This window comes from Micromonospora sp. NPDC048169 (assembly GCF_040652815.1).
In the GTDB taxonomy this organism is placed as follows: Bacteria; Actinomycetota; Actinomycetes; order Mycobacteriales; family Micromonosporaceae; genus Micromonospora.
This window is the reverse complement of record NZ_JBEZMS010000014.1, coordinates 1-111,325: the sequence shown is the minus strand read 5'-3', so window position 1 is coordinate 111,325 and position 111,325 is coordinate 1. Positions and strand designations below refer to the sequence as shown.

Sequence of the window (111,325 nt, the reverse complement as noted above, 5' to 3'; positions counted from 1 at the left end):
GCCCGGGCATGCGCTCCTTTGCCTGGCCGGCCTCGCTGGGCCAGCGCCAGTAATGGTTGGCGCCCTCCCCGGTGAGGTCGGCCCAGTCCTCCTTGGCGTAGATCTGCTCGTCCACCGTGCCCGTCACGTAGATGATGTGCATCTCAGCATGCTTAGGCGCGGCGGGGCTGTCGAAGCGGCGCCGCAGCACTCTGCCGAGTGCCTGGATCCGTTGGCGAACGCTGGATGTGGCCGCTACCGAGACTCCGAGGTCTGCCTCAGGTACGTCGATGCCTTCTACCAGCGACTTCACGGACACTAGAACCTGAGCACGGCCGTTCCGGAAGGCGTCGAGCGCTTCCGTCCGAGTCCGGGCGCTCAGTCGGGAATGTTCCAATGCGACCGACGAATCCGTCAGCTTTCGCTGCAGAAGCTGGTACAGATGCTTCGCCTCATCGACCCGCTCGTGAAACAGCAGCACCCGTCGGGTCGTACCCGCTGCCAGGCTGTCTTCGATGATCCGGTGCGCCACCCGGCTGCGCTCAGTGGCCCGGTACAGCAGGTCCTTTCGGCGGGATGTCACGGCTATGTACTTGCGGGCAACCGACGCCACCTCACCCCCACGTCGCTGCAACTGTTGTACCCGCCCCGCCTCGAAACCGAGCGAACGTAGTTCGTCTGCGAGTTCATCCACCTGGCGGCTGATCTTCTCGTACTCGCGTCGCTCCCCGTCTGTGAGCTGGACGCCGTGGTGATGGATTTCGTAATCCGGCAGCCAGCCGTCGACGCGTGCATTGCGCAGGGTGTAGCGGTACACCACGGGCCCGAGGCGCTGACCGACGAGTTGCTCGTCATAGCGCAACGGCTGGCCTGCCTCGTCCAGTTCCTCGCGGTCTGGGGTGGCGGAGAGCCCGAGCCGATATGCGGCCTCGGTTTGCAGGACCTGGGAGAAGGTCGGCGCTCCCGCACGATGGCATTCATCGATGACCAGCATCAGCGGTTGTGCGGCGTGCGCCGCGGCCGGTAGTTGCTTGGCGGCGGTGTTCAGCACGGCCACCAGTGCCCTGCAGCGGTGGAGCTCAGCGGAGTGCCCGGCGCCGAGCAGCCCGATGTCGGCTTGCTCCAGACTCGTGAACCGTTCGAGCATGGTCCGCCACTGCATGGCCAGTGCTTCGGTGGGAACAACCACAACCAGTCGTAGGTGGGGATCGCGTTCGGCGGCGCGCGCGGCGCAAGCAAGCGCGATCAGGGTCTTGCCGCCGCCCGTGACGATCTCAAGCGTTCCTCGATGCCTGCCGCCGACGTCACCGACCCAAGCTTCTACGGCGTCGGCCTGCCACGCCGCGAGTTCGAAGCCGCGAGTCCTGATCACCGGTTCTCCCTAAGCTGGCGGATCGATCGGGTGTCGCTGACGCTACAACGGGCGGCGGGGCTCGTTGGCGAGCCTTCCGTGACGGCTACCACTCTCGGCCCTCATGCTCGGAGTCCTACCCGGCACGTGTTAAGAAGGGGCCCCGCCTCTACCGGAGACGTTAAAAGGGGGCCCTTCCTTGCACGAAGCCGAGCAGGTGATCCAGCGTGTGCTGCGGGATCTGCGCGACGGCACGCACCGCGGCGTCGTCGTGGACTCGCCACCCGGCGCGGGGAAGTCGACCCTCGTGGTCCGCGCCGCGATCGAGACGGCCGCCACCGGCGACCCGCTGATGATCGTGGCGCAGACCAACGAGCAGGTGGACGACCTCATCGACCGGCTCGGCCGGAAGGCGCCGGAGCTGCGCGTCGGGCGGCTCTCCGCGACCGACTACCGGCCCACCGAGCGGGTCACCGCCCACCCGGCGGTCCGGGTCGCGGCGAAGGTCGCCGACCTGGGCGGTCCGGCGGTCACCATCGGTACGGCGGCGAAGTGGGCCACTGTCACCGAGGGCAGCTGGCCGTGGGCGATCGTGGACGAGGCGTACCAGATGCGCGCGGACGCGCTGCTGCGTGTGGCGGGACGGTTCGAGCGGGCGCTGTTCGTCGGTGACCCGGGGCAGCTCGATCCGTTCAGCACCGTGGAGACGTTCCGCTGGACCGGTCTGACCTGGGACCCGATGCAGTCGGCGGTGGCCACGCTGCTGCGCCACAACCCGGAGCTGCCGGTGCACCGGCTGCCGGTGTCGTGGCGGCTGCCCGACTCGGCGGCGCCTGTGGTGTCCGCCGCGTTCTACCCGTTCACCGGGTTCCGCGCCGGGACCGGGCCGGCCGACCGGGCGCTGACGTTCACCGAGCCGGGCACGGGTGACGCCTACGACGCGTCGGTCGAGGTGGCCGCCGCGACCGGCTGGGCGTTGCACGAACTGCCGGCCCGGCACACCGTGCGTACCGACGCCGAGGCCGCTGCGGCCTGCGCGGAGCTGGCGCTGCGGGTGCTGGCGCGCGGCGCGGTCGCGGTGAGCGAGGCCGCGCCGGGTGGGGCGCCGGTCACCGCGGACCGGATCGCCGTCGGGGCCGCGCACCGCGACCAGGTCGCGGCCATCCGGTCCCGGCTGGGCGCGGCCGGGGCGGGCATCACCGTGGACACCGCAAACCGGCTCCAGGGCCGGGAGTACGACGTGACGATCGTGCTGCACCCGCTCTCCGGCCGGCGTGACGCCACGGCGTTCCACCTGGAGTCGGGGCGGCTCTGCGTGCTCGCGTCGCGGCACCGGCACGCCTGTGTGGTGGTGGCGCGGGCCGGGATCGGTGAGCTGCTCGACGCGTACCCGTCGACCGAGCGGGTGCACCTGGACGTGCCGGTGAAGTTCCCGGACGGTTGGGAGGCCAACCAGACGGTGCTGACCCACCTCGATGCGCACCGGGCGTGACGAGGGGCCGTCGCGGCATCATCGGCGGACCGTTCGGGTCTTCCGGCTTTTCCGGGCGGTGGGCACGATGGCCGGATGCATCCTCACGACCCCTACCAGCAGGATCCGTACCAGCACCAGCCGTACCAGCAGCAGCCGTACTATCCGCCGGCGTACGTGGAGCAGCCGAGCGAGGGGATGAGCAGGTGGGCGGTCGTCCTCTGGGTGACGGTGCCGGCGCTGCTGGTGATCCTGTGCTGTGCGGGGTGTGTCGTCTCCGGGTTCGCGGGCGGGTTCATGGAGGGCTTCAACGAGGGCCGTTCGTCGTCGTAGGCGCCGCACCGCCGCCTCGGCGCGCGGCGCTGGCGCCGGTGCGTTAGACATGGATCATGACCGCGAGCGTGCTGCCCTGGCTGGGCGGGGGCCTGGTGGCGGTGGCCGCCGGTTTCCTCGCCGTTCTGCTGCCCCGGCGTCGCGCCCGGGCCGACGGCCGGCGGGTCGCCTGGTCGTCGGCGCGGGCGGCGATCCACGACGCCACGGTCAGCCGGGACGCCGCCCCGGTGGCCGTGCCGGAGGCCGAGCGGCTGCTGACCCGCGCCGAGCTGCTCGCCGCCGGGGGCGGCGGCGCCGACGCGGCCCGCGCGGCGGCCGAGCACGCCCGCCGCGCCGACGAGCTGTGGCGGGCCGGGCGATGACCGGGGTACGCCGGGAGCTGCTGCGCTGGTCGCTGCTGGCCGCCGCGGCGGCAGTGCTCGTGGTGTTCCTGGTGGCGCAGCGGCAGAGCGTGGAGGTCAGTTACGGGCGTTCCCCGTCGAGCGCCGCGTTGCCCGAGGGCTCGGCCGGGGAGCTGAGCGACGCGAGCGTGCCCTCGGTCGAGGAGATGACCGCGCTGGTGGCGGCCGACCCGGTGGTCCGGCTGCCGGGTGCGGTCGCGCGCTGGGACGAGCAGCGGGTCCGGGCCGCCATCGGTGACCGGGGCACCCGCATCCTGGTCGCCCCGCCCGGTCTGGACGAGGCCGAACGCCGGCGGGTGAAGGACGTGGAGAACGCCGAGATCCGGATCGTCGGCACCGAGGTCAGCGGCAGCATCTACGTGGCCTCGCCGGACGACGTGCCGGGCTGGCGGGCCCGGTTCGCCACCCGCGACGTGACCGGCCCGCTGCTCACGCTGCTGGCCACGCTGCACGAACAGCCCCTCCCGCCGGATCGCGACGACCTGCGCTGGCGCGAACCGGCCGGCCCGGAGCTGGCTCCGGTGGTCGCCGCGCTGCGGGCCACCGGCCGGTACGTGGGCCCCGGCGCCACGCTGGCCCGGCTGCCGGAGAAGGCCGCGGGCACCGCGTTCCCGGACGGGGCCTGGTTCGTGGTGCTGCCCGCCCAGCCGTACGGGGAGCCGCTGCCCGCGTACGGGCCGGCGCTGCACCGGCTCGCCCCGGACCAGCCGCTGGTGGTGATGTACGGCGACTGGATCGAGTACCACGGTCCGGGCGCGGCGGAGTTCGCCGAGGTGGCCACCGCGAGCTTCTACGCCCAGTTCGGCGCGCGGATCGGCCGGTACGCCTACCCCCAGCAGAACGTGCTCGGCACCTTCCTGGCCCAGGTCACCGACGTGCGGTACGCGGGGCTGTTCGACCGTCCGCTGCCGTACCGGCCGTTCGACCCGCTGCGGGTGGCGTTGCCGGCGCTGCCCTGGCTCTTCGCCGTTTGCGTGGCGGGTTTCGTGGTGCTGTCCATCCGTACCGTGCGGGGGTCCGGCGGCAGCCCGGCCGACGTGGGTCCCGCCGGCACGACGGCCCGGCTGGCCGGGCTCTCCGCGTTGGCGGTGGAGTTGTCGCTGCTCACCGACGCACGCAGCGATCCGGCGCTGGTCCGGGGCGTGGGCCGGTTGCGGGCGGCCCGGGCCGCGCTCGACGAGGGGCTGCCCGACCGGCACGTACGCGGACTGCTGGCCGACGCGGCGGCCGAGCTGGACGACGTGGCCCGGGACGTCCGGATGCCCGGCTACCGGCCGGACGTCTACCTGCGGGCGAGGCTGTCGTGAGCCGCGTCGCGAACCGGCCCGGGCGGGCGGTGGCCCCTCGTGGCGTGGCGGCGACCGGTCCGCGCCGGCTGCTCGGCCGCCTGATCGGCACCGCGTTCGGCCGGGCGGCGCTCGCCTGCCTGGCGCTGGCCGGCTGGGCGCTGTGGACCGGTGGCATCCTGGACGGGCCGGTCGCCCGGCAGGTGCGCGGCTCGTCTGTCTACGCGGCCCCCGGCGTGGACCTGGACCGGGCCGCCGCCGAACGGGTCATCGGCAACCGGCGGCTGGTGGTGCTCATCATGGAACCGGGCGCCGATCTGCGCGAGGCGTGCGCCGACACCGAGCGCGCCGCCCAGGGCACGCTGGTGCTGGCGATGAGCCGCGACGGCGAGGACTGGGACACCTACGGCTGTTCCCGCCTCGGCGGTGACCTCGGCCGGGCCGTGGTCACCGAGACCACCATCGGCAGGGGCGTGGACGCGTTCGTGGACCGGCCGGTCGAGGCGCTCAAGGTGATCGTGCTCAACTACGACCGGCTGGTCCGGGCCGGTCTGGTGCCGGACGGTGCTCGTACCATCAGCCCGTCGCTGCCCCGGTATCTGCTGGCCGGCGGCGCGGTGGCCGGGGTCGTCGCCGGTGCGGCGGTGCTCTGGTTCGGCGGCCGGCGGGCGGGCCGGCTGGCCGACGCGCGGCGGGCCGGGCGGGACGCGCGCGCCGACGAGCGGGCCGCGCTCGGCGCCGCCACAGCGGTCCTCGCCCAGCAGATCATCGACCTGGACGGGCGCGCGGGGCCGGTCGCCCCGGCCTACCGGCGGCTGGCCGCCGACTACGTCGGCCTGCTCGACGAGGTGTCCGGGCTGGACGGAGACGCCGGGGCGGTGCGCCGGCTCCGCGAGCGGGTCGAGGAACTGAGCGACCGCGCCGCGGCGCTCGCCGACGACGCCGCGTCCGGCCGGCGCGCGGGTGGCCGCAAGCCGGAGAAGGCGGCGGCCGGGAGGCCGGACAAGGCGGCGGGACGGCGCGGGACGCGCGGACGGGGCCGGCGGTGACCCGCCGACCCCGTCGTCACCGTGCCGTCAGCGCTGGGCGCCCACCGTCGCGGCGGCCGGCCAGCTGCCGGTGAAGACCTGGGCGGGCGTCGCGCTGCGGGCCGCGAAGCCGAACAGCGAGTCGACCCGGGAGGCCTCGGCGGAGCTGGGGTACGGGTTGGTGCAGCTCGTGCCGGCGCTGCCGCCGGACATCAGGATGGCGCAGTTGCCGTTGTAGTTGTCCGGCAGGCCGAGGATGTGGCCGATCTCGTGCGTCATGATGCGCAGTGCCGAGTACTGCTGGGCCTGGTTGTAGTCGATCACCACGCGGCCGTTGCCGAGGCTGGTGCGCTGGGCGTACGAGCCGCCGCCGTAGGTGTAGGTGATCCGCAGGTTGGACCCGCACTGCGCCATGTTGATGTTGTTGGTGTAGTTGTTCCAGATCGCCGCCGCCTGCACCGCCGTGTTGGCGAACGGGCCGGCCTGGCTGATGTTGTAGCAGACGTTGCGGACGGCGGCGGAGGCCGGAGCCGGGTTGACGGCTACCGCGCCGAGCGCTGCCAGTGTCGCGGCCGCGAGGGTGGCGAGGATCCGGGACAGCTTGGGCTGACGCATGGTTCACACTCCTTGGGATGGGGGGTGAGCGGAACGCCGCAAGCCTATAGATAGCCGTCTATCGATATCAAGGGGTGGACGCGTGCGGGTCGGCCGCGTTGATCGCGGCCACGACCTTGTCGTAGTCCCCACGCGCCTCGGCGTGACGAAGGAACTTCACCCGCTCGACCTGGATCTCCGTCGCGTCCGGCTGCGCCTCCAGCAGCGACATCACCTCGGACGCGAACTCGTCCAGCGGCATCGCCGTCTCGTTTGTGTCGTGGCCGGGCAGGAGTTCGGTGCGCACCGCGGGCGGTACCAGTTCCAGCACCCGTACGCCGGTGCCGGCCAGGTTCAGCCGGATCGACTCGCTGAGCATGTGCATCGCCGCCTTGGAGGCGTTGTAGCTCGGCGTGACCCGCAGCGGCACGAACGCCAGGCCGGAGGAGACGGTGAGGATGGTGGCGTCGTCGCGCTGCCGCAGGTGCTCGACGAACGCGGCGATCAGCCGGATCGGGCCGAGCACGTTCGTGGTCACCACCTCCTCGGCCGAGGCGAGGAAGGTGTCCGGCGAGCGCCAGTCCTCGATCCGCATCACGCCCGCCATCGTCACGAGGACGTTGAGGTCCGGGTGCCGGGCCAGCACCCGGTCGGCGGCGGCGGCGATGCTCGCCGGGTCGGCGGTGTCGATCGTGACGGTGTCCAGGCCGGGGTTCGCGGCGGCGATCTCGTCGAGCAACCCGGTACGCCGGCCTCCGACGATCACCGTGTTGCCCCGGTCCCGCAGGGCGAGCGCCAGGGCCAGGCCGATTCCGCTGGTGGCGCCGGGAATGAAGATCGTGTTTCCGGAGATGTCCATGCGCCAAGCCTGCGGTGCGCGGCGGCGCGGGTGAAGAGATCCCGGATCGGGGGATCGCGGATCCCTGGTTCCCGGCGGCGTACGGCGGATACTCGGATCATGGACCGCCAAGCCCTGGCCGAATTCCTGCGCCGCCGCCGGGAGACGCTGCGCCCCGGCGACGTCGGGCTGCCCGAGGGCGCCCGCCGCCGGGCGCCCGGCCTGCGGCGGGAGGAGGTCGCGTCGCTCGCCGCCATGTCCACCGACTACTACACCCGGCTGGAGCAGCGGCGCGGCCCGCAGCCGAGCCCGTACATGCTCGGCGAGCTGGCCCGGGCGCTGCGGCTCAGCGCGCACGAACGCGCCTACCTGTTCCGGGTCGCCGGGCACAGCCCGCCCGAGACCGTCGCCACCACCGGCCACGTCGCGCCGGCGCTGCTGCGGGTGCTGGACCGGCTGTCCGACACACCGGCGCTCATCCTGTCCGACCTCGGCGAGACGCTGGCGCAGAACCAGCTGGCGGCCGCGCTGCTCGGGGACCGCTCCGGCCACACCGGGCTCGCCCGCAGCGAGGTGTACCGCTGGTTCACCGACCTCGCCGAGCGGGAGCGCTACCCGGTGGAGGACCGCGACCGGCAGAGCCGGGCCCAGGTCGCCAACCTGCGTGCCGCGTACGGGTCGATGGGACCCCGGTCCCGCGCGGGCGAGCTGGTGCGGGCGCTCTGTGCCGCCAGCCGGGAGTTCGCCGAGCTGTGGGAGCGGCACGAGGTGGCGCAACGCTTCGCCGACCACAAGACACTGATCCACCCGGAACTCGGGCCGATCGAGCTGGACTGCCAGGTGCTGTTCACCGAGGACCAGTCGCAGGCGCTGCTGGTGCTCACCGCCGCGCCGCGCAGCGAGGACGAGGAGAAGCTGCGGCTGCTCGCCGTACTCGGACACGAACGGTTCCCCTCCACCGCCACGTGAACGCGGCACAGGAACCGTCGTTCACGCCGCCGGGAATCCGTGGGATTCCTGTCAATCTCCCGTCACGCAGGGTGTTTAACTGATCTGTTCCGGTCGATAGCGTCGGGCCACTGCCGTCGACGAAGGGCCGACGATGAACGACAACGGACACCCGCTCAACCGCCGGCGACTGCTCGCCGGCGCTGCGGCGGCCTCGGCGGTCACACTGACCGGCCTGACCGTCGCCTCCACCACCGGCGCCGCGGCCGCCCCGGGCCGCGCCGCGGCGCCGCTCGTCTCCCGGGACCGCATCGCCACCGCCGCGCTGCGCGCGCCCGACGGATCCGCGCCAGCGGTCGCCGTCCAGGACGACTTCCACGCCCGGCTCGCCGCCTGGCTCGCGTTCTGGTCGGCGAACTCACCGTCGGCGTGGAGCGTGCCGGTGCAGGTGGTAGCCCGGATCGAGGCGGCCGGCGACGCGCTGGTCCTGCACGCGATCCGGTACCGCCGCGACGACGAGCTGCGCGCCGGCTTCGCCGCCGGCCGGCGGGACACCACCCACCTGGCCACACTGGCCAGCCTGCACCACCACTTCCCGAGCGTGCGGGTCCGCCCGGACGGCACGATCCGGGTCGCCGACGGACCCGCCGGGTTCACCGGGTCGCCGGAACAGGTCGCCTTCGCTGTCGCCGCCTGCCGCGAACTGTGGGGCGACGCGGCGGCTACCGCCGACCGCTGGGCGGAGCACGCCGCCCGGGTGCTCGCCCGCACCGGGCACCGCACGCCCGCCGCCTCGCACGCCGGGTGGGCGGCCTTCACCCGCACCAGCCTGCGTCGCGGGCTGGGCACCGAATCGTACGAGTGACCGGAGGAAGCACATGGCCCGCAACGAGTTCCGCTTCGTGGTCGACGGCGTCGACCTGAGCCCCGAGCAGCACAACGTGATCGCCGCGGAGATCCAGAAGGCCGGCCTGGCCGCCCTGCGTACCGCCGATGCCAGGCTGACCAACCCGCTGACCCTCGGTCACGGCAACATCAAGCTGCGCGGCGAATGGAAGGGGCTCTGGGTGATCGACGGACCGCTCGCCGACGAGCTCGGGCAGAAGATCAACGACATCGGGTTCTGGATCCAGCGGTGACCGACACCGCCCCGCCGGCCGGCACGCCGGAGCGGATGTGCCCGAGCACCCCGGCGTCGAACGCCACGGTGTTCCTCGGCATGATCACTCCGGCGGGCCGGGTGGCCTACGTGACCCCGGCCGTACCGGCCGAGGTGGCGCTCGCCGGGCTCGGCGACTCCGAGAAGCCGATAGAGTCGCGGGCCCGGCTCGCCGGCCCGTGCGTCACCTCGTCCTGTGGCTTCTGGACCGGCTCGCACTGCGGGCTGGGCGCCCGGCTCACCGCCTCGTACGCCGAGGTCGCCCCGCCCGCCGAGGAGGCGCTCCCGAAGTGCGCGATCCGGCGTACCTGCCGCTGGTTCGCCGAACAGGGACCGGCGGCCTGCCCGGCGTGCTCGCACGTGGTGACCGACGCGCGGGTCTGAACGACAATCCTTGTCGGACCCCTCGACTAGCGTCGTGAGGTCATGGAGCCGGGGTTCGGCCGACACATCATCGGGCGGGAGCATCACGCTGGGCTGTTGCGTGCCGAGGTGGCCCGGCTGGTCGACAGCCACGGCGGCCTCGTCCTGGTCGGCGGCGAGCCGGGCATCGGCAAGACCACGCTGGTCTCGGCCGCCGCCGACGAGGCCCGCCGCGGCGGGGCGCTGGTGCTCGGCGCCGCCTGCTGGGACTCCGACACCGCCCCCGACTACTGGCCGTGGCTTCAGGTGTTGCGCCGGCTGACCCGCTCCGCCGACGACCCGGCCGTCGCCGGTGCCGCCGACGCCGGGCTGGCGGCACTGCTCGGCGAGCGCCCCGCCACCGGATCGCCGGGCCCCGGTGGCGGCGGTCCGAACGGCGACAGGGATCCCGGCGGCGACGCCGTCCGGGACGGGGGCGGCGGCGACGGTGTCCTCGCCGGTGACGAGGGCCGGGCCGAGTTCGACAGGCACGACGCGGTGACCGCAGCCCTGGTCGCCGTCGCCCAGCACCGCCCGGTCGCCGTGGTCCTCGACGACCTGCACTGGGCCGACCCGGCGTCGCTGCGGCTGCTCCGGTTCGTCACCCAGCACGCATGGTTCGAGCGGCTGCTGCTGATCGGCACCTACCGGGACGCCGAGGTCGAATCCGGCGAGCACCCGCTGCGAGGGCTGCTGCTGCCGCTGACCGCGAAGGCCACCACCGTCACGCTCACCGGGCTGCGCCGCGCCGAGGTGGCCGCGCTGATGACCCGCACCGCCGGCCGGGAGCCCGACGCGAGCCTCGTCGACGAGGTGCACCGGCGCACCGGCGGTAACCCGTTCTTCGTGGAGCAGACCGCCCGGCTCTGGCACACCCACGGCCTGACCGACACCGTCGCCCCGGGCGTCCGGGAGGTGGTGCGCCGCCGGCTCGACCAACTGCCAGCCCCGGTGGTCGAGGCGCTCACGGTGGCGGCGGTGCTCGGCCGCGAGTTCGACGGGCGGACGCTCGCGGCCTGCGTACCCGCTCCGGTAGCGCAGGTCGACCGGCTGCTCGGCCGCGCCGCCGCGGCCCGGCTGGTCCTGCCCCGCGACGGCGGCCGGTTCGTCTTCGTGCACGACCTGGTCCGCGAGACGCTCTACGACGGGCTCGCCGACGACGAACGGCGGGCCCGGCACGCGGCTGTGGTGCGCGCCGCCGGCCGGTCGGACGCGCTCGCCGGCGCGCTCAGCCCGGCCCACCTGGCCCGGCACGCCTGGCTGGCCGGCGCCGAACTGGACCCGGAACGCGCCGGTGACCTGCTGCTGGCCGCCGCCCGCGACGCCGGGGGCCGGATCGCCGTGGACGAGTCGGTACGGCACTACCGGCGCGCGCTCGAACTGACCGGCGAGCCCGGCCGGCGGGTCCGGGTGCTGCTGGAACTGGCCGGGCTGCTGCACCACGCCGGCCCGCCGGCCGAGGTGGAGCGGCTGCTGGCCGAGGCCGCCGCGCTGGCCCGGGACCTGCCGGATCCCGGCGTGCTGACCCGGGTGGCGCTCATCGCCCACCGGCAGCACTCCGCCACCCGCCGCCGGCTCGACGCCGCCGAGCTGGTCCGGGAGGCGTACCGGCGGTTGATCGCGGAGCCGGACCCGGAAAGGCCGGTACGCGCGCTGGTCACCGACCTGATCACCGCCACCGAGACGCTCGCCCGGCACGGCCGCGACGACGAGGCGCTCACCTTCAGCCTGTGGGCCCGCCACGACACGACCTGGGGTCTCGGCACCGCGCAGGAGCGAGCAGTGGTCACCGCCGAGATCCGGGAGGTGGCCCGCCGCGGCGGCGACCGGGAGACCGAGCTGTGGGCCACCGCGCTGCGCTGGGTCGCGTTGCTGGAGCTGAGCGACCCGGACTACCGGCACGAGCTGAGCGCGTTCGTGACCGGCGCGCGACGCGGCGACGTCGCCCGGCAGCGAGTGGCGGCGCTCGTGGACACCGCCATCATCGCCGCCTTCCACGGTGACCTCGCCGCCGCCGAGGCGGGCTTCGCCGAGGCGGAGAGCTACCGCGAGCCGGGGCACTCCGACCACGCCTTCATGACGCACCACGTGCGCTGGTCGATTCTGCTGCTGTACGGCCGCCTCGCCGAGGCCGAGGCGGTGCTCGACCGGGTGGGCACCGGGCACCCGCAGGTGGAGCTGCTCCGGGCGATCACCGCGGCCGAGCGCGGCGACGCGACCACGGTGCTGCGGCTCACCACCGCGATCGAGGCCGCGGGAACCGCGTACCCCCGGCCGGTGTCGCCGTTGTGGCTGCGCCTGCGGGCGCAGGCTGCGGCAGTGGACGGCGACCCGGCGCGGTGCGCGGCGGTACGCGCCGACCTGGCCCCGCACCGCGGGCAGTGGGCGGCGGCGTTGTTCGGCTGCGACATCGTCGGCCCGGTCGACCTGTGGCTGGGCGCTGTGGACGCGGCCGAGGACCGGTGGGACGACGCTGTCGACTGCTACGCGGCGGCCTGGGACGCCGCCGACCGGCTGGGCGCCCGACCCTGGTCGGTGCTGGCCCGGGCCGCTCTGGTGGGCGCGCTCGCCGGGCGCGACGGGCCGGGCGACGCCGCCGAGGCGCGGCGGCTACGTGCCGAGACGGTGGCCGAGGCGCGGGCGCTGGGCATGGTCCAGGTGGTCGACCGGCTGGGCGCGGCAGATCCCGCCCCGGCCGCGTCCGCCATGGTCGCACCCGTGGCGCTCCGGTCCGGCGCGGGCGCTCCGGCCCTGGTCGCCGCGTCGTCGCCGGCCGGCCGGCGGGCCGCGTCGGGCCTGCTCCGGGCCGGTGCCGTCCACGGGCGGTCGCCTGACCCCGGCGCGGGCGCGAGTGTGGCCGGGCCGGAGTTCCGCCCGGACGGGCCGGTGTGGCGTCTCGCGTACGACGGCGTCGTGGTGCACCTGCCCGACGCCAAAGGGCTGCACGACCTGCGGCTGCTGCTGGGCCGGCCCGGCGTCGACGTGCCCGCCGTCGAACTGCTCGACCCGGCGGCCGGTCCGGAACTCGTGGCCGCGCGTCGTCTCGGGTCCGATCCGGTGCTCGACGACGAGGCGAAGGTCCGCTACCACCGGCACCTGCGGCGGCTCGACGAGGAGATCGACCGGGCGGCGGCGCGCGACGACGGGCGGCGGCTGGCCGAGCTGGACGCCGAGCGCGCCGCGCTGCTCGACCAGTTGCGGGCCGCCGCCGGGCTGGCCGGGCGCACCCGGCGCCTCGGTGACCAGGCGGAACGGGCGCGCAAGGCGGTCACCGGGCGGATCCGGGACACCCTGCGCCGCATCGACGAGCGGCATCCGGTGCTCGCCGCCCACCTGCGCGAGTCGGTCACCACCGGGGGCGCCTGCCGGTACCGCCCGCCCGAGCCGGTGCCCTGGCGGCTCTGACCGCCGAGGTGGCGGGGCCGGCCGGGCCCCGCCACCGTTGTCGCGTCAGCGGCGGTTGTAGCGGTACATCGTCAGCGTGCCGAACACGACCAGGAAGAACGCGCTCCAGAGCAACATCCACATGGTGCTCGGGCCGTCCATCGAGCCGGCCATCGCCGCGCGGACCGAGGTGACGAGCTGGGTGATCGGGTTGATCTTGACGAACGCCTGCAGCCAACCGGGCATGGTGGACGGCTCGACGAACACGTTGCTCAGGAACGTCAGCGGGAACAGCACCATCATGCTGGTCCCCATCACCGACTTCTCGCTGCGCAGCACCAGGCCGAAGAACGTCCACACCCAGGAGAACGCGAACGAGAAGACCACCAGCAGCCCGATCCCTGCCAGCACCCCGAGCAGCCCGCCGTCGGGCCGGAAGCCGAGCACCACGCCCACGGTGAGGATGACCACGGCGGCCAGGACGTAACGCAGCACGTCGCCGAAGATCATCCCGACCAGCGCCGACGGCCGCCAGACCGGCAGCGTACGGATCCGGTCGAAGACGCCCTTCTCGATGTCGCTGTTCAGCCCGACCCCGGTGTACATGGTGATCATCACGACGCTGGTGACCATGATGCCGGGCAGGAAGAACTGGAGGTACGCACGCGGGCTGTCGGCGAGCGCGCCACCGAACAGGTACGTGAACATCAGCACCATGATGATCGGGAACGCGGTGACGTCGAACAGCTGCTCCGGCACGTGCTTGATCTTCAGCAGCGCGCGCCAGCCGAACGTCAGCGACGCCGACAGCGGGCCGGGCCGGGCCGGTCGTTCGGCCGGGGCGAGCACAGTGGCCAGCGCCTCGGCGGACGGCACGTAGACGGACGGCGCCCGCCCGGTGGTGATCGCGGTGTCGCTCATCGCGCCGCCTCCAGTTCGTCGTCCCGCTCGTCCGCCGGGACGGCCGGGTGGTCGGTCAGGGCCAGGAAGACCTCGTCCAGGCTGGGCTGGCCGAGGGAGAAGTCGTCCACCACGATGCCGGCGGCGGCCAGCTCGCCGAGCGCACGCGCCGCCTGCGCACCGGCCTCCAGGTCGGTGCCGTGCTCGCCGACGCGCGCGGTCAGCGCCACCGGATCGGCGGCGAGCTGCACCGGTACGCCGAGCGACGCCCGCAGCACCTGCTCGGCCTCGGCCCGCCGCCCCGGATCGCGCAGCCGGATGTGGACGCTGCCCGCGCCGACCGACGACTTCAGCTCGCCCGGGGTGCCCTCCGCGATCACCCGGCCGTGGTCGACCACAGCGATCCGGCCGGCGAGCTGGTCCGCCTCGTCCAGGTACTGCGTGGTCAGCAGCACCGTCGTGCCGTACGCCACCACGGCCCGTACGATCGCCCACACCTGGTTGCGGCTGCGCGGGTCCAGGCCGGTGGTCGGCTCGTCGAGGAACAGCAGGTCCGGCGTGTTCAGGATGCTCGCGGCGATGTCGATGCGCCGCCGCATCCCGCCGGAGTACTTCTTCACCTGCCGTCCCGCCGCCTCGGTCAGCCCGAACGCGGCGAGCAGCCGCTCGGCCCGGTCCCGGGCGCCCGCCCGGCCCAGCCCGAGCAGCCTGCCCAGCAGGACCAGGTTCTCCGCGCCGGTCAGGTCCTCGTCCAGCGAGGCGTACTGGCCGGTCAGGCTCACCCGGGAGCGGACCGCGTCGGCCTCACGCACCACGTCGTGCCCGAAGACCCGGGCTGTGCCGCCGTCCGGGCGCAACAGCGTCGCCAGTACCCGTACGGCGGTGGTCTTGCCGGCGCCGTTCGGGCCCAGCACGCCGTAGACGGTGCCGGCGGGGACCCGCAGGTCCAGCCCGTCGAGTGCCCGGGTCGAACCGAAGGACCGGACCAGGCCCTCGGCCTCGACGGCCAGGCCGGTGTTCCGGTTGCTCATGAATCGCTACCTCTCCTCGTCGGTGTCCGCGACAGGCGTACGGGCGTGCCGCCGGACCGATCGCCTGTTCAACGAGGCCGGGGAGCCGTGGTCGTACCGGCCTCACCCGGAAGGCGCCAGACGGTCCGCCAGATCCGATCTGGCGGTGGCGCGGCCACGCCGGGCGGGTGGCGCATCGGCCACCCGGCCCGGCGCCGGTCAGCGGGCCGAGTCCAGCCGGTTCCGCTGCTCGGCGGTCAGTTCCAGGTCGACAGCGGCAAGGCTCTCCTCCAACTGCGCCACCGAGGAGAAGCCGACGAGTGGGATGGACGGCTGGTCCCCGCCCATCAGCCAGGCCAGCACCACCTGGTTGACGGTGGCGCCGGTCTCGCCGGCCACCACCCGTAGCGCCGCCAGCCGGGCCGGGGTGGCGGGCAGCACGTACTCCTCGCCGAGCCGCTCCGGCCGCACGTACGCGCCCTTCAGCAGCGGCGAGTACGCGACCAGCGCGAGCTGCGGCTCGGTACGCAGGTAGCTGAGCAGGTCCGGGCCGACCCAGCCGACGTCGCCGTCCGGGTCCAGCTCGCTCGGCACGTCCAGGCGCCGGGGGAGGTAGCTGCGGTGGTACTGGAGCACCTCGTACCCGGGCAGGCCGGCCGCGGCGGCGAGGGCCCGGGCCCGTTCGACCCGCCAGGCGCGGTGGTTGCTGGCGCCCAGCAACCCGACGGTGCCATCGCCGACCAGCTCGGCGAAGCCCTCCACGGTCTCCCGCACCGGGATCGTCCGGTCCTCGATGTGGGCGTAGAGCAGGTCGATCCGCTCGACGCCGAGCCGCTCCCGGCTGCGCTCGGCGGACTCGCGGATCACCTTGGCCGACAGCCCTTCGGGGTTGTCCACGTAGCTGGTGCCGGGCGCGAGCGGACGGGCGCCCAGCTTCGTGGCGATGACCACCTCGCCGCCGATCCCGCGGCTGCGCCGCCAGCGGCCGAGCAGTTCCTCGCTCTCGCCACCCTGGCCCCCGTTCTGCCAGAAGGCGTAGTTGTCCGAGGTGTCGATGAAGGTGCCGCCCGCCTCGACGTACCGGTCGAGGATGGCGAACGAGGTGGCCTCGTCGGTCGCGGTGCCGAACAGCATCGCGCCGAGACTGAGCACACTGACCTCGCGGCGGGTGGCCGGGTCGGTGCCGATGGTGCGGTAGCGCATGGATGTCTTCCTCCCCGTCGGAGCGTTGCCGGTCACCCTGCCCCTTCGAGCGCGCGCGAAGTCAACAGCGCGACGACGGCAGACGGAGGGGCCCCGTCGCCCGGGGCCCCTCCGTCACGTACGGTGCTCAGCTCGGGATGTAGTCGAACTCGTCCGGGTTCGGGCCCGTCCGGCCGGCCTCGCCCCGGTCCAGCGAGGTGAGCCGCTCCATCGCGGTGTCGTCGAGGGTGAAGTCGAAGATCGCGAAGTTCTCCTCGATGCGCTTGGGCGTGGTCGACTTCGGGAAGACGATGTCGCCGCGCTGCACGTGCCAGCGCAGCACCACCTGGGCCGGGGTCCGGCCGACCTGCTCGGCCACGTCGATCACTGTCGGGTCGTCGAGCACCCGGCCCTGCGCGATCGGGGACCACGCCTCGGTGAGGATGCCGTGGGCCTTGTCGTACGCCCGCACCTCCTCGTTGCCGAGGAAGGGGTGCGCCTCGATCTGGTTGACCGCCGGCACCACGTCCGCCTCGGCGGCCAGCCGTTCCAGGTGCGCGACCTGGAAGTTGGACACGCCGATCGAGCGGACCGTGCCCGCGTCGCGCAGCTCCTCCAGCACCTTCCAGGTGGAGACGAAGTCGCCGTCGTAGCGCGTGGGCAGCGGCCAGTGGATCAGGAACAGGTCGAGGTAGTCGAACTTCAGCTCCCGCAGCGACTGCTCGAACGCCTTGCGGGCGTCGTCCGGACGGTGGAAGCCGTTGTTCAGCTTGCTGGTGACGAAGACCTCGCCCCGGTCCAGCCCGGCGGCGCGGATCGCCTGGCCCACCTCGGCCTCGTTGCCGTACATCTGGGCGGTGTCGACGTGCCGGTAGCCGACCTCCAGCGCGGTGCCGACCGCGCGGGCGGTGTCCTTCGGGTCGATCTGGAACACGCCGAAGCCGAGCTGCGGGATGGTGTTGCCATCGTTGAGCGGGATGTCCGGAATGCCGTTGGGGGCCATGAGAGCCTCATCTCCGATCGTGTGGTGCCCGGGGGCGCGTCCGTGCGACAGCCCCCGGCCGTGCCAACCGGATGTCTCTACCCGCTCGCCACGCTTCCTCACGTCGGGGACGGGCGTCAAGCCCAGATCGCCCGCGCCCACTCCGGGTGGTCGACGAACGGATTGCGGTTGCCCTGCCAGCGCTCGTAGATGCGCTGGTTGCGGCGCTGTTCGAAGGCGTCCGGCGGATCCTGGTCGTTCCAGGCCAGCAGCTTCGACAGCCGCCCGAGCCGGGGCGCGGATCCGTTCGAGACCGAGTCGTTCGGTTCCAGGTCCGGCCAGCCGTCGTCGCCCTCGTACCGGATCGCCATGTAGAGGATCATGCGGGCCACGTCGCCCTTCACCGCGTCGCGCGGCTCGAACGAGTCGGCGTCGGTGTAGCAGCCGGGCGCCTCGGCCACCGTGCCGCCGCCTGAGTCGAAGTCCTTGTTGCCGCGCAGCGAGTTGACCGACACGTCCTCCGGCCGCAGGTGGTGCACGTCGGTGCCGGGGCCGGTGGCGGTGCCGAAGTCGCCGTGCGACTTGGCCCAGACGTGTTCCCGGTTCCAGTCGTTCACACCGCCGCCGTTGCTGGTCTTGCTCTGCGAGCGTCCGCTGTAGAGCAGGACCACGTTGGCCGGGTTGGCCGGATCCTGGTCGGTGTCCTTGAGCGCGTCCCACACCTGGTCGTAGCTGAGCTTCGTCTGCACCCTGATGATGCCGTGCAGCGCGGTGCGCAGCGCCGGCCCGGTCTTGCCGGCCGCGCTCGCGTAGTACGCGTCCGGCGTGCCGGTCGGCGCCGGGGTCGCGGTGGGGGTCGGGGTCGGCGTGGCACCGCCGCCGAGGCTCATCGAGGTCGGGTTCTTCAGCCCGCCGTGGCTGAAGTACGCGGTGAGCGCGCCGGTCGCGGTCACCTGCCGCCCGCGCAGCGACGGGTTGGTGAGCAGCCCGAAGGTGCTCCGCCAGGCGGCCGTCACCTGCACGTACAGCATCCGGCCGGTGCCGGTCTCGCCGGCCTGGTCGGCGATGGCGATCGCGGTGTCCGCGGTGAAGCCGGAGGTGAGCACCGTGTTCGTGGCGGTGGGCTGGCCGATGACGTAGCCGGTGACGGTGGCCGTCCGGCCGTCCTGGGCGGCGAGCGCCTGCGCCACGGTGAGGGCCGTCGCGGCTGACGCGGAGCCGGTCACGCCGAGCGGGATCGCGACCGCGACGGCGAGCACGACCGCCGCGACCAACCGCCCGGGTCGCGAGCGGGTGACGCGCTTCATATCCATGATCAGCGATGTTAGCCGGATCGCGGTGAACTGCGGGAGGTCACCGGGCCAACTTTTCGTCCCGGCCGGCCTCGAACAGCACCGGCCACGGCCGGGCCGCCGGGGTGAGGAGCGCCGGCCCGGCCTGTTCGTCGGGCGTGGCGAGCGTCTCGGTGGCGAGGTTGCCGAACATCGGCGCGGCCGGGTGCGCGGCCCGGATGGGCCAGGCCGCGGAGATCCGCCGGACCAGCGGCGTGCCGGCGATCGGCCGCCAGGCGACACGCGGTTCCCGGCGGGCCAGCGCCGCGGGCTCGACGGCGACCGCGCCACCGGCCAGGAGCAGGCCGAACAGGAACTCCGGGTTGCGCGCGGGGCGGACCCGGGCCGGGGCGAAACCGTGCTGCCGGCACACGGTCAGCAGATGCTCGTGCCAGCCGGGCGCGGTGGCCGGTGGCGCGGTGACCAGGTCCATGCCGGCCAGATCGGCGAGCGCGATCTCCCGAGGCCGGGCCAGCGGCGAGGACCGGGGCAGCAGCACACCCACCGGTACGTCCACCGGCTCGCCGAAGCGCAGCCCGGCCCCGTCGACCGGATGGTGCAGCAGGCCGACGTCCAGCCGCCCGTCCGCGAGCATCCGGTGCTGCTCGGCGCTCGTCAGTTCGTGCAGGTCGAGGGCGAGCCCGGGCGCGCGGGCCGCGAGCGCGTCGAGCAGCGCGCGCAACGTCACGGCCGGGGTCTCCGGGGGTACGCCGGCACGCAGCACCCCGAGCGCGCCCCGGCGGACCCGCTCGGCGACGTGACGCAGCCGGCGTTCACCGGCCAGCAGTTCGTCGGCCTCGCCGAGCAGCAACTGGCCGGCGGTGGTGAGGCCGACCTGGCGCTGCGACCTGTCGAACAGGGCGACGCCCAGCTCCCGCTCCAACCGCTGGATCGACTGGCTCAGCGGCGGCTGCGCCATGCCCAGCGTCTCGGCGGCCCGGCCGAAGTGCAGTTCCCGGGCGACCACCACGAAATGCCGCAGGTGCCGCAGCAGATCCATCCGGGCACCCTAGCGCCGCCGCTGGTTACCGTGTCGGCGTGGATGTGGCGGAACGGGTCGGGGAGATCTTCGGGCGGGCCGGGTTGCGGGGTTGCCTGCATGTCGTGGACGTGGACGACCCGGCCGGCGGTGAGGTGGCGCTGCGCGCCGACGAGCAGATCGTCATCGCCTCCGTCTTCAAGGTGATGGTGGTGCTGGAGTTCGCCCGGCAGGCGGCCGCCGGCCAGCTCGACCCGACCGAACGGGTGCTCGTCGGTGCCGCCGACCGGCTCGGCGGCTGGGGTGTGGCCGGCTGCGCCGACGACGTGGAGGTCTCCCTGCGCGACCTCGCGTACCTGGCCATGTCGGTGAGTGACAACACGGCGGCCGACCTGCTCCTGCGCCGGATCGGTGCGGACGTGCTGCCGATGCTGGCCGCGGAGCTGGACCTGCCGCGCACCCGGATCGTCGGCGGCCCCCGGCAACTCGTCGAGACGATGCTCTCCGACGTGGGCGCGCGCACCGAGGCGGACTTCGCGCGGATCTTCCCCACCCTGCCGCCCGAACGGATCCGCGCGATGCGGGTCTTCGACCCCGAGCACACCAGCTCCAGCACCGCCCGGGAACTGACCCGGCTGCTCCGTCTGGTGTGGCGGGACGAGGCCGGCCCGGCCTCCGCGTGCGCCATGGTCCGGGAGCTGATGGCCCGGCAGCTCTTCTGGACCCGGCTGGCCGCCGGCTTCCCACCCGGGGTCCGGGTCGCCGGGAAGACCGGCACCCTTCCGGGGCTGCACCTCGAAGCCGGCGTCGCGGAGTACCCCGACGGCCGCAGGTACGCGATCGCGGTGGCGGTACGCACGCAACGGCTGGCCGCCCGCCGGATCGACGTGGACCTGGCGATGGGGGAGGCGGCCCGGACCGCCGTCGAAGCATTGCGATGATCCAGGTCGACCACCGGCCTGAACTGCGGTGATATCGGTCTGGATATCGGTCGTTGCGCTCGTCGATCTTGGACATCGGGGACTGCGGGGTGGTGGGCTGGGCCTACCGATCACCGATCACCGATCCCGAACGGGGAGGACGACACATGCCCGAGAACCGGCCGTCCGGCTACGCCCGCCGTCGACTGCTACGCGACACGGCGGTCGGCGCCGCCGCCGTCACCACCGCCGGACTCGTCGCCGGCACCCCGGCCCGAGCCGCCGGGCCGAGCCCCGTCACCGCGCCGAGCCGCGCCGCCGGCGGTACGCGACGCGGCGGCGCGGTGAGCTTCCGCTGGTGGGGCACCTCCGGCTGGCGGATCGACATCGGGGACCGGACGGTGCTCGTCGATCCGTACCTGAGCCGGTACGACACCGGGCTGTTCCGGAAGCCGTTCAACCCCGACACCCGGCTGACAGTGGCCGCCGACGTGGTCGACCGGCTCGCCGACCGGGCCGAGAACATCCTCGTCACCCACACCCACTGGGACCACTTCAACGACGTGCCGCACATCGCCGCCCGGACCGGTGCCCGGGTCTTCGGCACGCTCACCGCGTATCACCTCGGCCTGGCGTACGGGCTGCCGACCGGGCAGCTGGCCCCGGTCAAGGGCGGGGAGGTGCTCGACTTCGACGGGTACACGGTGGAGGTGGTCGGCTCGCTGCACAGCCGGAATCCCACCTGGTCGATGGCGTTCCCCGGGGTACGGGTCAGCCCGCCGCCCCGTCCGGAGACGATCGCCGACCTGCCCGAGGGTGACACGCTGGCGTACCAGATCCGGATCGACGGCGGCCCGTCCGTGTTCTTCATGGGCGCCAGCGACTTCGACGAGCGCAAGCTGAGCGGGCTCGCCCCGGACGTCGCGATGGTCGCCTCCGCCGCCACCACGGCGACCGCCGACTACGTGCCCCGGCTGATGACCGCGCTGGGCCGTCCGAAGGTCGTGGTGCCGGTGCACTGGGACAACTTCGAGACGCCGCTGACCAACCCGCCGACTGTCGCCGACAGCGACCGGGAACGCCTCGACGCCCTCGTCGCCGAGGTGCGCCGGGTCTCGCCGCGCAGCCGCGTGCTGGTGCCCGAGTACCACACCGCGTACCGGTTCTGACGGCGCCGCTCAGGAGGCCGCCAGCCGGGCGTAGACGTCGCCGGAGCGACCGGCCGGGCGGTACGTCTCCAGCAGGCGTACCAGCCCGGCCGCGTCCAGCCACCGGTCGCTCGCGAACCGCATGGTCTCCACCGGCGAGTAGTTGTAGCGGTAGCCGCCAGCCGTCGCGCCCAGCCGTTCCACCAGGTCCAACACGGCAAGCGCGGAGTCGTGCGCGGGCGGCAGGTACTCGAAGGACAGCCCGCGCACCGGACGACTCAGCCCGGCCAGCACGTCGACCTCGAAGCCCTCGACGTCGACCTTGCAGAACGCCGGTACGCCGTGCCGCGCGATCAGGTCGTCCAGCGTCACCACCGGCACCTCGATGGACCGGTCCCAGCGGACCCCGGCGAAGCTCGGATCGGCGGTGACCGACTCGATCCACGACGACGACATGGTGGACACCGTCGGCGTCGCGCTCGACAGCTCCAGCCGCGCGCTCCCGGACCGGGCACCGACAGCCGTCGGCTCGATGATCACGTCGGCGTCCCGGCCGAAGCCCAGGCGCAGCACCCGCAGGCAGTCCGGCTGCGGCTCGACCGCTACCACGCGTGCGCCCAGCCGGCGCCAGGTGCGTACCCGGCCGCCGACGTGGGCGCCGATGTCGAAGGCCAGGTCGCCGGGGGAGAGGAACTGCCCGTAGAGCTGCCGGGCACGCCGGTGCTTGGCCGGCTGACCGTGGTAGACGGCCAGGGAACGGGTGATCCCCCAGGCCCGCGCGAGCATCGTCACGACATCCCTAACTGTGAGTGGTGGACTTCGGTCCGAACGCGTGCAGGAACCGGTCGCGGAACGACTCCATCGGCCAGACCGGGGCCTGCGGGTCGGGGTTGAGGCCGTCCTGCCAGCCCCACCCGGCGACGCGGTCGAGCACGGCCGGGTCCTTCGCCACGATCGTGATCGGCACGTCCTTGCCGGCGCCTTCCCCGGTGACCGCCCGGGCCGGCTGGTGGTCGCCGAGGAACACCAGGACCAGGTTTTCGTCGCCGTACCGCTGCACGTAGGAGATGAGCGTGCGCAGCGTGTAGACCACCGCCTGCCGGTACGCCTCCCGGGTGCCCTCCGCCGAGCGGTCGGCGCGCGCCGTCCCCTTGTAGACCGAGCCGTCGCCGACGTCGTCCCAGTCGACAAGCGGCGGTACCGGCGTCCACGGGATGTGGCTCGACAGCAGCGGGATCTCGGCCATCACCGGGGCGTGCCCCGGTCCGCGCTCGCGGCGCTGGAACGTCGACAGCGTGTACTGGTCCGGCGGGGAGGAGAAGCTGAACAGCGGTCCCCGGTAGCCGAGTTCCTTCACGCCGTACACCTGGTCGGGGGAGAAGAACTCGGCCTCCGGCCAGGCCCGGGTGAGCGCCGGCATGACCAGCGTGGTCCGCCAGCCGGCGCGCTTGAACGCGCCGTTGAGGGTCAGGTGGTCGCTGCGGACCAGGTTGGTGTAGCGCAACTGGTTGTCCGCCCGGATGCCGCTCATCAGCGTGGCGTGCGCCAGCCAGCTCCCGCCGCCGGTGGTGGACGAGGTGAGGAACGCGCTGCGACTGCCGTAGCCGCCCGCGCGCAACTGCCGGGTCCCCTCGTCGAGGACGGCGTCCACCTCCGGCGCGAGGTCCGGGTCCTCCAGCGCGACCCGGCCGTAGCTCTCCACGAACGTGAACAGCACGTCCTTGCCGCGCAACGCGGTCAGCAACTGCTCGCCCGGCACGTTCTGGAACGGGTCACCGGCGAGCTGCGTGTTGAGCCTCTCCTGGTCGTTGAGGCCCGCCCGCACCTGCCGGGCCCGGTCGTAGAGACCGGCCGCGACCGTGTCGGCGGCGACCGGGACGCCGGGCACGATCTGCGCGCCGAGCACGGCGCAGACCACCCAGGCGGCGGCGAACGCGGTGGTCGCGCGGGCGGTCACCGTCCGGTTCGCGACCACGACCCGGGTCAGCCGCCGCACCGACAGCGTCACCAGCAGCGGTACGGCGAGCACCGCGACCACCGCCAGCGCCACCGCGCCCACCTCGGCGGCGCGACCGTACGACTCGGACAGGAACTCCGCGCCCGCGCCGAGGAACGTCCAGTCGGCGATCAGGTCGAAGCTGCGGTCCAGGACCAGGGAGAACCCGAGGTCGGTGACCTTCAGGACGAGGACCAGGCCGAGCAGCACGCCGAGCGCCGTGGCCACCACCCGGCGCGGACGTGCCGGCAGGACCAGCAGCAGGGCGACGGCGATCAGCCCTTCCACCGGGATGCGCAGGAACGCGCCGGGACTGAACTCGTTGGCGTCGCTCGGCGCGACGAGTGCCACCAGCACGAGCGCGGCGGCCAGCGCGGTGACAGTCACGGCGACCAGCCGCCGGGCACGCCGCCGGCCGGGCGTCGGAGCGTCGTCGGTCGTGGTGCCGGCCTCATTGTTGCCGGTCGCGGCGGCGTCCGGGGCGTCGTCGCCGTCCGCCGGGCGGGACAGGTCGGTCACCGGCGCCGCCCGCCGGCCTCGGCGGGCTGGCGCGCGATCCGCACGTCCGGCGTCCACTCGGAGTGGTGACCGGCGGGCGCGGGGGAGACCGGCGCGGCCGGGAGCGCCACCGGGCGCCGCCGCGACGGTACGCGGTGCCGCCACAACCAGGCGACGTCGCGGCCGAACGACTCGACGAGCATCGCGAGCGCGCCGAGGAGTACCGCCACCGCCAGCGGCCGGGGCAGTACGCCCGCCGCGACCACCGCCAGCGCGATGCCCTGCGTTGCGGCGACCACCTTGCGCCAGTAGCGCGGCGGCAGCGAGCCGCGCATCCACGGCAGCGCCCAGCCGGCGGCGACGAAGACGTACCGCATCGCGCCGATCACCAGCACCCCGGCGCCCACCTGGTCGGCGACGTACCCGCAGAGGACCAGGACGAGGAAGGAGTCGACCTCCATGTCGAACCGGGCGCCAAGCGCGCTCACCGTGCCGGTACGCCGGGCCACCTGCCCGTCGACCCAGTCCAGGGAGAGCGCCACGGCGGCCAGCGTGACCAGGAGGGGGACCGCGATCGGCCCGCGGAACGAGTCGACGGTCAGCGCCGCCACCCCGCCGGTGAGCGTCGCCCGGGTGAGCGTCACCCAGTCGGCCGGCCCGAGCCGGTCCGCGCCCGAGCGGCGCAGCCCGTGTCCGAGCGCCGCGACCATCACCACCCCGAAGAGTAGACCGGCCAGCCAGCCGTACGCGCTCAGGCCGACAGTGCCGGCCAGGGCCGCGAGTACGCCGACCTGGAGAATCGCCCCCGCGAGTGGATCAGTTCGAAGTGCGGACACCATGCCTCCGAGGTAGACGTCACGAACCACACGTGTGTACGGAGAACATGCCCGAACAGTTCGTCCTGATGCCAGAAACGCGCCAGCAGAAGTAGTGACACCGGCAGCTCGGCGCGTTTGTTCGCTTGCACGTAAGTACGTACTTCCGTATTTTGGTGGCCATGGCAAGCGTGGAGGAGCGGCTCGCGGCCCTGGAGGCACAGGTGGCCCGGCTGGCCGGCGACCGGGCCGGGGGCAGGCCGGAGACCGAGGTCACACCGGAGGACGTCTTCTGGGCGCTCGGCGGCCTGAAGCGGCGGATCCCCGCCGACGGCACCGGGGCGGTGCTCTACACCGGCACCGTCCGCACCACCGACCGGCACTACGACTGGCAGTACGGCGCCACGGTCGACGACCTGCTCGACGCCGACTGGGCGGCACTGGCCGGCACGCTCACGGCGCTGGCGCATCCGGTGCGACTGCGGCTGCTGCGGGAGATCCTCGGCGGCCGACACGGCACCGCCGCACTGGCCGAACTCGACGGGATCGGCACCACCGGCCAGCTCCACCACCACCTGCGGCAACTCGCCGCCGCGGGCTGGCTGCGCAGCGGCGCTCGCGGGCGCTACGACATACCGCCCGAGCGGGTGGTGCCGCTGCTGGCCATCCTCACCGCCGCCCGCCGCTGACCCGGCCATCCACCCCGACGGAAGGCAGCACCATGCGTACCCCGATCGTTCTCGCCGCCGCCGGACTCGTCGCGGCAGCCGCGGCGGCGGTCCTCATGCCCGGGCCCCCGCACCTCGGCCCGGAGCGGACCGGCGACGCGGAACTGGCCGCGACCGTCCGCGCCGCCGTCGACGACCCCGAGAACCTGCGCGGCCTCGCGGTGGCGGTGATCGAGGGCGACCGGGTCCGCGTCGCGGGCCTCGGCAACCGAGCTCCCGGCGGGTCGGCCGTCGAACCGGGCACCCCGTTCGAGATCGGTTCGATCGCCAAGCCGCTCACCGGCATGCTCCTGGCCCGGCAGGTCGCGTCCGGCGCGGTCGGTCCCGACGACCGGCTGGCCGACGTGCTGCCGGACGTGACCGGCCCGGCCGGTGCGGTCACCCTCGCCGAACTGGCCAGTCACCGGGCCGGGCTACCCCGGCTGGCACTCGACTCCGCGGGCGCCATGGTCCGCACGTGGTGGGCGACGTCCACCGCCGGGAACGCGTACGCCGGCTACGACGTGCAGCGGATCGTCACCGCCGCCAGGGGTACCGAGCCCGACGACCGTGGCACCGTGTCCTACTCGAACTTCGGCGCGGCGCTGCTCGGCCAGGCGCTTGCGGCCCGGGCCGCAGTCGACTATCCGGAACTGATCCGGCGCGAGGTGCTGGATCCCCTGGGCATGACCGCCACCGTCGCCGCCACCGGCGCCGACGACCTCCCGGCCGGGCGGGCCGAGGGCGCCACCGCCGCCGACCGGCCCGTCGACCCGTGGCTAGGCGCGGGGTACGCCCCGGCCGGTGTCGGGATCTGGTCCACCGCCGAGGACCTGGCCCGGCTCACCGCCGCGATGCTCGCCGGCACGGCCCCCGGCGCCGACGCCGCCACGCCCCGCTTCGACGCCGGGGACGATCGCCGGATCGGGTACGGCTGGTTCACCAGCCGTCACGGCGACCGGGAGATCGTCTGGCACAACGGAGGCACCGGCGGCTTCCGGGCCTACCTGGGCTTCGACCGGGCGGCCGACCGGGGCGTGGTGGTGCTCGGCAACACCACCCGCGACGTGGATCCGATCGGCCTGCGGCTGCTGGGCGTCCGCGGTGACGCGGCGGAGGAGTCGACGGGCCTGGACGGGTGGATCGGCGCCGCGCTCGCGCTGGCGTTCACGTTCCTCGGCGGGCTCTCCCTCTGGAGCACCGCGCGACGCGGGACGGACCGGGTGACGGTGCTCTCCGACGCTGTCTGGGCGGTGGTCTCGCTCGGCCTCGGCCACCGGCTCGGCGACTGGTCGGTGGTGCCGGGCTGGGTCTGGCCGCTCGGCGTGGCGCTCGCCGGGGCCGCCGTGGTGCCCGCCGCGCAGCGCTGGCGCGGGTTGCCGCTCGTGGCCGGGACGCCACGGTGGCGGCGCTGGACGGGCGCGGCGCTGTCCGCCGCCTTCGCCGCGCTGGCAGTGGTGGTGATCGCCGCCTGAGCCCGGGGCCGCGCGGTCAGCGGGGCGTGCCGCTGTCCCCGTCGCGCCGGGCCAGCGCCGACCGGCGGTAGCCGTACAGGGCGTAGACGACCGCGCCGAGCAGGAACCAGGCGCCGAACCGCAGCCACGTCACCGGGTCGAGGAACGTGATCAGCCAGATCGAGAAGATCACGCCGATCGCCGGCACCACGGGCATGCCGGGGAGCCGGAACGTCCGCGGCGCGTCCGGGCGGCGGTAGCGCAGCACGATCACCGCCACGCACACCACCACGAACGCGAGCAGGATGCCGATGTTGGTCAGCTCGGCGGCCTGCCGGATCGGCAGGAAACCGGCGATGAGCGCCGAGCCGACCCCGACGATCCAGGTGACCCGGGTCGGCACCCGACGTACCGGGTGGACCTTGGCGAACCAGCCGGGCAGCAGTCCGTCCCGGCTCATCGAGAACCACACCCGGGTCACGCCGAGCATGAACGTGAACTCACGGTGAGGATGCCGATGATCGCCCCGACCGCGATCACGCTGGCGAGCCCGGAGAGCCCCACCGCGGCGAACGCGGAGGAGAAGCCGCTCTCCGGGTCGATGTCCCGGTAGTTCTGCATGCCGGTGAGCACCAGCGTGGCCAGCACGTACAGCACCATCGAGATGACAAGTGACCAGATGATCGCCTTGGGCATGTGCCGGCGGGCGTCGCGCGACTCCTCGGCGGCGGTGCTCATCGCGTCGTACCCGAAGACGGCGAAGAAGACGGTGGCCGCGCCGGTGATCGCGCCGCCGACCCCGAACGGGAAGAACGGCGAGTAGTTGGCGGTCTTCACGTGGAAGAAGCCGACCACGATCACCAGCAGCACGACAGCGACCTTGAGCCCGACCACGAACGTCTCGAACCGCGCGGCGGCCTTGATGCCCCGGGTCAGCAGGAACGCGATGAGCAGGCAGAGCACCACCGCGAACAGGTCGACGCGGTGCCCGTCGCCGGTGCCGGGCGCGCCGAGCATCCAGGCCGGCAGATCCGCGCCCAGCTCGTTGACCAGGAAGCCGAAGTAGCCGGAGATGCCGATCGCCACCACCGCGACGATGGCCGTGTACTCCAGCAGCAGGTCCCAGCCGATGAACCAGCCGACCGCCTCACCGAGCACCGCGTACCCGTAGGTGTAGGCCGACCCGGCCTTCGGGATCATGCCGGCGAACTCCGCGTACGACAGCGCGGCGGCGGCGCTGGCCAGGCCGGCGATCAGGAACGACACCAGCACGGCCGGGCCGGCGGTCTCGTTCGCCACCGCCCCGGCCAGCGCGAAGATGCCCGCGCCGATGATCCCGCCGACGCCGATCGCGGTGAGCTGCCACAACCCCAGTTCGCGGGAGAGGCCCTCGTCGGTCTCGTCGGCGATCTGCTCGACCGGCTTGCGCCGGAAGATGCCCTGTGCCACGGCCATTGCCGGCCCCTCCCCGTCGCCCGCGTCGTACCGCCCGGGGCCATCGCGGCCGACGAGCCGTGACCCCGCCATGGACGAACGTAAATCCTCGGCGCGAAGATCGCAGCGCGACGGCCGCTCTCACCCCGGCGGCGGGCCGGCGACCAGCCGCCAGTACTGCCGTTTGCCCTCGTCGCGGACCACGACGCCGAGCCGGGCCAGCTCCCCGTGCAGCTCCCGGGTCTCGGCGTCGTGGCCGCCGTCGAGCGCCCGCTGCCGGGCACGCAGCAGGGCGTCCGCGCCCGGCGGCAGGTCGGGCAGCCCTTCGACCCACCGCCGGTACGCGTCCCGGTGCGGGTCCTGACCGGTCCACGGCCAGCCCTGCCGGGTGAACGCCGCGCGCAACCGCTCGGCGTCCAGGTCGGACTTCTCCCGGGCCAGCTCGCCGCCGGCGGTGTCCAGCAGCACCAGCGTGTTTCCGTCGACGAACACGCCGGCCACGTCGGTGCGGGCCACGTCCCGGTCGTGCCCGTCTCGGTGCAGCCGTACCGTCCGGTGCCCGACCGTGACGGTCAGCCGCTCGCGGACCGCCACCACCGCCAGGAACAGGCCGCCGAGCAGGCCCACCCCGGCCCCGATCGGGTACGCCCGCTCGTCCGGCCACCGGGCGAGCAGCTCGAACAGGCCCTGGAACGGGAACCAGGGCAGCCCGGCGATCCAGCCGGACAGCGCGGTCAGCCCGGCGCCCAGCCCCGCCCCGACCAGCGGGAATCCCGCCCACATCAGCACCAGCTCACCGCGTCCGCCGTCGACCACGACGTCCTCACCGAGCCCTCGGGCCGCCACCGTCACGACACCTCCCGGCGCAGCGTGCGGACCAGACCCGCGGTCAGCGGCAGGACCACCCAGACGGCCAGCGAGACGCCGAGCCGGCCCCACTGCCCGCCGGTCATCTCGGCACCGAGCAGCGGCTCCATGGTGTAGGAGGTGTCCAGCCAGCGGGCCGGCTCACGCAGCGCGGAGATCATCGCGGCGAGCAGGCTCCACACGGTCGGCAGCAGCAGGTAGGCGACGATCGCCAGCGGCGTGTTCAGCAGCAGCAGGCCGAAGGCGGCGCCCATCAGCACGCTCGCCACCTGGAAGACGGCCGCGTGCGGCAGCAGTAGCCAGTCGAACGTCCAGGCCCCCGCCCCGCCGGTGGCGCGGGCGGCGAGCGTGCCGACGGCGGCGACCGCCAGGCTGACGAGCACCGAGGCGAGCGCGGCGAGCACCACCGCGACGAGCTTGGCGACGACCACCCGCTCCCGGCGGGGCACCAGCGCGAACGTGGTGAGCGCGGTGCGCTGCGACCACTCGCCGGTGATGGACAGGATGCCGAGCACCGGCAGCAGCAGGCCGACCGGCAGCAGCGACGGGGTGAAGAAGGCGGTGAACGTCTGATCCGCCCCGTCGAGGACGAACAGTTGCACCACCACGATCGCCGCGGCGATCAGGCCGATGGTGATGAGCAGCCAGCGTCCGGCCCGGGTGTCGGCGAGCTTGCGCAGCTCCACGCCGGTCAGCCGGGCCAGCGAGGGGCCGCCGGTGGCCGGCTCGTGCCGCGCCGGTGCGGTCGGAACGGCTGTGGTGGTCATCGGACGGCCTCCTTGGTCGACGCGCCGGCGGTGAGGGTGAGGAAGAGTTGTTCCAGGCCGCCGCTGCCGGCCGGGCGCAGCTCGGTGAGGACCAGCCCGGCGTCGGCCGCTGCCTGACCGACCACGCCCGGCTCGGCCCGGACGACGAAGCCGCCGTCGGTGCCGGGGGACGCGGGCAGCGCGGCCCGGTCCAGCGTCAGGCGCAGCGCGTGCGGGTCGCGGGCGCGCACCAGCGTGCCGGCACCGGCGAGCAGCTCGTCCTTGCCGCCCTGGGCGACCACCCGGCCGCCGCCGATCACCACCAGCCGGTCGGCCACCGCCTCCACCTCGCGCAGCAGGTGCGAGGAGAGCAGCACCGTGCCGCCCCGGTCGGCGAAGTCGCGCAGCAGGCCGCGCATCCAGAAGATCCCCTCCGGGTCGAGGCCGTTTGCCGGCTCGTCCAGGATCAGGACCCGGGGGTCGCCCAGCAGCGCCAGCGCCAGGCCGAGCCGCTGCCGCATCCCCAGGGAGTACGCGCCGACGCGGCGCCGGGCGGCGGTGTCGTTCAGCCCGACCCGGTCGAGTACGTCCGCCACCCGACCCCGCTCCACGCCCATGGTGCGGGCGGCGAGCGTGAGCGTCTCCCGCCCGGTGCGCCCGGCGTGCTGCGCCGACGCGTCGAGCAGCACGCCGATCTCCCGCCCCGGGTTGGGCAGGTCGCGGTAGGCGCGGCCGGCGACGGTGGCGGCACCCGAGGTGGGCGGCGTCATCCCGCAGATCATCCGCATGGTGGTGGACTTCCCGGCGCCGTTCGGGCCCAGGAAACCGGTCACCGAGCCCGGTTCGCACCGGAACGTGACGTCCTCGACGGCGGTGTGCGGGCCGTACCGCTTGCTGAGCTGGTCGACTTCGATCATGCCGTCGAGCCTGCCGGGGCCACCCGGTCACGCGCTGCGGCCGGCGGTCGGCGCCGCCGTCGACCTCGGTTCACCGCAGACGTCGACTTTGGTAGCTGGTAGCGGGTCCGGGCGGCTTCCTAGCATGGACGGGTGACAAGCGCCGCCGTACCCGATCATCCCTGGCTCCTGCCGGGCTCCCTGGTGCCCGCCCGGGCCCGGCGGACGCCGCGGGACTGGTTCGTGGACGGCATGGTGTTCGTGGCCTCGCTGCTCTGGGTGCTGATCGCGCACGGCGACGTCACCAGCGCCACTCCGGAGTTCGGCCTCAACGCCGGTCCGGCCTGGCTGGTGGAGGTCGACCTGCTCATCGGCCTGCTCGTCAGCGGCGCGCTCTGGCTGCGCCGCCGCTGGCCGATCGGGCTGGCGCTGGCCACCGCGCCGCTCGTGTTCTTCTCGGTCACCTCCGGCCTCGCGTTGCTCGTCATCACGTTCACCGTGCTCGTGCACCGGCCGCTGCCGGTGGGCCTGGCCCTGGCGGCCTGGAACGTGCTGAGCCTGCCTGTCTACCTCGCCGTGCGGCCCGATCCGACGATGCCGTTCTGGGGTTCCGTGATCTGGACCGCGCTGTTCATCGGCGTGGTGGTGGCGTGGGCCCTGTTCGTCAGGGCCCGCCGCCAGCTGGTGCTGTCCCTGCGCGACCGCGCCGAGCGGGCCGAGGCCGAGCAGCAACTCCGGCTCGACCAGGCCCGGCGGCTCGAACGCGGCCGGATCGCCAGGGAGATGCACGACGTGCTCGCGCACCGGATCTCCCTGCTCAGCCTGCACGCGGGCGCGCTGGAGTTCCGGCCGGACGCGCCGCCGGAGGAGGTGGCGCGGGCGGCCGGTGTGATCCGGGCCAGCGCGCACGCCGCGCTCCAGGACCTGCGCGAGGTGATCGGCGTGCTCCGGGCCGAGGTGGGCTCCGAGGCCACACCGGAACGGCCGCAGCCCACGCTTGCCGACGTGCCGGCGCTGGTCGCCGAGAGCCGCGACGCCGGGGTACGGGTCGGCGTGGTCGACGAGGTGGCCGGGCCGGAGACGGTGCCGGCGGCGATCGGGCGCAGCGCGTACCGGATCGTGCAGGAGGGGCTGACAAACGCCCGCAAGCACGCACCGGGCGCGGTGGTGACGGTCCGGCTGGCCGGTGGTCCGGGGGACGGGCTGGCGGTGGAGATCGTCAACCCGTGGCCCGTCGGTGCGCCCGCCACCGCTATCCCGGGCGCCGGCACCGGGCTGGTCGGGATCGCCGAACGGGTCACGCTCGCCGGTGGCCGCCTGGAACACGGGCGCGACGCCGACGGCACGTTCCGGCTGACCGCGTGGCTGCCCTGGGCGGCGGCTCAGTGAGCGCCCCGGTCCGGGTGCTGATCGTCGACGACGACCCGCTGGTGCGTGGTGCGCTGTCGATGATCCTCGGCGGGGTGCCCGACCTGAGTGTGGTCGGCGAGGCCGCCGACGGAGCCGAGGTGCCGGCCGCCGTCGCCGCGTACGCCCCGGACGTGGTGCTGATGGACATCCGCATGCCCCGGGTCGACGGCCTGGCCGCCACCGAGGCGCTGCGTGCCACCGCCGATCCGCCCGAGGTGCTGGTGCTCACCACCTTCGACGCCGACGAGCAGGTGCTGCGGGCGCTGCGCGCCGGGGCGAGCGGCTTCCTGCTCAAGGACACCCCGCCGGCCGACATCGTGGCGGCGGTACGCCGGGTCGCGGCGGGGGAGGCGACGCTGTCCCCGGCGGTGACCCGCAAACTCATCGCGCACGTCACGGGCGCCGCGCCGGTGTCCGGCCCGGACCCGAAACGGGAGCGGGCGGTACGGCTGCTCGACGGGCTATCCGAGCGGGAGCGGGAGGTCGCGGTGCTGCTCGGCCGGGGCCGGACCAACGCGGAGATCTCCGCCGAGCTGTTCATGAGTGTGGCGACGGTGAAGGCGTACGTGTCGCGGCTGCTGACGAAGCTCGACCTGAACAACCGCGTGCAGGTGGCCCTGCTGGTCCAGGACGCCGGCCTGGTCTGACGCCAGAAGCTCTCATTAGCGATACTATCAAGAGTGAGAGTATCGGCGATGATGGCGTGAGGTGATGACGTGGCCGGTTTCGTCGGCAGGACGCGGGAGCTGGACCGGCTCGACGGCATGCTGGCGCGCGTCGAACGCGGCGGCCGGGCGGGGCGGCCGGGGCGGGCGGTGCTCATGCGAGGGCGCCGCCGGGTGGGCAAGTCCCGGCTCGTGGAGGAGTTCGTCGAGCGCGCTGACGTACCGCACCTCTTCTTCACCGCCTCGGCGCAACCCACGGTGGCCGCAGACCTGCGCCTCTTCGTCGAGGCGGCGGCCGGCTCAACGCTCCCCGGCGCGGCGCTCTTCACGGCGCAGGCGCCCGCTACCTGGGACGCGGCTCTCGCCCTCCTCGCCGCCGCGCTGCCCGCGGACCAGCCCAGCGTCGTCGTGCTCGACGAGATGCCCTACCTCATCGCCACCGACCCGGGTTTCGAGGGCACCCTCCAGAAGGTCTTCGACAGGGAGTTGTCCCGCCGGCCGGTCCTGCTGATCTGCGTCGGCTCCGACCTGGCGATGATGGAGGCGCTCAACGACTACGGCCGGCCGTTCCACCAACGCGCGACCGAGATGGTCGTGCCGCCCCTGAGCCCCGGCGACGTGGCCGAGATGCTCCAGCTGCCGCCGGCCGATGCCATCGACGCGTACCTCGTCACCGGCGGCCTACCGCTCGTCCTCGACGACTGGGCCCCCGGCGAGACCGTGCGCGACTACCTCGCCCAGGCCGTCCCGGACCCCACCTCCGCGCTGCTCGTCAGCGGGGAACGGGCCCTCGCCGCCGAGTTCCCGCCGCGGTCCCAACCGGGCGTGGTGCTGCGCGCCATCGGCTCGGGGGAGCGCACCTCCTCCTCCATCGCGCGGGCCGCCGGCGGGATCCCGCAGGCTTCGCTGCACCGCGCGCTCCGGCTGCTGACAGACAAGCGGGTCGTGGACGCCACCCTCCCGCTGTCCACCCGTCCGTCGCGCGAGACCCGCTACACGGTCGTCGACCCGTACCTCCGCTTCTGGCTCGCCTTCCTCGATCCGCACCTCGCCGAGATCGAGCGCGGCAGAGGGGATCTGACGCTCGCCCGCATCCACTCGTCCTGGACCTCCTGGCGGGGACGTGCGGTCGAGCCGGTGATCCGGGAGTCGCTGCGCCGGCTGCCGCCGGGGCACCTGCCGTCCGGGACGGGGGAGGTGGGCGGGTACTGGACGCGTACCAACGATCCCGAGATCGACCTGGTCGGCGGTGACCGGAGCCCGGTGGCCAAGCGGATCACGTTCGTGGGTTTGGTCAAATGGCTGGAGAACGGCGCGTTCGACGCCCACGACCTGGCCCGGCTGCTCCACCACCGCGCCCAGCTGCCGGGTGCCGACGACCACACGCCGCTCGTCGCGGTGGTGCGCAGTGGCCGTGCGGTAGACGGCGTCACCGCGCTCGGGCCGGCCGAACTGCTCGCCGCGTGGCGGGATTGAACTACTGCCGTTTCCGGGCCGTACCAGTGGTCGAGGATGTGGTGCGGCCGTTCCGCCGTATCGCTGCCGAGCTGCGGGAGGCCTGCCGTGCGAGTTGGTGAGCAGTCGACGGATCCCATCGACCAGATCCTGGGCGAGGTGCCGGTACCGGCGCCGTTGACCCCTGAGGACGTCCGCCTCGCGGTCCGGGCGGTGGTGGTGCACGCCGCCGAGGAGTGGCCCGCGGGGCCGAAGTGCCGCAACGACGGGTCGTCGTTCCCCTGCCGGTTGCATCGCTGGGGCCGGCGCGTGCTGGAGACTCACGGTCTCAACGACCGGCAGATCGACGCGCTGATCCGGCACGGCAACCCGTTCGTGCACGTGCCCTTCCCGTTCGTGCTGACCGGGCCGCGTCAGGCCGCCCGTACGCCCGGCCAGGCGGCCCGCGGTCCGGTCCCCCGGGTCGCCGTGCCGCCGGTGCGGCCCGGTCTGCGGCCCGTCGCCGGGCGGCCCGCACCCGCCGCCCGCCCTCGCTGGCCCCGGGCGAGCTGACCCCGAGCCCTCGCCTGGTCCCGGGCGAGCTGACGCCGGCCCCTCGCCCGGTGCCGGGCGGGCCCACCCCAGGCCCGCAGGTCCGGGTGAGCTGACGCCCGGCGTCCCGTTCCGGTCGCGTCCACGCCCCGTCGCGGAGTGGCGTCGATCGCGCCGGAGCATGCCGACGGCGGCCCGGCCGGGGAGCCCCCACCCCCGTGCCGGGCCGCCGTCACCGCGTCACTCGACCCCGCAGTCCGGGGCGGCCCAGTCCCTGGTGTTAGCCACCTTGTCCCGGTTGTTCTCCCGCCGCGAGTCCACGTGCGTGTGGTCGTCGTGGTCCGGGTAGCCGGGCCCGTAGATGCCGCTGAAGCCCTGGTCGCGGGCCGACCGGGCGATCTCGCAGAGGCTGCGGTGCTTGGCGATCAGGTCGGCCGCGTTGCCGTAGAGGTGCTGGCTGTCCGTGGCCCCGCCGACCTGCCGGTTGCAGGCGATGCTGCGGAACCCGCTGGTCACGTAGATCGGCTTGTCGCCGAGGCTGCGGCGCAGCGCCTCCAGCTTCCACATGGTGCGCAGCGCGTTCTCCTTGGTGGCCGCCGAGGAGAGCGGGCCGCCGGCCCACCCACCCTTGCCGCAGCCGTTGTCCAGCTCGGCGTAGCTGAAGTGCTTCGGCGTGCAGTCGCTGTCCTTCTGCAGGTCGTAGATCTTGGCAAACGTCTGCGGCCCGGCCACGCCGTCGGCGCGCAGCCCGTACGCGGCCTGGAAGCGCTTGACCGCGGCTGCGGTCTCCGGGCCGTAGATGCCGTCGACCCGGACGACGCCGGCGTACCCGGCCCAGCCGGCCACCCGGATCTGGAGCTGCCGCACGTCGGAGCCGGAGCGTCCCTGCGACAGGGTGCGGTTCCAGGTGTAGCAGCCGTCGGCGTGGGCCGGTGGCGCGGCCACGACGGTCGCCACGGCGGCCCCGGGCAGGGCCAGCGCGAACGCGACCGCCGCCCGCTTCAGGGTGTTGACGCGCACAGAGTCCTCCCGATGTCAGAGCGGAACTGGGGTCCGACGGGCACATCGACCGGTACGTCCCGTCTCTCTCACCGTGACAGGTGCGAGGACTCTTCGTGGTGATTAGCCGAAATTGTTCTCACATCAGGCGCTTGCTGAGTATCAGCTGTGAATAGTGCCCGTTTGCGAACGCGCTGCCGGGTGTCGCCCGTCGGAGGTGAGCGGTAACGTCTGCTCCCGGACCCGGGCGGCGACCTCGACGGGCGGGAGGTGGGCGTTGGCGCGTGGCGGCGTGTTCTGCGTCGAGGGGCAGTGGCACCGCGACCTCAACGAGCGAGGGTCCGTCCTGCCCACGCTCGACCTGCTCGAACGGCTCGGCCGGATCCGCTACATCCACAAGGACGCGGCCACCCGCGACGAGCTGTTCTACTTCGTCGACCGCTGGCTGCTCAAGCAGTACGCGGACCACCGGGTGGGCTTCTTCGCCATGCACGGCGAGCCGAGCCGGCTCTGCCTCACCGACTGGGACTCGGTCGAGCTGTCCGACGTGGCCGAGCGGATGGCCGGCCGCTGCGAGGGCCGACGCCTCTACTTCGGCAGCTGCTCGGTGCTGCGCGCCTCCGACGCCACGCTGCGCGAGTTCCTCGACATCACCGGCGCGGCGCTGATCTGCGGCTTCACCCGCGAGGTGGACTGGGTCGAGTCGGCCGCCTTCGAGACGGTGCTGCTCGACGTGCTCGCGAACGGGCAGCGGCACAACGCCGCCGAGGTGCGGATGCGCTCGGCGCACTGGGCGCCGCTCGCCGCGTACCTCGGTTTCCGGGTCATCTACGCCAACGGCCGTGCCTGGCGGCCGGCGGCCCGCCCGCGCGTGCCGGAACAGGTCACCGCACAGCGGGCCGCCGGCCGTCCGCGCTGAGGACCATCGACCGGGCTGGTAGAACCGAGGCATGGCACGCAGCATCGCGAAGAACACCCGGGTCGACCGGGACGCCCTGATCGAGTTCCTCCGCCCCCGGCACCAGGTCGTGCTCATGACCACCCGCTCCGACGGCCGCCCGCAGTCCTCCCCGGTGTCCTGCGGGGTGGACGCCGAGGGCCGGCTGGTGATCTCCACCTATCCGGAGCGGGCCAAGGTGACGAACATCCGCCGCGATCCGCGCGTGTCCGCGTGCGTGCTCTCCGACGACTGGAACGGCCCGTGGGTGCAGGTCGACGGCGTGGCCGAGGTGCTCGACCTGCCCGAGGCGCTGGAGCCGCTGGTCGAGTACTTCCGCAGCATCTCCGGTGAGCACCCGGACTGGGACGAGTACCGGTCGGCGATGGTCGCGCAGGGCAAGTCGCTGATCCGCGTCACCATCGAGTCCTGGGGTCCGATCGCCACCGGCGGCTTCCCGGCCCGGCTGGCCGGCTGACTCAGTACGCGACAGTGAACCGGGCGTTGCCGAACCGCGGATTCTCGATCTCGTCGACGATCGCCACGGCCAGGTCCTCGTAGGTGAGCACCGACCGGCCCTGCGCGTCGGTCACCGGCTGGTCGGTACCGGTCCGGTAGTGCCCGGTCCGCTCGCCCGGGTGGAACTCCAGCGGCGGCGGGGAGACGTACGTCCAGGTGACCCCGTCCGCGCTGGAGCGGTAGAACTCCAGCGCGTCGGCCTGGCCGTGCGCCGAGTCCCGGTACTCCTCCGGGAAGTCCGGCTCGTCCAGGTAGCGGGTGCCCTTCGGCGTGAGCAGCGTCGAGCCGCCGCCGACGTGGATCACCCGGGGCGGGTCCGGCAACTCACGCAGCGTGTCGACCAGCGTCCGCGCGGCGTCGCGCCACAGGTCCCGCTCACCGCCGCCGATGGCCACCACCAGCACGTCCGCGTCCTGCGCCAGTTCGCGTACGCTCCGCGCCGAGGTGGCGTCGCCGGTCACCGTGCGTACGCCGGGGGGTAGGTAGCCGACCGCCTCCGGACGCCGCACCGCCGCTGTGACCCGGTGCCCCCGCTCGACCGCCTCGGCCGCGATCCGCGATCCCGCCGTCCCACCGGCGCCGAACACGACGATGTCGCTCATGCCTCACAGGCTAGGCAGCCCACCGGCGGGCGGCGGGGCGTTCCGCCGAACCGGCTCAGTCGACGATCGCCGAGTAGACGAGCTGGCGCAACTGGCTGCGCAGCGGGTACGTGCTGGACGGCATCAGCTGGGTGAACAGCAGCGCGGTGACCTCCTCCACCGGGTCCACCCAGAACGCGGTGCTGGCCAGGCCGCCCCAGTAGAACTCGCCGACACTGCTCGGCACCCGCGACGGCACCGGGTCCAGCACCACCGCGAAGCCCAGCCCGAAGCCGATCCCGTCGAGGATCGTCTCGGCGAAGCCGTCCGGGGAGAACGAGGCCAGGTCCCGGTCGCCGGGCAGGTGGTTGCGGGTCATGAAGCGCACCGTGCGGGGACCGAGCAGGCGCACCCCGTCCAGCTCACCGCCGCGCAGCAGGAACTGGGTGAAGCGGTGGTAGTCGGCCGCCGTGGAGACCAGCCCGCCGCCGCCGGAGTGCCACGTCGGCTCCGCCAGCGCGGCCCGGCCCACCCCGTCGGCGCGTACCGCCTGGCCGGTGGCCGGGTGCGGGGCGTACAGGGCGGCCAGGCGCTTCGCGTCCGCCGCGTCCACCCACCAGCGGGTGTCGGTCATGCCCAGCGGGCCCAGGATCCGCTCGGCGAAGAACGCCTCCAGTGACTGCCCGGAGATCACCTCGACCAGGCGGCCCAGCACGTCTGTGGAGACGCCGTAGTTCCAGCTCGTGCCGGGCTGGAACAGCAGCGGCAGCCGGGCCAGCCCGGCCGAGGCGGCGGCCAGGTCCGCGCCCGGCGGCACGCCCAGGTCGAAGCCCGCCGCCCGGTAGAGGCCGTCGACCACCGAGACCTGGGCGAAGCCGTACGTCAGGCCGGCGGTGTGGGTGAGCAGGTGCCAGATCCGGATCGGCTCGACCGCCGGCACGGTGTACGGCTTGAGCACCGAACCCCGGTCGTAGACGCGGACGTCGGCGAACTCCGGCAGCCAGCGGCTGACCGGGTCGTTCAGCTCGAACCGGCCCTCCTCCCAGAGCATCATCGCGGCGACCGAGGTGATCGGTTTGGTCATCGAGTAGATGCGCCACAGCGTGTCCGCCTCGACCGGCGTACCGGCCTCCCGGTCCCGCAGCCCGTACGTCGAGGAGTGGGCGACCTCGCCCCGGCGGGTGACGACGATCTGCCAGCCGGCGAGGCGGCCGTCGTCGACGTACCGGGCGAAGTGCTCGTCGATCCGCGCCAGCCGGGCGGGATCGAAGCCGACGTGGCCGGGGTCGGTGCTCACCGTGACGCTCACGACGCGAACCTACCCGCAGGTATCGCGGCCGGGAAGTGTCACTACTGTCGGTGGCATGCCCGAGCAGGTCGAGGACGTCACCTACCGCCAGGAGGACTGGTACGCCGAGGAGCTGGCCGACCGGCACTTCGTACGGTGCGAGTTCTTCCACGTCGACCTGACCGAGGCGGTCAGCCGGGGCGCGGTCTTCACCGACTGCGTGTTCGGCAACGTGGCGTTCAACGCCTCCCGGCACACCGACTCGGCGTTCACCAGGTGCTCGTTCAGCAAGTGCAACCTGTTCGAGGCCGAGTTCACCGGCTGCAAGCTGGTCGGCAGCACGTTCGACCGCTGCGACCTGCGCCCGTTGCGGATCGACCGGGGCGACTGGTCCTTCGTCACGCTCGCCGGAGCCGACCTGCGCGGGGCGCGGGTCACCGACGTACGGATGCGGGAGGTCGACCTGACCGGCGCCGACCTGACCGGCGCGACGCTGACCGGCGTGGACCTCTCCGGCGCCCAGTTGCACGCCGCCAAGCTGATCCGCGCCGACCTGCGCGGCAGCGACCTGTCCTCGCTCGACCCGACGGCGGTGCAGCGTTCCGGTGCGCGGATCGACGTCGAGCAGGCGATGGTGCTGGCCCAGGCGCTCGGCTTCCAGGTCGGCTGAGCCCGCCACTGACCACCCACCGCCCACCCCGGCGCGCGCCCGCCCACCCGCCCGGTGCGTCGGTGGGCGCCGAGCCTGGGGAGATCTTGGAAGGAAATGGCCCCTATGGGGGCCTAATTCTTCCAAGATCTGGTTCAGGGAGGGGTGCGGCGGGGTGTGGCGCGTGGGAATCGCGCGGACTGATGCCCTTCTGCAAGATCGCGTTCTGTGTCATCCTCCCTACGGCGAGCCACGGGGCCGGGCCGCTCGCCGCCGGTGGCCGAGGGAGGGTCGGTGGCTGAGGACGACATCGCGCGGACCGGAATCCGGGTCGGGGGTTGGCTGCCCACGCCGGACGATTCGGCAGACGCGCCGGAGCGGCCCGCCGGTCCACGCCGCCTGCCCGGGGACACCGATCCCGGCGTACCCCGGCCGGTGACGCCACGGGACGCCGAGCGCTCACCGTCCGACCCGGACGATCCGGTGCCGCCGGTCGACCTGGATCCGCCCGGTACCGCCGTCTGGCCGCCTCCGCGCGCCGCCGGCCCGCCGGCTCCCGACCTTCCGCCCGCCGGCCCGCTCCCGGCCGACATGTCCGCACCCAGCCTGCCCGCTCCGGGCGCAGTCGCTCCGGGACCGCTCGTTTCCGCTGCGCCGGCCGGCCCCGAGTTGCGTCCGAACCCGCCCGGCGGCCGGGTTCCGCTGGTCGGGCCGGCGCCGATCGGACTGCACCTGTCCGCTCCGTCGCCGGTCCGGCAGGGTCCCGCTCCCGATCCGGCCGAACCCGGCCCGCCGCAGGTGACCGGCACGGAGGCGAGGCCGGGCCGGCACTCCGCCCGGGAGAGCATCCCGGCCCGCCTCGCCGACCTGGCGAGCCGAATCGGCAACCTCGCCGGCGGGAAGATCGGCAAGCTGGTCGGCGGGATCACCAACCTCGCCGGCGGGATCACCAGCCTGGCGGGCCGGATCGGCTTCCGGCTGCGCGACGCGGCCCGGACGGTGCGGGCCCGGCTGGGCCGGACGCTCGGCTCGACCCGGCCTCCGGTCGATGCCCCGGCCACCCGGGTCGCGGTGGCCCGGGGCCGGCGTCGGCGTCGGCGCGCCGTGCTGGCGGCGGTGGCCGTGACCGGGCTGGCGGCGGCGCTTGCGTTCACGGTCCGGTCACCCGCGCCACCGCCGTTGACCCGGGAGACCTCGCCCGTGGCGGCGCCGAGCGATCAGGCGTCCGATGACCAGGCGCCCGACGATCAGGCACCCGACGATCAGGCGCCGGCCGTGCCGGCCGACCCGGTGTCGCCCGGCGGTCCACTGCTCGACGTGGACCTGGTGCCGCTGCCCGGGACGGTGTCGCTCACCGCGCTCGGTACGCGGGACTGGCGGCACTGGGGCGGCTCCGGCGCGGACAGCTTCCATCGCAAGGCGGGCGGCACGGGTGAGATCCAGGATCCGGGCGGCGAGCGGCTGGAGCACAACGCGGGCGCCAGCGATCTCCAATGGACCGACGGCACGCCGACCGCCGCCCAGGAGGGCACCCGCGCGGGGGTCTTCCAGCGCGGCGCCGGCAAGAGCTTCACGCTCGGCGTGGCCGGGAGCGGGAAGCCGCGTACGGTCCGGTTGTTCGTCGGCACGTTCTCGGCCGGCGCGCGGCTGGACCTGTCGCTGTCCAGCGGCGGCGATCCCGCCGTCCGCGAGGTCGCCCTCGCCGCGGGTGACCGCTTCTACCAGTACGTCATCCGCTTCCGGGCGACGCCGGGGGAGCGGCTGCTGATCAGGTGGCAGGCCCTGACGGTGACCGGCGGGCAGAACGACGGGGTGGCGTTGCAGGCGATCACGGTAAGCTGAGCGGCCCGGTGGCCGGCCGTGAGGTAACGAACTGGAAACTCCCGTCGCTCGACATGTGGCGCGAACTCTCTTCCGGTGACACCGTGAAGCCCGTCACGCTCCGGTCGTATCGGACGGTGCGGTGACCGAAGTGGAGGGTGTGGTGGGCCAGGAGGACCGTCCGCGTACCGGCCCCGGATCGCATCGGCACGGCCTTCCGCGTACCCGGTCCGCGCTGCGCCGGCTGCGCCGTCGGCGGCGGTTGATGCTGGAAGGGTTGGCCGCGGTCCTCTGCCTGGCGGCGCTGGCGTTCTATCTCGGCGGGGAACGGCACGAGGCGCCGCGCGAGGAGCACGCCGGGTTGCCCGTCGCTCCGCCCGGCCCGGTCGGGTTGCCGAACGAGGCCGGCGAGACGGTGGTCAACCCGGGGCTGCGCCCCCGGCAGCGGCCGCCGTCGCCGAGCCCGTCGCCGTCCACGCCGTCGCCGTCGCCGCCGAGCGCGCTGCCGCCGACCGTCACGGTCACCCGCGCGGAGGTGCCCGCCACCGTCGACCTCACGGCCGCCGGCCCCACCGACTGGGTCCACTGGGGGCTCATCGGCGCCGACCGGGCGGTCCGCAAGCGGGGCGGCTCCGGTGAGATCCGCGACGAGGGCGGCCGGGGGCGGCGGGAGAGCTTCAGCAACAACCCGGAGGCGTACGCCTGGGGCGACGGCGCCCCTGTCGCCTCGGCGAGCGGCACCATGTCCGGCGTCTACACCTGCCACCGGGGCAGCGGGTTCAACCTGGCGGTGGCCGCCGACGGGAGCCCACGAACGGTGCGTCTGTACGCCGGGCTCTGGATGGCCCGTGGCCGCCTCGACGTGCGCGTCTCCACCGGCGGCCCGGTGACCACGCTGCGGATGGAGGATCCGCACACCGCGCTCACCACCGAGTTCACCGTCAGGTTCCGCGCCCCGCGCGGCGCGAAGCTGCTGCTGAACTGGACCGTGGAGGAGTCACTGGGCGACTGCGGCAACGTCAGCCTCCAGGCGGTGGCGCTGCGCTGAGCGGGGACAGTTTGTCCGTCGCCTACCCGGCCGGGCGTCGTAGGTTTCCGTTGCCACGTCCGACCATCCTCTGTGGAGGCCCGACCGATGACCGGCTCTGCCCCCGTCGTCCCCGCCCGCCCGCGTAGCGACGCCGACGTGCCGCGCGAGATCCCGATGCCGCCGTACGTGACGGTCGAGGACGTCCAGTTCGCGGTGCGGGCGGTGGTGGTGCACGCGCCCCGGACCTGGTCGGGTGGGACCGTCTGCCGCAACGACGCCAGCCCGCACCCGTGCCGCCTGCACCGGTGGGGCCGGCGGGTGCTCACCCTGCGCGGGCTGCCGCCGGCCGAGATCGACGCGCTCGTCGAGCGGGGCGATCCCGGGGCCGGCCCGCGCCCGTACCGCCCCGGCGCCTGAGCGCCGGGGCGGCCCGGCCGGTCAGCAGAGCGCGGGCTTCACCCAGGAGCACTCCCGCCCCTCCGGCACGCGCGGCGAGTCCGGCGCGGTGGGCACCGTCCGCCGGGCGGTCGCCGTCTCCTTCTCGGTGTGCGCGGCAAGCGCGATCGCGATCTGGTCCTCCAGCCCCTTCACCGACGAGGTGAGGTAGTTGTTCAGCACGATCGAGAAGGCGAGCAGCCGCCCGTCGGCGTCGGTGACGTAACCGGAGAGCGCCGACGCCCCGGTCAGGCTGCCTGTCTTGGCGTGCACGTTGTTCGCGGCGGGCGTGCCGCCCATCCGGCTGCGCAGCGTCCCGCCCACGAACCGGTCCGGGTTGCCGGCCACCGGCAGCGCGGCGTACCAGGTGTCGAACCAGGGCTCGGAGCGGACCGCCGAGAGCAGCGTGACGAACTGGGCCGGCGGGACGAAGTTGCGCCGGGACAGGCCGGACCCGTCGCGCTGGCGCAGCGTGCCGGTGTCCACTCCGGCGTCGCCCACGTACCCGCTGATCGCGGAGAGGCCGGCGGCCCAGGTCCCGGAACCGGACAGCTGCCGGCCCAGTTCCTTCGTCAGCACCTCGGCGTGCCCGTTGTTGGAGAGCTTGAGGAACGGCACCATCAGGTCGGCCAGCGGCATCGAGTCGTGCCGGGCGAGCGGCTTGGCGGTGTCCGGGGTGGCGCTGCCGAGCACGGTCCGGCCGAGCACCCGTACGCCGTGCCGCCGCAGCGCGGAGCGGAACACGTCGGCGGCGTACCCGGTCGGTTCCCAGACGGTCACCCAGTCGCTCTCGGCGGCGTCGCCGACCGCGATCTGGCCGGTCACCACCACGGTGTTGCCGCCGTGCTCGCGTTCGAAGGAGATTGTGGTCTCGCCGTCGGCGACCGTCTCGGCCCGGTTGTCGATGCGCAGCCAGCCGTTCTCCGGCGTCATGGTGATCTTCGGGCGGGCTCCCTCCCGGGTGCCCGGCGCGGCGCGCACGATCACGGTGCCGGCGTCGTAGTCGGTGTCCGGGGCCACCGTGAGCGCGGACACCTGGGCGGCGTAGTAGTAGGGCTCGTCGTCCCAGGTCCAGTCCGGACCGAGCCGGTCGCGGTCGTACCGGGTGTCGTCGGCGACCAGGTCGCCCGCGACCACCCGTACGCCCGCCGCCGCGACCTGCTGGGCGAGCCGGTCGTAGTCGGCGGCGAGGATGGTCGGGTCGCCACCGCCGCGCAGGTAGAGGTCGCCGGAGAGCATCCCGGCGTGGCGCTGCCCGTCGGTGCTGACCTCGGTGGCGAAGCGGTGGCCCGGGCCGAGCAGCTCCATCGCCGCCGCCGAGGTGAGCAGCTTGGTGTTGGAGGCGGGGATGAGCCGGCGGGTGCCGTTGCGGTCGTAGAGCGTGCGGCCGGTGGTGGTGTCGACGACGACCACGCCCGCCTGGGCCCCGTTGAGCCGGCTGTCGGCGAGGACCGCGTCGATGGTGGCGTGCAGCCGGGTCTGCGCGGGGGTGGGCGCTTCGGCGGTGGCGGTGGTGGCGCCGGCGGTGGCCGCGGTGGCGACCAGCACCAGCACCGCCAGCGCCCGGGGGAATAGGCGACGATCCATGTGCAGATGCTGCCATGGAGATTTCCTGCGGAGAAGACTCCCGCGTGAAAGGTTATTTGCGGGGCCGGCGCGGACACCGCGAACGCGGGGAGTTCCCCGGCCGGGCCGGGGGAAACCCCTGTTCACCGGGGAGCGGCCGATCATCGGGTTCCGTTTGACGGATGACCGGGCAGCGGGCACGGTGGGGGTGAGGGCGGTGGAACGCCCTGCCTCCAGCGCGGCGAGAACCTGTTCCGCCCGCTTCCGGGTCGCGAGCCGACCGCGTGGGCCGTGTCGCCCGCGGAACCCGACATCCAGCCATGAGGAGTTCAGCCATGCTGACCATGACCGACAACGCCGTCCTGGTGATCCGTGACCTCGCCGCCCAGCAGGACGTCGCCGACGCCGGTGGGCTGCGCATCGCCGCCGACACCGACGCCGGTTCGCTCTCGATCGAGCTGGTGCCGCAGCCGGTGCAGGGCGACCAGGTGGTGGACACCGAAGGGGCGCGCATCTTCCTCGACTCCGACGCGGCCGAGCTGCTGAACGACACGTCGGTGGACGCGGTCGTCGACGAGGAGGGCGTGGTGCAGTTCGGGTTCACCGAGCAGGAGTGAGCTCAGCCGGCGCGCTGGTCCGGTTCCGGCCGGACCAGCGCGGCCAGCACGTGCGCCAGATGGTGCGAGGTGCTCCACGCGATCCAGTTGGCGGGTGAGCCCGCGCCGGCGCCCCGCCGCGCCCGCCGGACGACCTCGTGGTCGCCCCAGGAGAAGCCGGCCCCGGCCGGTGACCAGTGCGGCGCGGTGGTCAGCGTGCGGCACAGGTCGGCGAACCGGTCGTCGGCCCGGCCGCCGCGCCGCGACCAGCGGTAGACCCACCATGCCTCGTCGTCGGCCCAGCGCAGCGTCGGTGCCCGGTCGCCCGGCTCGTCCGCGTCCCGTACCGCGCAGCCCACGCCGTAGTCGCCGTAACCGAGGCGCAGGTCGGCCAGGCGCCGCCAGAGCGACCAGTCGTGGCGGTCCAGCCGGACCGGCTCGTCCACCGGCAGCCGGGACAGGGCCGGCGGCATCCCGCCGGCCGCCACCGTCACCGAACGCCAGGCGTGCCGCAGTGCCCACTGCGCGGCCCGCCGGAGCCGCGGTTCGGCCAGCCGGACGTCGGCCCGGCAGCACACGTCCCCGGCGTCGAGCAGCAGGTCGCACTGCTCGGGCAGCAGGCCGGTCACCCGCCACACCCGTTCCGCCGCCGCGGTGGCCGCGTCCGGTCCGGCGCGGTCCGGGCCGACCCGCAACCGGACGACCGCGTGGTGCGCCCAGGCCCGGGCCGCCGCGCCGTGCGCGGCCAGCCGCCGGTCACTGTCCGCGAGACCGATCACCGGCACCAGCGGTACGCCCCAGCGGACCGGATCGTGTTCCGGGGCGTCCGGCACCGCCGACACGTCGACCGCGCACAGCAGCCCGTCCGGCAGCCGGGTCAGGCCGTCCACGATGGACGGGATGCCCGCCGGGACGTCGAGGACCGGTGCGACGAGCGCGGCGGAGGCGTCGTCCAGATGGGCCAGCGCCTCCAGCTCCCCACGCCGCGCGGCCAGCACCGGACGGTAGACCGTCGGCCGACCTCGGAGCGGCACCATACTTCAGAGTAACCAGGGGGCTGCGCCGCGTCAGGCGCTAGCGGGGGAACCGGCGACAGGCCGTCCGGGCGCGGAGACGAGCGCACGGCGCCGCACGACCTCCGGTCGTAACGTCGCCGCGCTCCGGCCGTCTCCCGCCACCGCAGCCGTACGGCGGTACGCCGACGGGGACCTGGCTCGACCGGCCAGCACCGCACCGGTCTTGTCGGGAGCACATGCCCCTTCCGGAGGGAGCCAAACCCGCCGGGCGTGGGGAATTCCACCATCTGCCACTCCCGGCGTGGCGGGCGCGTGATCGGGGTATGAGCGAGCCATGGAGCATTTCACGATCGCGACAGTCGCCGAGAAGAGTCCCGACTTCCGCCGCGTGCTCTGGACCGGGGAGCACACCCAGCTGGTCATCATGACCATTCCGCCGGGCGGCGAGATCGGCGAGGAGGTGCACGAGGGCATCGACCAGATCCTCACCTTCGTCAGCGGCACCGGCGAGGCGCGGGTGGCCGGTGAGAAGAAGGAGGTCGTCTCCGGCGACCTGGTGGTCGTGCCGGCCGGCACGAAGCACAACTTCGTCAACACCGGACCGAACCCGCTGGTGCTCTACACCGTCTACGGCCCGCCGGAGCACGCCGACGGCGCGGTGCACAAGACGAAGGAGGAGGCGGACGCCGCCGAGGAGGCGGGCGAGGACGAGCCGCCCACCTCCTGAACCCCAGCCGAGCGGGGCGCCACGACCGCGCAGGTCAGACGGGCGCCCCGCTGTGCACCAGGCCCGGGTACTTGACGCCGGCCCCGGTGTTGAGCACCACCACGCGCTCCCCGGGCCGGATCCAGCCGCCCGCACGCAGGTGCCGGGTGGCGGTCAGGCACGCCGCGCCCTCCGGGCAGAGCAGCAGCCCCTCCCGGGCGGCGAAGTCACGCAGGTCGGTGAGGATCTCCGCGTCGTCCACGGCGATCGCGGTGCCGGCGCTCTCCCGCAGCGCGGACAGGACCAGCTCGTCACCGAGCGGGGCGGGCACCGTGATGCCGAACGCGACTGTGTGCGCGTCCGCCCACGGGGTGGCCCGGTCCTCGCCGGCCGCGAACGCCCGTACGATCGGCGCGCACCCGGTCGACTGCACCGCCACCAGCCGGGGCAGCCGGTCCTCCACCCAGCCCAGCTCGCGCAGCTCGTGCAGCGCCTTGTGGATGCCGATCAGCCCGACGCCCCCGCCGGTGGGATAGACGATCACGTCGGGCACCTGCCAGCCGAGCTGCTCGACGATCTCGTACCCCATGGTCTTCTTGCCCTCCAGGCGGTAGGGCTCGCGCAGCGTGCCGGCGTCGAAGATCCCGCCGTCCGATCCGGCGACCAGTTCGGCGATCTCCCGGCCCGCGTCGTTTATCAGGCCGTCGATGAGCCGCAGGTCGGCGCCGGCGGCGAGGCACTCCTCGCGGCAGATCGTCGGCGCGGCCAGCGGCATGGCGATCGTCGCGCCCATCCCGGCCCGCGCCGCGTAGGTGGCCCACGCCGCACCGGCGTTGCCGTTCGTGGGCATGGCGATCCGCCGCACGCCCAGCTCCCGGGCCCGGCTCACGCCCACCGACGCGCCGCGCGCCTTGAACGACCCGGTCGGGGTCAGCCCCTCGTCCTTGACGATCAGGTCCGCCACACCGATCTCGTGGCCGTACGCGGGCGCGCGCCACATCGGCGTCCAGCCCTCGCCCAGCGTCGTGACGCACCGGGGATCGGCCACCGGCAGCAGCTCGCGGTAGCGCCACAGGTCGGCCGGGCGCAGCCCGAACTGTTCCGGCGTGACGGTGGCGGCCACCGCGGCGAGGTCGTAGCGGGCCAGCAGCGGCGAGCCGCAGCCGCAGAGGTTCTGCAACACGTCGGCCGGATGTTCACGGCCGCAGCGCGGGCACTCCAGGTGCGTCAGATGCACGGTGGTCCTCAGCTCGCGTCGATGCTCAGCCAGTGCCGGCTGCGCCGGCCCGGCTCGTACGGGGAGTCGAGGCGTTTCGCCACCACTCCCGGGAGCCCCTGCTCACGTGCGGCCCGTAGGGCGTCCGCGCCGACTCCCGGGAACCACGGCGGAGTCTGCCAGTGCGGACCGGCGAGCGCCAGACCGTCGAGCAGGTCACGGCGTTGCGCGTACGGCACGTCGAGACTGGGCACGCCCTCCAGCCAGAGCAGGTCGACGGCGAGGAACTGCCCGTCGCGCCGGGTCGGCGCGCGGACCCGCCCGGCCGGGTCGATCCGGACCAGCACGCCGTCGAGCACCGCCTCCGCCGGGGCCAGCGCCTCGGCCATCGCCCGCGCCCAGGGGTACGAGCCGGTGATCTCCGTGTCGTCGCCGTCGAGCAGCCGCAGCCGGCCGCCGGAGACATACGCCATCGCGCGCACGCCCGCCCAGCGCGGCTCGTACCCCCAGGCGGCGGCGTCGCGTGGCAGCCGCCCGCCCTGCGCGGGGAGCATCGGGCGGACCAGTTCGGGCATCGGCGTCCAGCCCTCCGGCGCCGGATCGGTGCGCCTGATCATCCAGTCCCGGCCCCGGCCACCGGTGGCGAACAGGACGTACCGCCCCTTCGTGCGCTCGCCGTCGAGCACCACTATCACCTCGTCGTCGCGCCACTTCTCCGCGCGGTAGGTGCCGGTGTCGTGCACTGTCATCCGCCCGCCGCCGTACTCCCCGGCGGGGATCTCCCCGTGGAACGTCAGGTATTCCATCGGGTGGTCCTCGGTGTGCACGGCCAGGTGGTTGCGGCCCGGGTCGCGGGGCAGGCCGCGCGGGACCGCCCAGGAGGCCAGCACGCCGTCGTGCTCCAGCCGCAGGTCCCAGTGCAGGCTCCGGGCGTGGTGCTGCTGGATGACGAAGCGTGGCGCGCGCCGCGCGGACCGCTTCCGGCCCCGCACCCGCTCGGGCACCGGTTCCGGGGTACGCGCGGCGTCCCGTTTCCGCCGGTACTCCTCCAGCCGGTCCGCCATCCCCGCATCCTCCCCCAGACGTGCCGTACGCGCCGGGATGCCGGTGTGTGCGCGGCGAACCGGGGTAGAACGGGGGACATGGACCTCGATCAGCCCACCCTCCCGCTCGCCGGTGACGTCCGGATCCCGCTGCTCGGCTTCGGCACGTGGCAGGCCACCGGCGAGGCCGGGTTCCAGGCGGTGCTCGCCGCGCTGGACGCCGGCTACCGGCACATCGACACGGCCACCATGTACGGCAACGAGAAGGAGGTGGGCCGGGCGGTCCAGGAGAGCGGGCTGCGCCGGGAGGACGTCTTCATCACCACCAAGCTGCCGCCGGACCGGGTGGGCCGGGAGCGCGAGACGATCGAGGCCAGCCTGGCCGCCCTGGACACCGACTACGTCGACCTGTGGCTGGTGCACTGGCCGCCGTCCGCGCCCGGCGACAGCATCCCGGTGTGGCGGGAGATGCTTGCCGCGCGCGACGAGAACATGGCCCGCACGGTCGGGGTGAGCAACTACTCGACCGATCAGATCGACGAGCTGATCCAGGCCACCGAGGAGACGCCCGCGGTGAACCAGATCCGCTGGAGCCCGGCGCTGTACGACAGGCACACGCACGCCGCCCACCGGGACCGGGGCGTGGCGCTGGAGGGGTACAGCCCGTTCAAGGCCAGCGACCTGTCCGACCCGGTGCTGGTCCGCATCGCCCAGGCGCACGACGTGTCACCGGCCCAGGTGGTGCTGCGCTGGCACATCGACCACGAGATCGTGGTCATCCCGAAGTCGGTCACGCCGGAGCGGATCCGGGCCAACATCGACGTGTTCGGGTTCTCGCTGACCGCCGAGGAGATGCGCGACATCGACGCGCTCGCCGGCTGAGGCGTACCGGGAAGGGGCGCGGTCCGTCGCGGACCGCGCCCCCTCGTGCGTGGTGGTCAGCCCTGGGCGCAGGTGGAGCCGTTGAGGGTGAAGCTGCTCGGCGCGGAGTAGCTGCCGTTCAGCGTCGCCTGGTAGCCGAAGCTGGTCGACGCGCCGGGTGCCAGCGTGCCGTTGTAGCCGGCGTTGCGGGCGGTCACCGCCGAGCCGCTCTGGCTCACCGTCGCGTTCCACGCGTTGGTGACGGTCTGCCCGGAGGGCAGGTTGTAGTTGAGCGTCCAGCCGTTGATCGTGCCGGAGCCGGTGTTCTTGACTGTCACGTCGGCGGTGAAGCCGTTGTTCCAGACGTTGGCCGCCTTGTAGGTGACGGTGCAGGACGCGCCGCCCGACGGCGGGGGCGTGGTCGGCGCCGACGTGGTCGGCGGCGGGTTGGAACCCCCGGTGTTGACGCTCTGGGAGAACGAGTTCACCGCCAGCCCGACGCCGCCCTGCCACGGCTCGAAGCCGGCCTGGATGCTGGTCAGGTACCAGTCGCCTGTGATCGCGCCCCGGTTGCGGGTGTCGTTGATGAACGCCAGCGCGTCGAAGCTGAAGCTGGGGATGGCCGACGGCGCCACGTACGAGATGACGTTGTTGGAGCCGTTGCTGCCCCGCCAGACCTCCCAGGTCCGGCCGGCGATGCTGGCGTTGCCGACCACCGAGCCGATGGGCTGGATCGGGCCCTGCCGGTTGAGCCAGATCATGATCTCCATCTGGTTCACGCCGTCGCGCTTCGGCGACGGGTCGAGCCAGATGTCGTACGCGGCGTCGTAGATCGCGCCGCTGACGTAGTTGTAGCTGATGCTGGCCGGCGCGCTGCTGATGTTCTTCACCTGCACCGGGAGGTTCGTGCCGGGCGAGCAGTTGGTGTAGTGGCAGCCCACGAAGATCGACGGGTAGGAGACCGGCGCCCCGTTCGTCGGCGCGGAGCCGTCCGCGCGGGTGATGGAGAAGCCGGTCGAGGTGACGTTGATGCACTGCTGGGCACTGGTGCCCCAGCGGTTGTTCTGCACCACGTACTTGCCGCCGATCGTGGTCGAGCCGTACTGCTCGCAGATCTGGGTGTCGGCGGAGGCGGTGCCGCCGAGCGCGACGGCGACGAGGGTGCCGGCGGCGAGCAGTCCGGCCGCCGCGAGGGCCCTGAGTGGACGCTTCATGATGCTCCTTGGCTCGGCGCGGGACGGCGCCGTTAGGTCGGGGGTACGGGCGGGAGCGCTCCCACGGTGCAAGGAATACATTTACATGTCTGAAATCATTGCGCAAATGCGCCGGGGTCGTTAACGCTCCGCGTCCGCCCGGTGGCGCGGGGGAGGGCCCCGGCCGCGCCCTTCCCCCAGATGGGGGCGGGATTCCTGCCGGTGGGACGGGGTGTGCCGCCGACCGGCGGCCCGCGCCAGGGCGCACGGACACTTCCGCCACCTGGTTGCGGCGAGTAATGTCTTGCCTCCAACGCGTTCCGATCCCCCTCCGGAGGCGTACCCCGTGATGGGTGGTTCCCCCCTGCGCATCCTCGTCGTCGGCGCGGGCATCGCCGGCCTCGCCGTGGCCCGGGCGCTACGCCTGGCGGGGTTCCGGCCCGACGTCACCGAGCGGCTGCCGCCCACCGAGTCGACCGAGACCGGCCTCTACCTACCGGGCAACGCCGCCCGGGCGATGCGCCGGCTCGACCTCGACGGGCCGCTGCGCCCGCTCGGTGAGGTGATCCACCGGCAGCGCTTCCTCGACGCCGCCGGGGCGCCGCTGTGCGAGGTCGACCTCGACGCGCTCTGGGCCGGCGTGGGGGAGTGCCGGGCGCTGCCCCGGGCCGAGCTGCACCGGGTGCTGCTCACCGGCGCCGGCGGCGCGGTGCGCCACGGCGCCGAGGTGAGCACCGTCGATCCGCTGCCCGGCCGGGTCGCCGTCGGCTTCACCGACGGCACCGGCGGCGAGTACGACCTGGTCGTCGGCGCCGACGGGCCCCGCTCGGCGGTACGGACGCTCGCCGCGCTCGGCGGACCGCCACGCCCCGCCGGGCAGGTGGTCTACCGCGCCCTGGTGCGCGGCGGCCCCCGGATCGCGGACTGGACCGCCCTGCTCGGCCAGCGGGCCGGTTTCCTGGTGGTGCCGCTCGGCGCCGGACGGCTCCACTGCTATGCCGACGAGGCCGGCACCGACCTGCCCGCCGACCCGCTCGCCCGCCTGCGCGAGCTGTTCGGCTCCTACGGCGGCCCGGTGCCCGAGGTGCTGGCCGCGCTGGAGACCGTGCACGTGGAGCGCACCGAGGAGGTCGAGCTGGGGCGCTGGTTCCACGGCCGGGTGCTGCTCGTCGGTGATGCCGCTCACGCCACCGCGCCGACGTTGTCCCAGGGTGCGGCAATGGCGCTGGAGGACGCCGTCGTGCTCGCCGAGTCGCTGCGGGCCGCCGGCAGCGTCGAGGCCGCGCTGCTCGCGTACGAGAGCCGTCGCCGGCCGCGTACCCGCTGGGTGCGGGACCGGACCCGGGACCGCAACCGCACCCGCGACGTGCCGCCGGCGCTGCGCGACCCGTTGCTGCGCGGACGCGGCGGGCGGATCTTCCGGGAGCACTACCGGCTCCTGACCGGCCCCCTCTAGCGGGCCGAGATCGTAGCCGCCCACCCCACGCGGCGGGGCCACCTACCGGGGACTATCCTCCTTGCGGATGACGGCTGCGCCGATGACCAGCGCGCCGAGCGGGACAACCAGAACCGGAGGCCACTCGTGACCACCGTCGCACCCAAGCCGGTCGTGACCCGGCCCTGGCCGGTCCGCGAGCCGGTCAAGGGGTCGGCCCTCGCGCGGCTGCTGCGCACCACGGACGCGAAGCAGATCGGGATCATGTACATGGTCACCGCGTTCGTGTTCTTCATGATCGGCGGCCTGATGGCCCTGATCATGCGCGCGGAACTCGCGCAACCGGGCCTTCAGTTCCTGTCGCCCGAGCAGTACAACCAGCTCTTCACCATGCACGGCACGATCATGCTGCTGTTCTTCGCGACGCCGATCGTGTTCGCCTTCGCGAACTACGTGGTGCCGCTGCAGATCGGCGCGCCGGACGTGTCGTTCCCCCGGCTCAACGCCTTCGCGTACTGGCTGTACCTGTTCGGTGGCACGCTCGCCACGGCGGGCTTCATCGCCCCGGGCGGCGCTGCCGACTTCGGCTGGACCGCGTACACGCCGCTGAGCACCGCCGACCACGCACCGGGCGTCGGCGCCAACATGTGGGTCGTCGGCCTGGCCATCTCCGGTCTGGGCACGATCCTCGGCGCGGTCAACCTGATCACCACGATCCTGACCCTGCGCGCGCCCGGCATGACCATGTTCCGGATGCCGATCTTCACCTGGAACATGCTGGTCACCAGCCTGCTGGCGATCCTGGTCTTCCCGCTGCTGGCCGCCGCGCTGTTCGCGCTCGCCGCGGACCGCCTGATGGGCGCCCACGTGTACGACCCGGCGACCGGCGGGCCGATGCTGTGGCAGCACCTGTTCTGGTTCTTCGGTCACCCCGAGGTGTACATCATCGCGCTGCCGTTCTTCGGCATCATCAGCGAGATCATCCCGGTCTTCTCCCGCAAGCCGATCTTCGGCTACAAGGGCCTGGTCGCCGCCACCGTCGCCATCGCCGCCCTGTCGATGAGCGTCTGGGCGCACCACATGTTCGCCACCGGCCAGGTGCTGCTGCCGTTCTTCAGCTTCCTGAGCTACCTGATCGCCGTGCCCACCGGTATGAAGTTCTTCAACTGGATCGGCACCATGTGGCGGGGCCAGATCACCTTCGAGACGCCGATGCTGTTCTCCATCGGCTTCCTGGTGACCTTCCTCTTCGGTGGTCTCACCGGTGTGCTGCTGGCCAGCCCGCCGCTCGACTTCCACCTGCACGACTCGTACTTCGTGGTGGCGCACTTCCACTACGTGCTGTTCGGCACGATCGTGTTCGCCGTGTTCGCCGGCATCTACTTCTGGTTCCCGAAGATGTTCGGCCGGATGCTCGACGAGCGCCTCGGAAAGATCCACTTCTGGCTGACCATGATCGGCTTCCACACCACGTTCCTGGTGCAGCACTGGCTGGGCAACGAGGGCATGCCGCGCCGGTACGCCGACTACCAGGCCGCCGACGGCTTCACCACGCTGAACACGATCTCCACGATCGGCGCGTTCATCACCGGTATCTCGACGCTGCCGTTCATCTGGAACTGCTGGAAGTCGTACAAGACCGGCCCGGTGGTCGAGGTCGACGACCCGTGGGGCCACGGCAACTCGCTCGAGTGGGCCACCAGCTCCCCGCCGCCGCTGCGCAACTTCGACCGCATGCCGCGTATCCGCTCCGAGCGGCCGGCGTTCGACGCGAAGTTCCCCGAGCTGGCCGCCGGGCAGAGCCTGGCCGGCCCGCCCGAGGGCGGCGCGAAGCCGCTGACCAGCGAGGTGAACGGTGGCGCCAGCTACCAGGAGGACACCGCGGGCAACCTCGACAAGCGCTGAGTACCGCGCAGCCACGTCGAACCGGGCGCCGCACTCCCTCACGGGGGTGCGGCGCCCGCCGCTTTCCCGGCCGGTTGCCCCCGGCTGGTTGCCCCGGCCGGTTGTCTCCGTTGATCATGAAGTTGACGGCAGTTCGTGTCCGTTATGTCGCCGCTAACCTCATGATCAGCGGTGCGGGGGTGGAGGGCAGGCGCCAGCTCGGGGAAGTGGTGGTGTCCGGGGCGCTTGGACCCAGCCACTTCCCCGTACTGGCTTCGCCCCGCTTCGAGGCGATGGCGGAGGGCTAGCGGGGAGCCAGGGCCAGGGCGGGGTCTGGAGTTGGGGTGGGGACCGGGGTGCGGCGGTGGCGCAGCTCTATCGGGAGCACCGCCACCGCCACCGCCACCAGCGCGCCGATCGCACCGGTGACCACGAACCCCCACGCGGGCGCGGAGGCGTCGATCACCGCGCCGGCCAGCGGTGCGCCGAGCGCGATGCCGACCGTGACGGCGGAGCCGTGCAGGCCCGTCGCCAGACCCCGGACGGAGGACGGGGCCAGCCGGCTGACCGCGTCGGAGGTGGACGCGATGGTGGGGGCGCAGAGCGCGCCGGCCGGAATCAGCGCCAGGCAGAGCAGCCACCAGTGCGACCCGCCCAGCCCCACCGGGATGGTGGTGAGGCTCAGCGCGGCCATCAGCGCCAGCGGGGAGAAGGAGCGGCGTACCGCGCCGTAGGCGAAGCCACCTGCCAGCGAGGCGACCGCCCAGGCGGCCAGCACGGCGCCGGTCCAGCCGACCTCGCCACCGGAGCGGAGCACTGCCACCACCGCGACGTCGGTGCCGCCGAGCACCAGGGTGGCGGCGAGGCTGACGGCCAGGACGGCCAGCAGGCGCGGGGTGAGCCACTCGCGGCGGTGCACCGGGCGCGGCGGCCCGGCCGGCTCGTCGGCGGCCCGGATCGGCGGGTCGAGCAGCCAGAAGCAGATACCGGAGGTGACGATGCCGGCGCCGACCGCCCAGAGCGTCAGGCGCGGCGTGACGGCGGTGGCGAGGGCCACGGCGAGCGCCGGCCCGACCATGAACGACAACTCCACCGCCATCGAGTCGAGCGCGTACGCGGGGCGGCGCTTCTCCGCCGGCACGAGCGCGGCGATCGACTGGCGGACCATCGAGAAGATCGGCAGGGCGAGCAGCCCGGCGAGGAACGCGGCAGGCAGCAGCACCGGATACGACAGCGTGGGCGCGGCGGACCAGAACAGCGCCTCGGCGACAGTGGTGAGCACCAGCACCGGCCGGAGCCCTCGGCGGTCGATGAGCCGCCCGAGCAGCGGGGCGCCGACCGCCGCGCCGACCGTCGACGCGGCGCCGACCAGGCCGGCGGCGCCGTAGCCGCGGCCCAGGTCGAGCACCACGTAGAAGGTGAGCGTCACCCCGGTGGCGGTGAGCGGCACCCGGGCCAGCACCGACACCAGCAGCAACGATCGGAGACCGGGCAGGGCGAGCGCCTCCCGGTAAGGCTTCAGATTCACGACGGTCCGTACCTCCGGCGCCATCCTGGGGCCGGGGTACGACACCCGCAAGCGATTACCGGGTCAAGCGGCGGTGATCACGGGCTCGCCGACCATCGTCACCCCGGCGCCGTCCAGCGCCCGCAGCGCCACGTCGAGCGTGTCCGGCGCGACGGCGGCGGTCAGGTCGAGCAGCACCGTGGTCCGGAAGCCCTCCCGGGCGGCGTCCAGGGCGGTCGCGCGCACGCAGTGGTCGGTGGCGATGCCGACCACGTCGACCCGGTCCACGTCGTGGCGTCGCAGCCAGTCGGCCAGGCACTCGCCGTCGGGGGCGTGGCCTTCGAAACCGGAGTACGCGGCCGCGTGCTCGCCCTTGTGGAAGATCACCTCGACCCGGTCGGTCGCCAGCTCGGGGTGGAACTCGGAGCCGGAGGTGCCGACCACGCAGTGCCGGGGCCAGGAGTCGACGTAGTCCGGCGGGTCGCCGAAGTGCGCGCCCGGGTCGACGTGGTAGTCCTTCGTCGCGACCACGTGGTCCCACCGCTCCGGCTCGGCGGCGAGCAGCCGGGAGATGCCGGCGGCCACCCCTGCCCCGCCGCCGACCGCGAGGGAGCCGCCCTCACAGAAGTCGTTCTGCACGTCCACGATGATCAGGGCGTTCGCCATCTGACGGGTTCCTCCTCAGCTCGCGGGTACGACGGTCACCGGTACGGCCGGATCCCCGGCGGAGAGCTTGAGCCCCTCCCACGGGATGGAGATCAGGCACTGGCGCAGGTGGTCCCGGGACTCCTCCAGCGTGGGCAGCGTCTCCGGCTCGCCGGACACCACGTACGAGTGCTGGAGCAACCGGTCGTTGGGCTGCCGGTCCGGCACGCCCTGCGGCACGATGACCTCCTCGGTGGCGGTGCCGGTCGGCTTGTGCCGGCGGACCGCCACCTTCCGGCCGCCGATGGTGGCCTTGTGCTCGGAGCGCTTGACCACCGGCCGCCCCTCCACCTCGACCAGCTTGTAGACCAGTCCGGCGGTGGGCGCACCGGAGCCGGTCACCACTGCGGTGCCGGCGCCGTACATGTCCACCGGTTCGGCGGCGAGCGCGGCGATGGCGTACTCGTCCAGGTCGCCGGAGACGATGATCTTCGTCTCGGTGGCGCCGAGCGAGTCGAGCAGCTCGCGGGACTGCTGGGCGATCACCGCGAGGTCGCCGGAGTCGATCCGGACCGCCCGCAGCTCCGGCCCGGCCACCGCGATGGCGTTGCGGATGCCCTGGGCGATGTCGTACGTGTCGACAAGCAGCGTGGTGTCCTTGCCCAGCGTGGCGACCTGGGAGGCGAACGCGGCCCGCTCGTCGTCGTGCAGCAGCGTGAACGCGTGCGCGGCGGTGCCCGCGGTGGGGATGCCGTAGCGCTGCCCGGCGGCCAGGTTGGAGGTGAACCGGAATCCGGCCAGGTACGCGGACCGCGCCGCGGCGACGGCGGCCTCCTCGTGTGCCCGGCGGGAGCCCATCTCGATCAGGGCCCGCCCCCGGGCCGCGGTGACCATCCGGGCGGCGGCGGCGGCGACCGCGCAGTCGTGGTTGAGCACCGACAGCACGAGCGTCTCCAGCACCACGCACTCGGCGAACGTGCCGGACACGGTGAGGATCGGGGAGCCGGGGAAGAACAGCTCGCCCTCGGCGTAGCCGTCGATGTCGCCGGTGAACCGGTAGTCGGCCAGCCACTGCGCGGCGGGCTCGTCCACCACGCCGGTACGGCGCAGGAAGTCGATCTCCGCCCGGTCGAACCGGAAGTCGCGGATCATCTCGATCAGGCGGCCGGTGCCGGCGACCACGCCGTACCGGCGCCCGGCCGGCAGCCGCCGGCTGAACACCTCGAAGACGCAGCGTCGATCGGCAGTGCCGTCACGCAGGGCCGCGCTGACCATGGTCAGCTCGTAGTGGTCGGTCAGCAGCGCGGGACGAAGGGTGCTCACCGCTCCAGCCTAGAGTTCAGCCCGGATCCGCGCCGTCGTGCCCCGGCATCGACCGCGGAGCGGCCCACGAACTCGCCGCGTCCCTCCGGGCCGCCGACCGCCGGTCGCCGACGGTGGAGGGCATACGGACGACGACCTCCCACCCGCCCATCGACCCGGCAGACCGATCGTTCCGGTGCGCGTACGTGCCGTCACGCAGAGAAGCTGAGTAATCTGTTCATTGCCCGTGAGTGTCCGATGTGTTGGTCGTCGGGTGGCCGGCACTCGTACTCTTCCGGCAATCCCTGCAATCGGGGGAAATCCCGCGACCGCCCCCCCCTGGTCGCCTCACCGGGAGGCCACCTGATGACGCCAGGTCCGCTCCCCTCGGTCGACGTGCCCGAGCCGCGCCGCCGGGCCCAGCGCTCCGGACGGGTCCCGCAGCCGGCCCGGCCCGTGGTGACCACCGCCGGCCCGGACGATCCGAGCGTCGTGGTCGTCGCCGGTCCGGCCGGTGCGAACCGGCGCGAGCTGATCGCCGGCCTGCTCCGGGCCGAGGCCGCGACGCTCGCCGTGCCGCCGGGAAGCAACCTGCTGGTCCGGCACGCCACCACCGTCACCCGCGCGGCGTACGTCCCGGGCTACCGCCGGCCGCAGCTCTACGACGCCGCCCCGCCGGCCGCCGCTTCGGCCCGGCCACCCCGGCGGGTCGAGCTGGGCCTGCCCGATCCGCTGCTGCGGCACGTCACGGTGGTCGACACCCCGGACACCGGCACGCTGGGGGTGGCCGGCGCCCGGGTCCTGCGCGACGCCGTCGGCCGGGCCGGCGCGCTGCTCTTCGTGATCTCCGCCGACCAGGCGTTCAGCGCGGCCGAGTTGCATCTGCTGGCCGAGGTGGCGCGTACCCGGGTCGAGGTGTTCTTCGCCGTCACGCCCGGCGTGACCGGCCCGCCGGGCGACGGCGGGCAGGCACCGGGCCGGGTGGCTGCGGTGCCGTCGCCCGGCCGGTCCGGGTCCACCGGCCGGCTCGACCCGGTGTCGGTCTCCACCGAGGCGCACCGCGCGACGTTGCTGGCCGCGGTCCCGGCGCTCGACCGGGCCCGGTGGTTCCCGGCCCGGCGGGCCGAGCTGCCGCGCCTGCGCCGTGCGCTGGTGGGCTGGGCCGACGAGGTGCGGCGCCGCACCGCCGGCCCGCCGGCACCGGACGGCGCGCCCGGCCGGGTGCCGGTGCCGGCCGGCGTCGAGCCGGGCGAGCTGGCCGACCGGATCGACCGCCAGGCCCGCGCCTGCGCCCACCGGATCCGGCAGCACCTCGCCCTGGAGCTGGCGAACATCCACCTGCGGGTGGTGCAGGAGATCGTCTTCGGGGCCGGTTGCGCCGGCCTTCCTCCGCTGCTCGACCGGGAGCTGGAAGCGCTGTCGCTGCTCGCCACCGCACAGTGCGACGAGGCCGTGCGGGACCTGGTCGACGAGGCCGCCGCCCGGGTCTTCGGCGAGCCGCCGGCCGAGGGCGTACGCCGGCGGATCATCCATGCGCTGCGGCGGGGTGTGGCCGACCACCCGGACGCCGCCGAGCTGGACCGGGTGCTCCTGGTGACCAGCACGGCGGGCGTCGCCGGGCTCACCGGTCCCGGTGCCCTGGACGCGCTGGCCGGACTGCCCGGCGCGTCGCGCGACGAGGTCCTCCCGCCGGTCGGCGTCGCCCTCAACGGCGGCTGCTGGCAGCACTGGCGGGCGCCCGGCAACGACGATCCGAACGCCGCCCGCTCCTGGGCCCAGCGCACGCTGCGCGAGGTCGAGCTCGAACTGTCCCGCGAGGTGTCCCGACGTTTCGAGGTGATCCGGCTCTCGCTGGGCACGGTGCTCGCAGATGCTGTCGACCACGGCATCCTGCTGGCCTGACGGGGCCGCCGGCCGGCGGCGACCCGGGCTCGCGTACGCGGCCCGGGCGGGTGACGACGACCGGCGCGCCGTTCCGGTTCATCGGTTCCCGGGATCCGGTGGCACGATGGGGGGCATGGCGGCTCCACAGGTTGCGCCGGTCGAGACGCCGGACACCGAAGAGGTGCCGGTCTCCGACCGGCCGTGGGTGACCATCGTCTGGGACGATCCGGTCAACCTGATGACGTATGTGACCTGGGTGTTCCAGAAGCTCTTCGGGTACAGCCGGGAGAAGGCGGAGCGGCTCATGCTGGACGTGCACCACAAGGGCAAGGCCGTGGTCTCCAGCGGCGCCCGGGAGCGGATGGAGCACGACGCGGCGCAGCTGCACGCGTACGGGCTCTGGGCGACGGTGGAGAGGTCATGAGCATGTTCCGCCGCCGGGGCGACCACTACGTGGCCACGTTCGCGGTCGACGAGGTCCGCGTACTGCGCAAGGTCGCAGGCGAGGTGGTCGGCCTGCTGACCGAAGGCTTCGACCACACCGACCCGGTGGTCGGGCGGCTCTTTCCCGACGTCTACCCGGACGACGACGCCGGCACCGCCGAGTTCCGCCGCTACACCGAGGGCGACCTGAAGACCGCCAAGATCGACCAGGCGGGCGCGATCCTCGCCGCGCTGCCCGACGGCGACGCCGGTGGCGAGGTACGGCTGGACGCGGAGGCGGCCGAGGCCTGGCTGCGCGCGCTCAACGACGCCCGGCTGGCGATGGGCGTACGCCTGGAGATCAAGGACGGCACCGACCTGGACGAGGAACTCGACGACGCGGTGGCCGATGACCCGGGTTCGTCCCGGGTGTTCCAACTGTCGGTCTACCGCTATCTCGGTTATCTCCAGGAGTCCCTGCTCAACGCGCTCATCGACTGAGTGGTGACGGTCGCCACCTCGCCGCCCGGGGTGACCAGGGGCTAGGCTGGCAGGCGTGCTGAGCATCGACCGGTCGATCATCGACGCGATCGTCGCCCACGCGCGTCGGGACCACCCGGACGAGGCGTGCGGCGTGGTCGCCGGCCCCGTCGGCAGTGACACCCCGACCCGGCACATCCCGATGGACAACGCGGCCCGCTCCATGACGTTCTACGAGTTCGACTCGATGGAGCAGCTGCGGGTGTGGCGGGAGATGGACGACCGTGACGAGGAACCGGTCGTCATCTACCACTCGCACACCGCGACGGAGGCCTACCCGTCGCGTACCGACGTCTCCTTCGCCGGCGAGCCGGGCGCGCACTACCTGCTCGTCTCGACCCGCGAGCCCGACACCGAGGAGATCCGCTCCTTCCGGATCGTCGACGGCGTGATCACCGAGGAGCCGGTGAAGATCGTGGATGCGGGCGTGGACCCGAACGCCGTCCAGTCCTACATGTTCGGGCAGAGCCCGGCGACGGTCGACTACGAGTGTTCCGACCGCTGACCTTCAGCGCCGGCACCTTCCTTTTCCCGTCACCTGGCACGATCCCGAACGAGGAGCACGAGACATCATGGCCATCGAGGTTCGCATCCCCACCATCCTGCGCAGCTACACCGGCGGCGCGAAGGTCGTCGAGGGCAGCGGCGACACGCTCGCCGACCTGCTCACCGACCTGGACTCCCGGCACGGCGGCCTGAAGGCACGCCTGGTCACCGACGCGGGCGCGCTGCACCGGTTCGTCAACGTCTACGTCAACGACGAGGACGTCCGCTTCCTCGGCGCGCTCGACGCCAAGCTCAACGACGGCGACAGCGTGACCATCCTGCCGGCCGTGGCCGGTGGCGCGTTCGGCTTCGCGGCCGCCGCGGCGATCGCCTCGCACGCGGTCTCCTCGCGCGCCGCCCGCTGAGGGGGCCGCGATGACGCGGTACGACAGCCTGCTCGACGCCTGCGGCGGCACGCCGCTGGTCGGCCTGCCCCGGCTCTCGCCGACGGTGCCCGAGGGGGCGCCGCCGGTGCGGCTCTGGGCCAAGCTGGAGGACCGGAACCCGACCGGCAGCATCAAGGACCGCGCGGCGCTGTTCATGGTCCGCGCGGCAGAGGAGGCCGGCCGGCTGCGTCCGGGTGACACCATCCTGGAGCCGACCAGCGGCAACACCGGCATCTCGCTGGCCATGGTGGCGAAGCTGCGCGGCTACCGCCTGGTCTGTGTGATGCCGGAGAACGTCTCCACCGAGCGGGTGCAACTGCTCCGCATGTACGGCGCGGAGATCATCTTCTCGCCGGCGGCGGGCGGCTCGAACCAGGCGGTCGCGACCGCCAAGCAGATCTCCGCCGAGCACCCGGACTGGGTGATGCTCTACCAGTACGGCAACGAGGCGAACGCCCGGGCGCACTACGAGACGACCGGGCCGGAGCTGTTGCAGGACCTGCCGGGCATCACCCACTTCGTGGCCGGGCTGGGCACCACCGGCACGCTCATGGGCACCGGGCGTTACCTGCGGGAGAAGGTCGAGGGCATCCAGATCGTGGCGGCCGAGCCGCGCTACGGCGAGCTGGTCTACGGCCTGCGCAACATCGACGAGGGCTACGTGCCCGAGCTGTACGACGCCGGCGTGCTGTCCCGCCGCTTCTCCGTGGGCACCCGGGACGCCGTGCTGCGGACCCGGCAGCTCGTCGAGGTGGAGGGGATCTTCGCCGGGTTCTCCACCGGCGCTATCCTGCACGCCGCGCTCGCGGTGGCGCACGAGGCGGTCCGCGACGGCCGCCGTGCCGACGTGGCGTTCGTGGTCTGCGACGGCGGCTGGAAATACCTCTCGACCGGCGCGTACGGCGGCACCCTCGCCGACGCGGAGGAGGCCCTGGAGGGTCAGCTCTGGGCCTGACGGGCCGATGGCCGGTCCGGTCGGTGGTTCGCCCGCCGGCCGGACCGCCGGTCCCGCCCGTCACGGACGCGTGTCGGTGTCACGTTGATGACAACTTCCGGCAGATGATTCTTGCTCGACCGGGCGACGCGTAGGCTGCGCAGCGTGGCGAGCGCGTCGGTAGAGATCATCGGCGGCGCCGCCGCTGGCGCGTCGACTACGCATGGTGAGATCGAGGCCACCGGATGAGACTGACCGTCCTTGGCTGCGCGGGCAGCTTCCCGGGTCCCGAATCTCCGTGTTCGGCCTATCTGCTGGAAGCCGAGGGCTTCCGGCTCCTGATCGACTTCGGAGCGGGCTCGCTCTCCACGCTCCAGCGCTACGTGGGGCTGCACGCCCCCGACGCCATCCTGCTCACCCACCTGCACTGCGATCACATGTTCGACGCCGTCAACTACGTCGTGGTGCGCCGGTACGCACCGGACGGCCCGTACCCGCCCCTGCCGATGTACGCCCCCTCCGGTGCGCCGGACCGGCTGGCCAGCGCGTACGGGCAGGAGGAGGGCTCGGTGGAGGACGTCTACCAGTTCTACGGCCTCCAGCCGGGCACGTTCCCGATCGGCCCGTTCACAGTCACCGTCGACCGGATGAACCACCCGGTCGAGACGTACGGGGTGCGGCTGGAGCACGGCGGCCGGGTGTTCTGCTACTCCGCCGACACCGCGCCCTGCGACGCGTTGCTGCGCCTGGCCCAGGACGCCGACGTGTTCCTGTGCGAGGCGAGCTACATGGACGGCGTGGAGAACCCGCCGGACCTGCACCTGACCGGCCGGGAGGCCGGCGAGGCGGCCACCAAGGCGGGGGTGGGGCGGCTCCTGCTCACCCATCTCGTACCCGCCTGGGGCAGCGAGTCGCAGACGGTGGAGGCGGCGGCCGGGGCGTACGCCGGGCCGCTGGACGTGGTCCGGCCCGGCGCCTGCTACGACGTCTGAGCCCGGCGGCGGCCGGTCCTCCTCGGCGGGCACCCGCGGGCGGTGCGCTCACCGCACCGCATAGGGTGCAGGCATGGCGCGACCTGACGGGCGGCAGCCCGACCAACTCCGACCGGTGACCCTGACCCGGGGCTGGAGCACCCACCCGGAGGGCTCGGTGCTCGTCGAGTTCGGCGCGACCCGGGTCCTCTGCACGGCCAGCGTCACCGAGGGCGTGCCCCGCTGGCGCAAGGGTTCCGGGCTGGGCTGGGTGACGGCCGAGTACGCGATGCTGCCGCGGGCCACGAACACTCGCTCGGACCGGGAGAGCGTCCGCGGCAAGGTCGGCGGGCGGACCCACGAGATCTCCCGGCTGATCGGCCGCAGCCTGCGCGCGTGCGTCGACCTCAAGGCGCTCGGCGAGAACTCGATCGTGCTGGACTGCGACGTGCTCCAGGCCGACGGGGGTACCCGTACCGCCGCGATCACCGGCGCGTACGTCGCGCTGCACGACGCGGTGACCTGGCTGGCCGAGCGCAAGGCGCTGGCCGGCAAGGTGGAGAAGGTGATGCACCGGTCGGTGGCCGCGGTGAGCGTCGGGGTGATCGGCGGCGAGCCGATGCTCGACCTCTGCTACGCCGAGGACGTCACCGCCGAGGTCGACATGAACGTGGTCTGCACCGGCACGGGCGACTTCGTCGAGGTGCAGGGCACCGGTGAGGCGGGCGTCTTCGCCCGCGACCAGCTCGACGCGCTGCTCGACCTGGGCGTGGCGGGCTGTCTGGAACTGGCCGACGCGCAGCGGAAGGCGCTCTCGTCATGAACAAGGTCCTGCTCGCCACCCGGAACCGGAAGAAGCTCGTCGAGCTCCAGCGGATCCTGGACGGCGCACTCGGCGCGCACCGGATCGCCCTGCTCGGCCTGGACGACGTCGAGGAGTACCCGGAGCTGCCGGAGACCGGCCTCACGTTCGGCGAGAACGCGCTGATCAAGGCGCGGGAGGGCTGCCGGCGCACCGGCCTGCCGACCATCGCCGACGACTCCGGCCTGGCCGTGGACGCCCTCAACGGCATGCCGGGTGTGTTCAGCGCCCGCTGGTCCGGCCGGCACGGCGACGACCGGGCCAACCTCCAGCTCGTGCTCGACCAGGTCGGCGACGTGCCGGACGAGCACCGGGGCGCCGCGTTCGTCTGCACCGTCGCGCTGGTGCTGCCGGGCGGCAAGGAGCACCTGGTCGACGGCCGCCAGTCCGGCCGGCTGCTGCGCGCGCCGCGCGGCGAGGGCGGCTTCGGTTACGACCCGATCTTCCTGGGCGACGGGCAGGAACGCACCAACGCGGAGCTGACCCCCGAGGAGAAGGACGCGGTCAGCCACCGGGGCAAGGCGCTGCGGGAGCTGGCCAAGCTGGTCGCCAAGGTGCTCCCGCCCGCCTGACCGCTCCCGCTCCGGCCGGGCGCCGAGCCGGCGCCCGGACCGGGCCGTTCAGCCGAGCGGGCCGATCTCCCGCTCGATCGCCGCGCGCAGCTCCGGGCCGCGTACCACCTCGCGCGCGGCCTCCATCAGCGGCGCGAGGAACACGTCAGGGCCCGGCTCGCCGATGGTGTCGCCGAGCGCGGCCAGCGCCGCCCGTCCGGCCGGTGACGGCGTCAGCGGCGCGCGGAGCTGAAGCCCGCGTACGGCCGCCAGCAACTCCACCGCGAGCAGGCTGGTCAGGTTGTCCAGCACGGTGCGCAGCTTCTTGGTGGCCGCCCAGCCCATCGAGACGTGGTCCTCCTGCATCCCGCTGGTGGGCAGCGAGTCGATCGAGGCGGGCGCGGCGAGCCGGCGGTTCTCCGCCACGATCCCGGCGGCCGTGTACTGGGCGATCATCAGCCCGGAGTTCACCCCGGCGTCGGGGGACAGGAAGGCGGGCAGGTCCCGGGAGCGGGTGACGTCCAGCAGCCGGTCCACCCGGCGCTCGGCGATCGCGCCCACCTCGGCGGCGGCGATGGCCAGGTAGTCGGCGGCGAAGCCGAGCGGCGCCCCGTGGAAGTTCCCAGTCGACTCGACGCGCCCGTCCGGCAGCACCACCGGGTTGTCCACCACCGACAGCAGTTCCCGCCCGGCCACCACCTCGACGAAGTCGAGCGTGTCCCGGGCCGCGCCGGCCACCTGCGGGGCGCAGCGCATCGAGTACGCGTCCTGCACCGCGTGCGCCAGGTCGTCGCGGTGCGAGTCCATCACCGCCGAGCCCTGCAACAGCCGGTGGATGTTCGCCGCCGACGCGGCCTGACCCGGGTGCGGGCGGATCGCGTGCAACTCGGGCAGGAACGGCCGCTCCGAGCCGAGCATCGCCTCGATGGCCAGCGCCGCCGTCACGTCCGCCATGGCGAACAGGTGCCGGGCGTCGGAGACGGCGAGCAGCAGCATGCCGAGCATGCCGTCGGTGCCGTTGATCAGCGCCAGCCCTTCCTTGGCGGCGAGCGACACCGGCTTGAGCCCGACCCGGCGCAGCGCGTCGGCGGCCGGGATGCGGTCACCGCCCGGGCCGAGCACCCAGCCCTCGCCGAGCAGCACCAGCGCGCAGTGCGCCAGCGGCGCCAGGTCGCCGGACGCGCCGAGTGAGCCGTGCTCGGGCACCCACGGCGTGACCTCGTGGTTGAGCAGGTCGACGAGCGCCTCGGCGACGAGCGGGCGGACCCCGGAGCGGCCGAGCGCCAGCGAGCGGACCCGCAGCAGCATCATGGCGCGTACCACCTCGCGCGGCATCGGCGCGCCCACCCCGGCGGCGTGCGAGCGGATCAGCGCGTGCTGAAGCTCGGCCCGGCGTTCCGGTGCGACGAACGTGTTCGCGAGCGCGCCGAAGCCGGTGGAGACGCCGTACACCGGCCGCCCGGCCGCCTCGATGCCGTCCACGATGGACCGGCTGGTCGCCATCGCCTCGGTGGCGGCCGGGTCGAGCACGACCTTGGCGGTGCCGCGGGCCACCGCGAGCACGTCGGCGGGGGTGATCCCGGTGGACAGGATGGTCACTGTGGTCATCGCGGCACTCCGTTGTGCAGAACCTGGCGGATCAGTGGCACCCCCGGCCGGTAGGCCAGGTGCAGGTGGGACGGGGCGTCGAGGACGACCAGGTCGGCCCGTGCCCCGGGGACCAGCCGCCCCACGTCGGTGCGGCGCAGCGCCGCCGCCCCGCCGGCGGTCGCGGCCCACACCGCCTCCGCCGGGGTCATCCGCATCTCGCGTACGGCGAGAGCGACGCAGAACGGCATCGACGACGTGTACGACGAGCCGGGGTTGCAGTCGGTGGCCAGCGCGACTGTGACGCCCGCGTCGAGCAGCCGCCGGGCGTCCGGGTACGGCGACCGGGTGGAGAACTCCGCGCCCGGCAGCAGCGTGGCTACCGTCTCCGAGCCGGCCAGCGCGTCGACGTCGGCGTCGGTCAGGTGGGTGCAGTGGTCGACGCTGGCCGCCCCCAGCTCCACGCCGAGCCGCACGCCCGGCCCGGGGCCGAGCTGGTTGGCGTGCAGCCGTACGCCCAGACCGGCGGCCTGCCCGCAGGCGAGGATCGCCCGCGCGTGGTCGGCGTCGAACGCGCCCCGCTCGCAGAACACGTCGATCCAGCGGGCGTACGGCGCGGCGGCGGCCAGCATCGGGCCGCAGACCATGCCGACGTAGTCGTCCGGGCGGTCGGCGTACTCGGCGGGGACCACGTGCGCGCCGAGGAACGTGGTGTCCGCTGTGAACTCGGCGGCGATCCGCAGCGAGCGGGCCTCGTCGGCGACGGTGAGGCCGTACCCGCTCTTGATCTCGACGGTGGTGGTGCCCTGCCGCAGCATCTCGGCGCGCAGCCGGCCCACTGTGGCGCGCAGGTCGTCGTCGGAGGCCGCGCGGGTGGCGCCGACTGTGGTGCGGATGCCGCCGCCGGTGTAGCGCTCGCCGGCCATCCGGGCGGCGAACTCGGCGGCCCGGTCCCCGGCGAAGACCAGGTGCGCGTGGCTGTCCACGAAGCCGGGCAGCACGGCCGCGCCAGCGGCGTCGATCCGCCGGTCGGCGGCGGGCGCGTAGCGGGCCGACCCGATCCAGGCCACCTGGCCGTCCTCGACCAGCAGCGCGGCGTCGCGCCGGATGCCCAGCGGGTCGTCGGGCCGGCCCTCGTTGGTGACCAGCTCGCCGATGTGGTCGACGAGCAGGCTGCCGCGCATCACGAATCCTCCTTCGCGGTCACCGCCGCGATCGAGTCCCGCAGCTCGGTGGGCACGTCGACGGTCAGGTGGCGGCCACCGGCCACCACGGGCCGGCCGTCCACCACGACGCTCGTCACGTCGGCGGCGGTGGCGGCGAAGAACGCGCCGACCGGCGGCACCCCGGCGGTGCGGGCGCTGTCCAGCCGTACCGTGACCAGGTCGGCGCGCTGCCCGACGGCGAGCCGGCCGGCGTCGCCCCAGCCCAGCGCGGCGTGCCCGCCGACGGTGGCGGCGCCGACCAGCTCGGCCGGCGTGAAGTGCCCCCGCCTGCGGGTACGCAGCCGCTCGTCCAGCTCGACCGCGCGAGCCTCCTCGAACAGGTCCACCACGGCGTGGCTGTCGCTGCCGAGGCTGAGCGGGCTGCCCGCGTCGGCCATCCGGCGGGCCGGGCCGATCCCGTCGGCCAGGTCGCGTTCGGTGGTGGGGCACAGGCAGACGCGGGTACGGCTGTCGCCGAGCAGCGCCACGTCGGCGGCGGTCGGGTGGGTGGCGTGCACGGCCGTGGTGTGCGGGCCGAGCACCCCGTGGTCGGCCAGCAGCCGTGCCGGGGTGCACCCGTGCGCCGCCCGGCAGGCGTCGTTCTCGGCCGGTTGCTCGGACAGGTGCACGTGCAGCGGCAGCCCGTTGCGGTCGGCCCAGCCGGCCACCGTGGCGAGCTGCTCGGCCGGGACGGCGCGTACCGAGTGGATGGCCGCGCCGAGCCGGACGTGCTCGTCGGACGGGCGGAACGCGTCCACCCGCGCCGCCCAGCGCAGGGCGTCGCCGTCACCGAAGCGGCGTTGCGGCCCGGACAGCGGCGTGCCGTCCACGCCCCCGGCCAGGTACGCGGTGTCCAGCAGCGTGAGCCGGATTCCGGCGTGCGCGGCGGCCTCCACCAGCGCGGCGGACATGGCGTTCGGGTCGTCGTACGGCGTGCCGCCGGGACCGTGGTGCAGGTAGTGGAACTCGCCCACGCAGGTGATCCCGGCCAGCGCCATCTCCGCGTACACGGCGCGGGCCAGTGCCAGGTAGGTGTCCGGGTCGAGGCGGGTCGCGATCGCGTACATGAGGCTGCGCCAGGACCAGAAGTCGCCGCGCCCGTCGTGGGTGCGCCCGCGCAGCGCCCTGTGGAACGCGTGCGAGTGGGCGTTCGCCAGGCCGGGCACGGTCAGCCCAGGCAGCGGGACCGCGTCGCCGAGCACCTCCACGCCGGCGGTCGGCGGGCTGTCGCGGCCCAGCGGGGTGACCGCTGTGAACCGCCCGTCGACGGCCTCGATCAGCACGTCCCGGGTGGGTTCGGCACGGTCGGGCAGCCAGGCGTACTCGGCCAGCCAGCGGGTCAGCGGCATGCCAGTTCCTCCAGCACCCGGGCCAGGGCGGCCACCCCGGCGGCGCAGTCGGCGTCGGTGGCCGCCTCGGCGGGGGAGTGCGACACCCCGGTCGGGTTGCGCACGAACAGCATCGCGGTGGGCAGGTGCGCCGCCAGCACGCCCGCGTCGTGCCCGGCGCCGGTGGGCAGCACCGGCGCGTCGAGCAGCGCGGCCAGCCGGTCGGCCAGCCCACGGTCGAACGCGACGAGCGGGGTCGCCGACTCCTGCGTGCAGGTCAGCGCCGTCCCGTCGCGGCCGGCCCGGTCGGCGGCCTTGGTGCGTACCGCCTCGACCAGACCGTACAGCGTCTCCGCCTCGGCCGCCCGCGCGTCCAGCCAGCCGGTGACCCGGGACGGGATCGCGTTCGTGGCGTTCGGCTCGACCGACACCCGGCCCACAGTGGCGTGCGCGTCGCGCAGCCGGGCCTCCTTGTTCGCCGCCAGCACCGTGAACGCGTAGGTGAGCATCGGGTCGCGGCGGTCGGCCATCCTTGTCGTACCCGCGTGGTTGCCCTCGCCGGTGAAGTCGAACCGCCACCGGCCGTGCGGCCAGATCGCGGAGGCCACCGCGACCGGCGCGTCCCGGTCGACCAGCGCGCGGCCCTGCTCGACGTGCAGCTCCACGAAGGCCGCGAAGCGGCCGAGCAGCGCCGGGCCGGCGCCCGCCGGCCGCTCGCCCAGCGCCTCGGCGAAGGTCGTCCCGGCCTGGTCGCGCAGCCCGGCCGCGCGGTCGACGTCGATCTCGCCGGTGAGCAGCCTCGACCCCAGGCAGGGTACGCCGAACCGCGCGCCCTCCTCCTCCACGAACGCGGCCACCACCACCGGCCGGTCCGGGGTGACGCCCGCGGCCCGCAGCTCGTCCACGGCGAGGAGCGCGCTGACGATGCCGAGCGGACCGTCGTACGCGCCGCCGTGCGGCACCGAGTCGAAGTGGCTGCCGGTGAGCACCGCGCCCCCGGTCTCCGGGTCGCCCCACCAGGCGAACAGGTTGCCGTTGCCGTCCTGCTGAACCGGCATCCCGCGGGCGTCGGCCTGGTTGTGGAACCACTCCCGCAGCCGCAACTCCGGTTCGGTGAGCGCGTAGCGCAGGTAGCCGCTGCTGCCCTCGTCGCGCCCGATCGGCGCGACCTCGTCCCACAGCTTCCGGAATCTGTTAGGAAGGGACCCTTCACATGCAGAATGCGTTAACAAGGGGCCCTTCCTTACTCGGCCATGGGGACGCGCACGCCGGTGCGCTCGGCGACCGCGCGGGCGTCGTCGTAGCCGGCGTCGACGTGCCGGATCACGCCCATCGCCGGGTCGTTTGTGAGCACGCGCTCGATCTTCTGCCCGGCCAGCTCACTGCCGTCGGCCACGCAGACCTGGCCGGCGTGGATGGACCGGCCGATGCCGACGCCGCCGCCGTGGTGGATGGACACCCAGGACGCGCCGCTGGCGGTGTTGACGAGCGCGTTCAGCAGCGGCCAGTCGGCGATCGCGTCGGAGCCGTCGGCCATCGCCTCGGTCTCCCGGTAGGGGCTGGCCACGCTGCCGCAGTCCAGGTGGTCCCGGCCGATCACCACCGGCGCGCTCAGCTCGCCGGAGGCGACCATCTCGTTGAACCGCACCCCGGCGCGGTCCCGCTCGCCGTAGCCGAGCCAGCAGATCCGCGCCGGCAGGCCCTGGAACGCGACCCGCTCGCCGGCCATCCGGATCCACCGGGCCAGCGACTCGTTCTCCGGGAACAGGTCGAGGATCGCGCGGTCGGTGGCCGCGATGTCGCGCGGGTCGCCGGAGAGCGCGGCCCAGCGGAACGGGCCCTTGCCCTCGCAGAACAACGGCCTGATGTACGCGGGCACGAACCCGGGGAAGTCGAACGCCCGCTCGTATCCGCCGAGCTTGGCCTCGCCCCGGATCGAGTTGCCGTAGTCGAAGACCTCCGCGCCCGCGTCCAGGAAGCCGACCATCGCCTCGACGTGCTTCGCCATCGACGTTCGGGCCCGGTCGGTGAACTCGGCCGGCTTGGCCGCCGAGTAGTCCCGGGCGTCGCCGAGGTCCACGCCCTCCGGCACGTACGACAGCGGGTCGTGCGCGCTGGTCTGGTCGGTCACGATGTCGATGGCCACGCCCCGGCGCAGCAGCTCGGGGAAGACGGTGGCGGCGTTGCCGACCACCCCGACGCTCAGGGCGCGCCGGTCCCGCTTCGCCGCGAGGGCCCGCTCGACCGCGTCGTCGAGCGAGTCGGCGATCTCGTCCAGGTAGCGGTCGTGCGCCCGCCGCTCCAGCCGGGACCGGTCCACGTCCACGACCAGGCAGACACCGCCGTTCATGGTGACCGCGAGCGGCTGCGCCCCGCCCATCCCACCGCACCCGGCGGTGAGCGTCAGCGTGCCGGCGAGCGTGCTCTCGAAGCGCTTGGCCGCCACCGCGGCGAACGTCTCGTACGTGCCCTGGAGGATGCCCTGGGTGCCGATGTAGATCCAGGAACCGGCGGTCATCTGCCCGTACATGGTCAGGCCCAGCGACTCCAGGCGGCGGAACTCCGGCCAGGTGGCCCAGTCGCCGACCAGGTTGGAGTTGGCGAGCAGCACGCGCGGCGCCCACTCGTGGGTGCGCATGACCCCGACCGGGCGGCCGGACTGCACGAGCATCGTCTCGTCGTCGCGCAGGTCGGTCAGCGTGCGCACCAGCGCGTGATAGGACGGCCAGTCCCGGGCGGCCTTTCCGGTGCCCCCGTAGACCACCAGGTCCTCGGGACGCTCGGCCACCTCCGGGTCGAGATTGTTCATCAGCATCCGCAGGGCGGCCTCCTGCGGCCACCCCTTCGCGGTGCGTGCGGTGCCGCGAGCGGCGCGGACGGGCTGGTGCATCTCGTACTCCTCTCAGCCGAGGAACAACTGGCGGCGGGCGGCGGACGACTCGAACGCCTCGAGCCGGCTCTGGGTCTCGGCCGGCGCGGCGTCGCAGATCGCCTGGAGCACCACCATGGCCAGCGTCATCGGTGCGGTGTGCAGGTCGAAGACCAGGTCGGCGCCGACGGCGGCGGGCAGCACCACCTGGGCGTACTCGGTGGCCGGGCTCACCGGCGAGTCGGTGATCGCCACGACGGTCAGGCCGGCGTCGCGGGCCTCGCGCAGCGCGTCCAGGGTCTCCCGGGGGTAGCGGGGCAGCACGAACGCGAGCAGCGCCGTCGCGCCGGCCGCGACGGCCTGGTCCAGGCGGTCGACGAGCATGCTGCCGCCGTCGTCGAGCACCCGCACGTCCGGGTGCACCTTCGCGGCGAAATACGCGAAGTATGCGGCCAGCGGCGCGGCGGCGCGCAGCCCGAGCACCGGCAGCGGACGGCTGACCGCCAGCAACCTCCCCACCTCGGCGACCCGGTCGGCGTCGGCGAGCTGCGCGGCGAGCCGGTCCAGGTTGTCCCGCTCGGCGTGCACCGCCCGTTGCAGCGCGTTCCCGGCGGTCGGTTCGGCCGGCTCGGTGACCGTGAGTTCCCGCAGGCGGCGGCGCAGCGCGGGATAGCCGTCGTGCCCGAGCGCCATGGCGAACCGGGTCACCGACGGCTGGCTGACGCCGGCCAGCTCGGCCACTTCGGCGGCGGACAGGTACGCCGCCGCGCCCGCGTGCCGCACCAGGCAGTGGGCGATGCGGCGCTGGGTCGGGGTGAGCCGCACGCCGTGGAACAGGTCGAGCAGGCGGTCGGGGGTGGCCGCACCGCTTTCATTCACACTGCGACTCTATGCATGAAAACTTTCAGTACGCAAGGGCGGCGCGACCGCAAAGAGATCTGATGAGCGTGCTCTCTGTACTATCCGCACGGCGGGTGAGCAGAGGAGTGGGGCATGCAGCCGGAAGGTCCGTACAGGTTCACCGAGGTGCTGGGGGAGTGCCAGGTCGGCAGGGCCTGGGCCGCACTCGACGGGCAGGACCGCGCGCTGACCGTCGCGGTGCTGGACGGCGCCGCAGCCGGGGACCAGCGTTGGCGCGAGGCGTTCACCAACGCGGCGAACGTGCTGGCCCAGACGCCCGGCGGCCACCGGTACGTCAACTCCGACTTCGCCGCCGGCCAGCCCTGGGTGGCGTACCCCTCCGAAGAGGACGGCGCCGCCGAGCGGCTGTTCCGCAGCCTGGGCATGGACTACCAGCGCATCGCCACCGCCGAGATCCTTCCGCCGCCCCCGCCGGTGTCCGCGCCGCCGCGGCAGGTCTCGTCGCCGCCGCAGTTGCCGTGGAGCCCGCAGCCGTGGGCGATGGCGCCGCAGCAGCCGGTCTCCGGCGCACCCGTGTCCGCCGGTGCGCCCGTCTCCGCAGGCGCTCCGGTGTCACCAGGTATGCCGGTGTCGCCGGGCATGCCGGTGCGGGCGATCCCGGCCCAGGCCGGCGCCTCGGACCCGCTCGTGGCCACCGGAGGGCCCCGGATCGCACCGGTCGCCCGTCCGCCCAAGAGCCGTACCGGCCTGTGGATCGGCGGCGTGGTCATGGCGGCGGTGCTGGCCGGTGGCGCCGGGCTGCTGGCCGGGCGCTCGCTCGCCGACGGAGGCGAACCGTCCACTCCGGTGGCCAGCACCTCGCCGGCGCTCTACGAGGCCACCCAGCAGTCGCTGAACAAGGCGAAGTTCGACGCCACGCTCATGCCGATCGCCGAGCCGTGGCTCGACGGGGTGGGCGGCTGCGCGATCAACACCGAGAAGAGCGGCCCCGGGCTCGCCGCGGGCGAGAAGCAGCATGTCTTCTGCCGCTACCTGGGCGTGTCGCTGCACTTCGCCGAGTACGAGTCGGCTGAGAAGAAGGAGGCGGCTCGCGCCTTCCGCCAGCAGATGGGCATCATCGGCCGTGCGCTCGCGCCGGGCATGCGGGAGGCCGGGCCGGCCACCGGCGGTGTCAGCGGGGCGCAGGGCAGCTACGTCGAGTACGCCGGCAACGGCCAGGACGGCCGCCCGGTCTGCGGCATCTGGTGGGGCCGGGACAACGACACCAGCGCGATCTACATGGAGACGCCGTGCGGGGCCGGGCTCGGCGGCAACTGGGACGCGCTGCGCGACCTCTGGCAGCGCCACAGCTAGCGGACAGCCGCCCCGTTGGGCGGTGGCACCAGGCAGACGTCGCCGCCCTTGGTGACGCCCGCTGCGAGGTCGAAGCGGACCACACGCGCACCGCCGAACTGCCGCTCGGTGACCGCCACGCCACTGCCGCCGAGCCGGACGATGACGTCCCGGTTCGCGGCGTCGGCCCAGTCGGTGGCCTGGAACAGCCAGACCCGGGACCGGCCGGGCAGCAGCGTCGACACGGTCCGCCCCGGGCAGCCGCCCGGCCCGGCCGCGACCACGTACGCGTCGGCCGGCGGGCCGTACCACGCCTGGGCGTTCCACGAGACGGTGGTGGCCAGCACCAGGTCACCCGGGCGGCGCTTGTCGTCCAGGTGGCGCAGCGCGCCCCGGTAGTCGACCGCGTTGGCGCCGCCGCCCTGGGCGAAGGCCCGCGCCGGATGCACAGTCGCCACGACGGCGGTGGCCAGTTGCGGCACGGCGAGCGCGAGCAGCAGCACCACCCCCACCGCCCACCTGACCTGGGCGGGCAGGCCGGCGCGCTGTGGTGGCGGCGCGACGGCGAGCGCGGCGAGCAGCAGGCAGGCCGGCACCGCGTACAGCGCCAGCCGGCCGTTGAACGGGTAGATCGACACCGCCGCGCCGGCCAGCCCTGCTGCCAGCGGCGTGAGCAGCACCAGTACCGCGACGGTCGACAGCCGGCGCAGCCCGGCCGCCGTGCCCAGCACCAGCAGCGGTACGACGACCCATGCCGACCAGGCCACGAACGGCACGGTGGCGAGACTCCGGTACGTCGCCGCGAGCCATTCCACAGTGGCGGGCAGGTCGGTCAGCGAGTGGGCCGGGTAGATCGACTTTCCCCGCCAGTACGCGGAGAGCTGCTGATCGGCGAGCCCCGGCGCGAGGAACAGCACGTACACCACGAGCGCCACCACGGCCCAGGCCGGCGCCGGGGCGAGGAACCGGCCCAGGTCACGCCACCTGCTCGTCCACTGCCGGTCCCGGCGGGACAACGCGTACCCGCCGATCAGCACGCCGAGCGCGCCGGTGACCGGAATGGACAACGTGCTGACGAACGCCGCGACCGCCGCGACCGACCAGAACACCGCCGACCCGGCCCAGGTCGGACCGTTCCGGACGAGCAGCAGCGCCAGCCCGACCACGAGCGTGACGGCGAACGCCTCGGCGCTGTACTGCTTCAGCTCGTTGGAGTAGCCGATCAGGAACGGCGCGACGGCGACCAGCAGCAGCGCCGCCAGCGCGGCGAGCGGCGGCAGGAGTCGCCGGCCGAGCCACGCCACGAGCGGCAGCAGCGCCAGCCCGAACAGCAGCGGCACCAGCCGCAGCGCCCGCTCACCGTCGCCGAACTGCGCGAACGCGAACCGTTCCAGCCACAGCCAGCCGGGCGGCGCCGACTGGCTGAACGCCAACGGCCGTAACAGGTCCAGGTAGCCGCGCTCCCGGATGTTGTGCGCGATGTAGAGCTCGTCGCTCCAGAAGCTGCGCGCGTACGCCCACTGCCGGATCCGCAGCACCGCGCCGAGCGTGACAAGCAGGCCCGCGACGGCCCAGTACGGGGACCGGCTCAGCCGGTCCCACGCGACGGCGACGACCTCGGCGGGCGTGCCCGGCCGCGACGCCACCGGCGTCGCCGACGCGGGCGCCGTCGAGGGGGAGAAGGCCGGGCGTGTCACGGACACGGCGAGACGGTATCAAAGCCTCATTCACGTCAGCGGCCCCGCGACCGGCCTCGATCACTCCCCGGCATGGCCCGGAACGGACGGGACCGGCGGCACCGCAGTACCCACCGATCCGGCGGCCAGACGGTGCCGGCGGGCCGGCCGTGGCAGGCCGACCAGGAACTCCGGGAACATGCCGAAGAACGTCCGGGCGCTGCGCAGCTCCAGCGTGTGCGCCCGGGACCAGCGCACCGAGTTGGTCGCGCGGGCCCAGTGGTGGGTCCACCGCACGTCACCGAGCACCGCCACCGGCAACCCGTGCCGCCAGGCGCGCAGCCCCAGCTCGTGGTCCTCGTAGTAGAGGAAGAACCGCTCGTTCCACCCGCCCAGCGCGGTGACGTCGGCGGTCCGGCCGGCGACCGCCGCGCCCATCACCCAGGCGACGTGGCGTGTCTCGCCGGGCGCGGCCACCAGCCGGTACGAGGTGTGCAGCCGGGACAGCGGCCACACCTTGCGGTTGCCGAGCTTCGCCGTCGCGTACGGGAAGCCGCGCCCGTTCGCCTGTGGTGTGCCGTCGGTGGCCAGCAGTTGCGGCGCGACCAGCCCACCGTGTGTGTCCAGGTGCCGGGCCAGCGCGCCCAGCCCGTCCGGGCGCACCTCAAGGTCCGGGTTGGCGAACAGCACGTACCGGCCGGTCGCCTGGTGCAGCGCGACGTTGTTGGCGCGGGAGAAGCCGACGTTCTCCGGCAGCCGGATCACCCTCGCGCCCAGCTTCTCGGCGACCGCCGCCGAGTCGTCTGTGGAGGCGTTGTCGACCACCAGCCACTCGTACGGTTTCGGGCCGCGCCAGCAGCGGCGCAGCGTGTCCGCCGAGTGGTAGGTGACTGTCACCACGGTCCACGGCTGTGCCGTCATCACGCCCTCCGAGCGGTCAGGTAGCCGAGCAGGGACGCGAACCCGAACCGCCGCCCGGTCCAGCGGCGGCGGGCCGCCGGTCCTTCGGCCAGCCCGCGTCCGATGCCGCGCAGGAACGGGCGCAGCAGGCCCTGCCGGGCCCGCCGGGCGGCGAGCGCGAGGTGCGCCAGCGCGAGCACCGGCACCGCCACGAGCAGCAGCGGCCAGGTGAACGTGCGGGCGGCGACCAGCAGCCGGTTGCGGGCCAGCAGGAACGCCCGGAACCCCTGCAACCGGTCGTCGCCGTCCACGCTGTGCCCGCCGGCGTGCGGCAGCACCACGTCCAGCCCCCGGGTGCGCAGCCCGGAGGCGTAGAGCCGGAACGCCAGGTCGGCGTCCTCGCCCCAGGCGAACAGGTGCTCGTCGAAGCCGCCGAAGCGCCGGTACAGCGCGGCCGGGAAGACCGCCGCGCCCCCGGACGGTCCGAGCGGCGTACGGCCGGCAGTGGCCCGCCTGTCGATGAACAGCGACACCGGGTTGAGGTCGATGCCCACGTACTCGCCGCCGTGCATGGCCAGGCCGACAGCGAGCGGGGCGTCCGGCTCGGCGGCGACGGCGGCGCAGATCCGGGCCAGCGCGTCGTCCGGCAGCCACACGTCCGGGTTCAGCAGCAGCAGGTGGCTCGTGGTCACCGTCGCCACCGCCCGGTTGCAGCCGGCCGCGAAGCCCGGGTTCGTGGCGTCGGGCAGGTACGCGTACCGGTCGGCGGGCAGGTGCCCGGCGATCACCTCGGCGCACCCGTCGGTGGGCCAGTTGTCCGCGAAGACGAACCGGACCGGCAGGTCACCGGCGCTGCGGACCCAGGTCGGCAGCGTCTCGGCGAGCATGCCGGCGGACCGGTAGAGGACGGTGACCACGGTGAGCCCGTCGAACGTCATGCCGCGCTCCTGCCCAGCCGGTGCAGCACCCAGAGGCCGGGCACCAGGCTCAGCCAGGTCGGATAGATCAGCGGATACAGCTCGTAGACGCCGAACAGTGCGAAGTAGACGACGAACGCCCGCGCCAGCTGCCCGGCGGGCGCCCGGGAGAACTCGAACCACCGCTCGGTCGCGCCCACCGCCAGCCCCAGCGCGGCCAGGAAGAACACCGCGCCCAGCGGGCCGTAGTCGAGTAGCGGGATGGCCACGAACGTCGCCGTGTTCATCAGGTACGGCTGGCTGAGCTGGGACGTCAGCCCGTACAGGTCCGCCTTGCCGACGATCGGCTCGACCCGGGAGCCGAGGAACGTCAGCGAGTACGTGCCGTACCGGGGTTCCAGGTGTTCCCGCTGCGACCAGACCCGCCCGAACGTCTCGGTGGACGAACTCAGCGACAGGTCAAGCGATCCGGCGCTGCTGGTCAGCGCGTTGCTGCCGTAGCGGGCCCGGAACTCGGTCTCGAACGCGCCGGTGCCGGCCATGGTGCGCTGCCCGCCGAGGAACACCGCCGCGCCGAGCGCCACCGCGCCGATCAGCAGCACCACAGGCGTGCGCGCGGCCAGGAACGACGCGGCCCGTCCCCGGGTACGCCGGACCGACAGCGCCGCGATCAGCGCGGGCGCGACGCCCACGAGCACCGAGTTCTTGCTCGCGCCCAGCGCCGCCCCGACGGTGAAGAGCGCGGCCAGCGCGTAGTAGAGCGGCAGCACCCGGCCGCGCGCGGACAACGCGCGCAGCAGCGACACCGCCATGCCGAGCGTCCACGCCTCGGACAGCAGCCCGACGACCAGGTTCGCCTGCTCGCGCAGCACCTGCCGGGCAGCGTCCGGGTTGTCGGCGAGCAGCGGCGGCACGGTGCCCCGGAACCGGATCGCCGAGGTCACCACGGCGACACCGAGCAGCACGAACAAGTACGTCAGCAGGCGGCGCTCGGACGGCCAGGACAGCGCCGGTCGGGTGCGGTCGCCGTCCTCGTCCCGCCTGTCGATCAGCCGCCGCCCGACCGCCCAGGCCAGCAGGAAGACCGTCACGTATCCGGCGAGCACCGGCAGCACCCCACGACCCGCCCAGGAGTCGTACGGGCCGGGTAGCACCCGCACGGCGAGCAGCGCGGCCGTCCAGACGGCGGCGCAGGCGGCGAGCGCCCACATCCGCAGGCGCGCGGCGAGCAGCGTGCCGACGGCCAGCGCGAGCGCGACGGCGATCCCGGCGTCGTGCGTCGCCAGCAGCAGCGCCGCACCGAGCGCGAACGGGATCCCGACCGACCAGAGGCGTCGCTCAGCGGCTGTCACTGGCGACCGTCCGGTACAGGTCGTGCCAGGCGTCCACGCACCCGTCGAACGAGTGCCGGTCCGCGTACCGCCGGGCCAGCTCGCGCCGCCGCCCGTCCCACGCGGCCGGGTCGGTGGCCGTCCGGACGGCGGCGGCCAGCGCCTGCGGCGTCAGCTCCGCCCGGTACGCGAGCACGCCGTCACCGGCGGCTGTCACCTCGGTCAGGCCGCCCGCGCCGGAGTGCACCACCGGCACCCCCAGCGACATCGCCTCCAGCGCGCTGCGCCCGAACGCCTCCACCCGGGACGGCACCAGCAGGCAGTGCAGCCGTTGCAGGAACGGCGCGGCGTCGACCCGCCCGACCAGGTGCAGGTTCGGCCGCTCCGCGACCTCGACGGCGCCGGCGCCGGCGACCAGGAACTCCACGTCGGGCAGCGCCGCTGCCACGTCCGCCAGCAGGTCGGCGCCCTTCTCCCGTTCCAGCCGGCCGAGGAAGCCGACCCGCACCGGGCCGTCCGGTGCGAGGCGGCCGGTGTCGGCCACCTGCGGCCAGATGGCGGGCAGCGGGTTCGGGATCACCCGCACGTCGCGGATCCGCCCGCGTACCCGGAGCTCGTGGGCCTCGAAGTCGGAGACCGCCACCGTCGCGTGCGGCCGCAGCCGCCGGAACATCAGGTCGGTGCTGATGTTTGCCTGCACCGCGGCCTTGGCGCGCCACGTCTCGGCCGTGTCGCGGTACTGCCAGAGGCTGTTGTGCAGCGTCACCACCAGCGGCGTGCGGCGGCCCCGAACGCCCAGTCCGGCGCGGGCGTGCATCGCGGCGGAGAGCAGGTGCGCGCTGACCACGTCCGGCCGCAGCTCTTCGACGAGCGTGCGGATGCCGCGCGCGTACCCGAGGTCCACCCGCTTGGCCGCGCCCAGCGGACGCCACGGCGCGCCCGCGTCCCGCAACGCCGCCGCGACCTCGTCGTCAGGGGTGGCGGCGACCACGTCGACGCCGCGGGCCGCGAGCGCCGGCAGCATCTCGATCAGGAAGCGCTCGGCCCCGCCGAGCTGCCGCCGCCCCGACCCGCCGGTGGTGCAGACGAACAGCACCCTCATCGGACGCCCATGCCTTCCAGGGCGCCGCGGGCGATAGCCCGCCGCGCTGTCCCGCCGCCCACCGCCGCCCGGGCGAGCACCCCCAGGGTGTACGCGGAACAGGCCACTGTGCCCCGCCACCCGGCCAGCTCACGGCTGGCCCGGATGAACTCGCGGGTCTGCCGGCGCGAGATCTCCTCGGCCGCCCACCGGCGCTTCGCGCTCGCGTCGTCCTCGTGCGTGACCACGGCGTCCGGCAGGTACGCCAGGCGCAGCCCGAGCCGGCGCACCGCCCAGCACAGCCGCAGGTCCTCCGAGTAGAAGAACGACGACTCGTCCACGCCGCCGATCCGGTCCAGCGTCTCCCGCCGGATCGCCACGAACGGCCCGGAGAGCCAGTCGCCCCGCTCCGGCGGCGCGACGATCCGCAGCCTCGGGAACAGCAGGCTGAGCCCGGTGGCGTGCGCGACGCCGGTGCCCACCGTCAGGAAGCGGCCGGCGGCGGTCTGGTCCCGGCCGGCCGCGTCGAGCACCTTGGGGAACGCGGCACCCACAGTGGATTCGTCCAGTTCGGCCGCCAGCCGCTCGATCGCGCCCGGCCGGACGAGAATGTCGTTGTTCGACAGCACCACCCGGGACCGGGTGCTGTGCCGCACACCGAGGTTCATGCCCTTGGCGTAGCCGAGGTTCGTCTCCGAGCGCACGTACCGGGCGCCCGTCTCGGCGCACATCGCCCGCAGCCTGTCGCTGATCTCGGAGGCGCTGCCGTTGTCCACCACGACGGTTTCCACACCCTCGGGGAGCGAGCGGACGCAGCCGTCGGTGCGCTCGAAGTCTTCCCAGGTCAACACGACGATTGAGACGTCCACCGCTAGGCCATCCGATTGACGAGGAGGTGCGTGGACCGCTGGAGTCGCTGCCGGGTGCGCAACGCGTAGACGCCGTAGGCGACAGACGACGCGACCGCGGCGCCGAGCGCGCCGGCCCACGGGATGAGCAGAACGTACAGCACCACCGACACCGACATGGTGACCAGGGCCACTGCTGTGGTGGCCTGCTCGCCCGCGCGCTTGAGCAGCGCCGCGCTCCACGTCTTGCCGGCCGACAACGCCAGCGTGCCGGGCAGCAGGAGCAGCCCGAAGATCCAGGCGTCGCGGTAGTCGGTCGCCAGCACGCCGAGCACCGCCAGGCCGATCACCGCGAGCGCGGCGATCGGCAGCGCCGACTTCACCACGTCGCGGCCGTGGTCGCGGATCGCGTCCGGGTCGCGTTCGGCCAGGATCCGCTGTGCCCGTACCACGGCGCCGGACTGCGCGAACTCCAGCGCCGCCACCGCCAGCGCGAACACGCCGAGCGCGCCCGCGCCGGCGAAGCGGGCCACCAGGACCTGGCTCAGCCGGTACGTCAGCATCTGCGCGCACACCCCGACGTGCAGCCGACCCACCGCGAGCAGGTCGGCGCGGTACTCGGTGCGTCCCGCCGTCGCCGCCGGCCCCGGCCCGAACCGCCGCGCCCAGCCCAGCACCGCCACCCCGAGCACTGTCGCGGTGGCGACCTGCACGCCCAGCCACAGCACGCTCCACAGGCCACCGTCGAGCCGGTGACCCAGCCAGAGCAGCCCGTACCCGGCCACCAGCACCGCGCCGCCGAGCGCCCGCATGGTGTAGACGAACCAGAACCGCTTGAGGCGCAGGCCGAGCGAGGCCGCAGTGTTGAACACGGTGAGCGCGCAGCCCGCCCCGATGCCCACCGGATGGCTGCCCAGCCCGGCCAGCGTGGTCAGCAGCGCCGCGGCCAGCGCGGTGAGACCGAGCGAGACGGCGAGGATGCCGGCGATCCACACCCGGCCCCGCGACATGATCCACCCGGCCGGCCGGGACAGCAGGAACGTGTCGACGGACAGGCCGCCGAGTGCCGCTCCCACAGTGGCGCTGACCATGTTCGCCGCGAGTTCGCCGCGTTCCGCCGCCGGCAGCGTGACCGACACCAGCGCGGCGAGGCCGGTCAGGCCCAGGGCGACCAGATAGAGACGCTCGGGGGAGACGATCCGCCGGACCCGGCCTAACACCCGGCGCCCAGGCGCCGGTGTCGGCCGCGAGCCGGCCACGCGTAATCCACTCGTCTTCCCCCAAGATGCGCGGATGTGTGCGGGCCTGTTCTACCCGACCGGGGCTGCGCAGCGCAATGACCGGCGGACGGGTGCGCCCACTGCGGCAGCTCGCCGGTAGGGTGTCGCGTCGTGGACCTGGCCCACTTCCGCGACACGATCGGCAGGCGGTGGCCGATCGTGCTGGCGCTGACGCTGCTGTGCGGCGCGCTCATCGGGGTCCTCGCCGAACGCCGGCCGCCGGCCTACCGGGCCGAGACCCAGATGGTCGTCACGTTCGCCGCCGAGAAGTCCGCCACGCCGCAGCCCCGCCCACCGGCCGACGAGGCGGGCCGGCTGATGCAGCGGCGGGTGAAGACGTACGCCACCATGATGAACACGCCCCGGCTGACGCGCCCGGTGATCGACTCGCTCGGGCTGCCGTACACCACCGACGACCTGGCCGGCCGCGTCGTCGCGTCCTCCACTGTCGACTCACTGGCGATCGACGTGGCAGTAACCGACCGGTCAGCCGGCACCGCCGCGGCGATAGCCGCGGCGCTCGCCGCCGAGCTGCAACGGATCGCCGAGCGCGACCTGCCGCCCGCCGGGCTCGGGCTCAAGGCCCACGTCGCCGTGGTCCGGGCCGCCACCCCGCCGGGGCGTCCCGAGCCGGTGCGGTGGCAGTGGCACGCCGCCGGTGGCGCGCTCGGCGGCCTGGCTGCCGGGGTCGGTGTCGCACTCGTGCTCGGCTACCGCCGGGCCGGCACCCCGGTGGGCGCGGACGTGCGGACGCTCTGGACGACAGTCGTGCGCCGCCGCCCGGCCGGCGCGGCGGTGCCGGATCAGGCGAACGGCCGGGCGTCCAGCGCTGCCGTGAAGGAGCGGCAGGCGTCGTAGCCGGGCAGCCGGCCCGCCGCGCGTGCCTCGGCCAGGCGGGGGGCCGCCGCGTCCCGCTCGGACAGCAGCGGCGTCGTCGCCGGCCAGTCGATGCCGAGGACCGGGTCCAGCGGGTGCACCGTGTGCTCGGCCGCCGGGTTGTAGGTGGCCGAACAGAGATAGCTGATCGTCGCGTCGTCGGTGAGCGCGCAGAACCCGTGCCCCAGCCCTTCGGCCAGGTAGACGGCCCGCCGGTCGGTGTCGTCGAGGCGTACTGCCTCCCACCGGCCGTACGTCGGCGAGCCGACCCGCACGTCCACCACCACGTCCAGCACCGCCCCGCGTACGCAGGTGACGTACTTGGCCTGGCCGGGTGGTACGTCGGCGAAGTGGATGCCGCGCACCACGTTCCGGGCGGAGACGGAGACGTTGCCCTGCGCCAGCCGCAGCGGGTGGCCGACCGCCTCGGCGAGCCGGTCGAAGCGGTACCACTCCAGGAACAGGCCGCGCGGGTCGCCGTGCTGCTGCGGGGTCACCTCCCAGGCGCCCTCGATGCTCAACGGACGGATCTTCACGACGCGCTCCCCGAACCGGACCGCTCGGCCAGCAGGCCCAGCAGGTAGTCACCGTAACCGCTGCGGGTCAGCGGGTGGGCCAGCATCCGCAACCGCCCGTCGTCGATCAGCCCGGACCGCCAGGCGACCTCCTCGACACAGCCGATCTTCATGCCCTGGCGTTCCTCGATCACCCGGACGAACTCGGCGGCCTGCATCATCGACGTGAAGGTGCCGGTGTCCAGCCACGCGGTGCCCCGGTCGAGCACCGTCACCGTCAGCTCGCCCCACGCCCGGTACGTCTCGTTGATCGCGGTGATCTCCAGCTCGCCCCTGGCGCTCGGGGTCAGCTTGCGGGCGATGTCGACCACCCGGTTGTCGTAGAAGTAGAGGCCCGGCACCGCGTACCGGGAGCGGGGGCGGGCCGGCTTCTCCTCGATCGACAGCACCCGGCCGGCTTCGTCGAACTCGACCACGCCGTAGTCCTGCGGATTGGCGACCGGATACGCGAAGACCCGGCCGCCGGCCGGATCGCCGTGATCGGCGAGCTGCCGGCCGAGCCCGGCGCCGTGGAAGATGTTGTCGCCGAGGATCAGCGCCACCGACTCGGCGCCGATGAAGTCCGCGCCGAGCAGGAACGCCTGCGCGATGCCCTCCGGCCGGGGCTGCTCGGCGTACGCCAGGCTCAGCCCCCACTGGCTGCCGTCGTCCAGCAGCCGCTCGAACTGGGCGCGGTCCTCCGGCGTGGTCACCACCAGGATCTCCCGTACCCCGGCCATCACCAGAGTGGAGAGCGGGTAGTAGACCATCGGCTTGTCGAACACCGGCATCAGTTGCTTCGAGACGGCCCGGGTGATCGGCCAGAGCCGGGAACCGGTGCCGCCGGCGAGAAGGATTCCACGCACCCGCGGGAGACTACCCGCGCCGCAGCCGCCCCCGTGGCCCGTCGACGTGCCACGCCGCGCCGTCGGTGCGGCGTAGACTCCACGTCCCGTGAGGATCCTCGTCACCGGCGGCGCCGGCTTCATCGGGTCGGAGCACGTGTGGATGCTGCCGGGCGTCACCGGCGGCGACGCGACCGGCCACCGGTGACCCGGGTGCTGGTCACCGGCTCGGGCGGGATGCTCGGGCGGGACCTGCTCGCCGTGCTGCGGACCCGGCCGGACCTGTCGGTCACCGCCGCCGCCCGCGCCGACCTCGACGTCACCGACGCCCATGCCGTCCGGGACGCGGTGAGCGGGCACGACGTGGTGCTCAACGCCGCCGCGTGGACCGATGTGGACGGCGCCGAGACACGCGAGCGGGACGCCACAGCCGTGAACGGCGACGCGGTCGCCCACCTGGCCCGCGCGTGTGCCGGGTCCGGCACGCGCCTGGTGCACGTCTCCACCGACTACGTGTTCGCCGGGGACGCCACCGAGCCCTACCCGGAGGACGCGCCGACCGGCCCGGTCAACGCGTACGGGCGCAGCAAGCTCGCCGGGGAACAGGCGGTGGCCCGGCTGCTGCCCGAGACCGGGTACGTCGTCCGTGCCGCCTGGCTCTACGCCCCCCACGGGCGCAACTTCGTCACCACGATGCTGCGGCTGGCAGCTGAACGCGACCGGCTCGACGTGGTGGACGACCAGCGCGGCCAGCCCACCTGGTCGTACCGGCTCGCGGAGCGCCTCGTGGCGCTCGCCGACGCGGCGCTCGCCGGCGACGCGGCACCCGGGACGTACCACGGCACCGCCGCGGGTGAGACCACCTGGTACGGCCTGGCCCGCGCCGTCTTCGCCCTGCGCGGCCTCGACCCGGAGCGGATCCGGCCGACCACTACCGACCGCTTCCCGCGCCCGGCGCCGCGCCCCCACTACAGCGTGCTGGCGCACGGCCGGTGGGCCGCCGCGAAGCTGCCGCCGCCGGAGGACTGGCGCGCGGATCTGGCGCGGGCGCTGGCCGGCGACTGCGGCTAGCGGCCGCCGCCCCGGAAGACCTCGGTCACGGTACGCAGCACGATCTTGATGTCGAGCCAGAGCGACCAGTTCTCGATGTAGTAGTTGTCGAACCGCGCCCGGTCCGAGATCGGCGTGTCCCCGCGCAGGCCGCTGACCTGCGCCAGCCCGGTGAGCCCCACCGGGACGCGGTGCCGCATCGCGTACCTCGGGTACTCCACTGTGAACTTCTCCACGAAGTACGGCCGTTCCGGCCGGGGCCCCACCACGCTCATCTCACCGCGCAGGATGTTCCACAGCTGCGGCAGCTCGTCCAGCGAGGTGCGCCGCATGAACCGCCCGATCGGCCCGACCCGCTCGTCGTGCGCGATGGACCAGGTGGTCTGCGACTCGTGCTCGTCGGACGGGCGCATGGACCGGAACTTGACCACGTGGAACGGCTTGCCGTACCGCCCGATGCGCTCCTGGCGGAAGAACACGCCCCGGCCGCCGTCGAGGAACGTGGCGACGGCGCAGAGCAGCAGCAGCGGGCTCAGCGCCACCAGGGCGGTCACCGCGAACACCACGTCGGAGGCGCGCTTGAGCCGCCACCGGGGACCGGTGAGCGTGGTGTCGCCGATCTTGATGATCGGGATGGCGCCGATGTGGTCCGGGTAGCCGCCCTGCGACCGCGACCCCCACAGGCGCGGCACCGCCCACAGGTCACAGCGGGAACTGGCCGGGCGCAGCAGCGCCTCCATCAGGTCGGCCTCGGGACAGTCCGGGTCCGCGATCACCAGGACCTCGCACTCCAGCATGTCGACGAGCTTCTCCAGCTCGTCGATGGTGCCGATGAGCGGAAGCGAGCCGATCCGCGCCCGTGACCGGGCGTCGACAGCGCCGACGAACCGCAGCCCGTACTGCGGGTAGCGGCGCAACAGCCGGGCCAGCTCGCCGCCGATCGGCCCGCCGCCGATGACTATCGCGTTGTGCTCCACCCACCGGCGCCTGCGGGCCAGCAGGATGAGCCGGCTGTTCAGCGCCCGGCCGACGATCACCAGGCCGGCGGAGAGCGCGACGCCGCGCATGAACCCGCTGACGTGTGGCACCGAGTCGTGCCGCAGCGCCGCGATGATCGCCCCCACCGCGCCGGAGGCCAGCAGCCGGCCGCCGAGGCTCGGTAGTTCGTCGAGGATGCTGATGTGCCGCCGCGGCCGGTAGAGCCCGCCCGCGGCGAACAGGCCCAGGGTCAGCGCGGCGTTGAACAACGTGCCACGCCAGTAGTCCTGAGTCAGCAGCAACGGGGTGAGCAGCGCCGCGACGTCGATGGGCGCGGTCACCATCCAGGCCCGCAACCATCGGGTACGCGTCGACGCCCGCGACCCCGCGTACGGCAGCACCGTCGTGGTGTCCATGCCGCTGTCCATCGGCGCGTTCATGGCCGTGCTGGACGGCGGTGCGGGCGGATGCTCGTACGCCGGCAGGCGTGGCATTGTCGATCCTTCCCCGTGACGCCCCCGGTCCGGATACAGAGACCGACGGCGATCGCAGGATACGAGCGGCCCCGCCCCGCCGCCAGCACCGGCATGGCAGATCGACGTCCTACTTTCCGCTGATGGCGAGGATCTCGGGGACCGAGTCGCGGCGGACGGCGTCGAACAGCGTCTTCGAGCGCGCCGGATCGGGGAACACGACACTCTCGCTGCCGACTTGGCCCGTCCCCTTCACCGGGCAGGTGAAGAACGTCAGGTTGCCGCCGCGCAGGCCGCGCATCTCCATCGCGAGATCCACAAGCGACAGTGACTTGTCGACGGCCACGGAGCCGGACGTGGCGCGGACGAACGAGTTGAGCTTGGCCGGGTTGGTCAGCACGCCACCCGACGCGGCCTTGTCCAGGATCGCCTTGATCACCTGCTGCTGGTGGCGGATGCGCGCGAAGTCGCCGTCGGGGAAGGCGTGCCGCTCCCGCGCGTAGTCCAGCGCGGCGGCGCCGTCCATGGTCTGCCGGCCCTGCTTGAACGTCCGCGTGCCGATCAGCGAGTACTTCGTGGTGAAGCCTCTCTCCACGTCGATCTCGACACCGCCGAGCGCGTCGATGATCTCCTTGAATCCGGCGAAGTCGACCATCGTCACGTTGTCCACACGTACGCCGCTGAACTTCTCCACCGTCTGCACCATCAGTGGCACGCCGCCCCAGGCGTACGCGGCGTTGATCTTCGCGTCGCGGCCGCCGCGGCCCTCCTTCGACTTCGGGATCGCCGTCCAGGTGTCCCGGGGGATCGAGATGAGCTGGGCGCTCGCCCGGTCCTTCGGCAGGTGGGCCAGGATGATCGTGTCGCTGCGCGAGCCGCCGGTGCTCTCCGGGTCACGGGAGTCGCTGCCCAGAATCATGATGTTCATCGCGCCCTTGGCCTCGACCTGTGGCCGCGACTCCTCCGGTACGCCCTCGAAGGCGTCGACCCGCTCGATGGACTTGTCGACCGAGCGGTAGTAGAGGCCACCGGCCACTGCGGTGCCGCCGGTGAGCAGCACCGCGACGAGCAGCACGATCAGGGCGATCCGCCGGCCCCGGCGGCGCCGGGGCGCCTTCTCCTCCGCCGGCGCGCCCGGCTCCACGTCGGAGCCCTGCGAACGCGCGTCGGGGTCGGTGAGCTGGTGGCGATCGGACATGCCGCGATGCTACTGAGTCGCGTCGTACCGTGTGGACCCGCGCGGGAGCGTGTCGCCCCCGCCTGCGCGCCGCGCCCGGATTAGCTTTCGCTTAGCTCGCTTGTCCGGCGGCACGCCGGTCCGGCAGCATCGACCGGCGTGACCGACGGCACCCCACCCCACCCGCCGACCACCGGCGACGCGCCCGGATCCGCGGCCCCGGACGGCCGGCGCCGCACCGCCACCGGCCGCCACCGGCTCGCCGCCGCCGGTCTCGTCGCCGTCGCCGCCGCGGTCGCGGTGACCCTCGCGGTACGCGGTGGCGCCGCCCCCGCCTGCGCCGCACCGCCTCCGCGCGCCGCAATGGCACCAGTGGCCGCTCTCCCGCCCGGCGCCGCCCTGCCGGTGGCCGCCGCTCCGCCCGTCGGCGGCGCGACGCACAGCGGCAAGGCCACCTTCTACGACTCCGAGGGCGCCGGCGGCAACTGCTCCCGGCCCGCGGCGCCCACCGACCGGATGTACGTCGCGCTCGGCCCGGGCGAGTACGCCTCCGGCGCCTCCTGCGGCGGGTTCCTCGACGTCACCGGCCCGCGTGGCACGGTCCGGGTGCTGGTGATGGACCAGTGCCCCGAGTGCGCGCCGGGTCACCTCGACCTCTCCGCCGAGGCGTTCGCCCGGATCGCCGATCCGGTGCGGGGCGTGGTGAAGGTCACCTACCGCGCGGTGGTGAACCCGTCGCTGCCCGGGCCGCTCACCTTCCGGATGAAGGAGGGCTCCTCGCAGTGGTGGTTCGCCGTCCTGGTCGGCGACCACGGCAATCCACTGCGCTCGGTCGAGGTGCGGCAGAACGGCTCGTGGCGTACGGCGCAGCGGCAGGACTACAACTACTGGCTGATCGAATCGGGGGCCGGACCCGGCCCGTACGAGATCCGGGTCACCGACGTGTACGGCCACCGCGCGACAGCCGCCGGCATCCGGATGCTCCCCGGTCAGGTGCAGCGCGGCACGGCCCGCATGTACGGCGCGAAACCCGCAGCCCGCACCCCCGCCCCGAAGAAGCCGAGCCCCACACCCACCCCCAGCCGGACCCCCACCCCTTCCCTGACGACGACGCCTTCGTCCTCCAGCCCCGCCCCAGCCGGCACGGCCCCCCTCGTGCAGGCAGCCCCCGCCCCCTGCTCCTGACCCCGCCCCACCCTCGCCTCGCGTTGATCTTGCACTTGCGGCCCTCGTTCTGCCCTGGATGTGGCTTTTGCGGGGGCGGAAAGTGCAAGATCGACGAGGTGGGGTGGGGTGGGCGGCGGGGTCAGGGGAGGGGGAGCCACATGAGGATCTCGTCGCGGGCGTCGGTGGGGGACAGGCGCAGCGCGGCGGGGAGGCGGCCGACCTCGCGGTAGCCGAGGTGCTTGTAGAAGCCGTCCAGGCCGAGGCCGTCGCGGACCGTCACGTGCAGCGCCGCCAGGCCGAGCCCTCGGGCGATCCGCTCGGCCTCGCGCATCAGCGCCGCGCCGTGGCCGCGCCCCTGCGTGCCGGGGTGCACCATGACGCGCTTGAGCACCCGCCAGTGCGTCTTGAGGTGGAACCGGTTGTCGGCGATGATCAGGACGGCCACCAGTCGGCCGCCCTCGTAGCCGGCGAGCAGCCGGTCCGGCCCGTCCGCGATCTCGTCGAGCGTCGAGGTGGCGAGCGGGCGCACGTCGTCGGCCGTCACCGGGGCGACGAAGCCGACGGCGCCGCCGGCGTTCGTCACGTCCACCCAGAGCGCGACGATCTGTTCGCGCAGCTCAGGGGTCAGGTCGGGGTCGAGTACGAAGCGCAGGTCCACGCCCGTAATCCTGCGCGCGGCAGTGCGGCCGGGACCCGCGTTCGTGACCTTCGTGACAGTCGCCGTGGACGAATGGTAGGGCCGGCGGGATTCGAACCCGCACTGGTGCGGACCTAAACCGCATGCCTCTGCCGTTGGGCTACGGCCCCTCCATGGTGAACACCGTAGTCCTCCACGGCCGTTGCGGCCGACGCGGCGGGCGCCCGCGATCGGAAGCCGGGCGGAAGCCGGTCGGTGTCACAGCCTCCGGATCGTAGACCACATCCGGAGCCACCGAGGCCGGCCCGCCCGCGCGTACGGCTCAGTCGAGGCCGAGATCCCGGCGCAGCTTGGCGACGTGGCCGGTGGCCCGCACGTTGTAGAACGCGTGCTCGATCTTGCCGTCCTCGTCCACCACGAACGTCGAACGGATCACGCCGGTGACCGTGCGGCCGTACATCTGCTTCTCGCCGAACGCGCCGTACGCGGTCAGCACCGCCTTGTCCTCGTCGGAGACCAGCGGGAACGTGATGGCGTCCCGGTCGCGGAACTTGGCGAGCTTGGCCGGCTTGTCCGGCGAGACGCCCACCACCTCGTATCCGGCGGCCTGGAGCGAGGCGAGGGAGTCCCGGAAGTCACACGCCTGCTTCGTGCAGCCGGGCGTCATGGCGGCCGGGTAGGCGTACAGAATGACCTTGCGGCCGCGCAGGCCGGCCAGGGACAGCGTGCCGCCGTCGTCGGTGGGCAGGGTGAAGTCGGGGGCGGGGTCGCCGGGCTTGAGGCGGTCGGTCATGGCGGTGACGATACCGCCGGGCCGGTACGGCCGGCCGACGGCGACGCGCGGGCGCGGTGACGGCCATCATGAGGTTGTTGCAAGATATTGGCAACAGCGCCTTCCTGGAAATACGCTGAGCGCGTGGACACCCTGGCGATGCACATCTCCAACGGGATCATCAACGGTCCGGTCGCCGCGATCTTCGCGGCTCTCGCCCTCGCCGCGCTCGCCTTCTGCGTGCTGCGGGGCCGAGCCGACCTCGACGACCGGCTGGCCCCGATGGCCGGTCTGGTGGCGGCGTTCATCTTCGCCGTGCAGATGCTCAACTTCCCGATCTTCACCGCCGGGGTCAGCGGACACCTGCTCGGCGGCGCGCTCGCCGCGCTGCTCGTCGGGCCCTGGGTCGGCGCGCTCTGCGTCGCCGTGGTGCTGATCGTGCAGGCGCTGGTCTTCGGTGACGGCGGGGTGGCGATGCTCGGCCTCAACATCACCAACATGGCGCTGCTCGGCACCGCCGCCGCGTACCTGCTGGTCGCGCTGCTGCTGCGGGTGCTGCCGCGTACCCCGGCCGGGCTGGCGGTCACCGCGTTCGTCTCCGCGCTCGTCAGCGTCGTGGTCGCGTCCCAGGGATTCGTCTTCCAGTACTGGCTGGGCGGCACCACCGACCTCGGCGGCAACCTCGCCGGCCTGGCCGGCACCATGGCCTTCGCCCACCTGCTCATCGGCATCGGCGAGGGCCTGATCACCGCGACCACGGTGGTCACCGTCGCGAAGGTCCGGCCCGATCTGGTGTACGCGCTGCGCGCCCTCAAGCCGGCCACGCCGGCTCCCGCCGTCCCGGTCGCCGGAGGTGCCCGATGAACAAGCGTCACTGGCCGTTCCTGCTCGGCGGCCTGCTGGTGGCACTGGTGCTTGCCGGCGTGGTGAGCAACTACGCCTCGTCGCACCCGGACGGGCTCGACTCGTCGCTGCTCAAGGGCTGCACGGTGAACGCCGACGACGAGATCACCGGCGGCAGCTGCCCGGCCCAGCAGGCGAAGGACCACGAGCTGGCGGACAGCCCGCTGGCCGACTACGGCGTACGCGGGATCGGCAATGACTTCGTCTCCACCGGCCTGTCCGGCGTGCTCGGCGTGCTGCTCACCTTCGCGTTCGGCGGCGGCCTGTTCTGGCTGGCCCGCCGCCGCGGCCCCGCCACGCCCGCCGCGCCCGCCGCGACTACCTCCCCGAACACGGCGAGCGCCGACGCGGCGGACGGGGCCGCGACCCCGTCCAGCGGCACCCGCTGAGCATGGGTGCCGGGCACGCGCACGTGCTTTACCGCGAGTCCGGCTCGCCGGTGCACCGCCTCCCGCCGGAGGTGAAGATCGCCGCGATGGTGCTGTTCACCATCGCGGTGGTGGCCACGCCCCGGGAGGCATACTGGGCCTTCGGCGGGTACGCGCTCCTGGTCGCCGTGGTGGCCGCGCTGGCCCGGGTCGGCCCGCGCTGGCTGCTCAGCCGGGCGCTCATCGAGCTGCCGTTCGTGCTGTTCGCGTTCGCGCTGCCGTTCCTCGGCGCCGGGGAGCGGGTCGAGGTGGCCGGGCTCGCCCTGTCCGTCGACGGGCTGCACGGCGCGTTCAACATCCTCGCCAAGGGCACGCTCGGCGTACTCGCGTCGCTCCTGCTGGCGGCGACCACGACGACGCGTGACCTGCTGCTCGGCCTGGACCGGCTGCGGTGCCCGCAGATCCTCACCCAGATCGCCACGTTCATGCTGCGCTATCTGGAGGTGCTCGTCGGCGAGGCCCGGCGCATGCGGGTGGCCCGGGTGTCGCGCGGGGACGACCCACGCTTCCTGTGGCAGTTGCGCGGCTTCGCGGCCGGGGTCGGCACGCTGTTCCTGCGCGCGTTCGAGCGCGGCGAGCGGGTCTATCTGGCGATGCTCTCCCGCGGCTACACCGGCCGGATGCCGGCGGTGTGGCAGGGGGCCGGCGCGGCCACCGCCGGCCAGTGGGCGGCCGCCGCGACGGTGCCGGCGATCGCGGCCACCATCGCCGCCGTCGCGCTCGTCCTGCAATGATCGGGTACGTGCGGCAGCCACCCTCCCTGAACGTCGACGGCGTCCGGTACGCGTACCCGGACGGTCACGTCGCCCTGCACGGCGTGGACCTGACCGTGTCGCGCGGCGAGCGGGTGGCGCTGCTCGGGCCCAACGGTGCCGGCAAGACGACGCTCGTGCTGCACCTCAACGGCGTCCTCACCCCCACCGAGGGCACGGTGAGCGTCGGCGGCCTGACCGTCACCCGCGACCGGGACACGCTGGCCGAGGTGCGCCGCCGTGTCGGCATCGTCTTCCAGGACCCGGACGACCAGCTCTTCCTGCCCACTGTCGCCGAGGACGTCGCGTTCGGCCCGGCCAACCTGGGCCTGCGCGGCACCGAGCTGACCGCCCGGGTCGACGAGGCGCTCGCCGCGGTGGGGATGAGCGAGCACCGGGACCGCGCGCCGCACCACCTGTCGTTCGGGCAGCGGCGCCGGGTGGCGGTGGCGACGGTGCTCGCCATGCGCCCGGAGATCCTGGTGCTGGACGAGCCGTCGTCGAACCTCGACCCGGCCGCCCGGCGGGAGCTTGCCGAGATCCTGCGCGCCCTGCCGGTGACGCTGCTCATGGTCACGCACGACCTGCCGTACGCGGCCGAGCTGTGCCCCCGCTCGGTGATCCTGGACGGCGGCCGGATCGTCGCCGACGCCCCCACCGCAGAACTCCTGTCCGACGAGGCGCTGCTGGCCGCCCACCGCCTGGAGCTCCCCTACGGCTTCGCCCCCCGCCCCTCCTGACCCGAGCCGTCCCTCCCCCCGCCCCACCCCGTCTGCGGCGATCTTGCACTTTCTGCCCGGGCAGAAAGTGCGAAAGCCGCACCCGAGGGGCAGCAACTGCAAGATCGCGGGGCCAGACCCGGGGGAGGGGCGGCTCGGGTCAGGGCACGGGGGCTGGGTGCGGGGTGGGGCGGGCTGCTCTTGCGGCGGTGCGCAGGCGCAGCAGGCCTGCCGCCACCGCGCCGGCGCCTGTGGCCAGGCCGACCACCACCAGCACCCGGACCAGCACCGCCGGGCCGGCGGCCGGTGGGATCGCGCGGGACAGCGCGGCCAGGTTCGTCGCCCCGGCGAACAGCGTGAGGCAGGCGCCGGCGAGCGCCAGCACGAAGTCGGCGGCCGGGCGGCGGGCCAGCGCGTACCCGCCCGCGGCGAGCGCGCCGATCCCGGTGAGCAGCGTCCAGATCTGCCCGGTGACCAGCTCGGCGAGCGTCCCACCGACGCCGGGAGCACCGGTGTCCAGCGCGCGGGCGACGGTGAGCGCCACAGTGGCGGCGCCGCCCAGGGCGAGCAGCGCGCCGACCGCGCGCAGCGCCCGCACTCCGGCGGCGGTGCCGCCCGGCGCCAGCCCCGCCGCGCCGATCAGCAGGAAGCCCAGCGTGGCGGCCACCCACCAGGGGTACGGGTCGGGTGGCGGCACCCAGTCCAGCGTGCCGCGTACGGCTCCGGTGGTGTCACCGGCGCGCAGCGGCACCGTCCAGTCGCGTACCCGGTGTTCCCGGTCCGGGTCGGCGGCGACGGCGGCCGGCGGGGCGTCGTCGCGCCACAGCGTGCGCTGGTCGTGCCAGCGGGCTGTCGGTCCGTCGTCGATCCGGCGCCAGTCCGGCGCGGCGGCCGGGTTCGCCTCGGCCGGCAGCCGGGTCTCGCCGGCCAGCGTCCGGTTCAGATACGTGGCGGGGGAGCGGGTGTTCTCGTACACGCCGCCCGGGCCGATGCGCAGGTACGGCTCACCGGAGTAGCCGAGCACCGTCACGTCGGCGCCGGTGTCGTTCGTCAGCTCCAGCCGCGCGCCGGCCTCCACCATGCGTGCGGTGAGGCCGGGGCGGTCCGGGTCGACGCCGCTGATCGTGGCGCGGTAGTCGGTGCCGTCGGGCGCGTCCGCGCCGTGTGCGGCGGCCGGGCCGGCGAGTGTGAGCAGTGCGGTGGCCGCGACGGCGAGCACCAGCGCGGCCCGGCGCAGGGGTGCGATCACTTGCCGGCCGCCTCCACCGCTGCCTTGATCCCCTCGGGGCTGCGGTCCCGCAGCTCACTGCCGTTGATCTTGATGGTCGGGGTGCCGGTCACGCCGGCCTTGCTCGCCTCGTCGGTGACGTGCTCGGTCCACGACCGGTACGTGCCGTCGGAGACGCAGGACGCGAACTCGTCCCGGTTCAGCCCGACGCCCGCGCCGACGTCGACGAGTTCGTCGTTGCTGAGCCCGGCGCCGCCCTCCGGCGGCTGCTTGGCGAAGAGCTGCTCGGTGAACTCGCGGAACTTGCCGCCCTTGGCGGCGCAGCCGGAGGCGGCCGAGGAGCGGGTCGAGTATTCGGTGGTGGAGAAGCGGTTGAGGAACGCGACCGGGTGGAACACCAGCTTCGCCTTGCCGTCGGTGACGAGCTGGTTGAGCGTCTCGCCGTTGATCTGCTGGAACTGCTTGCAGGCCGGGCAGAGGTAGTCCTCGTACAGGTCGATGGTGACCGGTCCGGTGCCCTGCACGATGCCGGTGCCGGCGTCGTTGGCCCCGGGCGGGGCGGTGAACTCGTCGGACTTCTGGCTGGAGTAGGCGGCCCAGCCGATGCCACCGGCGATGACGAGCACCAGCACCGCGGCGATCGAGGTCCAGAGCGTCCGCTTGCGCCGCTTCTCCCGGGCGATCTGCTCGCGTACCACCCGGGCCGCGTCCCTGCGCCCCTTACGACTGCTCATCGTCGTCCTCCACCGTGTCGTCGCCCGCCAGCCACCCGTCCACCGAGAACGGGGTGCGGGGCCAGATCAGCAGGAACCCGGCGAGCGCCAGGAACCCGATGTCCCGGAGGATCTCCGGGAGGTAGCTGGGCGTCTGGCCGGCGGCGAGCTGGCCGCCGCTGCCGAAACACCCGCAGTCGATGGCCAGGCCCCGGGCCCAGGCCGAGGCGATGCCGGCGATGAAGACCACCAGCAGCGCCGCGGAGACGCCCGCGCTGACCCGGGTGGCCAGCCCGACGAGCAGCAGTACGCCCAGGGCCAGCTCGACGAACGGCAGCGCCGCGCCGATCACGGTGGCCACGTCGTACGGCATCACCTGGTACGCGTTCACGGCCCGGCCGGAGGCGGCCAGGTCGCCGACCTTGGTGCCGCCGGCGATCAGCCACACGGCGGCGAGTCCGAGGCGGGCCGCGACGCCGAGCCAGGGGCGCAGGGCGTGCCAGCCGCCGGCCCGGGGGGAGGGGGAGGGGGTCACAGTCATTCGTCGTCCGAGCGCCATGAAAGGTTCCCGCTATCCGGTCATCGTGTCGCCGACGGCGCCGACCAGCTCGTCGCGGGCGCGTGCCACCCGGGAGCGGATGGTGCCCACCGGCACCCCCTCCACGTCGGCGGCCTCGGCGTACGACAGGCCGAGCAGCTGGGTGAGCACGAACGCGGAGCGCCGCTCGGCGGGCAGCCGGCGGACCAGGTCGGTGGCGCCGAGCTGCCCGGCCGGGTCCGGGTACGGGCGGTCGGTGGCGGCCTGGGCGGCGAGCCGCGCGTCGAGCCGGCGGCGGCGCACCACCGTCCGCAGGTGGTCGGCGCAGGCCCGCCGGGCGATCCCGAGCAGCCAGGTACGCACGCTGGAGCGCCCCTCGAAGCCGGACAGCGCCCGGAACGCCCGCAGGTAGGTCTCCTGGGTCAGGTCGTCCGCGCTGTCCGGGTCGACGAGCGCGGCGGCGAAGCGCCACACCTCGGCCTGGGTGGCCCGGACGAAGGCGGCCTGCGCGTCGCGGTCCCCGTCGCGGGCGGCCAGCGCCCAGCCGGTGGCCGCGTCCCGAGCGGCGTCGGGGCGGTCGGCGGCGGTGTCGCGCGGGCCGGGGATCACGTCACCCGAGGTTACGCGGCGTACCCGGACGGGACAGGGTCCTTCGACCCATTCCGTGGTCCCGCACACGCCGGGAACTTTTTCCCGCCGCCGTCCGACTACCCACCCATGACATCCGAGCAGGCCCGGCGTGGCGCGTGCCGTCGAGGCGGCCGCGCGCTGGGCCACGCCCACCGGAGACCGGCTCGCCGGACCCGGCCCGGTTCGGGAACCATGGCGGCATGACTGCTGCCGTACGCCGCCCGTCCCGGGTCGTCGCCGCCCGCTCCGGTGCCGTCGCCGGGCTGCTGCTCCTGCTGGTCGCCCTGCTCCTCGTCCCGGCCACCCCGGCCGCCGCACACGCGGTCCTGGTGAGCAGCAGCCCGGCCGCCTCCGCCGTGGTTCCCGAGGCGCCCGCGCAAGTGGTGATCACGTTCAGTGAGGGCGTCCGCAAGGTGCCGGGGAAGGTACGGGTGATCGCCCCCGACGGCTCGCGCGCCGACCGCGGCGAACCGACCTTCCGGGGCGCCGAGGTCACCATCCCGGTGGACCCCTCCGGGGGGCGCGGCACCTACCTGGTGAGCTACCGGGTCATCTCGGCCGACAGCCACCCGGTCTCCGGCGCGTTCACCTACTCGGTCGGGGCGCCGTCCGAGCCGCCCACCGACAGCGGCTCGGACAACCGGGCGAACCCGGTGACCGAGACCGCGGTGAAGGTGGCGAAGTACGCCGGCTACGTCGGGTTGCTGCTGCTCGTCGGTCCGGCGCTGGTGCTGGCCGCGCTCTGGCCGGGCCGGCTCTCCCGCCGGGGGCCGGCGCGGCTGGCCTGGACCGGGCTGGGCCTGCTGGCGGTGGCGACGGTGGCCGAGGTGTGGCTCCAGGTGCCGTACGTCAACGGCGGCGGCCTGTTCGACGTGACCGGCTCCGGCCTGGGTGACGTGCTGGGCAGCGCCTACGGCACCACGCACCTGGTCCGGCTGGGCCTGCTCGCCGCCGCCGCGTTCCTGCTCCGGCCGCTGTTCGCCGGTCCGATCGGCCGTACCGACGGGATCATCCTGGCCGTCCTCGGCGGCGCGGCGCTGTTCACCTGGCCGCTGGCCGGGCACGCCGCGGCCTCGCCCGCGCCGGCGGTCTCCGTGATGGTGGACGCGGTGCACCTGGGCGGCATGGCGGTCTGGCTGGGCGGTCTGGTCATGCTCGCGGTGTTCCTGCTGCGCAGGGCCGACGAGCGCGAGCTGGACGCCATCCTGCCGATCTGGTCCCGGTGGGCCGCGCTCGCGGTGGCCGCGCTGCTGCTGGCCGGCACCGTGCAGGGGCTCATCGAGGTGGCCAGCCTGGGGGCGCTGTTCGACACCACGTACGGCCGGCTGCTGCTCGCCAAGATCGCGCTGTTCGCGTTGGTGATCGGCGTGGCCGCGTACTCCCGGGCGCTGGTGCGGCGGCGGGTGGCCGCCGGCCGGCCGGGCGCGATGCGGCGGGCCGTGGTGGCCGAGCTGGTGATCACGGCGGTGGTGCTCGGCGTGTCCGCGACGCTCGTGCAGACCACCCCGGCGCGCACCGCGACCGCGAATGTCGCCGGGGCCGAGCAGGGCTACTTCTCCGCCACGCTGAGCAGCCCGATCTACTCGCTGGAGGTCCAGTTCGACCCGGCCGAGACCGGGAACAACACGCTGCACCTGTACGCCTACACCAAGGACAGCCGCCCGCAGCCGGTGCAGGAGTGGAAGGTGACCGCCGCGCTGCCGTCGGCCGGGATCGAGCCGATCGCCGTCCCGCTGCTGCCGTTGAGCGACAACCACGCCACCGGCGAGGTCAACCTGCCGGCCCGAGGCGACTGGCAGTTGCGCATCACCGTCCGTACCACCGACATCGACCAGGCCACGGTGACCGCCACCGTGCCGATCAAGTAACGGAAGGTCCCCCCATGATCCGTCTCCGGCGTCCCGCGACAGTCGCCGCGTTGACCCTCGCCGCCGTCGCCACGGCCGTACTCGGCCTGGCCGGGCAAGCCTCGGCGCACGTCACGATCAACCCGGCCGAGGGCACACAGGGCGGCTACGGCCGGTTCGCGTTCCGGGTGCCGAACGAGAGCGACACGGCGTCGACAGTCAAGGTCGAGGTGAACCTGCCGGAGAACGCCCCGGTCGGCTCGGTCTCCACCATGCCGGTGCCGGGTTGGACGGTGGCGGTGGAGAAGCGCAAGGTCGACCCGCCGATCGAGGTGCACGGCAGCCAGCTCACCGAGGCGGTCTCCAAGCTGACCTTCACCGCCGCGCCCGGCGGCGGCGTGAAGCCGGGCGAGTTCCAGGAGTTCCCGGTGTCGATGGGCCCGCTCCCGCAGGCCGACACGATGGTGTTCAAGGTGCTCCAGACGTACTCCGACGGCAACGTCTCCCGGTGGATCGAGGAGCCCACGCCGGGCGCGGAGGAGCCGGAGAACCCGGCGCCGGTGCTGAAGCTGGCCGGGGCGGCGCCCGCCTCGCCGGGCGCGAGCGCGCCCGCTGCCGCCGCTGACGACGACGATGACGACGAGGACTCCGGCGTGGCCACCGCCCTCGGTGTGGCGGGCCTGGTCGCCGGACTGGGCGGCCTGGCCCTGGGCGGTCTGGCGTTCGCGCGTACCCGGCGGGAGCCCGCCGCGACGTCGTAGCGAACGTGAGCGACGCACCGGCCCGGCGGACCGATCCGCCGGGCCGGTTGCCGTCCCGGGCCGGTGCTGCCGATATCCGGCGGTCGGCCGACGCGCGTCGGTAAGGTCGGCCGGGTATTCGGCTACCGAGAGGGACGACGCGAATGCGTTTCGTACGCACGATCGCCGGCATGGTGTTGCTGGCGCTTGGGGTTCCGGCGCTGCTGGCGGGCGGCGGCCTCTGGTTCGCCGCCCGGCACGCCGGCCCGGACGGCGGGTTCGACGCCCGGTTCGAGCCGGTCCGCACGCCCGCCCGGGCGGTGCTGGTGACCGACGTGGACGCGTTGCTGCGCGCCGACGCGCCGCTCGCCCGCACCGGTCAGGTCCGGCTGCGCCTGACCGCGCGGGACGACGGCGGCCCGGTCTTCCTCGGCCTGGCCCCGGCCGACCAGGTGCGACAGTGGCTGGCCGACGTCCCGCACAGCACCGTGCGCCGCGTCGCCGTCACCCGGGGCCCGCTACCTGTCGACCTCGACCCGGCCACCGCCGGTGCCGGCGACGTCGCGCCGATGACAGAGCCCTTCTGGGTACGCCAGGGCGTCGGCTCCCTGGAGTGGAGCCCGGCGGAACTGGCCGACCGGTCGTTGAGTCTGGTCGTGCTGCGCGTGGACGGTGCGGCCGGCCTCGACCTGCGGATGCGTGCCGAGCTGCGGGCCGGATGGTTCCCCGGGCTGGCGTGGGCGCTGCCGGCCGGCGGGACGCTGCTCGTGGTCCTCGCCGTCGTGCTGCTGCTGCGCCCGTTGCGGCCCCGTGAGGTGGTCTTCGTGGTCGAACCGGACCAGGTGCCGGTGCTGGCCGGTCGCCTCGGCGTCACCTCGCTGAGCGGGCTGGGCCGGCAGCCGGGCCCGGCGTCGCGCCCCGAGCGGCACCTGGTGGCAGTGGGCTCCGGGTGCGGCGGGCGGGGCCGCGCGGCGATCGCCGCACCGCCCGGCCGGTGCGAGGACCACGAGGACTGACGCGGAGAACCCGAACGGCCCTCCGCGCTGCCGACGCGGAGGGCCGTTCTCACCGGGGGATCGGTGCTACCTGGGAGAAAACTGAGGTAGTTGCGACCAGATTAGCGCTTATCGCCATTTGTTGCGAGATGTGTCCGTTCAGTCCGGGTCGTCGGCGACGCGTCCCGGTGATGACGGATCGGGAGCACCGCCAGCAACAGCAGGCTGAGCAGCACGTACAGGTTGCGGACGACGAAATCGACAGGGTCGTCGGTGTGCACGATGGCGGTGCCCCAGTCCTGGAACGACACCAGGCCGTACACGATCGGCAGGCCCACGACGGCCGTCAGCGCGAAGAGGCCGCCGCGACGGCGGGCCCCAGCGGGCGTCGCCGGATCGGCGTCCAACGCCGCGTCGACGAGCACCACCACGGCGGGGATGAACCAGTACAGGTGGTGGATCCAGGTGATCGGGCTGACCAGCCCGCCCACCAGGCCGGTCAGGGTGAGACCCACGAGCGCGTCCCCCGCCCGGGCCGCGCGCGCCGCCCGCCACAGGCCGAACGCGGCCACCGCCAGCGCGAGCATCAGCCACGGCAGCCGGCCCGCCTCGGCCGTCGGGGACAGGCGGCTGAGCAGTCCGAACAGCGACTGGTTGCCGGTGTAGTCGGTGCGGCCGACCCGGTCGGTGGTCCACAGTTCGTGGGTCCAGAACCGCCACGAGTCGCCCGGCGCGAGCGCCGCGGCCAGCAGCGTGGCCACCGCGGCGGTCACCGTGGCCACCGCCGCCGCCCGCCACTTGCGGGCGGCGAGCAGGTAGAGCACGAAGATGCCCGGGAAGAGCTTGAGCGCCGCGGCCAGCCCCACGCCCACACCGGCCCAGCGCCGACCCTGCGGTACGGCGAACAGCAGGTCACCGAGGATCAGCACCACGAGCAGCATGTTGATCTGCCCGAGCGTGAGCGTCTCCCGGGTGCTCTCCACCGCCAGCACCAGCAGCACGGCGACCGTCAGGCCGAACCCGCGCGGGAGGTCGTGGCGCCGCAGCACCGGCAGCACCAGCCAGCGGGTGGTCACCACCACGGCGGCCACGGTCAGCACCGCGAACGCGGCGACAGCCACACCGAGCCGCAGGTACCCGAACGGGGCCAGCAGCAGCGCCGCGAACGGCGGGTAGGTGAAGTAGAGCGCGCCCTGCACCCGGTCCGGCTGGACGTAGTCGTAGAGCGGATGCCCGGACGTCCACCAGTCCATCGCCGACATGTAGATCTTCTGGTCGTAGAAGTTGTGCCGCAGGTTGGGCAGGTAGAGCGCCGGCAGGATCGCGACGAGCGCCAGCACCGTCAGCACCCGGCGGGCCGTACGCGCGCCCGCGCCGTCACGGGCGACGGCGGGTGAGGCGACGGGTTCGGCTGGCACGCAGGAAACCCTAGCGGTCCACCTCGGCCGCCGGGCCGAGGCGCGGGCGGGTCGGCGGCGCGTAGTCTGTCCCGGTGGCTGATCTTCTCGTCTGGATCGACTGTGAGATGACCGGGCTCGACCTGCGGCGCGACGCCCTGATCGAGGTCGCCGCGCTCGTCACCGATCCCGACCTCAACGTGCTCGGTGACGGCGTCGACGTGGTGATCCACGCCGACGACGAGGCGCTCGACGGCATGCCGGAGATCGTGCGCACCATGCACGCCAAGTCCGGGCTCACCGAGGAGGTACGCCGCTCCACGGTGACGCTGGCCGAGGCCGAGGACATGGTGCTCGACTACGTGACCAGCTACGTGAAGGACCCCCGCACCGCGCCGCTGTGCGGCAACTCGATCGCCACCGACCGGGGTTTCCTGGCCCGCGACATGACCCGGCTCGACGCGCACCTGCACTACCGGATGATCGACGTGTCCTCGATCAAGGAGCTGTGCCGGCGCTGGTACCCGCGGGTGTACTTCGGGCAGCCGCAGAAGGGCCTGGCCCACCGGGCCCTCGCCGACATCCGGGAGAGCATCCGCGAGCTGGAGTACTACCGGCGGACCGTGTTCGTGCCGCTCCCGGGCCCGGACGTCGAGGCCGCGAAGGCGATCGCCGCCCAGCTCTGACGCCCGCGCCGAACCCGGTGGACGGGGCTGGCCGGAGTGTGGCTATGATTAGTCCGCGCACCGCCCCGGGCGACCGGAGCGGCGAGCATGGTGGCTGTAGCTCAGTTGGCAGAGCACCGGGTTGTGGTCCCGGTTGTCGTGGGTTCAATTCCCATCAGTCACCCCAAACACGAAGCCCCCTCCTCCGGGAGGGGGCTTCGTCGTGTGCGGGGTCAGGGGGTCGGCTCGACGCTCGGAGTGCCGGCGTCCGGCGTGGTGTCGTCCGACGGCGGCTCGTACGGCAGGGCGCTGCCCTTTACGTACTCGTCCCAGCTCATGTTCCAGTCGGTCCAGCCGTTGCCGTTCTGGAGCTTGCGCTCGGTGCCCTTGACGGTGATCGGGTCGCCGAGGCGGGTGTTGGCGAACAGCCAGTTGCCGTCCTTCATCGAGACGTTCACGCAGCCGTGCGACACGTTCGATCGGCCCTGCACGCCCTCGGACCAGGGCGCGGCGTGGATGAACTCGCCGCCCCAGGTGAGCCGCTGGGCGTAGTCGATCTCGGTGCGGTAGCCCTCCTCCGGGCCCAGCTCCTCCATGGTGTCGAAGACCGTGTGCCGGAGCTTCTCCATCACCACCATGGTGCCGCTGGAGGAGGGGGTGCTCTTCTTGCCCAGGCTCACCAGGATGGTCTTGACCACCTTGCCGTCACGCGTGACTGTCATCCGCTTGGTGCGGTTGTCGACAGTCATCACGAACGACGGGCCGATCTTCAGGTCGACGCTGAGGTCGGACCGGCCGTACCAGCCGCCGCCCAGCGGCAGGCCGCCCGCCTGCACCTTGTAGCTGACGGTGCTGTTGGGCTTCCAGAACGTCTTGGGCCGGTAACGCACCTCGGTCGGGCTCACCCAGTGCCAGATGCCCTCCTGGGCCGGCTTCGCGGTGACTGTCATCCGGCGCTGGATGTCGTCGCGGTAGTCCTCCGGGATGGCCCGGCCGAACTTCACGATCAGCGGCATGGCCACGCCCACGACCTGGTTGTCGCCGAGGAAGCTGGTGACCCGGATCTGCTTGGCCGGCTTCGCCATCGTGGTGAACGTGCTGGTGGCGGTGGCGGGCTTGCCGTCGTCGCCGGTCGCCGTCACGGTCGCCGTGTACGTCTGCCCGTACTCCAGGGCCGAGGACGGCAACCAGCTCTTGCCGTCCGAAGCGAGCGTGCCGTCGACGACCTTGCCGGCCGCGTCCTTCAGCTCGACAGTGGTCTCCTGCGCCTCGGTCGTGGTGAAGGTGACGCCGGTGGACGCGGGCACGTCCTTGGCGTCGGCGGCGGGCTCGCTGATGGTGGCCGCCGCCTTCGGGGCCTTCTCGCCGCCGTCGCTGTCGCCGCCGCCCTGCCAGCTCGACGGCTTGTCGCCGCCACCGCTGGTGCAGGCGGTCAGGGCCATCGCGGCGGCGAGCAGCCCGGCCGCCAGCGCACGGCGGCGCCCGACGCGTCGGGCGCTCACGCCCCGGATCGGTTCGTCCTGGCCAGCTCGCATGACTCCCTCACAAGGTGATGCCGTTCCCCGTCGTCTCTGGTCAGACGCGCGGGAGCGGGTACGCGTTGCCGGACGTGAACCGGAACACCCCACGCGGGTGTAACGATTCCATGAGCGTCCGACGCTTCGTCGGAGGTGGCGTGTCCGACCACGTTACGCCGGTCAGAACGGCGCCGGCTGCCCGCCCTGCGGAACGGGCAGCGCGCTGCCCGCGACGAACTGCGACCAGCTCATGCTCCACGCGGTCCAGCCGTTACCAGGGGCCAGGCGGCGCTCGGTGCCCTTCACCGTGATCGGGTCGCCCACCATCGTCTTGCCGAACAGCCACCGGCCGTTCGCCATCGACACGTTCACGCAGCCGTGCGAGACGTTGCGGCGCCCCTGCACGCCCTCGGACCAGGGTGCCGCGTGGATGTACTCGCCGCCCCAGGTGATCCGCTGGGCGAAGTCGATCTCCGTGACGTAGCGGTTGGCCGGGTCCGGCTCGCTGCGGGTGTCGAAGACGGTGGACTCCTTCTTCTCCATCACCACCATCGTGCCGCTGGAGGAGGGGGTGCTCTTCTTGCCCAGGCTCACCGGCAGCGTACGGATCACCGTGCCGTTCTCGGAGACCGTCATCTGCTTGGTCGCGTTGTCCACGGTCATCTCGAACGCGCGTCCGATCTTGGCGGTGGCGCCGCGGTCGATGTTGCCGTACCGGCCGTTGCTCAGCGGGATCCCGGCGAGCGCCAGCCGGACCGTGATCGTGGTGCCGGTCTTCCAGTACTCCGGGGCGCGGTAGTACGCCTGGGTGCCGTTGTCGACCCAGTGCCAGGCGCCGGGCTGTGGCGGGTCGGTCTGCACGAACATGCGCTTCTGCACCGCGGCCCGGTCCTTCTTCGGGATGCCGGGGGAGAACTCGGCGACCACCGGCATCGCCACCCCGTAGGTCTTGCCGCTGAACATGTAGAGGCCGGAGCCGATCATCGACTTGGGCTTGGCCATCGTGGTGAACGTGCTGGTGCCCTGGTAGGTCTGGCCGTCCTTGCCGGCGCCGGTGACGGTGGCCGTGTACTTGGTGCCGTACTTGAGCGCGGCCGACGGCACCCAGCTCGACCCGTCGCGCCGCATCCGCCCGGCGACGGCGGTCCCGTCGGCCGTGGCGAGCACCACCTTCGACACGGTGCCGCCGCCGGGGATGCGGGCGCTGATCTCGGTGCTGACCGGCCGTGCGTTCGCGCCGTCGGCCGGGCTCACCGTCAGCGGCGGCGCGGCGGCACTGTCGCTCGGCGAGGCGCTCGGGTCCGCGGGCGCGGCGGACGAGACGCCGCCGACCTGCTGCTGGCCGGGCACGAACTCCGGCGCCTTCCCCTCGTCGTCGCCGCCGCACCCGGTCAGCGCCAGCGACGCCGTCAGGACCAGGGCGCCCACCGTCGCCCCGGCCCGCGCGAACCTGCCCATGCCCACCCCTGTCCTCGCATGCCTGGCGGACATCGTGCCGTATCGACGCTCCCGTGCCCGCCCCCGAGCCGGATCGGATGGCCGTTTTGGCCGCTTTCGCCGGTTAAGCTCGTCCGAAGGGTGGACCCCGGTATCGGATTGGAACCCGCCTCGGCGGGCGTGCTAATCTTCTTCCCGTTGTCAGCGAGCGCCGCTAGCTCAACTGGCAGAGCAGCGGACTCTTAATCCGCGGGTTCGGGGTTCGAGTCCCTGGCGGCGCACAGACGAGCAAGGCCCTGACCTGGTGGTTCACACCGGGTCGGGGCCTTTTTCGCGTACGCCGAGAGTGGGTGGTGGCTCGGTGGGTGCTCCGGAGCCGTTGGACCGGGCCGGTGTTGCCCGGACTGAACGCGGGTCTCGTGTACGTCCGGCGCGCACCGCTGGTCTTTTCCGGGCTTGATGGGGCCGGGCGTGTCCGGGGCGCGTCAGGCCAGAGCTTCCGGGGTGCGCCGCCGCCACCACGCGCTGAAGAGGGTGACCACGTGCGTCTTGATCTCGTCCGTGATGATCTCGTGCCCGTCGCCCATGAGCGGCCGGACGGCGTGCTTGTAGACCTCTGGGTGGTGTTCGACCGAGGGGCAGGTGAAGATGGCCAGCATCCTCAAGACGCGCAGGGTGTCTGTTCCGAGGAGGGGAAAGTGAGCCTCCAGCAGCCTCGCCAGGGCTGACCACACCTTGTCCACGACAAGGCGGATGACGGCGTCGGTCACCAGCCGGGGCAGCCCCGAATCGAACCGCCGCGACAACGCGTCGGTGATGAACTGCTTGGCGGTATCCGTCAGCAGTTCGACGGTCTTGTTGATCTTTTCGATCAACTGGGTCAGGGCCACCAGCAGGCCGCACCATGTGTGATCAGCCAGGCGCTTCTTGACCTCCCTGGCGTCAGCCTTATTCCGGACGAGGCTGTCTATGCCGGCTGAGATCTCGTACCACGGGTTCTCCATGACCTGGTGGGCAAGGGTGTCCATCCGGCCAAGGTCTGATGACATCGATGTTGGCTCAACATCGCGTGGCAGTCGGCCGTTGATTCTGGTTCGGCCGTCGGCGGCCCACAGGTAGTCGGTGATGTCCAGGCGTGCGAGGTCAAAGTAGATTTCCCGGTTGTGGGCGTTGAACTTCTGGCGTCCGGATCGTCTGTCTTCCTCCACCTTCTCCTTGAGTTCACGCCGCCGGTCGTCGCGCTTCTCTGGCCGGTCGGCGGCCAGAGATGTCCATCCTTGCCAGCCGTGTTGTGAGCCCCCGCAGCCGGAGCATGTGCAGCCCGGCCTCTGGGCGTTTGCGCAGTTGGCTCTGTGGGTGTTGGTCATCATCCGCAAGTCGCCGCCCGGTCGTTTGCGCTCAATGTGACTAGCCAGTGACTCTATGTCAGGCAACGATGGATGCCAATGGATGTGTGACTGGGCCGGGGCAGCTCGACTCGAGGCCTCCACCTTCTGCGGGCGTTCTGCCTGGTGGGAGCCTATAGACCTGCTTCATCTGCTGGGCTGCGACGGATTATTGATAGACGGCTCTTCCCTCATCTGCATCACTCGCTTCCGTCCCAGACCGGCGACCAAGGCTCGGGCTGGACAGGTCATGGCGCTCCGGAGCCTGCGCTGATCCCAGGAGGGGACATGCTGAGGGCTCATCGTGGGTCTTCCGGATGCCACCCCGAGCGTCGACTCTGGTTGGGCTGTCGACTCGACCGTCATTGACTTGATGTGTTGGCGCGGATGCGTTGTGCTGTCGGGTGGTCGTCGTCCGATCGGAGGTGATCGTGGCCGCGCAGGTGGATCCCGAGTGGTGGAGTTCGGGGCTGTGGAACGGCCGACCGATCAGCGAGTTTCTTCAGCGGCGCGACATCACTGCGGTCTTCCGCTTCCTTCACGCCCGAGGCGTGTCCTACGGCAGGATCGCCGCTCTCGTAGGCCTCTCGCCTCACCGCGCTACGGAGATCGCCAAAGGCGTCCGGCAGGTCACGGCGTACGAGGTGCTGGAACGGATCGCCGTGGGTCTTCACATTCCGCGTCCGGTCATGGGGCTCGGCCGCGCCGAGGACAGCACTATGCCGCGTGACGTCAGCATCGAGACCGTGGCCGGTGAAGCGGATCGGTCGCCTGCCCGTATGGGGAGCAACGAGGCCGGAGGTCTGGTCAGACTCCGTCTGGGACTGGACGAGGCTCTGGCGGCGTCGAGTGTCGCCCCTCGGCAGCTTGAGCTGATCGAGCAAAGCGCTGGCGAGCACCTGCGGGTCTATCCCTCGGCTTCGCCACAGACGATGCTGGCGCTGCTGGCCGCCGACTGCCGAGAGGTGCAGATGCTGTCGCTTCGGCGCCAGCCGGCGGCGGTCCAGGCCCGGCTGTCCGGGGTGGCGGCGCTGCTGGCGACGATGTGCGCTGACGCGTTGATGAGGCTTGGGGATGTTGCCGAGGCTCGACGGTGGTACGGCACAGCGATCCACGCGGCGGACGACAGCGGGGAGGCTCGGTTCAGGGTGCTCGTGCGTGCCCAGGCGGCGATGCTGCCGTACTACTTCGGGGATCCCGCCCAGACCGTCGCTCTGGCAGATGCGGCTCTGGCGGTCACCCCGGCCGCATCGTCGTCGGGTGCCCTGGCGGCTGCGGGCAGGGCACGTGCCCTGGCCAGAATCGGTGCCACCGAGCAGGCGCGGTCGCCCGTCGATCAGGCACGCCGGCTGTTCGATCAGGCTGGCGACGAGGACACCGACGTGGCGTTCAGGTTCCCGGCGAAGCGGCTGCTGCTCTACCTCTCAGGCGCGTACACCTGGCTCGGTGACACGGTGAAGGCGTACCGGGTCCAGGACGAGGCGTTGCGGCTCTACGGCACGGCTCCGGCCGTGCCGATCGATGCGGCGCTCATTGCCCTGGACCGGTCGATGTGCCTCGCGCGGGATCGGCGGGTGACCGAGGCACTGGTAACCGCGCGTGACGCCGTCGCGGACCTGCCCGAGACGCAGCGGACGGAGATCATCCTGACCCGGGCCAGCGATGTGACCACGGCGATTCCTGGAGAGAGCCAGCGGGGTGAGGTCGCCACCTTGACGGACTACCTACGGGCCTGCCGCGAGCGCGCCCGTAGGCTTGGGACCACAGCCGCACTCGGTCCCTAGGAGCCCCATGTTCGTCGAGGCGCGCACTCGGCCGGTGCTCTCCGAGGTATGTCGTCTCCTCGGCTACCCCGACTCGGACGCGGCTCTGCTGCGGCACCACACCAACGCCGTCTACGCCGTCGGGGACGTCGTCATCAAGATCGCCCCTGGCGACCAGGACCTGAACCGGGTGCGCGCGATGGTGGCCGTGGTCGACTGGCTGGTGGACCGAGAGTTCCCCACGGTCGGCCTTCACCCGGGCCTGTCCCAGCCGTTGGAGGTGGGCGGGCACGCCGTCACTGTCTGGCAGCGTCTGGACCCCGCACACGACCATCCCATCACCGTCTCCGAACTCGGAAGCCTTCTCCGGGATCTGCATTCCCTGCCTGTTCCGCAGCTGCCATTGCCCGTGCTGCGGCCGATCCATGGCATCGAGCTATCCGTGACCCGTTCGGAGATCCTGAACGGCAAGGAACAGGATCTGCTGCTGGGCCAGCTCGAGACGCTGGCCGCCGGCTGGGAGGCGATGCGGTTTCCCCGTGGCACGAGCCTGATCCAGTCAGATCCGCAGATTCGCAACGCGCTCCGGCGTTTCGACGGCACGCCCGTACTCGCCGACTGGGACGGCGCCGCCCTTGGGCCCCGCGAGTGGGACATCGCCACGGTCGCTGTCCACTGCCGCCGGTTCGATCCGCCCGGCTCCGATGCCTTCGCCGGCTTTACCGCCGCCTACGGCTGGGATGCCACCTGCTGGCCGGGGTTCGAGGAGCTGTGCCAGCTTCGCGAGCTGCAGATGATCGCTACCAACGCCCGAAAGTCCCGCCCCGGGACCGAGGCCGCCGACGAGGTGCACCACCGGATTGCAGGACTTGTCCACGGCGGGCCGGAACTCCGCCGCTGGCACATCCTCTGAAATGAGTCTCGTAGGGACGGCGTAGTACCGCCTGTCCTCCTCGCATCGGTCGGGGCCGACCACATAGAGGCCCACCGTGGCCCACCACGCTGGGTCTGTCTCGGGCCCGTGCCGCCCGCGATCGTGGACGTCAGGAACACGTCGGCGGAACGATCCAGGACCATCCTGATCCCATGGCGCCGGCGGGTCAGCGGCAATGTCACGCCAGGGAGAACCAGATGGACGTGTCGATCGGCGACAGGTCGGAATGCGATCCGACGCACCGGCAAGTGCTCGCGCCGGGCACTCCGTCGACCATACGGGTGACTCCCCGTTCGCGTACCGCCATCGAGGCTGTGTGGGCGGGTGACCGGCGGTCTGCTCCCCGCCGCTGGCCGATGGCGGTGGGCTTGCCGGTACGCCGGCAAGCTCACCGCACTCAGGCGGCGGACCCGAGCGGGGGCCGGCCATGACCGTTTACCTCTCGCGCAACGCGACGATGGGCGACCCGCCAAGAGGCCGCCCGGCAGCGGCTCAAGCGTTGCGACCGGCGTCGGCCGATCCGCCGCTGCTGACGTACGTCTGGCAGATCGTTTTCGAGCGGCAGACGCGGGAGCGTGAGGCTCGATGAGCAGCGACCGGGGCTTCTACGCGGAGATCGGGACGCCTGCGCCCCTGGCGCATCTACGGTTGCGTCCGCTGGCGCTGCCGTGGTGGTCGGTATGACGGCCCCTAGCGAGCGCTCCCTGCCGCACGTGCCGATGCGGCCACTGTGGCTGTGCCGACGGTGCGGCCAGCCGTGGCCCTGCGGCGCGGCGAAGGTCGCCCTTCTGACGGAGTACAGGGACAGCCTGGTCAGTCTCTTCCTCTATCTGGCCAGCTGCCTGCATGACGCGATCGACGATCTGCACCAGCTCCGGCCCAGCGACACCGGCAGCACCGCCCATGTCTTCGACCGCTTCCTCGGCTGGCCAGCCCGGCACACCCGCTCCTACCGGCTCTCCAGCAGGACTTCTTCTAATGATCAGGACTTCTTCTAGTGATGAGGAGGAATCTTCATGAGCAGCACTGACGTCATCAACGCGCCGCCGCAGACGGTCCGGGTGAGGGTCCCGGCAGGAGCGGCGCATGCACTCTGCCGATTGGGTCCGACACGTAACGGCACCATCGCGGCCACGGTGGAGGTACTCGGCCGGCGGATCGAGATCGAGACGCCGGAGGACGGCCCGGTCCTCTTCCCGACCGACGTGGGGCTCACGTTGCTGAGCGCGCTGAACGCCGACCCTGGCCTGCCTGTTGCGGGTGCCCGCGCCTTGGACATCGGGTGCGGCTCCGGCCTGTATACGGTGGCCCTGGCCTCGGCGGGCGCGGCACATGTGACCGCGTTGGACGTCAATCCGGCATGTGCGGAGGTGACGCGCGACAACGCGTCCCGCAACGGCATCTCACCCGCCCAGGCGGCCACGATCGTCGGGGACCTCGCCGAATTGGCAGTCCCCGAACCCTGGGACCTAGGGCGTGTTTCATAAGCCGGTCAGAGCCACTCGCAGATGATGGTGATGGTCAGGACGGCCTGGAAGCGGACGGCTAACTTGTCGTAGCGGGT

Annotated in this window: 110 protein-coding genes and 3 tRNA genes (1 of these 113 cut by a window edge); 57 read left to right on the top strand and 56 right to left on the bottom strand. The window is 73.3% G+C overall.

Annotation, left to right across the window (positions count from 1 at the left end; genetic code table 11):
- Positions 1–1,351: the 5' portion of a DEAD/DEAH box helicase gene (locus AB0D28_RS15170; RefSeq protein WP_357386070.1), read on the bottom strand. 671 nt of this gene lie to the left of the window's left edge; 1,351 of the gene's 2,022 nt are visible here — the first part of the coding sequence; its start codon is at positions 1,349–1,351; the stop codon falls past the left edge of the window.
- Between the two features lie 178 nt (positions 1,352–1,529).
- Here AB0D28_RS15170 and AB0D28_RS15165 point away from each other — a divergent pair, with 178 nt between their 5' ends.
- The 5 genes from AB0D28_RS15165 (at position 1,530) to AB0D28_RS15145 (ending at position 5,870) form a co-directional block, all read left to right on the top strand.
- Positions 1,530–2,822 carry an AAA family ATPase gene (locus AB0D28_RS15165; RefSeq protein WP_357386068.1) on the top strand — a complete coding sequence of 431 codons (1,293 nt, stop codon included), beginning with the start codon at positions 1,530–1,532 and terminating at the stop codon, positions 2,820–2,822.
- A gap of 75 nt (positions 2,823–2,897) precedes the next feature.
- On the top strand, positions 2,898–3,134 hold the full coding sequence (locus AB0D28_RS15160) for a hypothetical protein (RefSeq protein ID WP_357386066.1): 237 nt from the start codon (positions 2,898–2,900) through the stop codon (positions 3,132–3,134).
- 56 nt (positions 3,135–3,190) lie between these two features.
- Positions 3,191–3,496 carry a DUF6403 family protein gene (locus tag AB0D28_RS15155; protein ID WP_357386064.1) on the top strand — a complete coding sequence of 102 codons (306 nt, stop codon included), beginning with the start codon at positions 3,191–3,193 and terminating at the stop codon, positions 3,494–3,496.
- A complete protein-coding gene (locus tag AB0D28_RS15150; protein ID WP_357386062.1) occupies positions 3,493–4,842 on the top strand; it encodes a hypothetical protein in 1,350 nt (449 codons plus the stop codon). Before AB0D28_RS15155 ends, AB0D28_RS15150 begins: the two co-directional genes overlap by 4 nt.
- Entirely contained in the window at positions 4,839–5,870 is a 1,032-nt protein-coding gene (locus AB0D28_RS15145) for a hypothetical protein (RefSeq protein ID WP_357386060.1), read from the top strand. The genes AB0D28_RS15150 and AB0D28_RS15145 overlap by 4 nt, the downstream gene beginning before the upstream one ends.
- 27 nt (positions 5,871–5,897) lie before the next feature.
- On the opposite strand, the gene AB0D28_RS15140 is transcribed toward AB0D28_RS15145, so the two are convergent.
- Together AB0D28_RS15140 and AB0D28_RS15135 are read right to left on the bottom strand one after the other, a co-directional pair.
- A complete protein-coding gene (locus AB0D28_RS15140) occupies positions 5,898–6,464 on the bottom strand; it encodes a snapalysin family zinc-dependent metalloprotease (RefSeq protein WP_357386058.1) in 567 nt (188 codons plus the stop codon).
- Between the two features lie 67 nt (positions 6,465–6,531).
- Positions 6,532–7,302 carry an SDR family NAD(P)-dependent oxidoreductase gene (locus AB0D28_RS15135; protein ID WP_357386056.1) on the bottom strand — a complete coding sequence of 257 codons (771 nt, stop codon included), beginning with the start codon at positions 7,300–7,302 and terminating at the stop codon, positions 6,532–6,534.
- 99 nt (positions 7,303–7,401) lie between these two features.
- On the opposite strand from AB0D28_RS15135, the gene AB0D28_RS15130 reads away from it, so the two are divergent.
- The 5 genes from AB0D28_RS15130 (at position 7,402) to AB0D28_RS15110 (ending at position 13,195) form a co-directional block, all read left to right on the top strand.
- Positions 7,402–8,250, top strand: a complete 849-nt coding sequence (locus AB0D28_RS15130) for a helix-turn-helix transcriptional regulator (protein ID WP_357386054.1) — start codon at positions 7,402–7,404, stop codon at positions 8,248–8,250.
- 133 nt (positions 8,251–8,383) lie between these two features.
- Positions 8,384–9,094: a hypothetical protein gene (locus AB0D28_RS15125; protein ID WP_357386052.1), complete on the top strand. Its 711-nt coding sequence runs from the start codon at positions 8,384–8,386 to the stop codon at positions 9,092–9,094.
- 13 nt (positions 9,095–9,107) lie between these two features.
- Positions 9,108–9,368, top strand: coding sequence for a hypothetical protein (locus tag AB0D28_RS15120; protein WP_357386050.1), 261 nt, complete (start codon positions 9,108–9,110; stop codon positions 9,366–9,368).
- Positions 9,365–9,772: a hypothetical protein gene (locus AB0D28_RS15115; protein ID WP_357386048.1), complete on the top strand. Its 408-nt coding sequence runs from the start codon at positions 9,365–9,367 to the stop codon at positions 9,770–9,772. Before AB0D28_RS15120 ends, AB0D28_RS15115 begins: the two co-directional genes overlap by 4 nt.
- 42 nt (positions 9,773–9,814) lie before the next feature.
- Positions 9,815–13,195 carry an AAA family ATPase gene (locus tag AB0D28_RS15110; RefSeq protein ID WP_357386046.1) on the top strand — a complete coding sequence of 1,127 codons (3,381 nt, stop codon included), beginning with the start codon at positions 9,815–9,817 and terminating at the stop codon, positions 13,193–13,195.
- A 45-nt stretch (positions 13,196–13,240) separates the two neighbouring features.
- Here AB0D28_RS15110 and AB0D28_RS15105 read toward each other — a convergent pair whose 3' ends face one another.
- From AB0D28_RS15105 to AB0D28_RS15080, 6 genes are all read right to left on the bottom strand, one after another.
- Entirely contained in the window at positions 13,241–14,095 is an 855-nt protein-coding gene (locus AB0D28_RS15105) for an ABC transporter permease (protein WP_357386044.1), read from the bottom strand.
- Entirely contained in the window at positions 14,092–15,105 is a 1,014-nt protein-coding gene (locus AB0D28_RS15100; protein WP_357386042.1) for an ATP-binding cassette domain-containing protein, read from the bottom strand. Before AB0D28_RS15100 ends, AB0D28_RS15105 begins: the two co-directional genes overlap by 4 nt.
- 198 nt (positions 15,106–15,303) lie before the next feature.
- Positions 15,304–16,287 (bottom strand): aldo/keto reductase, encoded by a 984-nt coding sequence (locus tag AB0D28_RS15095; RefSeq protein ID WP_357386040.1) that lies wholly within the window; start codon positions 16,285–16,287, stop codon positions 15,304–15,306.
- Between the two features lie 127 nt (positions 16,288–16,414).
- On the bottom strand, positions 16,415–17,269 hold the full coding sequence (locus AB0D28_RS15090) for an aldo/keto reductase (RefSeq protein ID WP_357386038.1): 855 nt from the start codon (positions 17,267–17,269) through the stop codon (positions 16,415–16,417).
- Positions 17,270–17,385: 116 nt separating this feature from the next.
- Positions 17,386–18,561: an endonuclease gene (locus AB0D28_RS15085; RefSeq protein WP_357386036.1), complete on the bottom strand. Its 1,176-nt coding sequence runs from the start codon at positions 18,559–18,561 to the stop codon at positions 17,386–17,388.
- Positions 18,562–18,601: 40 nt separating this feature from the next.
- Entirely contained in the window at positions 18,602–19,579 is a 978-nt protein-coding gene (locus AB0D28_RS15080; protein ID WP_357386034.1) for a LysR substrate-binding domain-containing protein, read from the bottom strand.
- A 38-nt stretch (positions 19,580–19,617) separates the two neighbouring features.
- On the opposite strand from AB0D28_RS15080, the gene AB0D28_RS15075 reads away from it, so the two are divergent.
- Together AB0D28_RS15075 and AB0D28_RS15070 are read left to right on the top strand one after the other, a co-directional pair.
- Positions 19,618–20,499, top strand: a complete 882-nt coding sequence (locus tag AB0D28_RS15075; RefSeq protein ID WP_357386032.1) for a serine hydrolase — start codon at positions 19,618–19,620, stop codon at positions 20,497–20,499.
- A gap of 146 nt (positions 20,500–20,645) precedes the next feature.
- A complete protein-coding gene (locus tag AB0D28_RS15070; protein ID WP_357386030.1) occupies positions 20,646–21,647 on the top strand; it encodes an MBL fold metallo-hydrolase in 1,002 nt (333 codons plus the stop codon).
- 9 nt (positions 21,648–21,656) lie between these two features.
- Here the strand turns inward: AB0D28_RS15070 and AB0D28_RS15065 are convergent, their stop codons facing one another.
- Genes AB0D28_RS15065 through AB0D28_RS15055 form a run of 3 tightly spaced genes read right to left on the bottom strand, consistent with a single transcriptional unit; the run spans position 21,657 to position 24,959 of the window.
- Complete coding sequence (locus AB0D28_RS15065; protein ID WP_357386139.1) at positions 21,657–22,412, bottom strand: FkbM family methyltransferase; 756 nt, start codon at positions 22,410–22,412, stop codon at positions 21,657–21,659.
- A 13-nt stretch (positions 22,413–22,425) separates the two neighbouring features.
- Positions 22,426–24,141: a sulfatase gene (locus AB0D28_RS15060; protein ID WP_357386028.1), complete on the bottom strand. Its 1,716-nt coding sequence runs from the start codon at positions 24,139–24,141 to the stop codon at positions 22,426–22,428.
- Positions 24,138–24,959, bottom strand: a complete 822-nt coding sequence (locus AB0D28_RS15055) for a CDP-alcohol phosphatidyltransferase family protein (protein WP_357386026.1) — start codon at positions 24,957–24,959, stop codon at positions 24,138–24,140. The genes AB0D28_RS15060 and AB0D28_RS15055 overlap by 4 nt, the downstream gene beginning before the upstream one ends.
- A gap of 158 nt (positions 24,960–25,117) precedes the next feature.
- On the opposite strand from AB0D28_RS15055, the gene AB0D28_RS15050 reads away from it, so the two are divergent.
- Positions 25,118–25,624 carry an ArsR family transcriptional regulator gene (locus tag AB0D28_RS15050; RefSeq protein WP_357386024.1) on the top strand — a complete coding sequence of 169 codons (507 nt, stop codon included), beginning with the start codon at positions 25,118–25,120 and terminating at the stop codon, positions 25,622–25,624.
- A 32-nt stretch (positions 25,625–25,656) separates the two neighbouring features.
- Positions 25,657–27,117, top strand: coding sequence for a serine hydrolase domain-containing protein (locus AB0D28_RS15045; protein WP_357386022.1), 1,461 nt, complete (start codon positions 25,657–25,659; stop codon positions 27,115–27,117).
- Between the two features lie 16 nt (positions 27,118–27,133).
- Here AB0D28_RS15045 and AB0D28_RS15040 read toward each other — a convergent pair whose 3' ends face one another.
- The 5 genes from AB0D28_RS15040 to AB0D28_RS15020 form a co-directional block, all read right to left on the bottom strand.
- The gene (locus tag AB0D28_RS15040; protein WP_357386020.1) at positions 27,134–27,586 is read right to left on the bottom strand and encodes an amino acid permease; all 453 of its coding nucleotides are present in this window, start codon (positions 27,584–27,586) and stop codon (positions 27,134–27,136) included.
- Positions 27,574–28,551, bottom strand: a complete 978-nt coding sequence (locus tag AB0D28_RS15035) for an amino acid permease (RefSeq protein ID WP_357386018.1) — start codon at positions 28,549–28,551, stop codon at positions 27,574–27,576. Before AB0D28_RS15035 ends, AB0D28_RS15040 begins: the two co-directional genes overlap by 13 nt.
- A 120-nt stretch (positions 28,552–28,671) precedes the next feature.
- On the bottom strand, positions 28,672–29,382 hold the full coding sequence (locus AB0D28_RS15030) for a hypothetical protein (RefSeq protein WP_357386016.1): 711 nt from the start codon (positions 29,380–29,382) through the stop codon (positions 28,672–28,674).
- A complete protein-coding gene (locus AB0D28_RS15025; RefSeq protein WP_357386014.1) occupies positions 29,379–30,164 on the bottom strand; it encodes an ABC transporter permease in 786 nt (261 codons plus the stop codon). Before AB0D28_RS15025 ends, AB0D28_RS15030 begins: the two co-directional genes overlap by 4 nt.
- Positions 30,161–31,060 (bottom strand): ATP-binding cassette domain-containing protein, encoded by a 900-nt coding sequence (locus tag AB0D28_RS15020; RefSeq protein WP_357386012.1) that lies wholly within the window; start codon positions 31,058–31,060, stop codon positions 30,161–30,163. The genes AB0D28_RS15025 and AB0D28_RS15020 overlap by 4 nt, the downstream gene beginning before the upstream one ends.
- Positions 31,061–31,192: 132 nt before the next feature.
- Here AB0D28_RS15020 and AB0D28_RS15015 point away from each other — a divergent pair, with 132 nt between their 5' ends.
- The 4 genes from AB0D28_RS15015 (at position 31,193) to AB0D28_RS15000 (ending at position 35,121) form a co-directional block, all read left to right on the top strand.
- A complete protein-coding gene (locus AB0D28_RS15015) occupies positions 31,193–32,428 on the top strand; it encodes a histidine kinase (RefSeq protein WP_357386010.1) in 1,236 nt (411 codons plus the stop codon).
- Positions 32,401–33,096: a response regulator transcription factor gene (locus AB0D28_RS15010; RefSeq protein ID WP_357386008.1), complete on the top strand. Its 696-nt coding sequence runs from the start codon at positions 32,401–32,403 to the stop codon at positions 33,094–33,096. Before AB0D28_RS15015 ends, AB0D28_RS15010 begins: the two co-directional genes overlap by 28 nt.
- 69 nt (positions 33,097–33,165) lie before the next feature.
- Positions 33,166–34,590, top strand: coding sequence for a DUF234 domain-containing protein (locus AB0D28_RS15005; protein WP_357386006.1), 1,425 nt, complete (start codon positions 33,166–33,168; stop codon positions 34,588–34,590).
- Between the two features lie 87 nt (positions 34,591–34,677).
- Positions 34,678–35,121 carry a hypothetical protein gene (locus AB0D28_RS15000; protein WP_357386004.1) on the top strand — a complete coding sequence of 148 codons (444 nt, stop codon included), beginning with the start codon at positions 34,678–34,680 and terminating at the stop codon, positions 35,119–35,121.
- 219 nt (positions 35,122–35,340) lie between these two features.
- Here AB0D28_RS15000 and AB0D28_RS14995 read toward each other — a convergent pair whose 3' ends face one another.
- The gene (locus tag AB0D28_RS14995; RefSeq protein ID WP_357386003.1) at positions 35,341–36,120 is read right to left on the bottom strand and encodes a D-Ala-D-Ala carboxypeptidase family metallohydrolase; all 780 of its coding nucleotides are present in this window, start codon (positions 36,118–36,120) and stop codon (positions 35,341–35,343) included.
- Positions 36,121–36,376: 256 nt separating this feature from the next.
- Here AB0D28_RS14995 and AB0D28_RS14990 point away from each other — a divergent pair, with 256 nt between their 5' ends.
- Together AB0D28_RS14990 and AB0D28_RS14985 are read left to right on the top strand one after the other, a co-directional pair.
- Positions 36,377–37,018, top strand: coding sequence for a hypothetical protein (locus tag AB0D28_RS14990; protein WP_357386001.1), 642 nt, complete (start codon positions 36,377–36,379; stop codon positions 37,016–37,018).
- A 31-nt stretch (positions 37,019–37,049) separates the two neighbouring features.
- Complete coding sequence (locus tag AB0D28_RS14985) at positions 37,050–37,514, top strand: PPOX class F420-dependent oxidoreductase (RefSeq protein WP_357385999.1); 465 nt, start codon at positions 37,050–37,052, stop codon at positions 37,512–37,514.
- Position 37,515: 1 nt separating this feature from the next.
- Here the strand turns inward: AB0D28_RS14985 and AB0D28_RS14980 are convergent, their stop codons facing one another.
- Entirely contained in the window at positions 37,516–38,157 is a 642-nt protein-coding gene (locus tag AB0D28_RS14980) for an NAD(P)H-binding protein (protein WP_210893668.1), read from the bottom strand.
- A gap of 55 nt (positions 38,158–38,212) precedes the next feature.
- Entirely contained in the window at positions 38,213–39,445 is a 1,233-nt protein-coding gene (locus AB0D28_RS14975; RefSeq protein WP_357385997.1) for a serine hydrolase domain-containing protein, read from the bottom strand.
- Between the two features lie 55 nt (positions 39,446–39,500).
- On the opposite strand from AB0D28_RS14975, the gene AB0D28_RS14970 reads away from it, so the two are divergent.
- The 4 genes from AB0D28_RS14970 (at position 39,501) to AB0D28_RS14955 (ending at position 43,341) form a co-directional block, all read left to right on the top strand.
- Positions 39,501–40,094, top strand: coding sequence for a pentapeptide repeat-containing protein (locus AB0D28_RS14970; RefSeq protein ID WP_357385995.1), 594 nt, complete (start codon positions 39,501–39,503; stop codon positions 40,092–40,094).
- A 273-nt stretch (positions 40,095–40,367) separates the two neighbouring features.
- A complete protein-coding gene (locus AB0D28_RS14965; RefSeq protein ID WP_357385993.1) occupies positions 40,368–41,915 on the top strand; it encodes a hypothetical protein in 1,548 nt (515 codons plus the stop codon).
- A 121-nt stretch (positions 41,916–42,036) separates the two neighbouring features.
- Positions 42,037–42,942, top strand: coding sequence for a hypothetical protein (locus AB0D28_RS14960; RefSeq protein ID WP_357385991.1), 906 nt, complete (start codon positions 42,037–42,039; stop codon positions 42,940–42,942).
- A gap of 87 nt (positions 42,943–43,029) precedes the next feature.
- Positions 43,030–43,341, top strand: a complete 312-nt coding sequence (locus AB0D28_RS14955) for a hypothetical protein (protein WP_357385989.1) — start codon at positions 43,030–43,032, stop codon at positions 43,339–43,341.
- Positions 43,342–43,362: 21 nt separating this feature from the next.
- Here the strand turns inward: AB0D28_RS14955 and dacB are convergent, their stop codons facing one another.
- Positions 43,363–44,946, bottom strand: coding sequence for a D-alanyl-D-alanine carboxypeptidase/D-alanyl-D-alanine-endopeptidase (dacB, locus tag AB0D28_RS14950; protein ID WP_357385988.1), 1,584 nt, complete (start codon positions 44,944–44,946; stop codon positions 43,363–43,365).
- Positions 44,947–45,260: 314 nt separating this feature from the next.
- On the opposite strand from dacB, the gene AB0D28_RS14945 reads away from it, so the two are divergent.
- The gene (locus AB0D28_RS14945) at positions 45,261–45,542 is read left to right on the top strand and encodes an iron-sulfur cluster biosynthesis family protein (protein ID WP_357385986.1); all 282 of its coding nucleotides are present in this window, start codon (positions 45,261–45,263) and stop codon (positions 45,540–45,542) included.
- Positions 45,543–45,544: 2 nt separating this feature from the next.
- On the opposite strand, the gene AB0D28_RS14940 is transcribed toward AB0D28_RS14945, so the two are convergent.
- On the bottom strand, positions 45,545–46,558 hold the full coding sequence (locus AB0D28_RS14940; protein WP_357385984.1) for a hypothetical protein: 1,014 nt from the start codon (positions 46,556–46,558) through the stop codon (positions 45,545–45,547).
- Between the two features lie 313 nt (positions 46,559–46,871).
- On the opposite strand from AB0D28_RS14940, the gene AB0D28_RS14935 reads away from it, so the two are divergent.
- The gene (locus AB0D28_RS14935; RefSeq protein ID WP_013284343.1) at positions 46,872–47,264 is read left to right on the top strand and encodes a cupin domain-containing protein; all 393 of its coding nucleotides are present in this window, start codon (positions 46,872–46,874) and stop codon (positions 47,262–47,264) included.
- Between the two features lie 34 nt (positions 47,265–47,298).
- Here AB0D28_RS14935 and AB0D28_RS14930 read toward each other — a convergent pair whose 3' ends face one another.
- On the bottom strand, positions 47,299–48,480 hold the full coding sequence (locus tag AB0D28_RS14930; RefSeq protein WP_357385982.1) for a threonine synthase: 1,182 nt from the start codon (positions 48,478–48,480) through the stop codon (positions 47,299–47,301).
- A gap of 8 nt (positions 48,481–48,488) precedes the next feature.
- Positions 48,489–49,523 (bottom strand): DNA polymerase ligase N-terminal domain-containing protein, encoded by a 1,035-nt coding sequence (locus tag AB0D28_RS14925; protein ID WP_357385980.1) that lies wholly within the window; start codon positions 49,521–49,523, stop codon positions 48,489–48,491.
- A 78-nt stretch (positions 49,524–49,601) separates the two neighbouring features.
- Between AB0D28_RS14925 and AB0D28_RS14920 the strand changes: the two genes are divergently transcribed.
- Positions 49,602–50,384, top strand: coding sequence for an aldo/keto reductase (locus AB0D28_RS14920; RefSeq protein WP_357385978.1), 783 nt, complete (start codon positions 49,602–49,604; stop codon positions 50,382–50,384).
- A gap of 56 nt (positions 50,385–50,440) precedes the next feature.
- Here the strand turns inward: AB0D28_RS14920 and AB0D28_RS14915 are convergent, their stop codons facing one another.
- Entirely contained in the window at positions 50,441–51,577 is a 1,137-nt protein-coding gene (locus tag AB0D28_RS14915) for a cellulose binding domain-containing protein (RefSeq protein ID WP_357385976.1), read from the bottom strand.
- Positions 51,578–51,905: 328 nt separating this feature from the next.
- On the opposite strand from AB0D28_RS14915, the gene AB0D28_RS14910 reads away from it, so the two are divergent.
- Together AB0D28_RS14910 and ctaD are read left to right on the top strand one after the other, a co-directional pair.
- The gene (locus AB0D28_RS14910) at positions 51,906–53,012 is read left to right on the top strand and encodes an FAD-dependent monooxygenase (RefSeq protein ID WP_357385974.1); all 1,107 of its coding nucleotides are present in this window, start codon (positions 51,906–51,908) and stop codon (positions 53,010–53,012) included.
- A gap of 126 nt (positions 53,013–53,138) precedes the next feature.
- Positions 53,139–54,896, top strand: coding sequence for a cytochrome c oxidase subunit I (ctaD, locus tag AB0D28_RS14905; protein WP_357385972.1), 1,758 nt, complete (start codon positions 53,139–53,141; stop codon positions 54,894–54,896).
- Positions 54,897–55,179: 283 nt separating this feature from the next.
- Here the strand turns inward: ctaD and AB0D28_RS14900 are convergent, their stop codons facing one another.
- From AB0D28_RS14900 to AB0D28_RS14890, 3 genes are read right to left on the bottom strand one after another with little or no spacing between them, the layout of a single operon-like run.
- Complete coding sequence (locus tag AB0D28_RS14900) at positions 55,180–56,427, bottom strand: MFS transporter (RefSeq protein WP_357385970.1); 1,248 nt, start codon at positions 56,425–56,427, stop codon at positions 55,180–55,182.
- A 39-nt stretch (positions 56,428–56,466) separates the two neighbouring features.
- Positions 56,467–57,048, bottom strand: a complete 582-nt coding sequence (locus AB0D28_RS14895; protein ID WP_357385968.1) for an isochorismatase family protein — start codon at positions 57,046–57,048, stop codon at positions 56,467–56,469.
- Positions 57,049–57,063: 15 nt separating this feature from the next.
- Positions 57,064–58,350, bottom strand: coding sequence for a nicotinate phosphoribosyltransferase (locus AB0D28_RS14890; protein ID WP_357385966.1), 1,287 nt, complete (start codon positions 58,348–58,350; stop codon positions 57,064–57,066).
- A gap of 345 nt (positions 58,351–58,695) precedes the next feature.
- On the opposite strand from AB0D28_RS14890, the gene AB0D28_RS14885 reads away from it, so the two are divergent.
- The 9 genes from AB0D28_RS14885 (at position 58,696) to rdgB (ending at position 65,447) form a co-directional block, all read left to right on the top strand.
- Positions 58,696–60,231: a hypothetical protein gene (locus AB0D28_RS14885; RefSeq protein WP_357385964.1), complete on the top strand. Its 1,536-nt coding sequence runs from the start codon at positions 58,696–58,698 to the stop codon at positions 60,229–60,231.
- A gap of 115 nt (positions 60,232–60,346) precedes the next feature.
- Positions 60,347–60,637 (top strand): ATP-dependent Clp protease adapter ClpS, encoded by a 291-nt coding sequence (clpS, locus tag AB0D28_RS14880; protein WP_181571954.1) that lies wholly within the window; start codon positions 60,347–60,349, stop codon positions 60,635–60,637.
- Positions 60,634–61,137, top strand: a complete 504-nt coding sequence (locus AB0D28_RS14875; RefSeq protein ID WP_357385962.1) for a DUF2017 domain-containing protein — start codon at positions 60,634–60,636, stop codon at positions 61,135–61,137. The genes clpS and AB0D28_RS14875 overlap by 4 nt, the downstream gene beginning before the upstream one ends.
- A gap of 55 nt (positions 61,138–61,192) precedes the next feature.
- Entirely contained in the window at positions 61,193–61,681 is a 489-nt protein-coding gene (locus AB0D28_RS14870) for a M67 family metallopeptidase (protein WP_357385960.1), read from the top strand.
- A gap of 67 nt (positions 61,682–61,748) precedes the next feature.
- On the top strand, positions 61,749–62,087 hold the full coding sequence (locus tag AB0D28_RS14865) for a MoaD family protein (protein WP_357385958.1): 339 nt from the start codon (positions 61,749–61,751) through the stop codon (positions 62,085–62,087).
- 10 nt (positions 62,088–62,097) lie between these two features.
- Positions 62,098–63,063 carry a cysteine synthase gene (locus tag AB0D28_RS14860; RefSeq protein ID WP_354873450.1) on the top strand — a complete coding sequence of 322 codons (966 nt, stop codon included), beginning with the start codon at positions 62,098–62,100 and terminating at the stop codon, positions 63,061–63,063.
- Between the two features lie 224 nt (positions 63,064–63,287).
- Complete coding sequence (locus tag AB0D28_RS14855; protein WP_357385956.1) at positions 63,288–64,034, top strand: MBL fold metallo-hydrolase; 747 nt, start codon at positions 63,288–63,290, stop codon at positions 64,032–64,034.
- Between the two features lie 73 nt (positions 64,035–64,107).
- The gene (rph, locus tag AB0D28_RS14850; RefSeq protein ID WP_013284361.1) at positions 64,108–64,836 is read left to right on the top strand and encodes a ribonuclease PH; all 729 of its coding nucleotides are present in this window, start codon (positions 64,108–64,110) and stop codon (positions 64,834–64,836) included.
- The gene (rdgB, locus tag AB0D28_RS14845) at positions 64,833–65,447 is read left to right on the top strand and encodes an RdgB/HAM1 family non-canonical purine NTP pyrophosphatase (protein WP_357385954.1); all 615 of its coding nucleotides are present in this window, start codon (positions 64,833–64,835) and stop codon (positions 65,445–65,447) included. Before rph ends, rdgB begins: the two co-directional genes overlap by 4 nt.
- A gap of 48 nt (positions 65,448–65,495) precedes the next feature.
- On the opposite strand, the gene hutH is transcribed toward rdgB, so the two are convergent.
- The 6 genes from hutH to AB0D28_RS14815 are packed head-to-tail and all read right to left on the bottom strand — an operon-like array spanning position 65,496 to position 73,294.
- Positions 65,496–67,034, bottom strand: coding sequence for a histidine ammonia-lyase (hutH, locus tag AB0D28_RS14840; protein ID WP_357385952.1), 1,539 nt, complete (start codon positions 67,032–67,034; stop codon positions 65,496–65,498).
- Complete coding sequence (hutI, locus tag AB0D28_RS14835; protein ID WP_357386137.1) at positions 67,031–68,197, bottom strand: imidazolonepropionase; 1,167 nt, start codon at positions 68,195–68,197, stop codon at positions 67,031–67,033. The genes hutH and hutI overlap by 4 nt, the downstream gene beginning before the upstream one ends.
- Entirely contained in the window at positions 68,197–69,561 is a 1,365-nt protein-coding gene (locus AB0D28_RS14830) for a formimidoylglutamate deiminase (RefSeq protein ID WP_357386135.1), read from the bottom strand. The genes hutI and AB0D28_RS14830 overlap by 1 nt, the downstream gene beginning before the upstream one ends.
- Complete coding sequence (locus tag AB0D28_RS14825) at positions 69,558–70,778, bottom strand: allantoate amidohydrolase (protein ID WP_357385950.1); 1,221 nt, start codon at positions 70,776–70,778, stop codon at positions 69,558–69,560. The genes AB0D28_RS14830 and AB0D28_RS14825 overlap by 4 nt, the downstream gene beginning before the upstream one ends.
- 11 nt (positions 70,779–70,789) lie before the next feature.
- Positions 70,790–72,436 carry a urocanate hydratase gene (hutU, locus tag AB0D28_RS14820; protein ID WP_357385948.1) on the bottom strand — a complete coding sequence of 549 codons (1,647 nt, stop codon included), beginning with the start codon at positions 72,434–72,436 and terminating at the stop codon, positions 70,790–70,792.
- Between the two features lie 12 nt (positions 72,437–72,448).
- Complete coding sequence (locus tag AB0D28_RS14815) at positions 72,449–73,294, bottom strand: MurR/RpiR family transcriptional regulator (protein ID WP_357385946.1); 846 nt, start codon at positions 73,292–73,294, stop codon at positions 72,449–72,451.
- Between the two features lie 114 nt (positions 73,295–73,408).
- On the opposite strand from AB0D28_RS14815, the gene AB0D28_RS14810 reads away from it, so the two are divergent.
- Entirely contained in the window at positions 73,409–74,629 is a 1,221-nt protein-coding gene (locus tag AB0D28_RS14810; RefSeq protein WP_357385944.1) for a hypothetical protein, read from the top strand.
- Here AB0D28_RS14810 and AB0D28_RS14805 read toward each other — a convergent pair.
- From AB0D28_RS14805 to AB0D28_RS14775, 7 genes are read right to left on the bottom strand one after another with little or no spacing between them, the layout of a single operon-like run.
- Complete coding sequence (locus AB0D28_RS14805) at positions 74,626–76,311, bottom strand: glycosyltransferase family 39 protein (protein ID WP_357385942.1); 1,686 nt, start codon at positions 76,309–76,311, stop codon at positions 74,626–74,628. The genes AB0D28_RS14810 and AB0D28_RS14805 overlap by 4 nt on opposite strands.
- 54 nt (positions 76,312–76,365) lie before the next feature.
- The gene (locus AB0D28_RS14800; RefSeq protein ID WP_357385940.1) at positions 76,366–77,205 is read right to left on the bottom strand and encodes a glycosyltransferase family 2 protein; all 840 of its coding nucleotides are present in this window, start codon (positions 77,203–77,205) and stop codon (positions 76,366–76,368) included.
- Positions 77,205–78,122: a glycosyltransferase gene (locus AB0D28_RS14795; RefSeq protein ID WP_357385938.1), complete on the bottom strand. Its 918-nt coding sequence runs from the start codon at positions 78,120–78,122 to the stop codon at positions 77,205–77,207. Before AB0D28_RS14795 ends, AB0D28_RS14800 begins: the two co-directional genes overlap by 1 nt.
- Positions 78,119–79,453: a hypothetical protein gene (locus AB0D28_RS14790; RefSeq protein WP_357385936.1), complete on the bottom strand. Its 1,335-nt coding sequence runs from the start codon at positions 79,451–79,453 to the stop codon at positions 78,119–78,121. The genes AB0D28_RS14795 and AB0D28_RS14790 overlap by 4 nt, the downstream gene beginning before the upstream one ends.
- Positions 79,440–80,534 carry a glycosyltransferase family 4 protein gene (locus AB0D28_RS14785; RefSeq protein ID WP_357385934.1) on the bottom strand — a complete coding sequence of 365 codons (1,095 nt, stop codon included), beginning with the start codon at positions 80,532–80,534 and terminating at the stop codon, positions 79,440–79,442. Before AB0D28_RS14785 ends, AB0D28_RS14790 begins: the two co-directional genes overlap by 14 nt.
- The gene (locus AB0D28_RS14780) at positions 80,531–81,382 is read right to left on the bottom strand and encodes a glycosyltransferase family 2 protein (protein ID WP_357385932.1); all 852 of its coding nucleotides are present in this window, start codon (positions 81,380–81,382) and stop codon (positions 80,531–80,533) included. Before AB0D28_RS14780 ends, AB0D28_RS14785 begins: the two co-directional genes overlap by 4 nt.
- 2 nt (positions 81,383–81,384) lie before the next feature.
- Entirely contained in the window at positions 81,385–82,581 is a 1,197-nt protein-coding gene (locus AB0D28_RS14775) for a hypothetical protein (RefSeq protein ID WP_357385930.1), read from the bottom strand.
- A 171-nt stretch (positions 82,582–82,752) separates the two neighbouring features.
- Between AB0D28_RS14775 and AB0D28_RS14770 the strand changes: the two genes are divergently transcribed.
- Positions 82,753–83,499 (top strand): lipopolysaccharide biosynthesis protein, encoded by a 747-nt coding sequence (locus AB0D28_RS14770; protein ID WP_357385928.1) that lies wholly within the window; start codon positions 82,753–82,755, stop codon positions 83,497–83,499.
- Here the strand turns inward: AB0D28_RS14770 and rfbC are convergent.
- Both rfbC and rfbA read right to left on the bottom strand, forming a co-directional pair.
- On the bottom strand, positions 83,445–84,053 hold the full coding sequence (gene rfbC, locus AB0D28_RS14765; protein WP_357385927.1) for a dTDP-4-dehydrorhamnose 3,5-epimerase: 609 nt from the start codon (positions 84,051–84,053) through the stop codon (positions 83,445–83,447). The two genes, AB0D28_RS14770 and rfbC, sit on opposite strands and share 55 nt — an antisense overlap.
- On the bottom strand, positions 84,050–84,937 hold the full coding sequence (gene rfbA, locus AB0D28_RS14760; protein WP_357385926.1) for a glucose-1-phosphate thymidylyltransferase RfbA: 888 nt from the start codon (positions 84,935–84,937) through the stop codon (positions 84,050–84,052). The genes rfbC and rfbA overlap by 4 nt, the downstream gene beginning before the upstream one ends.
- Positions 84,938–85,120: 183 nt before the next feature.
- Here rfbA and rfbD point away from each other — a divergent pair, with 183 nt between their 5' ends.
- Positions 85,121–85,987 (top strand): dTDP-4-dehydrorhamnose reductase, encoded by an 867-nt coding sequence (rfbD, locus tag AB0D28_RS14755; RefSeq protein WP_357385925.1) that lies wholly within the window; start codon positions 85,121–85,123, stop codon positions 85,985–85,987.
- Here the strand turns inward: rfbD and AB0D28_RS14750 are convergent.
- Both AB0D28_RS14750 and AB0D28_RS14745 read right to left on the bottom strand, forming a co-directional pair.
- A complete protein-coding gene (locus tag AB0D28_RS14750; protein ID WP_357385923.1) occupies positions 85,984–87,438 on the bottom strand; it encodes a sugar transferase in 1,455 nt (484 codons plus the stop codon). The two genes, rfbD and AB0D28_RS14750, sit on opposite strands and share 4 nt — an antisense overlap.
- A gap of 109 nt (positions 87,439–87,547) precedes the next feature.
- Complete coding sequence (locus AB0D28_RS14745) at positions 87,548–88,615, bottom strand: LCP family protein (RefSeq protein ID WP_357385921.1); 1,068 nt, start codon at positions 88,613–88,615, stop codon at positions 87,548–87,550.
- Between the two features lie 138 nt (positions 88,616–88,753).
- Between AB0D28_RS14745 and AB0D28_RS14740 the strand changes: the two genes are divergently transcribed.
- Complete coding sequence (locus tag AB0D28_RS14740; RefSeq protein WP_357385919.1) at positions 88,754–89,779, top strand: expansin EXLX1 family cellulose-binding protein; 1,026 nt, start codon at positions 88,754–88,756, stop codon at positions 89,777–89,779.
- 121 nt (positions 89,780–89,900) lie between these two features.
- On the opposite strand, the gene AB0D28_RS14735 is transcribed toward AB0D28_RS14740, so the two are convergent.
- From AB0D28_RS14735 to bcp, 3 genes are all read right to left on the bottom strand, one after another.
- Positions 89,901–90,419 (bottom strand): GNAT family N-acetyltransferase, encoded by a 519-nt coding sequence (locus tag AB0D28_RS14735; protein WP_357385917.1) that lies wholly within the window; start codon positions 90,417–90,419, stop codon positions 89,901–89,903.
- 73 nt (positions 90,420–90,492) lie between these two features.
- Positions 90,493–90,568 (bottom strand) — tRNA-Leu (locus tag AB0D28_RS14730).
- Positions 90,569–90,720: 152 nt separating this feature from the next.
- A complete protein-coding gene (gene bcp, locus AB0D28_RS14725; protein ID WP_357385915.1) occupies positions 90,721–91,191 on the bottom strand; it encodes a thioredoxin-dependent thiol peroxidase in 471 nt (156 codons plus the stop codon).
- Between the two features lie 123 nt (positions 91,192–91,314).
- Between bcp and AB0D28_RS14720 the strand changes: the two genes are divergently transcribed.
- From AB0D28_RS14720 to AB0D28_RS14705, 4 genes are read left to right on the top strand one after another with little or no spacing between them, the layout of a single operon-like run.
- Positions 91,315–92,034 carry an energy-coupling factor ABC transporter permease gene (locus tag AB0D28_RS14720; RefSeq protein ID WP_357385913.1) on the top strand — a complete coding sequence of 240 codons (720 nt, stop codon included), beginning with the start codon at positions 91,315–91,317 and terminating at the stop codon, positions 92,032–92,034.
- Positions 92,031–92,462, top strand: a complete 432-nt coding sequence (locus tag AB0D28_RS14715; protein ID WP_357385911.1) for a PDGLE domain-containing protein — start codon at positions 92,031–92,033, stop codon at positions 92,460–92,462. Before AB0D28_RS14720 ends, AB0D28_RS14715 begins: the two co-directional genes overlap by 4 nt.
- Positions 92,463–92,464: 2 nt before the next feature.
- The gene (gene cbiQ, locus AB0D28_RS14710) at positions 92,465–93,235 is read left to right on the top strand and encodes a cobalt ECF transporter T component CbiQ (protein WP_357385909.1); all 771 of its coding nucleotides are present in this window, start codon (positions 92,465–92,467) and stop codon (positions 93,233–93,235) included.
- Positions 93,232–93,993, top strand: coding sequence for an ABC transporter ATP-binding protein (locus AB0D28_RS14705; RefSeq protein ID WP_357385907.1), 762 nt, complete (start codon positions 93,232–93,234; stop codon positions 93,991–93,993). Before cbiQ ends, AB0D28_RS14705 begins: the two co-directional genes overlap by 4 nt.
- A 139-nt stretch (positions 93,994–94,132) precedes the next feature.
- Here the strand turns inward: AB0D28_RS14705 and AB0D28_RS14700 are convergent, their stop codons facing one another.
- From AB0D28_RS14700 to AB0D28_RS14685, 4 genes are read right to left on the bottom strand one after another with little or no spacing between them, the layout of a single operon-like run.
- A complete protein-coding gene (locus tag AB0D28_RS14700; protein WP_357385905.1) occupies positions 94,133–95,221 on the bottom strand; it encodes a hypothetical protein in 1,089 nt (362 codons plus the stop codon).
- A complete protein-coding gene (locus AB0D28_RS14695; RefSeq protein ID WP_357385904.1) occupies positions 95,218–95,934 on the bottom strand; it encodes a thioredoxin domain-containing protein in 717 nt (238 codons plus the stop codon). The genes AB0D28_RS14700 and AB0D28_RS14695 overlap by 4 nt, the downstream gene beginning before the upstream one ends.
- A complete protein-coding gene (locus AB0D28_RS14690; RefSeq protein ID WP_357385902.1) occupies positions 95,921–96,454 on the bottom strand; it encodes a MauE/DoxX family redox-associated membrane protein in 534 nt (177 codons plus the stop codon). The genes AB0D28_RS14695 and AB0D28_RS14690 overlap by 14 nt, the downstream gene beginning before the upstream one ends.
- 30 nt (positions 96,455–96,484) lie before the next feature.
- Entirely contained in the window at positions 96,485–97,060 is a 576-nt protein-coding gene (locus AB0D28_RS14685; RefSeq protein ID WP_357385900.1) for a sigma-70 family RNA polymerase sigma factor, read from the bottom strand.
- 221 nt (positions 97,061–97,281) lie between these two features.
- Between AB0D28_RS14685 and AB0D28_RS14680 the strand changes: the two genes are divergently transcribed.
- The 3 genes from AB0D28_RS14680 (at position 97,282) to AB0D28_RS14670 (ending at position 100,684) form a co-directional block, all read left to right on the top strand.
- On the top strand, positions 97,282–98,949 hold the full coding sequence (locus tag AB0D28_RS14680; RefSeq protein WP_357385898.1) for a copper resistance protein CopC: 1,668 nt from the start codon (positions 97,282–97,284) through the stop codon (positions 98,947–98,949).
- 14 nt (positions 98,950–98,963) lie between these two features.
- On the top strand, positions 98,964–99,689 hold the full coding sequence (locus AB0D28_RS14675) for a YcnI family protein (protein ID WP_357385896.1): 726 nt from the start codon (positions 98,964–98,966) through the stop codon (positions 99,687–99,689).
- Positions 99,690–99,832: 143 nt separating this feature from the next.
- Complete coding sequence (locus AB0D28_RS14670; protein WP_357385894.1) at positions 99,833–100,684, top strand: hypothetical protein; 852 nt, start codon at positions 99,833–99,835, stop codon at positions 100,682–100,684.
- A 101-nt stretch (positions 100,685–100,785) separates the two neighbouring features.
- Here AB0D28_RS14670 and AB0D28_RS14665 read toward each other — a convergent pair whose 3' ends face one another.
- Positions 100,786–102,081: a glycosyltransferase 87 family protein gene (locus AB0D28_RS14665; RefSeq protein WP_357385892.1), complete on the bottom strand. Its 1,296-nt coding sequence runs from the start codon at positions 102,079–102,081 to the stop codon at positions 100,786–100,788.
- A gap of 74 nt (positions 102,082–102,155) precedes the next feature.
- Between AB0D28_RS14665 and orn the strand changes: the two genes are divergently transcribed.
- Complete coding sequence (gene orn / locus AB0D28_RS14660; RefSeq protein ID WP_013474266.1) at positions 102,156–102,746, top strand: oligoribonuclease; 591 nt, start codon at positions 102,156–102,158, stop codon at positions 102,744–102,746.
- Positions 102,747–102,836: 90 nt separating this feature from the next.
- Positions 102,837–102,912 (top strand) — tRNA-His (locus AB0D28_RS14655).
- 46 nt (positions 102,913–102,958) lie between these two features.
- On the opposite strand, the gene AB0D28_RS14650 is transcribed toward AB0D28_RS14655, so the two are convergent.
- Together AB0D28_RS14650 and AB0D28_RS14645 are read right to left on the bottom strand one after the other, a co-directional pair.
- Positions 102,959–104,260: an Ig-like domain-containing protein gene (locus tag AB0D28_RS14650; RefSeq protein WP_357385889.1), complete on the bottom strand. Its 1,302-nt coding sequence runs from the start codon at positions 104,258–104,260 to the stop codon at positions 102,959–102,961.
- 162 nt (positions 104,261–104,422) lie between these two features.
- Positions 104,423–105,700, bottom strand: coding sequence for an Ig-like domain-containing protein (locus AB0D28_RS14645; RefSeq protein ID WP_357385887.1), 1,278 nt, complete (start codon positions 105,698–105,700; stop codon positions 104,423–104,425).
- 187 nt (positions 105,701–105,887) lie between these two features.
- Between AB0D28_RS14645 and AB0D28_RS14640 the strand changes: the two genes are divergently transcribed.
- Positions 105,888–105,960, top strand: a tRNA-Lys gene (locus tag AB0D28_RS14640).
- 204 nt (positions 105,961–106,164) lie between these two features.
- Here AB0D28_RS14640 and AB0D28_RS14635 read toward each other — a convergent pair.
- Positions 106,165–107,049 (bottom strand): hypothetical protein, encoded by an 885-nt coding sequence (locus AB0D28_RS14635; protein ID WP_357385885.1) that lies wholly within the window; start codon positions 107,047–107,049, stop codon positions 106,165–106,167.
- 440 nt (positions 107,050–107,489) lie between these two features.
- On the opposite strand from AB0D28_RS14635, the gene AB0D28_RS14630 reads away from it, so the two are divergent.
- From AB0D28_RS14630 to AB0D28_RS14610, 5 genes are all read left to right on the top strand, one after another.
- Positions 107,490–108,848: a hypothetical protein gene (locus tag AB0D28_RS14630; RefSeq protein ID WP_357386133.1), complete on the top strand. Its 1,359-nt coding sequence runs from the start codon at positions 107,490–107,492 to the stop codon at positions 108,846–108,848.
- Positions 108,849–108,855: 7 nt separating this feature from the next.
- Positions 108,856–109,740 carry a phosphotransferase gene (locus AB0D28_RS14625; RefSeq protein ID WP_357385883.1) on the top strand — a complete coding sequence of 295 codons (885 nt, stop codon included), beginning with the start codon at positions 108,856–108,858 and terminating at the stop codon, positions 109,738–109,740.
- A gap of 448 nt (positions 109,741–110,188) precedes the next feature.
- A complete protein-coding gene (gene amcA / locus AB0D28_RS14620) occupies positions 110,189–110,350 on the top strand; it encodes a multiple cyclophane-containing RiPP AmcA (protein WP_357385881.1) in 162 nt (53 codons plus the stop codon).
- A gap of 91 nt (positions 110,351–110,441) precedes the next feature.
- A complete protein-coding gene (locus tag AB0D28_RS14615; RefSeq protein ID WP_357385879.1) occupies positions 110,442–110,759 on the top strand; it encodes a hypothetical protein in 318 nt (105 codons plus the stop codon).
- Between the two features lie 18 nt (positions 110,760–110,777).
- A complete protein-coding gene (locus tag AB0D28_RS14610; RefSeq protein ID WP_357385877.1) occupies positions 110,778–111,248 on the top strand; it encodes a methyltransferase domain-containing protein in 471 nt (156 codons plus the stop codon).
- Positions 111,249–111,325 lie beyond the last annotated feature (77 nt).

Bases quoted from the DNA above. Each gene is read 5' to 3' on its own strand.
- AB0D28_RS15160 (WP_357386066.1), top strand. From the start codon at position 2,898: ATGCATCCTCACGACCCCTACCAGCAGGATCCGTACCAGCACCAGCCG.
- AB0D28_RS15155 (WP_357386064.1), top strand. From the start codon at position 3,191: ATGACCGCGAGCGTGCTGCCCTGGCTGGGCGGGGGCCTGGTGGCGGTG.
- AB0D28_RS15150 (WP_357386062.1), top strand. From the start codon at position 3,493: ATGACCGGGGTACGCCGGGAGCTGCTGCGCTGGTCGCTGCTGGCCGCC.
- AB0D28_RS15140 (WP_357386058.1), bottom strand. From the start codon at position 6,464: ATGCGTCAGCCCAAGCTGTCCCGGATCCTCGCCACCCTCGCGGCCGCG.
- AB0D28_RS15135 (WP_357386056.1), bottom strand. From the start codon at position 7,302: ATGGACATCTCCGGAAACACGATCTTCATTCCCGGCGCCACCAGCGGA.
- AB0D28_RS15130 (WP_357386054.1), top strand. From the start codon at position 7,402: ATGGACCGCCAAGCCCTGGCCGAATTCCTGCGCCGCCGCCGGGAGACG.
- AB0D28_RS15125 (WP_357386052.1), top strand. From the start codon at position 8,384: ATGAACGACAACGGACACCCGCTCAACCGCCGGCGACTGCTCGCCGGC.
- AB0D28_RS15120 (WP_357386050.1), top strand. From the start codon at position 9,108: ATGGCCCGCAACGAGTTCCGCTTCGTGGTCGACGGCGTCGACCTGAGC.
- AB0D28_RS15110 (WP_357386046.1), top strand. From the start codon at position 9,815: ATGGAGCCGGGGTTCGGCCGACACATCATCGGGCGGGAGCATCACGCT.
- AB0D28_RS15105 (WP_357386044.1), bottom strand. From the start codon at position 14,095: ATGAGCGACACCGCGATCACCACCGGGCGGGCGCCGTCCGTCTACGTG.
- AB0D28_RS15100 (WP_357386042.1), bottom strand. From the start codon at position 15,105: ATGAGCAACCGGAACACCGGCCTGGCCGTCGAGGCCGAGGGCCTGGTC.
- AB0D28_RS15095 (WP_357386040.1), bottom strand. From the start codon at position 16,287: ATGCGCTACCGCACCATCGGCACCGACCCGGCCACCCGCCGCGAGGTC.
- AB0D28_RS15090 (WP_357386038.1), bottom strand. From the start codon at position 17,269: ATGGCCCCCAACGGCATTCCGGACATCCCGCTCAACGATGGCAACACC.
- AB0D28_RS15085 (WP_357386036.1), bottom strand. From the start codon at position 18,561: ATGGATATGAAGCGCGTCACCCGCTCGCGACCCGGGCGGTTGGTCGCG.
- AB0D28_RS15080 (WP_357386034.1), bottom strand. From the start codon at position 19,579: ATGGATCTGCTGCGGCACCTGCGGCATTTCGTGGTGGTCGCCCGGGAA.
- AB0D28_RS15070 (WP_357386030.1), top strand. From the start codon at position 20,646: ATGCCCGAGAACCGGCCGTCCGGCTACGCCCGCCGTCGACTGCTACGC.
- AB0D28_RS15065 (WP_357386139.1), bottom strand. From the start codon at position 22,412: ATGCTCGCGCGGGCCTGGGGGATCACCCGTTCCCTGGCCGTCTACCAC.
- AB0D28_RS15055 (WP_357386026.1), bottom strand. From the start codon at position 24,959: ATGGTGTCCGCACTTCGAACTGATCCACTCGCGGGGGCGATTCTCCAG.
- AB0D28_RS15050 (WP_357386024.1), top strand. From the start codon at position 25,118: ATGGCAAGCGTGGAGGAGCGGCTCGCGGCCCTGGAGGCACAGGTGGCC.
- AB0D28_RS15045 (WP_357386022.1), top strand. From the start codon at position 25,657: ATGCGTACCCCGATCGTTCTCGCCGCCGCCGGACTCGTCGCGGCAGCC.
- AB0D28_RS15040 (WP_357386020.1), bottom strand. From the start codon at position 27,586: ATGCTCGGCGTGACCCGGGTGTGGTTCTCGATGAGCCGGGACGGACTG.
- AB0D28_RS15035 (WP_357386018.1), bottom strand. From the start codon at position 28,551: ATGGCCGTGGCACAGGGCATCTTCCGGCGCAAGCCGGTCGAGCAGATC.
- AB0D28_RS15025 (WP_357386014.1), bottom strand. From the start codon at position 30,164: ATGACCACCACAGCCGTTCCGACCGCACCGGCGCGGCACGAGCCGGCC.
- AB0D28_RS15020 (WP_357386012.1), bottom strand. From the start codon at position 31,060: ATGATCGAAGTCGACCAGCTCAGCAAGCGGTACGGCCCGCACACCGCC.
- AB0D28_RS14985 (WP_357385999.1), top strand. From the start codon at position 37,050: ATGGCACGCAGCATCGCGAAGAACACCCGGGTCGACCGGGACGCCCTG.
- AB0D28_RS14980 (WP_210893668.1), bottom strand. From the start codon at position 38,157: ATGAGCGACATCGTCGTGTTCGGCGCCGGTGGGACGGCGGGATCGCGG.
- AB0D28_RS14970 (WP_357385995.1), top strand. From the start codon at position 39,501: ATGCCCGAGCAGGTCGAGGACGTCACCTACCGCCAGGAGGACTGGTAC.
- AB0D28_RS14955 (WP_357385989.1), top strand. From the start codon at position 43,030: ATGACCGGCTCTGCCCCCGTCGTCCCCGCCCGCCCGCGTAGCGACGCC.
- dacB (WP_357385988.1), bottom strand. From the start codon at position 44,946: ATGGATCGTCGCCTATTCCCCCGGGCGCTGGCGGTGCTGGTGCTGGTC.
- AB0D28_RS14945 (WP_357385986.1), top strand. From the start codon at position 45,261: ATGCTGACCATGACCGACAACGCCGTCCTGGTGATCCGTGACCTCGCC.
- AB0D28_RS14940 (WP_357385984.1), bottom strand. From the start codon at position 46,558: ATGGTGCCGCTCCGAGGTCGGCCGACGGTCTACCGTCCGGTGCTGGCC.
- AB0D28_RS14935 (WP_013284343.1), top strand. From the start codon at position 46,872: ATGGAGCATTTCACGATCGCGACAGTCGCCGAGAAGAGTCCCGACTTC.
- AB0D28_RS14925 (WP_357385980.1), bottom strand. From the start codon at position 49,523: ATGGCGGACCGGCTGGAGGAGTACCGGCGGAAACGGGACGCCGCGCGT.
- AB0D28_RS14920 (WP_357385978.1), top strand. From the start codon at position 49,602: ATGGACCTCGATCAGCCCACCCTCCCGCTCGCCGGTGACGTCCGGATC.
- AB0D28_RS14915 (WP_357385976.1), bottom strand. From the start codon at position 51,577: ATGAAGCGTCCACTCAGGGCCCTCGCGGCGGCCGGACTGCTCGCCGCC.
- AB0D28_RS14910 (WP_357385974.1), top strand. From the start codon at position 51,906: ATGGGTGGTTCCCCCCTGCGCATCCTCGTCGTCGGCGCGGGCATCGCC.
- AB0D28_RS14900 (WP_357385970.1), bottom strand. From the start codon at position 56,427: ATGGCGCCGGAGGTACGGACCGTCGTGAATCTGAAGCCTTACCGGGAG.
- AB0D28_RS14895 (WP_357385968.1), bottom strand. From the start codon at position 57,048: ATGGCGAACGCCCTGATCATCGTGGACGTGCAGAACGACTTCTGTGAG.
- AB0D28_RS14885 (WP_357385964.1), top strand. From the start codon at position 58,696: ATGACGCCAGGTCCGCTCCCCTCGGTCGACGTGCCCGAGCCGCGCCGC.
- clpS (WP_181571954.1), top strand. From the start codon at position 60,347: ATGGCGGCTCCACAGGTTGCGCCGGTCGAGACGCCGGACACCGAAGAG.
- AB0D28_RS14875 (WP_357385962.1), top strand. From the start codon at position 60,634: ATGAGCATGTTCCGCCGCCGGGGCGACCACTACGTGGCCACGTTCGCG.
- AB0D28_RS14865 (WP_357385958.1), top strand. From the start codon at position 61,749: ATGGCCATCGAGGTTCGCATCCCCACCATCCTGCGCAGCTACACCGGC.
- AB0D28_RS14860 (WP_354873450.1), top strand. From the start codon at position 62,098: ATGACGCGGTACGACAGCCTGCTCGACGCCTGCGGCGGCACGCCGCTG.
- AB0D28_RS14855 (WP_357385956.1), top strand. From the start codon at position 63,288: ATGAGACTGACCGTCCTTGGCTGCGCGGGCAGCTTCCCGGGTCCCGAA.
- rph (WP_013284361.1), top strand. From the start codon at position 64,108: ATGGCGCGACCTGACGGGCGGCAGCCCGACCAACTCCGACCGGTGACC.
- rdgB (WP_357385954.1), top strand. From the start codon at position 64,833: ATGAACAAGGTCCTGCTCGCCACCCGGAACCGGAAGAAGCTCGTCGAG.
- hutH (WP_357385952.1), bottom strand. From the start codon at position 67,034: ATGACCACAGTGACCATCCTGTCCACCGGGATCACCCCCGCCGACGTG.
- hutI (WP_357386137.1), bottom strand. From the start codon at position 68,197: ATGCGCGGCAGCCTGCTCGTCGACCACATCGGCGAGCTGGTCACCAAC.
- hutU (WP_357385948.1), bottom strand. From the start codon at position 72,436: ATGCACCAGCCCGTCCGCGCCGCTCGCGGCACCGCACGCACCGCGAAG.
- AB0D28_RS14810 (WP_357385944.1), top strand. From the start codon at position 73,409: ATGCAGCCGGAAGGTCCGTACAGGTTCACCGAGGTGCTGGGGGAGTGC.
- AB0D28_RS14800 (WP_357385940.1), bottom strand. From the start codon at position 77,205: ATGACGGCACAGCCGTGGACCGTGGTGACAGTCACCTACCACTCGGCG.
- AB0D28_RS14795 (WP_357385938.1), bottom strand. From the start codon at position 78,122: ATGACGTTCGACGGGCTCACCGTGGTCACCGTCCTCTACCGGTCCGCC.
- AB0D28_RS14785 (WP_357385934.1), bottom strand. From the start codon at position 80,534: ATGAGGGTGCTGTTCGTCTGCACCACCGGCGGGTCGGGGCGGCGGCAG.
- AB0D28_RS14750 (WP_357385923.1), bottom strand. From the start codon at position 87,438: ATGCCACGCCTGCCGGCGTACGAGCATCCGCCCGCACCGCCGTCCAGC.
- AB0D28_RS14745 (WP_357385921.1), bottom strand. From the start codon at position 88,615: ATGTCCGATCGCCACCAGCTCACCGACCCCGACGCGCGTTCGCAGGGC.
- bcp (WP_357385915.1), bottom strand. From the start codon at position 91,191: ATGACCGACCGCCTCAAGCCCGGCGACCCCGCCCCCGACTTCACCCTG.
- AB0D28_RS14715 (WP_357385911.1), top strand. From the start codon at position 92,031: ATGAACAAGCGTCACTGGCCGTTCCTGCTCGGCGGCCTGCTGGTGGCA.
- cbiQ (WP_357385909.1), top strand. From the start codon at position 92,465: ATGGGTGCCGGGCACGCGCACGTGCTTTACCGCGAGTCCGGCTCGCCG.
- AB0D28_RS14705 (WP_357385907.1), top strand. From the start codon at position 93,232: ATGATCGGGTACGTGCGGCAGCCACCCTCCCTGAACGTCGACGGCGTC.
- AB0D28_RS14695 (WP_357385904.1), bottom strand. From the start codon at position 95,934: ATGAGCAGTCGTAAGGGGCGCAGGGACGCGGCCCGGGTGGTACGCGAG.
- AB0D28_RS14690 (WP_357385902.1), bottom strand. From the start codon at position 96,454: ATGACTGTGACCCCCTCCCCCTCCCCCCGGGCCGGCGGCTGGCACGCC.
- AB0D28_RS14680 (WP_357385898.1), top strand. From the start codon at position 97,282: ATGACTGCTGCCGTACGCCGCCCGTCCCGGGTCGTCGCCGCCCGCTCC.
- AB0D28_RS14675 (WP_357385896.1), top strand. From the start codon at position 98,964: ATGATCCGTCTCCGGCGTCCCGCGACAGTCGCCGCGTTGACCCTCGCC.
- AB0D28_RS14670 (WP_357385894.1), top strand. From the start codon at position 99,833: ATGCGTTTCGTACGCACGATCGCCGGCATGGTGTTGCTGGCGCTTGGG.
- AB0D28_RS14650 (WP_357385889.1), bottom strand. From the start codon at position 104,260: ATGCGAGCTGGCCAGGACGAACCGATCCGGGGCGTGAGCGCCCGACGC.
- AB0D28_RS14645 (WP_357385887.1), bottom strand. From the start codon at position 105,700: ATGGGCAGGTTCGCGCGGGCCGGGGCGACGGTGGGCGCCCTGGTCCTG.
- AB0D28_RS14635 (WP_357385885.1), bottom strand. From the start codon at position 107,049: ATGATGACCAACACCCACAGAGCCAACTGCGCAAACGCCCAGAGGCCG.
- AB0D28_RS14625 (WP_357385883.1), top strand. From the start codon at position 108,856: ATGTTCGTCGAGGCGCGCACTCGGCCGGTGCTCTCCGAGGTATGTCGT.
- amcA (WP_357385881.1), top strand. From the start codon at position 110,189: ATGACCGTTTACCTCTCGCGCAACGCGACGATGGGCGACCCGCCAAGA.
- AB0D28_RS14615 (WP_357385879.1), top strand. From the start codon at position 110,442: ATGACGGCCCCTAGCGAGCGCTCCCTGCCGCACGTGCCGATGCGGCCA.
- AB0D28_RS14610 (WP_357385877.1), top strand. From the start codon at position 110,778: ATGAGCAGCACTGACGTCATCAACGCGCCGCCGCAGACGGTCCGGGTG.